General features: G+C 70.0%; 101 protein-coding genes, 2 tRNA genes and 5 pseudogenes (2 of these 108 running past the window's edge). 58 read left to right on the top strand and 50 right to left on the bottom strand.

Translation table 11 applies throughout. The features are described from left to right. The 3 genes in view from RFN52_RS16955 to RFN52_RS16945 are tightly spaced (at most 33 nt apart) and all read right to left on the bottom strand, a layout consistent with a single transcriptional unit that may run on beyond the window. Window positions 1-83, bottom strand: partial view of a response regulator gene (locus RFN52_RS16955; RefSeq protein WP_184847414.1) — the 5' portion only. It extends 559 nt beyond the left edge of the window; 83 of the gene's 642 nt are visible here — the first part of the coding sequence; the start codon lies at window positions 81-83; its stop codon lies beyond the left edge, outside the window. Then, on the bottom strand, window positions 80-1207 hold the full coding sequence (locus RFN52_RS16950) for a sensor histidine kinase (protein ID WP_229856743.1): 1128 nt from the start codon (window positions 1205-1207) through the stop codon (window positions 80-82). Before RFN52_RS16950 ends, RFN52_RS16955 begins: the two co-directional genes overlap by 4 nt. A 33-nt stretch (window positions 1208-1240) precedes the next feature. Beyond that, window positions 1241-1813: a hypothetical protein gene (locus tag RFN52_RS16945; RefSeq protein ID WP_311240977.1), complete on the bottom strand. Its 573-nt coding sequence runs from the start codon at window positions 1811-1813 to the stop codon at window positions 1241-1243. 261 nt (window positions 1814-2074) lie between these two features. On the opposite strand from RFN52_RS16945, the gene RFN52_RS16940 reads away from it, so the two are divergent. From RFN52_RS16940 to RFN52_RS16930, 3 genes are all read left to right on the top strand, one after another. Further along, complete coding sequence (locus RFN52_RS16940; RefSeq protein WP_311240976.1) at window positions 2075-2686, top strand: LysE family translocator; 612 nt, start codon at window positions 2075-2077, stop codon at window positions 2684-2686. 331 nt (window positions 2687-3017) lie between these two features. Then, window positions 3018-4646 (top strand): PucR family transcriptional regulator, encoded by a 1629-nt coding sequence (locus tag RFN52_RS16935; protein ID WP_311240975.1) that lies wholly within the window; start codon window positions 3018-3020, stop codon window positions 4644-4646. Between the two features lie 357 nt (window positions 4647-5003). Next, window positions 5004-6461, top strand: coding sequence for an amino acid permease (locus RFN52_RS16930; protein WP_184847408.1), 1458 nt, complete (start codon window positions 5004-5006; stop codon window positions 6459-6461). A gap of 110 nt (window positions 6462-6571) precedes the next feature. On the opposite strand, the gene RFN52_RS16925 is transcribed toward RFN52_RS16930, so the two are convergent. After that, on the bottom strand, window positions 6572-7522 hold the full coding sequence (locus tag RFN52_RS16925; protein ID WP_184847406.1) for a helix-turn-helix domain-containing protein: 951 nt from the start codon (window positions 7520-7522) through the stop codon (window positions 6572-6574). A 76-nt stretch (window positions 7523-7598) separates the two neighbouring features. On the opposite strand from RFN52_RS16925, the gene RFN52_RS16920 reads away from it, so the two are divergent. Then, window positions 7599-9440: an ABC transporter ATP-binding protein gene (locus RFN52_RS16920; RefSeq protein WP_184847404.1), complete on the top strand. Its 1842-nt coding sequence runs from the start codon at window positions 7599-7601 to the stop codon at window positions 9438-9440. After that, window positions 9437-11152, top strand: a complete 1716-nt coding sequence (locus RFN52_RS16915) for an ABC transporter ATP-binding protein (RefSeq protein WP_184847402.1) — start codon at window positions 9437-9439, stop codon at window positions 11150-11152. Before RFN52_RS16920 ends, RFN52_RS16915 begins: the two co-directional genes overlap by 4 nt. 185 nt (window positions 11153-11337) lie before the next feature. Here the strand turns inward: RFN52_RS16915 and RFN52_RS16910 are convergent, their stop codons facing one another. Next, the gene (locus tag RFN52_RS16910; protein ID WP_184847400.1) at window positions 11338-11664 is read right to left on the bottom strand and encodes a GYD domain-containing protein; all 327 of its coding nucleotides are present in this window, start codon (window positions 11662-11664) and stop codon (window positions 11338-11340) included. Between the two features lie 432 nt (window positions 11665-12096). Beyond that, window positions 12097-12501 carry a type II toxin-antitoxin system PemK/MazF family toxin gene (locus RFN52_RS16905; protein WP_184847398.1) on the bottom strand — a complete coding sequence of 135 codons (405 nt, stop codon included), beginning with the start codon at window positions 12499-12501 and terminating at the stop codon, window positions 12097-12099. Between the two features lie 165 nt (window positions 12502-12666). Between RFN52_RS16905 and RFN52_RS16900 the strand changes: the two are divergent. After that, window positions 12667-13461 (top strand): annotated as a pseudogene (locus RFN52_RS16900) (IS701 family transposase); the annotation flags it as partial. Between the two features lie 341 nt (window positions 13462-13802). On the opposite strand, the gene RFN52_RS16895 reads toward RFN52_RS16900, so the two are convergent. The 7 genes from RFN52_RS16895 to RFN52_RS16865 form a co-directional block, all read right to left on the bottom strand. Next, window positions 13803-14279, bottom strand: coding sequence for an SRPBCC family protein (locus tag RFN52_RS16895; RefSeq protein WP_184847396.1), 477 nt, complete (start codon window positions 14277-14279; stop codon window positions 13803-13805). A gap of 584 nt (window positions 14280-14863) precedes the next feature. After that, on the bottom strand, window positions 14864-15553 hold the full coding sequence (locus RFN52_RS16890) for a hypothetical protein (RefSeq protein WP_184847394.1): 690 nt from the start codon (window positions 15551-15553) through the stop codon (window positions 14864-14866). A 546-nt stretch (window positions 15554-16099) separates the two neighbouring features. Further along, on the bottom strand, window positions 16100-16537 hold the full coding sequence (locus RFN52_RS16885; protein ID WP_184847392.1) for a hypothetical protein: 438 nt from the start codon (window positions 16535-16537) through the stop codon (window positions 16100-16102). Between the two features lie 152 nt (window positions 16538-16689). Next, complete coding sequence (locus RFN52_RS16880; protein ID WP_311240974.1) at window positions 16690-18204, bottom strand: restriction endonuclease; 1515 nt, start codon at window positions 18202-18204, stop codon at window positions 16690-16692. A 646-nt stretch (window positions 18205-18850) separates the two neighbouring features. Beyond that, on the bottom strand, window positions 18851-19801 hold the full coding sequence (locus tag RFN52_RS16875) for an NUDIX hydrolase (protein WP_184847390.1): 951 nt from the start codon (window positions 19799-19801) through the stop codon (window positions 18851-18853). Window positions 19802-19895: 94 nt separating this feature from the next. After that, the gene (locus RFN52_RS16870) at window positions 19896-20825 is read right to left on the bottom strand and encodes a hypothetical protein (RefSeq protein WP_184847388.1); all 930 of its coding nucleotides are present in this window, start codon (window positions 20823-20825) and stop codon (window positions 19896-19898) included. 395 nt (window positions 20826-21220) lie between these two features. Then, complete coding sequence (locus RFN52_RS16865) at window positions 21221-21622, bottom strand: P-loop NTPase family protein (RefSeq protein WP_311240973.1); 402 nt, start codon at window positions 21620-21622, stop codon at window positions 21221-21223. Between the two features lie 79 nt (window positions 21623-21701). Here RFN52_RS16865 and RFN52_RS16860 point away from each other — a divergent pair, with 79 nt between their 5' ends. The 4 genes and pseudogenes from RFN52_RS16860 to tgmC all read left to right on the top strand — a co-directional run bounded on the left by RFN52_RS16860 (window position 21702) and on the right by tgmC (window position 24602). Next, window positions 21702-21935 (top strand): hypothetical protein, encoded by a 234-nt coding sequence (locus RFN52_RS16860; protein WP_184847384.1) that lies wholly within the window; start codon window positions 21702-21704, stop codon window positions 21933-21935. 286 nt (window positions 21936-22221) lie between these two features. After that, entirely contained in the window at window positions 22222-22533 is a 312-nt protein-coding gene (gene tgmA / locus RFN52_RS16855; RefSeq protein WP_184847382.1) for a putative ATP-grasp-modified RiPP, read from the top strand. Then, window positions 22530-23478 (top strand): annotated as a pseudogene (gene tgmB / locus RFN52_RS16850) (ATP-grasp ribosomal peptide maturase). The gene tgmA and the pseudogene tgmB overlap by 4 nt, the downstream one beginning before the upstream one ends. Continuing rightward, window positions 23478-24602 (top strand): ATP-grasp peptide maturase system methyltransferase, encoded by a 1125-nt coding sequence (gene tgmC / locus RFN52_RS16845; protein ID WP_184853918.1) that lies wholly within the window; start codon window positions 23478-23480, stop codon window positions 24600-24602. Before tgmB ends, tgmC begins: the two are co-directional and overlap by 1 nt. Before the next feature lie 326 nt (window positions 24603-24928). On the opposite strand, the gene RFN52_RS16840 is transcribed toward tgmC, so the two are convergent. Together RFN52_RS16840 and RFN52_RS16835 are read right to left on the bottom strand one after the other, a co-directional pair. Then, window positions 24929-25978: a fatty acid desaturase family protein gene (locus RFN52_RS16840; RefSeq protein ID WP_184847379.1), complete on the bottom strand. Its 1050-nt coding sequence runs from the start codon at window positions 25976-25978 to the stop codon at window positions 24929-24931. A gap of 318 nt (window positions 25979-26296) precedes the next feature. Next, window positions 26297-27082, bottom strand: coding sequence for a hypothetical protein (locus RFN52_RS16835; RefSeq protein WP_184847377.1), 786 nt, complete (start codon window positions 27080-27082; stop codon window positions 26297-26299). A gap of 133 nt (window positions 27083-27215) precedes the next feature. On the opposite strand from RFN52_RS16835, the gene RFN52_RS16830 reads away from it, so the two are divergent. The 6 genes from RFN52_RS16830 (at window position 27216) to RFN52_RS16805 (ending at window position 29927) form a co-directional block, all read left to right on the top strand. Then, window positions 27216-27647 (top strand): Asp23/Gls24 family envelope stress response protein, encoded by a 432-nt coding sequence (locus tag RFN52_RS16830; RefSeq protein ID WP_184847375.1) that lies wholly within the window; start codon window positions 27216-27218, stop codon window positions 27645-27647. Between the two features lie 38 nt (window positions 27648-27685). Continuing rightward, window positions 27686-27910 carry a hypothetical protein gene (locus RFN52_RS16825; RefSeq protein ID WP_184847373.1) on the top strand — a complete coding sequence of 75 codons (225 nt, stop codon included), beginning with the start codon at window positions 27686-27688 and terminating at the stop codon, window positions 27908-27910. After that, window positions 27910-28356 carry an Asp23/Gls24 family envelope stress response protein gene (locus RFN52_RS16820; RefSeq protein ID WP_184847371.1) on the top strand — a complete coding sequence of 149 codons (447 nt, stop codon included), beginning with the start codon at window positions 27910-27912 and terminating at the stop codon, window positions 28354-28356. Before RFN52_RS16825 ends, RFN52_RS16820 begins: the two co-directional genes overlap by 1 nt. Next, window positions 28353-29039 (top strand): DUF6286 domain-containing protein, encoded by a 687-nt coding sequence (locus RFN52_RS16815; RefSeq protein WP_184847369.1) that lies wholly within the window; start codon window positions 28353-28355, stop codon window positions 29037-29039. The genes RFN52_RS16820 and RFN52_RS16815 overlap by 4 nt, the downstream gene beginning before the upstream one ends. Before the next feature lie 10 nt (window positions 29040-29049). After that, window positions 29050-29643 carry an alkaline shock response membrane anchor protein AmaP gene (gene amaP, locus RFN52_RS16810; protein ID WP_184847367.1) on the top strand — a complete coding sequence of 198 codons (594 nt, stop codon included), beginning with the start codon at window positions 29050-29052 and terminating at the stop codon, window positions 29641-29643. A gap of 113 nt (window positions 29644-29756) precedes the next feature. Further along, complete coding sequence (locus RFN52_RS16805) at window positions 29757-29927, top strand: hypothetical protein (RefSeq protein WP_167404007.1); 171 nt, start codon at window positions 29757-29759, stop codon at window positions 29925-29927. Here the strand turns inward: RFN52_RS16805 and RFN52_RS16800 are convergent. The 5 genes and pseudogenes from RFN52_RS16800 to RFN52_RS16780 form a co-directional block, all read right to left on the bottom strand. Continuing rightward, entirely contained in the window at window positions 29876-30262 is a 387-nt protein-coding gene (locus RFN52_RS16800; RefSeq protein WP_184847365.1) for an STAS domain-containing protein, read from the bottom strand. The genes RFN52_RS16805 and RFN52_RS16800 overlap by 52 nt on opposite strands. A gap of 22 nt (window positions 30263-30284) precedes the next feature. Continuing rightward, the gene (locus RFN52_RS16795; RefSeq protein ID WP_184847364.1) at window positions 30285-30596 is read right to left on the bottom strand and encodes a hypothetical protein; all 312 of its coding nucleotides are present in this window, start codon (window positions 30594-30596) and stop codon (window positions 30285-30287) included. Window positions 30597-30606: 10 nt separating this feature from the next. Beyond that, window positions 30607-31310: pseudogene (locus RFN52_RS16790) on the bottom strand (DUF5994 family protein). 173 nt (window positions 31311-31483) lie between these two features. Next, window positions 31484-32425 (bottom strand): annotated as a pseudogene (locus RFN52_RS16785) (PP2C family protein-serine/threonine phosphatase); the annotation flags it as partial. A gap of 358 nt (window positions 32426-32783) precedes the next feature. Further along, the gene (locus tag RFN52_RS16780; protein ID WP_184847360.1) at window positions 32784-35357 is read right to left on the bottom strand and encodes a GH32 C-terminal domain-containing protein; all 2574 of its coding nucleotides are present in this window, start codon (window positions 35355-35357) and stop codon (window positions 32784-32786) included. A 522-nt stretch (window positions 35358-35879) separates the two neighbouring features. On the opposite strand from RFN52_RS16780, the gene RFN52_RS16775 reads away from it, so the two are divergent. The 7 genes from RFN52_RS16775 to RFN52_RS16745 all read left to right on the top strand — a co-directional run bounded on the left by RFN52_RS16775 (window position 35880) and on the right by RFN52_RS16745 (window position 47558). Continuing rightward, complete coding sequence (locus RFN52_RS16775) at window positions 35880-36887, top strand: LacI family DNA-binding transcriptional regulator (RefSeq protein ID WP_184847358.1); 1008 nt, start codon at window positions 35880-35882, stop codon at window positions 36885-36887. A gap of 398 nt (window positions 36888-37285) precedes the next feature. Next, window positions 37286-38584, top strand: coding sequence for an extracellular solute-binding protein (locus RFN52_RS16770; RefSeq protein ID WP_184847356.1), 1299 nt, complete (start codon window positions 37286-37288; stop codon window positions 38582-38584). 34 nt (window positions 38585-38618) lie between these two features. Beyond that, window positions 38619-39605, top strand: coding sequence for a carbohydrate ABC transporter permease (locus RFN52_RS16765; protein WP_184847354.1), 987 nt, complete (start codon window positions 38619-38621; stop codon window positions 39603-39605). A 6-nt stretch (window positions 39606-39611) separates the two neighbouring features. Beyond that, entirely contained in the window at window positions 39612-40499 is an 888-nt protein-coding gene (locus RFN52_RS16760) for a carbohydrate ABC transporter permease (protein ID WP_184847353.1), read from the top strand. Between the two features lie 63 nt (window positions 40500-40562). Next, window positions 40563-42860 (top strand): glycoside hydrolase family 3 N-terminal domain-containing protein, encoded by a 2298-nt coding sequence (locus tag RFN52_RS16755; RefSeq protein WP_184847351.1) that lies wholly within the window; start codon window positions 40563-40565, stop codon window positions 42858-42860. Between the two features lie 197 nt (window positions 42861-43057). Beyond that, a complete protein-coding gene (locus RFN52_RS16750) occupies window positions 43058-44530 on the top strand; it encodes a glycoside hydrolase family 32 protein (RefSeq protein ID WP_184847349.1) in 1473 nt (490 codons plus the stop codon). 91 nt (window positions 44531-44621) lie between these two features. Beyond that, window positions 44622-47558 (top strand): discoidin domain-containing protein, encoded by a 2937-nt coding sequence (locus RFN52_RS16745; RefSeq protein WP_184847347.1) that lies wholly within the window; start codon window positions 44622-44624, stop codon window positions 47556-47558. 151 nt (window positions 47559-47709) lie between these two features. On the opposite strand, the gene RFN52_RS16740 is transcribed toward RFN52_RS16745, so the two are convergent. Next, window positions 47710-48027 carry a hypothetical protein gene (locus RFN52_RS16740; protein ID WP_184847345.1) on the bottom strand — a complete coding sequence of 106 codons (318 nt, stop codon included), beginning with the start codon at window positions 48025-48027 and terminating at the stop codon, window positions 47710-47712. A gap of 480 nt (window positions 48028-48507) precedes the next feature. Between RFN52_RS16740 and RFN52_RS16735 the strand changes: the two are divergent. After that, a pseudogene (locus RFN52_RS16735) lies at window positions 48508-48993 on the top strand (tyrosine-type recombinase/integrase); the annotation flags it as partial. A 437-nt stretch (window positions 48994-49430) separates the two neighbouring features. On the opposite strand, the gene RFN52_RS16730 reads toward RFN52_RS16735, so the two are convergent. Then, the gene (locus RFN52_RS16730) at window positions 49431-50498 is read right to left on the bottom strand and encodes a beta-propeller fold lactonase family protein (RefSeq protein WP_184847343.1); all 1068 of its coding nucleotides are present in this window, start codon (window positions 50496-50498) and stop codon (window positions 49431-49433) included. 758 nt (window positions 50499-51256) lie between these two features. On the opposite strand from RFN52_RS16730, the gene RFN52_RS16725 reads away from it, so the two are divergent. The 3 genes from RFN52_RS16725 (at window position 51257) to RFN52_RS16715 (ending at window position 54295) form a co-directional block, all read left to right on the top strand. Then, window positions 51257-52495 carry an AICE element replication initiation protein gene (locus tag RFN52_RS16725; protein WP_311240971.1) on the top strand — a complete coding sequence of 413 codons (1239 nt, stop codon included), beginning with the start codon at window positions 51257-51259 and terminating at the stop codon, window positions 52493-52495. A gap of 457 nt (window positions 52496-52952) precedes the next feature. Then, on the top strand, window positions 52953-53150 hold the full coding sequence (locus tag RFN52_RS16720; protein ID WP_184847341.1) for a helix-turn-helix domain-containing protein: 198 nt from the start codon (window positions 52953-52955) through the stop codon (window positions 53148-53150). Then, window positions 53150-54295 carry a tyrosine-type recombinase/integrase gene (locus RFN52_RS16715; protein WP_184847339.1) on the top strand — a complete coding sequence of 382 codons (1146 nt, stop codon included), beginning with the start codon at window positions 53150-53152 and terminating at the stop codon, window positions 54293-54295. Before RFN52_RS16720 ends, RFN52_RS16715 begins: the two co-directional genes overlap by 1 nt. Before the next feature lie 66 nt (window positions 54296-54361). On the opposite strand, the gene RFN52_RS16710 is transcribed toward RFN52_RS16715, so the two are convergent. From RFN52_RS16710 to RFN52_RS16700, 3 genes are all read right to left on the bottom strand, one after another. Beyond that, window positions 54362-54437 (bottom strand) — tRNA-Arg (locus RFN52_RS16710). A gap of 124 nt (window positions 54438-54561) precedes the next feature. Then, window positions 54562-56262 (bottom strand): IclR family transcriptional regulator domain-containing protein, encoded by a 1701-nt coding sequence (locus RFN52_RS16705; RefSeq protein ID WP_311240970.1) that lies wholly within the window; start codon window positions 56260-56262, stop codon window positions 54562-54564. A 240-nt stretch (window positions 56263-56502) separates the two neighbouring features. Next, window positions 56503-57849: a M6 family metalloprotease domain-containing protein gene (locus tag RFN52_RS16700; protein WP_184853916.1), complete on the bottom strand. Its 1347-nt coding sequence runs from the start codon at window positions 57847-57849 to the stop codon at window positions 56503-56505. 273 nt (window positions 57850-58122) lie between these two features. Here RFN52_RS16700 and RFN52_RS16695 point away from each other — a divergent pair, with 273 nt between their 5' ends. After that, a complete protein-coding gene (locus tag RFN52_RS16695; protein ID WP_184847337.1) occupies window positions 58123-58767 on the top strand; it encodes a TetR/AcrR family transcriptional regulator in 645 nt (214 codons plus the stop codon). A gap of 300 nt (window positions 58768-59067) precedes the next feature. Then, entirely contained in the window at window positions 59068-60609 is a 1542-nt protein-coding gene (locus tag RFN52_RS16690) for an MFS transporter (RefSeq protein WP_184847335.1), read from the top strand. A 114-nt stretch (window positions 60610-60723) separates the two neighbouring features. Here the strand turns inward: RFN52_RS16690 and RFN52_RS16685 are convergent, their stop codons facing one another. Then, on the bottom strand, window positions 60724-61257 hold the full coding sequence (locus tag RFN52_RS16685; RefSeq protein WP_184847333.1) for a MarR family winged helix-turn-helix transcriptional regulator: 534 nt from the start codon (window positions 61255-61257) through the stop codon (window positions 60724-60726). 89 nt (window positions 61258-61346) lie between these two features. On the opposite strand from RFN52_RS16685, the gene RFN52_RS16680 reads away from it, so the two are divergent. Continuing rightward, the gene (locus RFN52_RS16680) at window positions 61347-62132 is read left to right on the top strand and encodes a dioxygenase family protein (RefSeq protein ID WP_184847331.1); all 786 of its coding nucleotides are present in this window, start codon (window positions 61347-61349) and stop codon (window positions 62130-62132) included. Window positions 62133-62165: 33 nt separating this feature from the next. Here RFN52_RS16680 and RFN52_RS16675 read toward each other — a convergent pair whose 3' ends face one another. Further along, on the bottom strand, window positions 62166-62684 hold the full coding sequence (locus RFN52_RS16675) for a GNAT family N-acetyltransferase (protein ID WP_184847329.1): 519 nt from the start codon (window positions 62682-62684) through the stop codon (window positions 62166-62168). Between the two features lie 194 nt (window positions 62685-62878). On the opposite strand from RFN52_RS16675, the gene RFN52_RS16670 reads away from it, so the two are divergent. Further along, on the top strand, window positions 62879-63877 hold the full coding sequence (locus RFN52_RS16670; RefSeq protein ID WP_033314571.1) for a sigma-70 family RNA polymerase sigma factor: 999 nt from the start codon (window positions 62879-62881) through the stop codon (window positions 63875-63877). A gap of 555 nt (window positions 63878-64432) precedes the next feature. Beyond that, window positions 64433-65146: a TetR/AcrR family transcriptional regulator gene (locus RFN52_RS16665; protein ID WP_311240968.1), complete on the top strand. Its 714-nt coding sequence runs from the start codon at window positions 64433-64435 to the stop codon at window positions 65144-65146. A gap of 9 nt (window positions 65147-65155) precedes the next feature. Here the strand turns inward: RFN52_RS16665 and RFN52_RS16660 are convergent, their stop codons facing one another. Continuing rightward, window positions 65156-66139, bottom strand: coding sequence for a helix-turn-helix transcriptional regulator (locus RFN52_RS16660; RefSeq protein WP_184847327.1), 984 nt, complete (start codon window positions 66137-66139; stop codon window positions 65156-65158). A gap of 63 nt (window positions 66140-66202) precedes the next feature. On the opposite strand from RFN52_RS16660, the gene RFN52_RS16655 reads away from it, so the two are divergent. The 5 genes from RFN52_RS16655 (at window position 66203) to RFN52_RS16635 (ending at window position 72077) form a co-directional block, all read left to right on the top strand. After that, window positions 66203-67708 carry an MFS transporter gene (locus RFN52_RS16655; RefSeq protein ID WP_184847325.1) on the top strand — a complete coding sequence of 502 codons (1506 nt, stop codon included), beginning with the start codon at window positions 66203-66205 and terminating at the stop codon, window positions 67706-67708. Between the two features lie 175 nt (window positions 67709-67883). Further along, window positions 67884-68645, top strand: coding sequence for a DeoR/GlpR family DNA-binding transcription regulator (locus tag RFN52_RS16650; RefSeq protein ID WP_184847323.1), 762 nt, complete (start codon window positions 67884-67886; stop codon window positions 68643-68645). Next, window positions 68642-69589, top strand: a complete 948-nt coding sequence (pfkB, locus tag RFN52_RS16645; protein ID WP_184847321.1) for a 1-phosphofructokinase — start codon at window positions 68642-68644, stop codon at window positions 69587-69589. The genes RFN52_RS16650 and pfkB overlap by 4 nt, the downstream gene beginning before the upstream one ends. A gap of 154 nt (window positions 69590-69743) precedes the next feature. Beyond that, entirely contained in the window at window positions 69744-71801 is a 2058-nt protein-coding gene (locus tag RFN52_RS16640; RefSeq protein WP_184847319.1) for a PTS fructose transporter subunit IIABC, read from the top strand. 117 nt (window positions 71802-71918) lie between these two features. Next, window positions 71919-72077, top strand: coding sequence for a hypothetical protein (locus RFN52_RS16635; RefSeq protein WP_184847317.1), 159 nt, complete (start codon window positions 71919-71921; stop codon window positions 72075-72077). A 50-nt stretch (window positions 72078-72127) separates the two neighbouring features. Here RFN52_RS16635 and RFN52_RS16630 read toward each other — a convergent pair whose 3' ends face one another. The 4 genes from RFN52_RS16630 to RFN52_RS16615 form a co-directional block, all read right to left on the bottom strand. Further along, window positions 72128-72874 carry a DUF6227 family protein gene (locus tag RFN52_RS16630; RefSeq protein WP_184847315.1) on the bottom strand — a complete coding sequence of 249 codons (747 nt, stop codon included), beginning with the start codon at window positions 72872-72874 and terminating at the stop codon, window positions 72128-72130. Window positions 72875-73052: 178 nt separating this feature from the next. Next, window positions 73053-74270 (bottom strand): L,D-transpeptidase, encoded by a 1218-nt coding sequence (locus tag RFN52_RS16625; RefSeq protein WP_184847313.1) that lies wholly within the window; start codon window positions 74268-74270, stop codon window positions 73053-73055. A 165-nt stretch (window positions 74271-74435) separates the two neighbouring features. After that, window positions 74436-75464, bottom strand: a complete 1029-nt coding sequence (locus RFN52_RS16620) for a P1 family peptidase (protein ID WP_184847311.1) — start codon at window positions 75462-75464, stop codon at window positions 74436-74438. Between the two features lie 147 nt (window positions 75465-75611). Next, a complete protein-coding gene (locus RFN52_RS16615) occupies window positions 75612-76844 on the bottom strand; it encodes a low temperature requirement protein A (RefSeq protein ID WP_184847309.1) in 1233 nt (410 codons plus the stop codon). A 56-nt stretch (window positions 76845-76900) separates the two neighbouring features. Between RFN52_RS16615 and RFN52_RS16610 the strand changes: the two genes are divergently transcribed. Continuing rightward, window positions 76901-77080 (top strand): hypothetical protein, encoded by a 180-nt coding sequence (locus RFN52_RS16610; RefSeq protein ID WP_030845027.1) that lies wholly within the window; start codon window positions 76901-76903, stop codon window positions 77078-77080. Between the two features lie 10 nt (window positions 77081-77090). Here the strand turns inward: RFN52_RS16610 and mscL are convergent, their stop codons facing one another. From mscL to RFN52_RS16580, 6 genes are all read right to left on the bottom strand, one after another. Beyond that, window positions 77091-77549 (bottom strand): large conductance mechanosensitive channel protein MscL, encoded by a 459-nt coding sequence (gene mscL, locus RFN52_RS16605; protein WP_184847307.1) that lies wholly within the window; start codon window positions 77547-77549, stop codon window positions 77091-77093. Between the two features lie 135 nt (window positions 77550-77684). Beyond that, window positions 77685-78275, bottom strand: coding sequence for a hypothetical protein (locus tag RFN52_RS16600; RefSeq protein WP_373308551.1), 591 nt, complete (start codon window positions 78273-78275; stop codon window positions 77685-77687). Between the two features lie 254 nt (window positions 78276-78529). Beyond that, window positions 78530-79390, bottom strand: coding sequence for an S-methyl-5'-thioadenosine phosphorylase (locus RFN52_RS16595; protein WP_184847305.1), 861 nt, complete (start codon window positions 79388-79390; stop codon window positions 78530-78532). Window positions 79391-79469: 79 nt separating this feature from the next. Further along, window positions 79470-79790: an FmdB family zinc ribbon protein gene (locus RFN52_RS16590; RefSeq protein WP_184847303.1), complete on the bottom strand. Its 321-nt coding sequence runs from the start codon at window positions 79788-79790 to the stop codon at window positions 79470-79472. A gap of 67 nt (window positions 79791-79857) precedes the next feature. Then, the gene (locus RFN52_RS16585) at window positions 79858-81150 is read right to left on the bottom strand and encodes an MFS transporter (protein ID WP_184847301.1); all 1293 of its coding nucleotides are present in this window, start codon (window positions 81148-81150) and stop codon (window positions 79858-79860) included. A gap of 265 nt (window positions 81151-81415) precedes the next feature. Then, window positions 81416-82945, bottom strand: coding sequence for a potassium/proton antiporter (locus RFN52_RS16580; protein ID WP_184847299.1), 1530 nt, complete (start codon window positions 82943-82945; stop codon window positions 81416-81418). Between the two features lie 238 nt (window positions 82946-83183). Between RFN52_RS16580 and RFN52_RS16575 the strand changes: the two genes are divergently transcribed. After that, window positions 83184-86018 carry a penicillin acylase family protein gene (locus RFN52_RS16575; protein ID WP_184847297.1) on the top strand — a complete coding sequence of 945 codons (2835 nt, stop codon included), beginning with the start codon at window positions 83184-83186 and terminating at the stop codon, window positions 86016-86018. 50 nt (window positions 86019-86068) lie between these two features. Here RFN52_RS16575 and RFN52_RS16570 read toward each other — a convergent pair whose 3' ends face one another. Then, window positions 86069-86617, bottom strand: coding sequence for a 5-formyltetrahydrofolate cyclo-ligase (locus RFN52_RS16570; protein ID WP_374050160.1), 549 nt, complete (start codon window positions 86615-86617; stop codon window positions 86069-86071). Window positions 86618-86785: 168 nt separating this feature from the next. Between RFN52_RS16570 and galU the strand changes: the two genes are divergently transcribed. The 7 genes from galU to RFN52_RS16535 all read left to right on the top strand — a co-directional run bounded on the left by galU (window position 86786) and on the right by RFN52_RS16535 (window position 92335). Continuing rightward, window positions 86786-87712, top strand: a complete 927-nt coding sequence (gene galU, locus RFN52_RS16565; protein ID WP_184847293.1) for a UTP--glucose-1-phosphate uridylyltransferase GalU — start codon at window positions 86786-86788, stop codon at window positions 87710-87712. A gap of 4 nt (window positions 87713-87716) precedes the next feature. Next, complete coding sequence (glp, locus tag RFN52_RS16560) at window positions 87717-89057, top strand: molybdotransferase-like divisome protein Glp (RefSeq protein WP_184847291.1); 1341 nt, start codon at window positions 87717-87719, stop codon at window positions 89055-89057. Window positions 89058-89138: 81 nt separating this feature from the next. Then, a complete protein-coding gene (moaC, locus tag RFN52_RS16555) occupies window positions 89139-89648 on the top strand; it encodes a cyclic pyranopterin monophosphate synthase MoaC (RefSeq protein ID WP_051814844.1) in 510 nt (169 codons plus the stop codon). Continuing rightward, window positions 89645-90145 carry a MogA/MoaB family molybdenum cofactor biosynthesis protein gene (locus RFN52_RS16550; protein WP_184847290.1) on the top strand — a complete coding sequence of 167 codons (501 nt, stop codon included), beginning with the start codon at window positions 89645-89647 and terminating at the stop codon, window positions 90143-90145. Before moaC ends, RFN52_RS16550 begins: the two co-directional genes overlap by 4 nt. A 17-nt stretch (window positions 90146-90162) precedes the next feature. Next, complete coding sequence (locus RFN52_RS16545) at window positions 90163-90789, top strand: GNAT family N-acetyltransferase (RefSeq protein ID WP_033312126.1); 627 nt, start codon at window positions 90163-90165, stop codon at window positions 90787-90789. Between the two features lie 172 nt (window positions 90790-90961). Then, window positions 90962-92179: a divisome protein SepX/GlpR gene (gene sepX / locus RFN52_RS16540; RefSeq protein WP_184847288.1), complete on the top strand. Its 1218-nt coding sequence runs from the start codon at window positions 90962-90964 to the stop codon at window positions 92177-92179. Between the two features lie 82 nt (window positions 92180-92261). Next, window positions 92262-92335, top strand: a tRNA-Ala gene (locus tag RFN52_RS16535). Between the two features lie 255 nt (window positions 92336-92590). Here the strand turns inward: RFN52_RS16535 and RFN52_RS16530 are convergent. Continuing rightward, window positions 92591-93067 (bottom strand): GNAT family N-acetyltransferase, encoded by a 477-nt coding sequence (locus RFN52_RS16530; protein ID WP_184847286.1) that lies wholly within the window; start codon window positions 93065-93067, stop codon window positions 92591-92593. A gap of 60 nt (window positions 93068-93127) precedes the next feature. Here RFN52_RS16530 and RFN52_RS16525 point away from each other — a divergent pair, with 60 nt between their 5' ends. Continuing rightward, window positions 93128-93931, top strand: a complete 804-nt coding sequence (locus RFN52_RS16525; protein ID WP_184847284.1) for an exodeoxyribonuclease III — start codon at window positions 93128-93130, stop codon at window positions 93929-93931. Here RFN52_RS16525 and RFN52_RS16520 read toward each other — a convergent pair. Then, window positions 93928-94545: a MerR family transcriptional regulator gene (locus RFN52_RS16520; RefSeq protein ID WP_184853913.1), complete on the bottom strand. Its 618-nt coding sequence runs from the start codon at window positions 94543-94545 to the stop codon at window positions 93928-93930. The genes RFN52_RS16525 and RFN52_RS16520 overlap by 4 nt on opposite strands. 155 nt (window positions 94546-94700) lie before the next feature. Between RFN52_RS16520 and RFN52_RS16515 the strand changes: the two genes are divergently transcribed. The 4 genes from RFN52_RS16515 to RFN52_RS16500 all read left to right on the top strand — a co-directional run bounded on the left by RFN52_RS16515 (window position 94701) and on the right by RFN52_RS16500 (window position 98320). Further along, window positions 94701-96224: a flavin-containing monooxygenase gene (locus RFN52_RS16515; RefSeq protein WP_184847282.1), complete on the top strand. Its 1524-nt coding sequence runs from the start codon at window positions 94701-94703 to the stop codon at window positions 96222-96224. After that, window positions 96221-97144 carry an alpha/beta fold hydrolase gene (locus RFN52_RS16510; protein ID WP_184847280.1) on the top strand — a complete coding sequence of 308 codons (924 nt, stop codon included), beginning with the start codon at window positions 96221-96223 and terminating at the stop codon, window positions 97142-97144. The genes RFN52_RS16515 and RFN52_RS16510 overlap by 4 nt, the downstream gene beginning before the upstream one ends. Then, a complete protein-coding gene (locus RFN52_RS16505) occupies window positions 97141-98025 on the top strand; it encodes an SDR family oxidoreductase (RefSeq protein WP_184847277.1) in 885 nt (294 codons plus the stop codon). The genes RFN52_RS16510 and RFN52_RS16505 overlap by 4 nt, the downstream gene beginning before the upstream one ends. Before the next feature lie 76 nt (window positions 98026-98101). Beyond that, window positions 98102-98320, top strand: a complete 219-nt coding sequence (locus RFN52_RS16500; protein ID WP_184847275.1) for a hypothetical protein — start codon at window positions 98102-98104, stop codon at window positions 98318-98320. Between the two features lie 66 nt (window positions 98321-98386). On the opposite strand, the gene RFN52_RS16495 is transcribed toward RFN52_RS16500, so the two are convergent. Beyond that, on the bottom strand, window positions 98387-101623 hold the full coding sequence (locus tag RFN52_RS16495; RefSeq protein ID WP_184847273.1) for a S41 family peptidase: 3237 nt from the start codon (window positions 101621-101623) through the stop codon (window positions 98387-98389). Window positions 101624-101778: 155 nt separating this feature from the next. Here RFN52_RS16495 and RFN52_RS16490 point away from each other — a divergent pair, with 155 nt between their 5' ends. Further along, window positions 101779-102378 carry a TetR/AcrR family transcriptional regulator gene (locus RFN52_RS16490; RefSeq protein ID WP_184847271.1) on the top strand — a complete coding sequence of 200 codons (600 nt, stop codon included), beginning with the start codon at window positions 101779-101781 and terminating at the stop codon, window positions 102376-102378. 97 nt (window positions 102379-102475) lie between these two features. After that, window positions 102476-104683, top strand: a complete 2208-nt coding sequence (locus tag RFN52_RS16485; RefSeq protein WP_184847269.1) for an MMPL family transporter — start codon at window positions 102476-102478, stop codon at window positions 104681-104683. 121 nt (window positions 104684-104804) lie between these two features. On the opposite strand, the gene RFN52_RS16480 is transcribed toward RFN52_RS16485, so the two are convergent. Continuing rightward, on the bottom strand, window positions 104805-105947 hold the full coding sequence (locus RFN52_RS16480; RefSeq protein WP_184847267.1) for a glutathione-independent formaldehyde dehydrogenase: 1143 nt from the start codon (window positions 105945-105947) through the stop codon (window positions 104805-104807). Between the two features lie 90 nt (window positions 105948-106037). On the opposite strand from RFN52_RS16480, the gene RFN52_RS16475 reads away from it, so the two are divergent. The 4 genes from RFN52_RS16475 to RFN52_RS16460 all read left to right on the top strand — a co-directional run bounded on the left by RFN52_RS16475 (window position 106038) and on the right by RFN52_RS16460 (window position 107973). Next, window positions 106038-106223 carry a hypothetical protein gene (locus RFN52_RS16475; RefSeq protein WP_102910814.1) on the top strand — a complete coding sequence of 62 codons (186 nt, stop codon included), beginning with the start codon at window positions 106038-106040 and terminating at the stop codon, window positions 106221-106223. A 44-nt stretch (window positions 106224-106267) separates the two neighbouring features. Next, window positions 106268-106783 (top strand): YbaK/EbsC family protein, encoded by a 516-nt coding sequence (locus tag RFN52_RS16470; RefSeq protein WP_184847265.1) that lies wholly within the window; start codon window positions 106268-106270, stop codon window positions 106781-106783. Continuing rightward, window positions 106780-107625: an EamA family transporter gene (locus RFN52_RS16465; protein WP_184847263.1), complete on the top strand. Its 846-nt coding sequence runs from the start codon at window positions 106780-106782 to the stop codon at window positions 107623-107625. The genes RFN52_RS16470 and RFN52_RS16465 overlap by 4 nt, the downstream gene beginning before the upstream one ends. A 72-nt stretch (window positions 107626-107697) precedes the next feature. Then, a complete protein-coding gene (locus RFN52_RS16460) occupies window positions 107698-107973 on the top strand; it encodes a DUF1876 domain-containing protein (RefSeq protein WP_184847261.1) in 276 nt (91 codons plus the stop codon). Here the strand turns inward: RFN52_RS16460 and RFN52_RS16455 are convergent. The 6 genes from RFN52_RS16455 to RFN52_RS16430 all read right to left on the bottom strand — a co-directional run bounded on the left by RFN52_RS16455 (window position 107970) and on the right by RFN52_RS16430 (window position 112795). Continuing rightward, on the bottom strand, window positions 107970-109133 hold the full coding sequence (locus RFN52_RS16455; protein WP_184847259.1) for a serine hydrolase domain-containing protein: 1164 nt from the start codon (window positions 109131-109133) through the stop codon (window positions 107970-107972). The genes RFN52_RS16460 and RFN52_RS16455 overlap by 4 nt on opposite strands. 43 nt (window positions 109134-109176) lie before the next feature. After that, entirely contained in the window at window positions 109177-109623 is a 447-nt protein-coding gene (locus tag RFN52_RS16450) for an organic hydroperoxide resistance protein (protein WP_184847257.1), read from the bottom strand. 102 nt (window positions 109624-109725) lie between these two features. Beyond that, window positions 109726-110187 carry a MarR family winged helix-turn-helix transcriptional regulator gene (locus RFN52_RS16445; protein WP_184847255.1) on the bottom strand — a complete coding sequence of 154 codons (462 nt, stop codon included), beginning with the start codon at window positions 110185-110187 and terminating at the stop codon, window positions 109726-109728. Between the two features lie 10 nt (window positions 110188-110197). Beyond that, entirely contained in the window at window positions 110198-110965 is a 768-nt protein-coding gene (locus RFN52_RS16440; protein ID WP_184847253.1) for an energy-coupling factor ABC transporter ATP-binding protein, read from the bottom strand. Further along, window positions 110953-111714, bottom strand: coding sequence for a cobalt ECF transporter T component CbiQ (gene cbiQ, locus RFN52_RS16435; protein ID WP_184847251.1), 762 nt, complete (start codon window positions 111712-111714; stop codon window positions 110953-110955). The genes RFN52_RS16440 and cbiQ overlap by 13 nt, the downstream gene beginning before the upstream one ends. A gap of 1 nt (window position 111715) precedes the next feature. After that, window positions 111716-112795 carry an energy-coupling factor ABC transporter permease gene (locus tag RFN52_RS16430; protein ID WP_184847249.1) on the bottom strand — a complete coding sequence of 360 codons (1080 nt, stop codon included), beginning with the start codon at window positions 112793-112795 and terminating at the stop codon, window positions 111716-111718. A 168-nt stretch (window positions 112796-112963) separates the two neighbouring features. Here RFN52_RS16430 and RFN52_RS16425 point away from each other — a divergent pair, with 168 nt between their 5' ends. Then, complete coding sequence (locus RFN52_RS16425; RefSeq protein WP_184847247.1) at window positions 112964-113329, top strand: SsgA family sporulation/cell division regulator; 366 nt, start codon at window positions 112964-112966, stop codon at window positions 113327-113329. Between the two features lie 9 nt (window positions 113330-113338). Here the strand turns inward: RFN52_RS16425 and RFN52_RS16420 are convergent, their stop codons facing one another. Beyond that, window positions 113339-114768, bottom strand: partial view of a penicillin-binding transpeptidase domain-containing protein gene (locus tag RFN52_RS16420; protein WP_184847245.1) — the 3' portion only. 238 nt of this gene lie beyond the right edge of the window; 1430 of the gene's 1668 nt are visible here — the last part of the coding sequence; the start codon falls outside the window, past its right edge; it ends in the stop codon at window positions 113339-113341.

The following is a 114768-nucleotide window of genomic DNA, read 5'->3' as shown; positions in this document are numbered from 1 at the left end:
TCAATGTCGTCAGGGACCTCCAGGATCATGCGCAGCCCAGCCCGTACCAACGCCTCGTCGTCGACAATGAGTACCCGGATCATGCCGGAAGCCTCGCAGACACGGTGAATCCGCCGTCTTCCTTCGGCCTGGCGGTGAACTCGCCGCCCAGCAACTCGACACGTTCGCGCAGAGAGATCAGCCCGAGGCCGCTACCGGACATCCCCGACGTGCGGTCGTGTGGTGCGACGTTGTCGACCGTTACCTCCAGCGCAGAGGGGAGGCGTCGTAACACCACCTGCGTGGGGACCATGCCCGCGTGCTTGTGGATATTGGTGAGGGCCTCCTGGACGACCCGGTAGGCGGTGTGCTCCACCACGGCATGCAGCTCGCCCGCAGTTCCCTCGTCACGCCTTTCTATGGGAACGCCGATTGATCTCGACTGATCGAGCAGTGCGTCGATATCGGCCAGGGTCGGCTGCGGCAGGAACGACTCCGGCTCTCCGCCTCCGTGACGAAGGATCCCGAGAACGGCTCTGAGCTGGATAAGCGCCTCCTTGCCCGTAGTACGGATGAGCTCCGCCTCCGCTGCGGTCTTCTCGTCCGGCGCATTGATCTCCAGGGCCCCTGCGCGCAGGACCATGAGCGACACCTGGTGTGCCACCACATCGTGCATGTCCCTCGCGATGCGGGCGCGCTCCTCAACGCGCGCCCGCATCGCGAGCACGGCCTGCTCCCGCTCCAGCCGATCGGCACGTTCGCGCAGCCCGGCCACCACCTTCCCGCGCGCGCTGATCCACATCCCTGTCACCAGCGGAAGCCAGACGAACAGGGGCGCTCCGCCGAGCGAGGAGACGATGTCGACGCCGGATCGGGGCATCGCCGCCAGTAGGCTCGCGACCGTCGAGAAGATCGTCAGGTGGAGGGGGCGCCTCAAGGTGGTCGCCGCTACGTAGGTCGCCACCGAAAGCACGAGACCAGGTGACCGCACCACCGAGTCCACGGCTGCGAGCGCGAACAGCGGCCAACATCGTTTCGGAGCCATCCACACGCCCACGGCCGCCAGCAATCCGACCACCGCGGCCTGGAAGGATGCGGGCACCGGGGTCAGCCCGAGCGAGGAGTACGGCGTCGCACCGGGCAGGGCCGCCGGTACGAAGGCGCCGCAGAAGGCTGTGGCGGGAAGCGCGAACGAGACCAGTCGGTCACGCAGTGGCTGTGCACTCACCCGGTCACCGTAGACAGCCGCATCCGGGGCACGTCACCAACTCAGCCACCGTATAGGCCTGCAGGACTGGACGGAGCCGCTCCCGGCACGCAGCTCGGGGACTGCATCCCGTAGCACTTGGATGCCGAGCGGCACGAACACCAGGCACAGGACTCCGTTCGAGACGACGCCGTCGAAGAGCTGGCTCGCTTTGAGTACGCCTCCCCAGAGCGTCCCCGACCAGAGGAACAACAGGCAGCGCCCCGAACCGAACGTCCCGGACCGGAATGCTCCGATAGCCAGCAGCACCATCCCCACGTACTGGCAGGCGGACGCGCTCACGGGGATCCTCCCTGGCCCGTAAGAGATGTCCGTGTACGTGGTTGCCACGATCTCGACCGCCTCGTCGAGGCCGCGGGTCTCGGCCAGCTGGAAAGCTGCCTGGTCTACGCCGGCGAAGTACAGGCGCGCGAACAGCCCGAGGATGACGAGAGTGCCGCCCCACACGGCGAGACCCGGGCACCGCGCCGCGACGATCCTTGCGAGTGTGGCGAAGGCGGGCCATAACAGCAGGGCACCTGCGGCGAAGCACGCGTAGCCGGCCGTGACCAGCCCGGGGCTGTGCACATAGGCAGCCAACTGTGACGAAGCGGCGAAATCCTCGCCGAACTCCCCGAATCGGCCAGGCGTGAGGGTCCCCGAGTCGCGGGTCAGGTACCGGAGAAACAACCCGGCCGACCACACCACGGGGCCGAGGACGAGAGCCGCTCCCCCGATGATGCGGCCGGGGAACCATGCTTGTGGACGTATCGGAGGAGGCGTCTTCCAACTACCGCCCGCTTGGGCGGCCGTGTCTGTTTGCATCATGGCCAGCACACTGGATCACGGGTGGCGCGACGGCATCCTCCCATCGATCCGATCGGTGTCTCTTTAGTAGTGCTCATCATCGGGCGCTGCTGGACGCGGCCGGGTATCGGGGTTGCCGCACTTCGCTGCTGTATCGGTTTCGTGTGCTACCTGCTGGCCGCGGCTGCGGGCCTGTCCGCGTTGTTCGCCGCCGTGCCGGTGGCGTTCATCGTGGTCAAGCTTGCCGGGGCCGCCTACCTGGCCTACCTCGCCTGGAGCATGGTCAAGCCCGGCGGCAGCTCGCCGTTCGCCCCGGCCCAGGATCTGCCTCCGGTCTCCGACGCCCGCCTGTTCTCGATGGGGTTGCTGACCAACCTGCTCAACCCCAAGATCGCCCTTATGCACGCCGCCCTACTGCCTCAGTTCATGGACCCGCAGGCAGGCCCGGCCTGGGGGCAACTGCTCCAGCTCGGTGGTGTGCAGATCATCGTGGGACTCTCCGTGAACGCTCTGATCATGCTGGGCGCAGCGCGGGTCTCGGGGTTTCTGGCCGCCCGGCCCCGCGCCATGACCGCCCAGCGATTCACGGCAGGTGGCCTGCTCGGCGCCTTCGCGCTACGCACCGCCCTGTCCCGCACTCCTGTCAGCACCTGAGCCAGGCGTTCAGTGGCACCTGCGGGTGCCAGAGCACTCACCCCTGCCCAGCCCACCACTCACCCCGGCTGCCCCGCGCGGATGTGGTGCGGCCGAGCGAGGACGACCTTCCTCAGTCCGTGTACTCGACTCCGCGTATGACGCCCCGTGCCGGGCAGTCCGCTCACGCATGGCTCACACACGAAGCCCGCATCCTGCGGCAATACCGCCTCCAGCTCGAACGGCATCGTGCCGTCATGCACGCTGCGGTCCACACATGCTCCAGGACGGTGCTCGTCGCCGGACCGATAGCATCAGGGCTCCGGCGTGGCTCCCAGCAAAGGCGACGATCATGGATCCGGCCGAGGTAACTCCGCTTCCCGCGAGCATCAGCCTGCGCGAGTTGCTGATGGCTCTGGGCGATTCGCTGGTGGAGGTGCAGGCCGCTCCCGCCGGACTGGACGTCGAGATCCGCGGCGTGGCCCTGCTCGATCCCGAGGAGCCGCCGACCACTCAGCCGGGCGAACTGGCTCTCGTCATCGGTGCCCGTGGCCGAGCGGCTTATCCCGCGCTGCGGGCCGCCGGGCGCGACGGAGCCGCCGGCGTCGTGGTCAAACTCGATGGTCCCGGCCAGACCGCGGCTCTCAGCGAGACCGCCACCGAGGCCGGGGTCGCCCTGCTCTCGTTGCGCAGCGAAGCACGCTGGGAACAGGTGCACGCGTTGGCCCGCGCCGCCCTCGACGACGCGCAGCCGGGCCACCGCGGCGAAGCCGAGGAGAGCGACCTGTTCTCGCTCGCCCAGACCACCGCCATCCTCACCAGCGGCATCGTCAGCATCGAGGACGCCGCCAACCGGGTCCTGGCGTACTCCCGCTCCACCGACTCCGACGAGATCGACGACCTGCGACGGCGGTCCATCCTCGGCTGGCAGGGACCGGAGGCGTATCTGGCGAAGCTGCGCGCGTGGGGTGTGTTCCAGCACCTGCACTCCAGCGACGAGGTGATCAGCATCGACAGTCACCCCGAGCTGGGGATCCGCCGTCGGCTCGCGGTGGCCATCCGGTCCGGGGACCGGCAGCTGGGGACCATCTGGGTGCAGGAGGGCTCGACCGCGCTGTCCGAACGATCGGGCCAGGCACTGCTGGGTGCCGCCCGGGTCGCCGCGCTCCATCTGGTGCGCCGCCGCCGGGAGCTCTCGGAGGACCTGACGTTCACCCGGACCCTGCTGGCCGGACTTCTGGAGGGGAACACCGGGCCACAGCCGCTGGCCACCCACCTGGGGTTCGACGCGACCCGCCCGGCCGCCGTTCTGGGCTTCTCGTACGGAACCGCGGAGGTCGTCGCCGCGGCGGAGCTGACCCATGCCGAGGTCACCAACCTGGTCTCCGTGCACATAGCCGCCCGGCATCGCAGCGCGCTGGTCACGCAGGTCGATCCCCGCATCTACGTGCTCCTGCCCCAGTTGCCGCGCAGCATCGACATAGACACGCTGCGCGGCTGGGGTCAGGAGATCACCGACGCCGTACGCCGGCACCTGGGCCTGCCGCTGCGCGGCTCGGTCGGTTGCGTGGTGTCCACGCTCGGCGACGTCACGGAGTCGCGCCGGGAGGCCGACCGCATCCTCGACGCCATGCTGGGAGCCGACGTACCCACCGCGGTCGCCGCGCTGCCGGACATCCAGTCGGAAGTACTGGTCAGTGAGGTGCTGACGCTGCTGTCCGGCCATCCCGAGATACGGGATCCACGGCTGACCGCCCTCGTCGACCACGACAGCCGGCACCAGGGCAGCCTGGCGGAGACCCTTCTGACCTACCTGAATTCCTTCGGTGACGTACGGGCGGCCGCCGCCCAGCTGCATGTTCACCCCAACACGCTGCGCTACCGCCTTCGCCGGGCCGAGGAGCTGACCGGTCTCGACCTGAGCCGTCCTGACCAGCGTCTGCTTGCCATGCTCCAGTTGCGGCTGCCGCCCGGCACCTGATCCCGCTTCCCCTCCGCATTGGCGGGGCGTACAGCCATCGGCGACGAATTCGTCGTACTGGACAAGCCCGCCGTCCCATGACTCCTCATACGCTGGCGCAAATCTCCTCCCGTAAGTGAAACGGACCGCCTCTCATGAGGAGGCGGAGCGCAGCGCGGACGTGCGGTGACGACCCCATCACCTGCACGGCATCCGGATACCGCGCCCCGCACCCTGAACGCTTGCGGAACCTTCAAGGCCATGGCCCTCCCCCTGCCATACCGGCCTGCTCGTCCCCGCCGCTGAGGCGAGTGCCCCAGCAACCACGGCAGCCCCTCCCCACACGGCTTCCCCACCACTCAACGGATGGATGTCGACATGACCACACGTCCCCCAGATGCTCCGGCCCCTGACATCGCCCCACGTGCCGACGGTCAGTCCCCGGAGCAGGCAGGTCTGAAGGCCGGCCTCAAGAACCGCCATCTGTCCATGATCGCCATCGGTGGTGTGATCGGAGCCGGCCTCTTCGTGGGCTCCGCCTCCGGTATCGCCGCCGCAGGGCCCGGCATCCTGCTGTCGTACGCCCTGGTCGCGGCCCTGGTCGTGTTCGTGATGCGGATGCTCGGCGAGATGGCCGCGGCCTACCCGACCTCCGGCTCCTTCTCCGCTTACGCGGACCGGGCGCTGGGCCGCTGGGCCGGGTTCTCGATCGGCTGGCTGTACTGGTTCTTCTGGGTCGTCGTGCTCGCCGTGGAGGCGACGGCGGGTGCCGTGATCCTGGAAGGATGGGTGCCGGCCGTACCGCAGTGGGCCTGGGCGCTGATCGTGATGGTGGTCCTCACCGCCACCAACCTGATCTCGGTCGGTTCCTTCGGCGAGTTCGAGTTCTGGTTCGCCGGGATCAAGGTCGTCGCCATCGCGGGCTTCATCCTCCTGGGCGTCCTGGCGATCTTCGGTGTGCTGCCCGGCACCGACCATGCCGCCACGGGCTTCGGCAACCTCACCGAACACGGCGGCTTCCTGCCGAACGGCTCCGGAGCGATCCTCACCGGCATCCTGCTGGTCGTCTTCTCCTTCATGGGCAGCGAGATCGTCACCCTCGCCGCCGCCGAGTCCCCGGACGCGCGGCGGGCGGTCGCGAAGGCCACCCGGAGCGTGATCTGGCGGGTCGGCGTCTTCTACATCGGCTCGATCCTCGTCGTGGTCGCCCTGCTGCCGTGGAACGACCCCGCGATCGAGAAGAAGGGGTCGTACGTCGCGGCCCTGGACTCGATCGGCATCCCGCACGCCGGCGAGATCATGAACTTCATCGTGCTGACCGCCGTGCTGTCCTGTCTCAACTCCGGCCTCTACACCGCCTCCCGTATGGCCTTCTCCCTCGGGCAGCGTGGCGATGCCCCGCGGTCCTTCGTACGGACGAACGCGCGAGGTGTCCCGCAGCCCGCGATCCTGGCCTCCGTGGCCTTCGGCTTCGTGGCGGTCGCCTTCAACTACCTGTGGCCGGACACGGTGTTCCAGTTCCTGCTGAACTCCTCGGGCGCGGTCGCGCTCTTCGTGTGGCTGGTCATCTGCTTCTCGCAGCTGCGGATGCGGGGGATCATCCTGCGCGAGAACCCGGAGAAGCTCGTCGTCCGGATGTGGCTGTTCCCGTATCTGACGTGGGTGACGATCGCGATGATCTCGTTCGTCCTCGTCTACATGCTCACCGACGACAAGGAGGGGGGCGGACGAAGCCAGGTCCTGCTCTCCTTGCTCGTGGCCGCGCTGGTGATCGCGATCGCGCTGGTCCGGGAGCGCAGGCGCCCGGAAAGCACCAAGGACGCGGTCGCGCCTTAGCAGCAACGGCGTACGCCGCGCGCGGCTTTGGCCGAGATGACGTGGGGTGCCTGCTGTCTCGGAGCCGCGTACAGGTGCAGCCCCGCGCGCCTTGCCGGGCTTGCCCCTCCTCAGTCGGGCTTCCGGTCGACCGGAAGCCCGACTGAGGAGGGACGGTCGTGCCCGTCGAAACGGGAGGCCGCGGCATTGCCCCAGGGCGCCGAGAGGCGCGGCACGTGGTCCACCCACGCCAGGTCGGCCGTCGATATGAGCGACTGGCCGGCCACGGTCGCGGGGGTCACACCGGTGAACGCCACGACGTCCCGGTGCAGATGCGACTGGTCGGCGTAGCCGCAGTCGGCCGCGACCCTGGCCGCCTCCTGGCCCCCGGCCAGGCGAGTGGCCGCCCAGTCGAAGCGGACGAGCTTCACGGCGCGCTTGGGCGGCAGGCCGAGCTGCGCGTGGAAGCGGGACCACAGGCGCTTGCGGCTCCAGCCCAGCTCGTCGGCCAGCCCTTCGACCCGCACCTGGCCGTGCCCGGCGACGATACGGTCCCAGGCCCAGGCCAGCTCCGGCTCGATGGCGGGCCCCGCGGCGGACAGCCGGGCGAGGAACGCTTCGACGAGCGCGAAGCGTTCCTCCCACGAGGCGGCCTGGGCCAGCCGCTCGCACAGCCGGGATGCCCGCCGCTCTCCCCACAGGTCGCCCAGGGCCACCACTGAGCTCTCCAGCTCAGCAGGGTCCACGCCCAGCACGGCGCGCGCGATGGCGGGGGACAGGCGCACCTGCATCCACTCGACGTTCGCGGCCCGCACCCGCGCCGCGCCGCCGACGCCGAACCCGAGCCCGGTGACGAGGCTGCCGCGGTGCTGCCGCCCCGTCGACTCGTCGATGCCGAGCGCCGCTTCGCCGCAGGCCAGCGCCAGCGTCAGCACGGGGTGCGGGTCGAGCCGGTGGTCGACCGGAGCAGGGCCGCGGTCGCGCAGCCCCGCCAGGACGACGCCGGGTACGCGGCCCGGCCGGGCCGGGCGCGTGACCTCCCACACGGGGACAGCGACGCGCCGGCGCACGGCAGTTGACATGCGTCCATGCTACGGGCCCGCCCGGACGGAACATTTCTTCAAGCCACCGGGCCGCAGCCGCGGCGAAGGTGAGCGCATGACTTCCACCGGAACCACGGCGCCGCCACCACCGGGCGTGGCCCGGCTGTTGCGCCCGTACGCGGGCGGCTTCGCCGTCGTCATCGTCCTCCAGGTCATCGGCGCCGTCGCCGGCCTGGCGCCGCTGCTCGCGGTCGTCGAGCTCGGCCGTACGCTGCTGGCGCCGGCACCGGCCGACGACGGGCACGTGCGCGACGTCGTGATCGCGGGCGCGGCAGGGCTCCTCGTACGGCTGCTGTTCACGGCCGCCTCGTCCGGCGTCGGACACCTCCTCGACACCCGGGTGCAGCTGTCGCTGCGCCGGCAACTCGCCGCGCGGCTCGGGCGGGTGCCGATCGGCCGGCTCGCGCGGCGGCGCAGCGGGGAGCTGGCGAAGCTGGTGGGCGAGGACGTCAGCGCCGTGCACCCGCTCATCGCCCACACGCCGGGCCAGCTGGTCTCCGCCTTCGTGGTGCCGCTGGTCTCGCTCGGCTACCTCCTCACCGTGGACTGGCGGCTGACGCTGATCACGCTGATCCCCGTGCTGCTGGCGGTCGCGCTCGTGCCGCTGATGATGACCCCCGCGCGGCTGCGCGAGCAGAACGAATTCGACGCCGCGCTGGGGCGGATCTCGGCGTCGGTGGTCGAGTTCGTGCAGGGCATCGCGGTGGTGAAGGCGTTCGGCGGGTCGGAGCGGGCGCACGGCGCGTTCCGTACCGCGGTGGGCGACTTCACCCGCAGCTTCTACCGGATGGTGCGCGGTCTCTCCGGGGTCGCCGCCGGGATGCAGGTGGCGCTGTCGCCGCCGTTCGTGCTGCTGGCGGTGCTGGTCGGCGGGGCGTACCGGATCACCGGGGGCGGGCTCGCCCCGGCGGACCTGCTGCCGTTCCTGCTCCTCGGCCTCGGTCTGACCGCGCCCGTGGCCGCGCTCGGGCACGGCTTCGACGACCTGCAGACCGCGCGGCGCGCCGTCGGCCGCATCCGGGACGTACTCGCCGAGCCGTCGCTGCCCGAGCCCGTACGGCCGGTGGCGCCCGAGGGACACCGGGTGGAGCTGCGGGACGTCCGCTTCGGGTACTTCGGGTACTTCGGGTCCTTCGGGTCCTTCGGGTACGAGGACGGAGCGGCCGGGCGCGAGGTGCTGCGCGGGATCGACCTGGTGCTGGAGCCAGGGACGATCACCGCCGTGGTCGGGCCGTCCGGCAGCGGCAAGTCCACGCTGGTGCAGCTGCTGCCACGGTTCTACGACCCGACGCACGGCTCCGTGCTCCTCGGCGGCGTCGACCTGCGTGACGTGGGCAGCCAGGAGCTCTACCGGCGGGTGTCCTTCGTCTTCCAGGACGTCCGGCTGCTGCGCGCCTCGGTCGCGGACAACATCGCCCTCGCCGTCCCGCACGCCCATCGCGACGCCGTGGTCCGCGCCGCCCGCCGGGCGAGCATCCACGACCGCATCCTCGAACTGCCCCGCGGCTACGACTCGGTGATCGGCGAGGACGCCCGTCTCTCCGGCGGCGAGGCGCAGCGCGTCTCGATCGCCCGCGCCCTGCTCGCGGACACCCCCGTCCTGGTCCTCGACGAGGCAACCGCCTTCGCCGACCCGCAGACCGAGCAGGCGGTGCGCGAGGCGCTGGCGCAGACCCGGGAGAAGCGGACGACGCTGGTCATCGCCCACCGTCTGGAGACGATCGCCGACGCCGACACCGTCGTGATGCTGCGCGACGGCGAGATCGTGGAGCGGGGCACGACCACGGAACTCCTCGCGCGGAACGGCGCGTTCGCCGAATTCTGGAAGATCCACGCCGGTGCCGGTGCCGGTGCCGGTGCCGGTGCCAGTGCCGTGGAAGGGGAAGAGGCCCGATGATCAGCACACTGCTGCGTGTGCTCGGCCACGAGTACGCCGGGCCGGTGCGCCGCACCATCGCCCTGATGACGGCGACCGCCTTCGCCGAGGGACTGTCGTACGCCCTGCTGGTGCCCGTGCTGCGGGCGCTCTTCGGCAGCACACCTGAGGACGCCTGGCCCTGGCTGGCCGCCTTCGGCGCGGCGGTCGCGGTGTACGCGGTGCTGCGGTACGTCAGCGACCGCTCCGGTTTCCGCGTGGGCACGACGCTGCTGCACGGCATGTACGAGCGCCTCGGCGAACACCTCGCCCGGTTGCCCATCGGCTGGTACCAACCCGGCCGCACCGGCGAGCTGTCCGTCCTCGCGAGCCAGGGCGTGTTGCAGGCGATGAGCGTGATCGCGCACCTGCTGGCGCCGTTCATCTCCGCCTGTGTGACGCCGCTGACGATCGTCGCCGTGATGCTCGCCGTCAACTGGCAGCTGGGGCTTGCCGGCCTGGCGGCCGTGCCGTTGGTGGCCGCGGTCCAGCAGCGTACGGCTCGCGCGACGACGGCGACCGACGCGGAGCGCGTGGAACGCGAGCACGCGGCCACCGGCCGCGTCATCGAGTACCTCCAGGCCCAGCCGGTGCTGCGCGCCGGCGGTCGCACCGGTGAGCGATTCGGTCTGCTGGACGGCTCCCTGAAGGAACTGCGCCGCGCAGCCCGCCGCTCCACCCTTTCGGCGCTGCCGGGTGTGCTGGGTCTGGCGGTCACCGTGCAGGCGGTGTTCACGGCGCTGCTCGCACTCGGTGCGTACCTCGCCCTCGGCGGGGACATCAGCACGGCCGATGTACTTGCAATCCTGGTGCTCGCCGCCCGCTGCGCCGACCCGTTGCTGTCCCTCGCCGAGATGAGCGGTGGCATCCGCGCCGCCCGCGCCGAACTGACCCGCCTCGACGACGTCCTGAACACCAAGCCGCTGCCGGAGCCTCGCGCGCCGCGCGAACCAGCCCGTCACGACGTCGAGTTCGACGCGGTCACCTTTCGGCACGGCGACCGCGCGGTCGCCGACGGGGTGACGCTGTCCGTACCCGAGGGCCGGCGGCTCGCCGTCGTCGGGCCGTCGGGCGCGGGCAAGACGACCCTGCTTCAGCTGCTCGCCCGCTTCCACGACGTCGACGCGGGCGCGGTGCGGATCGGCGGCGTGGACGTACGGGAGATGGACTCTGCGGCGCTGATGGCGCGGATCGCCATCGTCTTCCAGGACGTCTACCTCTTCGACGGCACGATCGAGGAGAACGTGCGCCTCGGCCGCCCGGACGCCACCGACGCCGAGGTGCGGGCCGCGGCCGCCGCGGCCCGTCTCGACGAGGTGATCGAGCGGACGCCCGGCGGCTGGTCGGCGCACGTGGGCGAGGGCGGGGCGCTGCTGTCGGGCGGCGAGCGACAGCGCGTCTCCATCGCCCGCGCGCTGCTGAAGGACGCCCCGATCGTGCTGCTCGACGAGATCACTTCGGCCCTGGACCCGGTGAACGAGGCGGCCGTGCACGCCGGCATCGAGGAGCTGACGGCGGGCCGGACCGTACTGCAGGTGGCACACCGCATGGGGACCGTGCGCCGAGCCGACCGCGTCGCCTTCCTGGACGCCGGAAGGGTGGTCGAACAGGGCAGCCACGAGGAGCTGCTGCGACGCGCCGGCCGATACGCCGCGTACTGGGAACTGTCCCTGGCCGGAGCGGCGCGGGGCTGAGACCGGTGTCCTCGACGACACGCCCAGTCGGGGTCGGCGACTGATGAGACGGCCGGACAGGGTTGCTGGTGTGCGTCCCCGTCCGGTGCCGTCGATGTCAGCTGTAGATGTCAGAGCGCGGACGGACGCTGTACCTCGCTGTCGTCTCGATGCCTGAACCCAGCAGCCGCCAGCCGTCTGGATCGCTAGGCGCCGGGAGCCCGGTACTGGACTTGCCCGGCTTTGCGCAGGGCATCCATGGTCTCGTCGACGGTCAGGAGAACGGTCGTCTCGAACGAGCTGAGTGCGCCGCCTCCGCTGATCGCCAGGGCGACCGCAGCCATGGAGACGTTGTCAGGGGCCTCCCACAGGTTGTAACCGTCGCGGGTGCCGAACGCGTACCAAAAGCCGTGGAGCTTGCCGCCGACGGACTCGATGTACGACTGAGCGGCCTTTGCACGGTCCTCGGGGTTGCCGATGAGTCTCGCCCAGGTCTCCGGCGTGTAGCTGAACCTCGATAGATAGAGCGGCATCATGTCTCCCTTTCGTCCCAGCAAGGGATGCCCCCGCAGGGTGGGATACGTCTCTGACGCCGCCCTTGTATCCCCCGAACGGCCGGGATGATGACCGGCATGGCCACTGCCGGTGAGCGACCCAGCCCCCTCAGGGCTACAGCATCGAAGCCCTCGTGGCCCGGGCAACCTCCGGGCCGTCGGTTGGCTCACCGGTGCTTGTGCTTCCCTTGATTCCCCTCACGGTCTGGCACGGGCCGATCGGCTCTGGTGGTTCACGAGGTCGTACCCCCACCAGTGCGGCTGAGCACCCTTGCGTGCGGTGATGGACGATCAGTACTCCAGCCGTAGATCATGATCTCGATGGTGAGGGGCGCCGAGGAGACAGGTGGCCGGCGTCGATCGTCTGGACGAGATCGGCCACGCCATCGGGGGCGTCCGTTCCTTCTCGGCCTACGCGAGTCCGCCGAGACGGAGGGCGTCCCTCATCTCGCTGAGCTTCGCGGTCGTCGCCGGGGTCCGCTCCTTCTCCTGTTCACCGAGTCGGAGGGCATCCTCGATCTCGCTGAGCTTCGCTGAGGACAGGGCGCCCGCCCGCTCGATCAGGTCGTCTCGGGACACGGTGGTCAGCCACGTGCAAGGGGTAAAGCCTGGACGCGGCAACGCGAACCGCAGCACGCCTTCAAAGGGCAGTCCTTCCATGGCGCCTACTACCACTTCGACGCCCAGACCGCTGATGTCGACGCCCGCCGGAGCGACGACCTGCATCACCCGGATCCCGGACGCCTCGTCTCCCGACAGCAGTACGACCAGCCGCCGCTCGTCGAACTCGACCCACCAGACTTCGCCACGTTGCACATGTCCTCCTGACACGGGACGGCAGGCGGGTGCTGCGCGACCCTGACGCGCTGTGGAGACGGTGCGGCCACCGTTGATCATCGGTGTGTGAAGACTGAAGATCATGCGGTGGCCGCCGGTCACAGCGTAGACCCTGCCCGCTGGCAGGAGGCGTTCGAGCGCCTGATGAGCCGGATAGCGGGGCGGACTGCGCGGGTCGAACCCCGGCGTCGAGCGCAGCTGTTGGTGCTCGGCCTGCTGTCGGACCTGCCGCGCAAGAACTGCTGGACCATCGCCGAGTGGGCCGGGGAGGCCACCCCGGACGGCATGCAGCACCTGCTCGGCCGGGCCAAGTGGGAAGCCGACCAGGTACGCGACGACCTGCGCGAGTACGTGGTGGAGCACCTGCACGACGACCAGGCGGTGCTGGTGATCGACGAGACCGGGGACGTGATTGAAGGGCGCCGGCACGGTCGGCGTCCAGCGCCAGTACACCGGCACCGCGGGCAGGATCGAGAACGCTCAGGTCACCGTCTACCTGGTCTACGCCGGCCGGCGCGGGCACGCGGCAGTGGACCGGGAACTGTACGTCCCGCGCTCCTGCATCTCCGACCCCGACCGCTGCCGCGCCGCTGGGCTTGGCGGGGAGACCCCCTTCGCCACCAAACCGGAGCTGGCCGCCCGCATGGTCGCCCGGTTTCTGGACGCCGACCATCAGGCCGCATGGGGCGCGGGCGACGAGGTCTACAGCGGCAACCCCAAGCTGCGAGACGCGCTGGAGAAGCGCGGCACCGGCTACATCCTCGCGGTGGCCTGCTCGCACGAAGTCACTACCGGCGCGGGGAAGTTCCGTGCGGACACGCTGTCCAAGAAGGTGCCCAAACGGGCCTGGCAGAAGCTCTCCACCGGGGCCGGTGCAAGGGCCATCCCTTCTAGGACTGGGCCGTCATCGACGCGGTCACGCACCACCTGAAGCACTTCGCCGCTCCTGGCCGTGAGGGTCACGTCTTCGTCGGGCCGCATGGTGGGCAGTTGCGTCGCAGCAACTTTCGAGATCCCCGGCTAGGGGATGTGGACTCCCTGTGGACTTAGTGGCACGCGTGTGGCACGGAGCCGAACAAAGCGAAGGGCCAGCCTAGGAGGAAACCCTTCCTGATCTGGCCCTTCTTCTGGCTGTGCCCCCGGCCGGATTCGAACCTGCGACACCCGCTTTAGGAGTTCGATCAGCATCCGCTTCGCTGGCTGCTGTCCTCTGACGCGACGGTCGGGCAGAGATGCTGATGTACGCCGCCGTCCGGCCTCGTTGATGTCAGCCGTGGATGTCAGAAGTCGCCCGTTGAGCGTCGGCCGGCGTCGGTGGCGTCGCCGCTTTCCAGCAGCGCTTTCAATGCTGCCAGGTCCTTGACGTTCGCTCGCCGCACAGCAGCGGCCATCATCGGAGCGCTCACTCTGGCGAAGCCCGATGGCTCGCCGCGGTTGCGCAGCGTCATCCGGGTATGGTCGGCGTCCACTGGCTGCCAGGTGTACGTCGTCTCCATGGGAAACGGCCCCTGCTCGGTGCGCATCACGAGTCGTTCGGGGGAGTACTCGACGATTTCGTACGTGTAGGTCAGGGTGCGCCCCAGGAACCGGGCGACGAAGTCGAGCTTCGAGCCCACGGTGAGCGGCGGCGAGGTCCGCCAGCGAACCGAGACGATGTTGGCGTACCAGTGCGGCGCATTGGTCGGATCCCCGGCATAGGCGGCGACCTCCGCACAGGGGCGGGTGATCACGGTCTCGGTGAGGACGTCGACAGCCATAACCTCAACGCTAGTCCGGCCACTCATGCTCGGGAGCTCGACACACGTGCGGCCCGCTCAGCCGGCACGCCGCGACGGTCGACCCGTGACGACGGTGCCGCGGCCCTCAGCTTGGGAAGCTGCGAGCATTTGAGGCCGATCTGGTCGCTGACCTGGGCAAATGGCCGGGCTGGTGGCTCGTTCGGCTCAGATGGTTTCACCGTGATTCCCCGCTGTTCCCCGCTCGATCTGGTGCGCTTGTGGTGCGGCCATCGAGCGCCGGCTCCGCGCGGCTTCCCGCCAGGGTGGGCAAGCGGTCGCGAGGCGGTTGCCGACTCGCTTTAGGAACCTACACAAGGGCGCAGGTGGGACCTGCTCCGTGCGTGGGTGCCACAGGTGGCTGTTGTATTGCCGCCCGTCCGGGGTCGTTGATGTCAGTGTGGCCGCGGTTCCAGGTCTTGTCTGAACGGCCGTGAACGAGAAGGAGACGGCCAGCCTGGCCGGGCTCGTTAGCGTCGGGGTGGTTTCGGCCCGGGTCCCAAAGGGGCAGTGATGGAGGCCCCATCGCTCCCTTGCCGTGAGCACAAGATGCTCAACTTGTTCAGTCATGCTGAACCGGATCGACGTAAACTCTGAATCTGTTGTACGACACTCTGGGCGACTTCCACAAACGCTCTCGCTGTTTCGGCAGTAGGGGCCATTGCTGGCTTGTTGTAGGTTTCACCAAGGCCCCGTTCATGCTCGGCATAGATGGCGGCAGCTTTGGAGTACAGGTTTTCGACATTCCTTCCAACTGTTACCCATCGATCATCGCCTGTGGCCTCAAATAGACTCTGCGCAGCCTTGTCGTGAAACCAATTGCTCTGCCCTGGGTTTACGCCATGCTGCTCGCAAGCAGACCTGAACTCCTCAAGTGCTTTATTCATCGCTGCATCCACCGCCCGGTATTCAGGCGTGTTCTCCGCGATCCATGGAGCGAGAAGGAAGTTGAATACCCCTGGCTGTCTCTTTAGCTTCACGGCCAATACCTCGCGCACGCGAACTCGTTCTTCGCGTTCTCGCTGTTCTCGTTCCTCTCGCTCTCGTTCCTGCCGGTCGCGTTCTTCGCGTTCTCGCTCTTCCTTCCTTTTTACGTGGAGGTGCATCCCTCCAGCGATAAGTAGAACAGCGCAAGCAATAAGCACCACCTGCCATCCCTGAGGGATGATCTCACTTAAGGCGTTGACTGACACGCCTACGCCGATTACGCCGAGCGTGAATACCGCGAACTCTTTCCACCATCGAAAATTGCTCATTGACCCCCCTGGGTTTAAATGGACCCCTATTGCATACCGAGAGTAATTCCTAGACCTGAAGAACTCGCACCACCAGCCTACCCATGGTCAAAATTCCGAATGCAACAGCCGCGCACCGAGCCAAGTCGGAGTCGAGATCATATCTCCGTCGCCCTAGCATCATGAGACCATGTCAGTGCGGATCACCCCAGGACGTTTTCGAACAGGCCTCACCTTTTGGGGTATGCGTGCTAACTTCCCTCTGATCATCGGCAGCCGTGACCTGCGGCTGCCTAAACGATCACCGCTCTAACCTGCTTTTGAGCTGTCGGTAGTTGTCGACGTTGGTCATCGTTGAGCGCCCTTCCACGGCCCGAGGACGGCCCGGGAGGGCGCTCGTACGTGAGCACCGCATTAGGGGAGAGGCTGGGGCAATGGGTCGGTGACCTGCTGCTTCGTGGACCGATGTGGCGGGCACGGACGCACCCGACAGTCCCCCTTGTTGACCGCTGCTGACCCCTGCATCTGGCACGGCTGTGGCACGGCGGCTGTTCGGTTCGAAGTAGCTCAGGTGAGGCTTTCGGGCGATGACATCCAAGCGATAGCGTCGGCTGTTCGGGTAGCCAGCGATCCGCGCCGCCAAGTATCGGTTATGTCGGTCCAGCGGTCGAGGCGGGCGCTGCGCGCGCCATTCTCTGCTGCTTGGTCATAGTAGAGAGTGAACCTGTAGACCCTGCCTTCCTCGGAAATCACCTGGCCGTCCTCGTGATCGGGGCCCTCCTGCAAGAGGTCGACGACGATCGTTCGGTCCGGATCAAGTCCCTGGACCCTTAGAAGCTCCCGCAACCGGATCCACAGGTCGTAGTCGCTGGTCCGCAGGAGATCGGTGTACTGAACGACGATGCTTGACACCATGACCCCATGATCGGTCCGGGATGCGGCGAAGGGAAGCCGGCCGCTGAGAAGCTGGCGGTAGGCCATCAGCTTGGGAAGCTGCGATCCCATGGAGCCGGTCTGGGCGCTGACCTAGGCGAACGGTTGCATCGTGGCTCGATCGAGCTGTCCGCTTTCACCGTGATTCCCCGCTGTTCCCCGCTCGATCTGGTGCGGTTGTGGTGAAGTGCTGCGGCTGGCCTCCGCTGTTCCCGATCGGTGGCTCATTGGATGTCAGAGGGCAGCCAACCCGGAGGTGTCTTGGGAAGGCCGATCAAGACGTCCATATTCAGGTGTTCCTTTAGCAGCGCCTTGAGATTGCGCCCGTTGATGAGCTGCATCCTGCCGTTTCGGTGAGCGAAATCAGCGCTTGCCTTGCCAAACCAAGAGGTCGTGACCAGGACTCCGCGACTAGCGGCCTTGTCGTGCATCACCCCCGCCAATGCCCGCACTGTCTCAACGGGCACTGCGTTTTTCGACCTCTTCGCCTGGATGGCGAAGACAGTGGTCCCGACCGGGTCCCGTTGGATCGCGACGGCGTCCACACCGTCATCTCGCGAGCCCTGAGTACGCCACGTCTCGAAGCCCATTGCTTCGAACAGTTCGCGTACAAGCCGCTCAAACGCATAGGGGTCCATCTGCAGGAGGTCGGGTCGGCTGTCGAGTCCTGCCACGGCGCCGACATCCGCCGTAATGCGGTATCGCGACAGATCGATCTCAACGACTGGGGGCACCGCTTCCAGATCGTGCGGATGGCGGGAGATGACAGCGCCGAGGTACTTCAAGCTCTCCTGCGCATCGAGCTCGGGCTCGTCCAATACGAGTTCGTCGAACTGCTCGCGCTGGGCGACCACGCTCACCAGGCAAGGTCGCACCGGCCGCCCGGTTGCGCGATCCTTCGCACTCACATGCCCGTTGAACACCACCGTTGTGACGAGATCAGGCGGGGTAGTGGAGAAGGCCTCGTCCAATGTCCGCAGGGCAAGGCGGGCAACCAGAGTGCGATAGACCATCTTCGTCTCGGCCTCCTTCCGCGGCTGAGTGACGATCTCAGTCCGCTGGGTCACAACCCGGTACGCCACCACGGCCGGCACTACCTCAAGCTGAGGTAGCTCCACCTCAATAAGGAGTTGCTGAGCCTCAGGTATGTACGCCGCTCCCGCATCGACACGGCACCCTTTGGGCACGCAAGAGCCACGCAGCACTTCTTCCACAGCGTCTGCGACGCCCTGCGGGCCCTGCTTGGCAAGTGCCTGCTCGACATAAGGGTGCCAGCTCTTCAGCTTCCTGGGCCGGTCCGTCAGCACCGCCTGTAGCTCCGCCATGCGTTCTTGGGCCTGGCGGGTGCCCTTCTCGGCATCAGCCTTCAGCTCCAGCAAGCGCGTTTCTCGCGCCTGCTTCTGGCGCTCCTTCTCCACACGAGCCTGCTCCCGCTCCCGCTGCTCCGCAGCGCGCTGCCGTTCGGCCTGGCGCTTGGCCAACTCACGCTCGATACGGGCGACCTCACGCGCCTGTGCAGCCTGCTCCCGCTCCAGATGCATCTGTCCTGCGGCCACCAGGCGGGCGCGCTCGGCTTCGGCTTTGGCGGCTTCCCGTTTCTGACGGCGCCGACGCTCCTCAGCGGCCTTCGCGGCCGCCTGCTCCTTCTGCTGAGCGCGCTTCACCTCAGCAGCCTTGGCCTGCTGCTTCGCCTTGTATGCCTCAGCGAGCACCTGCATCACTGACTTACGGCGCGCCACGAGTCCCCCACCTGTCTCCCGCCACCCTCGAAAGCCGAGCTGTGCCTCGCCAGGGCACCCTTCAGCGATACCCAGGTCTGCAGAGCGAGAATCGTGGCGCTGCCAAGCGCGGCCTGACCAGTGCAAGGTCATGAGCTTGGGAAGCTGAGGTGATCTACGGGCGGTTGCTCAGCTGACCTGCACGGGAGCGCTGCTGGCGTCTGACCATTCGCCGAGCCTTTACCCCGTGTTCCCCGTGGTTCCCCACACGATCTGGCACGCGTCTGGCACTGGCGTGGCTGTTTGGTCTGCGCCTGCCGCGCGCCGCCGACTAGTCGTAGGTGCTTTCAGCTCGCAGAGCTCGTGTGAAGAAGCTCCAGCCACCGCGGGAGGCAGACCAGATCACCGCATCCGCGTACGGGCTCAGCCCCGCAACCGCAACCAACTCGACTCCTGACCAGGAGCTTGGACCGTCGGCCCCACGGCATCCCGCGGTCCCGGAGCCGTCAGACGCCCTGAGTCTCCGCACCGAGGGCTCTGTCATCCTCACCCCAGGTGCGAGGGGATCGGCAGGAACACCCCGGATCGCTGACGGTGCGGCAGTGGTGGCTGTCGCCGGGTCCGTGGGGCGTTCAGGTGGGGGCGACGCCCGTTTTCGGGGCCGGGGTCAGGTCTCCAGGCCGAACTCGCGCCGCCGGTCCGAGATGGTGGTGAGGAAGCCGTGCGACGCGGCCAGGGAGTCCGCGCGAAGGGCTTCCTCCAGCGTCGTCCACCGGACCTCGTGGATCTCCTCCTCCTGGACTTCGGGACGCGCGGGAAAGGCTCCGACGCAGACCCATGCGTGGATCTTCCCGGGCCCTTCGTCCCTGGGGAGGCACCCGATCGAGATCATCTCCCCCGCGTCCAAGTCAATGCCCAGCTCTTCACGCACCTCGCGGCGAGCGGTGTCCAAGGGCGTGTCGTCCCAGGACTCCATCTGGCCCCCGACGGGATGCCAGTACCTGGGATAGCGGCGAGTCCGCGCGAGCAGGATCCTTCCCGAGTCGATCAGGAAGACAAAAGACGTCCACTGGTTGGATCCATTGACCCGTTGCTCGTACGCGTGGTCGACCACAGAGAGCGGAACACCGGGATCCGTGATCGCGGCTCGTTCGTTGACCACGGCATTGCCTTTGGAGGGGCCGAGCACTCTTGAGTCGTTGCTGGCCACGTGCTCGGTGGCGACCAGGGTCACGGACCAGGAATCCCATACGGCTTCATGCGGGCCTGTCGTGGTGTGGAACCTCCCGGCAGGAATGTGGAGCGGGCTCTCCTGCGGTGTGGCGTCCCATTCCGACACCATGCGGACACTCGTGGACCTTCCTTCCGGCGAGAGAACGCTGACTCCGGTTCCGGGCGAGCTTTCGACGGTGAACGAGTCGTACCAGACAGCCGTCGCGCCGTCATCCACGTCGTACATCGCGTGCCGGACACAGCCCACGACGGAACGTGTCAGCAGATCCCAGCCGTGGCTGTGCACGATGAAGGGGTCGGAGTCCGTTCTCCGTTTTCCGGCGGGCGGCCACAGATGCACGCGGATGCCCCACTCCGGGAACGTGTCCAAAGGCAGGCGGAACACGAGGAATCCGTACGGGTGCAGGTAGGAGGGTGCGTCGTCTAGGAACGTCCGTAGGTCCGGCCACCCTTGATGGGTCATCCACGAGCTGATCGCCTCACGCGCTGGCATAGGGGTTCACCGGCCTTCGGTACGCGTCCAGCGTCAGGTTCAAGAGTTCGTCGTCCGCCCCTTGGAGTATGTCTAGCAGGGAGAGGACTTCTCTAACGTCCGCGACGGAACCAGGATCCAGCTCGGTGGCGGACCGGGGGAGAGGCAGCTCCGTGCTCTGGCGGTTGCTCAGCCGCATGTCCTCTTTGGTCGAGTCGTAGAAGGATGAGCCGACCGGATACTTCAACGCGGCAGTGCCGGCCTTCTCGCGGGTCACGATCACGCAGGTATCGGACAGGTCGATCGTGAACGGTGAAACGGTGGACGCCAGGTAGACCCGGCAGTTGAGCCGGGAGAACTGGTAACTCAGGAGCTGGAGCCTGATGATGGTTGCGGCGATCTCCGCCTGCGCGCGCCGCCGGGTCCAGTAGTCCCGGCGGTCAGGGTTCGCGTTCCTCCGGTACTCGGTGAAGAAGTCCATGAGTTCGACGTTGTCCGGATCGAGCACCTGCACGTTCACCGAGAGATAGTGCCCCTGTCTCTCTGCGCGCTGGAGAAGGGTCGGTAGGACCGTCGATCTGAAATACCGAGCCGTATGACCTCGGTAGTCCCAGGAGTTGGTGGCGTCTGCTGCCTTGGCCAGCTCCGCGGCGATTGATCCGGGGGCGGTGACCTGAACCTCCATCGGTTCCTGCCGCTTCAGGCCGTAGAAGAACACCACGAGCAGGGAGACGCACAAGGCGGCCACCGCGGCTCCGGTGAGCGAGTCGACGATCGAGATGATCGTGTCGCTGAGACTCACCTTGGTCGCCCCGCCGAGGTGCGGCAACGCGAACAGCCTGATGACGATCAGCAGGGCAGCGGCCAGACCGAGCGAGGAGAGGTACAGCTTCGTGTTCACGCCCGCCGGGCTGTCACTTCTCCCGGTGTCATCCATGGGCCATCCCCCGATCGTTCGACCGCCAAGCCGACCCTCGCACCTCGTGGATCCAGCGAATTCAACAGTAGCCGCGGGTGGTCCATCAAGAGGCCGTGAACGCCGCTGACACCGCCGAGATGCTGATGGCTTGGGCTGATGTGCCGCTCACCTGTGCTGATAATCCGTAGGCGTCCGTGCTCGTCTGCCGGTGCACCTTGGCGTCGTCGAGCCTCGGAAGGGAGCCACCAGGGATGAGTAGTCCGCTGGGGGTGATCGGGAGGTGGTCCAAGTCGAGATCGCTGGAGAGGGGTCGCGTGGAGGCTCGCTATCACTGCTGCTCGACGACCAGGATGGCAGCCAACTCGGGCGCAGGGCCCCTGAGTGGTGCGCGCCGGCGTCCCACTTCGTGACGGCTACACGTCTAGTGGCGTTCCGTCTGGCGAGAATTGGATGCCCACTACGTTTGATTCTCCCGCCCATTCTCCTAGTGTTTCTAGCGCACTGCGAGAAAGCTCGGTTGTGAATAGGGTGGTCAGATCACTCTTCGCGCGAGAACACGCAACATAGAAAAGGTTGCGCGACTTCTCAAATCGTTTCCGATCCCGCTCGTTCAGATCGCCCCTCGAAGGATATTTCGCGAGCATGTCAGCGAAGTTGTACTGAGTCCAGCCGCCACCGAAGACTGCAAGCACGTTAGGGTATTCAGTCCCCTTCACGCCATGCTGCGTCGAAAATGGGGTATTTTCCTCAACGTAATCGCGCAGCGCCATAACTTCGAGATAAATGACGCTTCGAAAGTTGCCATACTCCACCAAACGGCGAGGTTCATTGAGTGTCTGGCCGTCACCCAACTCTCTGAGAGCCGACCTCCACTTTCGATCTCGACTCACGCGCATGCCCAGAACCTGGCACCAGGCCCTCGACAACTGGCGGGCCATGGACGTGGACTGCCTGGGCCGCGGCAGCTACCTCGGTGTGCCGAGAGTGGACGCCGTGCAATGGACTCGTCCCCGCGCCACCTACTGGTCGGCCCCGTTGGACTCGCCTTCGATGCTGTGCTCGCCCGTCGAGGTCGCCCGCCTGATCGCTGCCGGACGGCACTGCATCCCCGCGGAGCCGGAGGCATGAGCGGCCGCGAGTATCCGTCATCCGTCGACGCCTCCTGGGCAGCCGCGTTCGAGCGCATGGCAGGCCACTGCATGACCTGCCCGACGTGCACGGCCACTGACGACCGGGCCGCGAACCTTCGGCTGACATGCCCGGAAGCCGTACGGCTGAGCAGGGAATGCCGGGACGCGCGCCGCGGCGCCTGACCCGAGGAGACTCCCGCCCCGGCCCTCAACCCTGCACAGGCCGAGCGCCGGGGCGGGCTCGTCAAGCAACCGAAGAAGACCGAAGCAGAGAGGAAGAACTCTTGTTCGCTCACTCCGATCGGCTCCCCACCGGGACGCCTCTGTCGTCCGGAGCGGCCACGCCGTCCCCTTGGGGCGTGCGGCGCATGGCTCCGTATCCGGCGATGGCGTCGGACTGCGCCCGCGTCGAGCTCGACCGAACCACCCAGACAGCTCGCTACTTCGACGCCGACGGCCATGTGCTGGAGATGGGGAAGCACGGCACCAGCAGTGGCACGAACCCGGCGACCAACACCGGTAACCCGTCGGACGGCTCCGGCGGCGGTGGCAGCGGCGGCGGTGACCAGGACACCGGGAACGACACCGACCAGTGAGCGATCTCGGTCCGGTGCTGGTCGTCACCAATCTGGACGACCCCACGGCCGACGTGGTGATCAGTGAGCTGCACGACCGGGGTGTCCCGGTCGTGCGGTTCGACTCGGGGGACTTCCCTCACGCCCTGTCGGTCACGGCCACGATCACGTCGAGCGGCGTGGAAGGCACGCTGTCCACGCCGTCGCGGACCGCCGACCTGACGCAGGTCCGGTCCCTGTACTACCGCCGGCCTTCCGGCTTCACCTTCCCGCACCTGGACGAGCAGGACGCCCGGTTCGCGGTCGCTCAGGCCCGCTACGGTCTGGGGGGAGTCCTCGCGTCGCTTCCTGGCTGTCTGTACGTCAACCACCCGCACCGCATCGGGGACGCCGAGTTCAAACCGTCCGGCCTGGCCGCCGCCGCGGCTGCGGGGTTCCGTCTCCCGCCGACGGTCATCACTTCGGACCCGTATGCCGCGCGGTCGTTCATCAAGCAGCACGCACCCGCGATCTACAAGCCGCTGTCGGCGCCGCTGTACCGCATCGACGGGGTTTCCTGCACCGTGGAGGTCGCCGAGGTGGGGGCCGTTGACATCGATGAGGCCGTCTCCGGCACCGCGCATGTTCCAGCAGCGGATCGAGAAGACCGCGGACGTACGCGTGACCGTCATCCGTGACCGGGTGTTCCCTGTCCGCATCGACTCGGACCTGTTGGACTGGCGCACCGACTACAGCCGTCTGCGCTACTCCGTCGTCAGCCCGCCGCCCGGCATCGTCGACGCCCTGCACGCATACCTGGCCCGCTTCGGCCTCGTTTTCGGCGCTTTCGACTTCGCCATCGACCGCGAGGGGCAATGGTGGTTCCTGGAGTGCAACCCGTCTGGGCAGTGGTACTGGCTGGAACCGGAGACCGGCTTGCCGATGCTCCAGGCCATGGCCGACCTGCTGGAAAGGAAGATGCGCTGATGACCGTCATGGATTCCGCAGCCCATCGCCGTACGCTGGCCGGTCGACTCTCCGGTGGTGGCTTCCTGCGTACCCCGCCGTGGCGCGCGGCTGTCGAAAGCGTGCCCCGCCATGAGTTTCTGCGCGGCGGTTTCTTCGATCAGGTCGAAGGCTCCGCACCGACCGCCTGGCGGCCTGTCTTGCCCGACACGGCCGGCTGGCTGGAGCGCTGCTATGCGGATGAGTCTCTGGTCACCCAGATCGCCGGGACTATCGTGCCAGGCGACATCCGCGGTGAGATCCTGCGCACCCCCACGTCGTCCAGCACCATGCCGAGCCTGGTCGTGCGGATGCTGGAGGAGCTCCAGGTCGACGCCGGCAACCGGGTGCTTGAGATCGGCACCGGCACCGGCTACTCGACCGGGCTGCTGTGTCACCGACTTGGTGAAGACTTGGTGACGTCGGTGGAGGTGGACGCGGAGGTGTCCAGCAGGGCGAGTGCTGCCCTGGGTTCCTGCAACTACTTCCCCGAGTTGGTCGTCGGTGACGGCCTCGCCGGGCACAAGGACGGGGCCCCGTACGACCGGCTGGTCGCCACCTGCGGGGTGCTGGAGGTGCCTCACGCCTGGATCGAGCAGACCGCACCGGGCGGAGTCATCCTGGCCACCCTGTGCGGGTGGCTGTATGCCTCGGAGTTGGCCCGGCTCACTGTCGGCGAAGACGGAGTGGCCCGGGGCAGACTGCTCGGAGGGCAGATCTCCTTCATGCTCGCCCGGCCGCAGCTGCCGCCCCTGCTCGGCATGCTCCCCGACCTCGACGACGGCGAGGAACGCGAGACCGCCACCGGTGCAGACGTGCTGAACAACTGGACCGCACGCTTCGTCACGCAGCTCGCCGTGCCGGGTGCCCAACGGCTGACGATGGAACGGAACGGACGCACCGAGGACGTCCTGGTCGACGTCGGCTCCGGTTCGTGGGCCGCGGTGCACGAGGACGGCGGTCGATGGCTGGTCCGACAGGGCGGGCCGGAGCGGCTGTGGGACCGCGTGGAAGAACAGCTCGGCCGCTGGTACGCCGCCGGTGCACCGGAGCTGGAAGAGTTCACCGTCACCGTTACCCCGGAGGGCCAGACCGTCCGCTGGTAACCGAAGCGAGGGGAGTCTTCGACGGCCCGCGTTGATGTCAGCAGCGCATGTCAAAGGCCCCGGACCATGATCGGTCCGGGGCCTTTTGCCTGGTGCCCCCGGCAGGATTCGAACCTGCGACACCCGCTTTAGGAGAGAGGCGGGGGCGTACGGCAGGTGACCTGCGGCTTCATTGTCCCGGGGTAGCGGGCATGGGGGTGTCCGCTCCTCCCCGTAGCTGCCCGTGGCTGACCCTCGCAGCCGTCGTGCTCTTCGCAGTGCTCCGCGCGGACCGGGGCGTGTAATCGGTGACCACATCACGGCCCCGACGGCTCCGGCAGGGTCTCTCAGACGGGGACACGTGCGTGCCGGAGCGGTGCTCCGGCCCGGTGGAGACTGGCGAGGGCCAACCGGTAGGAGGCGACCAACCCGGTCTCCACGTAGTCCACACCCAGTTCCTGGCAGTGGCGCCGCACGATGGTCCGGGCCCTGCGCAGGTTGGGGCTGGGCATGCTGGGGAACAGGTGGTGCTCGATCTGGTGGTTCAGCCCGCCCAGTGCGATGTCGGTGAGCCTGCCGCCGCGCACGTTGCGTGAGGTGAGCACCTGGCGACGTAGGAAGTCCGGGCGGTCCTCGCCTGTCAGGATCGGCATGCCCTTGTGGTTGGGCGCGAAGAGGGCGCCCAGGTATACGCCGAACAGGCACTGGTGGACGGCGAGGAAGGCGATCGCCATGCCGGGCGGCAGCAGCCACAGCAGCACGGTCAGGTAGAGCACGAAGTGCGCGAACAGCAGGACGCCGTCCAGCGTGCGGTGCTTGAGCGAACGATTGGCCAGTGCCTTCACGCTCGACACGTGCAGGTTGAAGCCCTCCAGGGTGAGGAGCGGGAAGAACAGGAACGCCTGCCAGCGGCCGATCAGGCGGGGGAGCCCCTTGGCGGCCCGCGCCTGGTCCTGGGACCAGACCAGCAGGTCGGGGTCGAGGTCGGGGTCGAGTTCCTGGTGGTTGGGGTTGGCGTGGTGGCGGGTGTGCTTGTCCTGCCACCAGCCGTAGCCCATCCCGATACCGGCACCGGCGATCCGTCCGGACACCTCGCTGGCCCGGCGTCGGCGGAACACCTGGCGGTGCGCCGCGTCATGGGCGAGCAGGGCGACTTGGCCGAAGACGACGGCAAGGAAGGCGGCGACCGCCAGAGTCCACCAACTGTCGCCGATGAGCGCGACGGTGGCCCACCCACTGACGTAGAGCCCGGCCACCACCGTGGTCCGCAGCGCGTAGTAGCCGGGACGGCGCTCCAGCAGCCCGGCGGCGGCGATCTTTCTCGACAGGCGGGCGAAGTCACTGCCGGACGCCTCCGAGGGCGGGGGCGGGGGCCGAACTGTGGTGTTACTGCTCATGATGGTGAAACTCTCTCCGAAGAAGGCCGGTTGGCTCGGCGCCGCCCCGGGAGCCGCTGGGACCGGGCCGCACGCAGAGCCTTTCGTCCTCCGTGGTTGCGGACACATCACACGACCACGGAGCTGGGAGGCATCTGCTTCGTCCGTCAGCGGCTGCTGCGCAGGCCCTCTGTTTCTGGCGGGTACCCCGCCGCGGGCGTCTCACACCGTGCCAGACGGGGCCTCCGGAGCGGTCCGCGTGCATGTCGGCAGACAGAACCGACTCCGGCCGGTGAAGCGGATCTGCTGATCGCTGATGAGTGCTCGACGCCTGGCCGGTCAAGCCGCGGTCTCGGTGATGAGGACGGCAACGGTGACCGGGCCCGGGGCGTCGGTGGTCGCCGCGTCGGCCACGGCGGCCCGGACGGCGCGCGTGACGTCCAGAGGATGGTGGCCAGGGGCGACCGCGAGGTGGACCTCGACACGCCGGCCGGGTGGGTCGGCATGGTCCTCCATCTTGACCGGGCGGCTCCCCAGCACGGTGGTAAGGGCGGCGACGCCCGGAACACCCGTTGCGACGTCCGCCAGATCCCCGACGGGCCCTCGCGGGGAGCCCGCTCCGGTCACGGGGAGCGAGCTCCGTGCGGCTGCGGTCCTTGCTGCGGCTGTGCTTTGCGGCGTGAGCGTCATGGATCTCGCAACGGTCCGCGTCTCCGTAGCTGTCTGCGGGACCTCATGGAGATCCGTGACGCGCAGGTCGGCTGCCACGGTGGCCAGGCCGAGCCGTCGAGCGGCCGCGTCCAGCAGTCTGCTCCTCAACTGGTCGGCGGTTTCGGGCAGTGGCTCCCCGAGTGATGCCGAAAAGGCGGCTTCGATCCTGAGCGGGCCCGGCGGCATCGCGCTGGCCGGCGGACGGACGGCCGGCTCGGACACGGATTCGAGCGGCGCCGGCCCGATGCGCAGAGACTCCAGCCGCACCCCGGGAATCTCGTTCGCGGCCCGCCTGAGGGCCTGGACGGCCGCTTGCTCGGTGATCCATGCCCCGTCGGCGGGCCCGCCCAGCGGGAGCAGCCGGCCCAGGCCGAACTGGTGCCGTACCGCCTGCGTCCCTGCTTCGGTCTTCACCGGCCTCGCACCCTCTTTCAGGCGACTTGTCCGACCCTCGCGCCTCGCAGTGTTCAATTCCGGCAATGCGCCCTAACAGGAATATAATCGTAGAAAAGAGATCCGGGTGGGCCTCTGAGGGAGGAATATCCCGATGACCGAGATCACCGGCGCAGGGCGCAGTGGCGCTCCCGCTTCTCGTGGCCGGACGACGGTCGCCGATGTGGTGGTGGAGAAGATCGCCGGAATGGCAGCACGGGACGTGCGCGGCGTCTATGCCCTGGGCAGCGGATTCGCGCGCTCAATGGGATCCATGCGGGAGCGGATGCCCGGTGCCGGCAGTGGCAGGTCCGCCACGCGTGGGGTCAGTGTCGAGGTCGGCGAGAAGCAGGCGGCCATCGATCTGGAGATCGTCGTCGACTACGGCGTCTCCATCACGGACGTGGCCGGTGAGGTGCGCGAGAACGTGATTTCCGCAGTGGAGCGGATGGCGGGCCGGGAAGTCGTGGAAGTCAACATCATGGTCAGCGATGTGAAGCTCCCCGACGAGGAGGACGAAGGGGAAGAGCGGCAGCGGATCCAGTAGCCGAGGCGGAGCAGCCCGCGTGAGTGAAGGAGCGCGTGATGAGTAGAGCCGTGGTGGGCCTGATGGCCGGAATGGCGCTGGGTTTCGCCGCGTACTTCGGTGACTTCTGGGCCTTCCTGCTGGTTCTTGGGCTGGGCGTCGTCGGACTCGTGGTCGGGCGGTTCGTGGAAGGCGATCTCGAACCGGGCGACTTCGTTCGCCGCCGGGACAGGCAGGAGCGGATCCGCGATGACCGGCGACGGGCACGGGGAGACTGGCGGTAGTGACCGGTGAAGCCAATCTGCGTCCGGGCATTCCCCGTGGGGAGCGCGGTGCGATCACCATCGCCGACCGGGTCGTTGCGAAGATCGCTTCCCACGTGGCGCGCGTGGCGCTGAGCCGGTTCACCGACTCGGTCGACCACGTACCCCCCGGCCGCCGGACGCCACGCGTGACCACTTCCGTGCGGCGGGCACCGGAGCGGGATACCGCAGGACGAGACGCCGAGTCCGCCGACGGACAGCAGGCGGCGCTCGGCGAGGCACGGATGCGCATCACCGTCGAGCTCGGCTATCCGTCCGACATCGGGGCGCAGTGCGCCGCCGTGCGCCGGGAGGTTACCGACCGGCTCAGGACATGGGCCGGCATGGAGGTGTCCGACCTTGCGGTGTCGGTCGAGAGGCTGCACTCGGCGCATACGCGCCACACGGACCAGGAGAGGGTGAGATGAGCGCGAACACTTGGCGGCAGCCCACCGGTGACAGCGACCTTCCCCCCGAACCCGGACAGGCAGCTCCGTCCGCCGACGGCACCGGGGCGGGCGGGGCCAAGACGGCGGCGACCGGTGAACCAGGCCGGTCGGCGCGCCGTTTCTGGTCAACGCGGCGGATTCCCGCGGCCTTGGTGGCCCTGCTGTCCGCCGCGGCCATCGGATTGCTCCTGTACGACGTGGTCTCGGTCCGGGCAGGTCGGTCTGCGATGCGCTGGCGGCGGCGGCTTGCTGAGGAACTGGCCACACGGCCACTGGATGACGTCTGGATGATCGTCGGGGCCGCAGTGGCGATGGCCCTCGGCCTGTGGCTTTTCCTGCTGGCGGTGACGCCGGGACTGCGCAGGCTGCTGCCCATGCGGCAGTCCACCGGTATCCCCGGGACAGGGGAGGTCCGCGCCGGGCTCGACCGCCGCGCGGCCGCCCTGGTTCTGCGCGACCGGGCCGTGCAGGTGCCCGGTGTCCAGTCGGCACGGGTCGCTGTCGGCCGCCGGAAGGTCAAAGCCCTGGCGCGCGCCCATTTCCGCGATCTCGCGGAGGTCCGCGCGGACCTGGACGCCACGCTGGGCGAAGCCGCGACGTCCTTGGGTCTCGCCTGGCAACCCGCGCTGACCGTGCGCGTCCGGCGTCCGAAGAAGGGCTGAGGTGATCCCGATGCTCAGGACAGTGAACCGGGTGCTGCTGGGGCTTCTCGGCCTTGGACTGTTCGCCCTGGGCGGCGCCGTGCTGCTGGGCGGGCTGGACCTGCCGCGCCGCTGGGACTTCGGCATGCCGGGCTGGTGGCCCTTCCGCGGGCCGGACGACGTGGTGCTGGGCACCGAGGGACGCACCCGGTGGCGGGAGGAAGGCTGGTGGTGGCCGACCGTCATCGCGGTGCTCGCGGTGCTGCTGGTCCTGCTGCTGTGGTGGCTCCTCGCACAGCGCAGGCGCCACCTGGGCGGCGTCCTCGTCGACAGCGGGGACGGGGCGGCGGCCCGGCTCGACGGCGGCACACTGGAGGACGTGATCGAGGAAGAGGCACAGGCCCTGGACGGGGTCTCGGGGGCGCATGTACGGCTGACGGGCCGAAGCTCCGCTCCGGCTGCGCGCGTGCGGCTGTTGCTGGAGCCTCATGCGAATCCAGCGCGGACTCTGGGACGACTAAGCCGGGAAACACTCGCGAACGCGCGGGACTCGGCCGGCCTGGACCGCCTCCCCTCGAAGGTCCGACTCAAGGAAGTCCGCCACCACGCACGACGCGTCGGCTGAGATCCACAGGGCCTGACTCCCAACGGGGGACCCGGTCTGTGGCTCGCAGGGCAGGTATTCACGACTGCCCCAAAGTCATCTACGCCGCGGTTCTCTCCAGGGAGGCATTCCGCATGGTCCTGTTCCTGACCCTGCTCGTCGCCGGAATCGCTCTGATCGCCATCGGGGCGGGCGTCGACGGCATGCTCTATCTGACCTCCGCCGGTGTACTGCTCCTCATCGCCGATCTGCTCTACCTGGCGGCCCGCTCCGTGTGGCGATCTCCTCGGCGCCCGGCCCGCTGAGGCCGCGCCCCTCCCGGTCTCGTCGCACGGAGCAGACGGTCGGAGCCCGTGTCCGTGAGCAGTCGCTCGGTCTGCGGGGAGGGGTGGTGCAGCCGCAAGGACGCGTGGGTCTCGGCGGCGTGCCGTGACACGTCGAGGAAGACGCGCAGGCCGCTGCTGTCACAGCGGTCGACGGTGGTCAGATCGACGTCGATGAGGGCGATGCCGTCCTGCAGGCACCGCTCCAGAGCGGCGTGCACCTGGGGCGCGGTGGCGGGGTCGATCACACCGGCCAGGGTGACCAGTGCCCGCCTGTCCCGGTCGTGCCGGTAGATGTTCAGCTGCGGAAGAGTCATGACGCCTCGGTTCAGATGTTGCTCAGATGCCTCCGTCCACGGGTCCCGGCCGCTCCTCGCGCTGCCCAGGGCCCGGGTGTACGCCCCGGGCACGCGTCGCCGCGGACTGAGCCGACGGTTCAGAGGCGCGGCCAAGCGGTCGGCGGGGAGCCCGGATGATCACCCGTGGTGCGTGGTGCGGCTGCGGCGTGCCGTGGCCGCGGCGGCCGGGCCGGGGGGTGCTGTACCGGTACGCGGCGATCCTGTCGGCGTGCTGGAGGTCGAGCCGGTGGATCACGTACGCCGCCGCTGCGATGAGGACCACGAAGGCGGCGGCTGTCAGAAAGGCGTTCATGGCGGCCACCTCACATACCGATGATCAGTCGGCTGGCCCGGCCGGGCGGGCCGGTCTGTTGGGGAACGGCTACGGACACCGTGGAGGCGCCGCCCTCGTACTCCCATGCCTCGTCCGGGTCCAGTGGCTGGTCGGCCGCCAGGACGCCGTGCCGGGCCTCGTCCGCGGCGATGAGCGCGCTCGCGGTCAGGGGCGGGCCGTCGTGGTCGGACGCGGCTTCCATCAGCCGGGCCGCCGACTCCGCCCCGGTCTCGGGCGGGATGACCAGGAGATCCCAGCGGCCGGTGCCGTAGGAGAGCAGCAGCAGCTTGTGGGGGTCGATCTCCGGGTGAACCAGCCGACCTTGACGATGTGGCCGTCCACGGGAACCGTGCGGGGGATGACCGGCCAGTGTTCCGGGTTTACGGCGATGCGGGTGATGCGGCCCCACAGGGGATCCAACACGTCGGTGAGTGCCGGCAGTTCGCTCAGCAGATCACGGGAACGGGGCCACCAGGCTCCGTCCAGGAGTCCGCTGGAGGGGCGGTCGGTCTTCAGTGCGAGACGCGCGGCCGGGGTTGCGACGGGCTCGGGGTGCGGCAGGGTTGGGTACAAGGTCGCCGACATGATGCGGACCCGTCTCCGGGCCGCCTCTGCGGCGGCCCGGGTTTCATCTTTCGCCGGGGACGACCCGGCGTGGAAGCCGGTGTGCGAGATGCCCTCGGTACTGTCCACACTACTCCGCGTTTCGTTGCGGCGCGGAGCAGCGGCCACGTGGAGTGGAGTACCGGCCGGGTGATCTCCCGGCAATGCCTCAGCGCGTGCCGGCAGTTCCCGTCCTTCGGGCTGAAGGGCCGTCGCCGCCGGGCGCGGCCGGCACAACGGTGTCGGACGGCGGGGGCGAGAGGTCAGCCGCGCCACTCCACCATGAGCAGGGTCGCGTCATCGCTGGTCCGCCCGCCCCTCGCCTGCTTGAGCCTGTGGGACAGGGATCGCGTCACCGCCCGGATGCCGCGCCCGGTCCTCTCCGATCGGTTCACGCAGTCGATCAGCTGGTCCTCCCCGAACGCCTCCCCACCGCTCTTGTGCTCCTCGACCACTCCGTCGGTGAAACAGAGGAGGCGGTCCCCGCGAACCAGCCCCAGCTCGCTGATTCGAGGCACCGAACCACAGGGGCCGACGGGAAGGGTCGTCGGGGTGACCAGACGCTGTGCGACGCGGTGGTCGCGGACGAGGATCGGCGGCGGGTGCCCGGCGTTGATCCACTGCGCCCGCCCCGTCGTCGTGTCCAGCTGCATCATCTGTGCGGTGACGAAGTGCTCGGGACCGAACTGCTCTGCCACGGCGCGGTCCATGAAGTCGTAGATCTCCGGCAGTGCGATGCCGGCGCGGCGGGCGTGGCGGTAGGCGCCGATGGCCACGGTGGCCATCGTGGCCGCGTCCAGTCCGTGGCCCATCGCGTCGATCATGGCCACGTGGAGGACGTCGTCGTTGAGCGCGTAGTCGAAGCTGTCGCCGCCCACGTCGTTGGCGGGTTCCAGGATCCCGGCCACGGCGACCCGGGGCATGATCATCGCTAGCGGTGGCAGCAGCGACCACTGGATCTCCGCGGCGACGCTCATCGCCTCGCCGCGTCGGACACCGAAGAACAGGTCGGAGTAGCCGTGCTTGGTCACCAGGAGGTCGGCCACCAGGCCGGAGATTCTGAGCAGCAGGCGGCGGTCGTGGTCGTCGACGCTGTCCAGCGTCACCGCCATGACCCCCACCTGGTCACCGCCGTCCAGCAGGGGCGGGTGGACCCGGACGCCGTCCTCCTGGGGCACCTCCACGGGGACCGCGTGCCCCCGGCAGGATTCGAACCTGCGACACCCGCTCTAGGAGTTTTTCCTGGGCAGGGCCCTGACCTGGGCGAATCTCAAGTGTGGCGCGCCTGAGCTGGGGAAACGCGCCTCAGTAGTTCTCGGATGTTCGCGGTGTTTCCCGTCGTCATGTGTGCTGAATCCGTGCCAAGGGGGACCTCGTGGTGGGCCAGCTGCCTACGGCTTGGGCGCGGGTTGCTCCCCTGAGCCTCGGACGATCAGCCGAGTGGGAACGGTGATGCTGATCGAGGAGGACGCTTCTGTGCTGACCTTCCTCGATCCGCTGGCCGCGCATCCGTGCCAAGCGTGGAGTACGCGGACCCTCGCGGGCGTACGGACCTCTGACCCGTTACCGCCAGATGGACCTCAGCTGCCACGCCTGCATGCGCTCGAGGGTGGCGGCGCCGCCATCGGCGAAGACCTCGACGCCGGTGCTGGAGGGGTCGGGGAAGATCTGGTCGGTGATCACTGCCTCGCCGTTGCCGCCGAAGACCTCGACGGATGACCAGTCGACGAGGATGCGAAGCTTGATCTTGCCGTTCTTGGGCCTCAGGGGCGCGGTCTGGACGCTGTTGGAGAAGGCGTCGGAGAAGGCGTTGTGGAAGTCAGCGGCGCCGGAGCGGGTGCGGTCGACGTACAGCGCCTGGGTCGTGGTGTCGTAGCCGATGACGGTCTCCTCGCCGCCTGTTCCGGTGCGCACCTTCAGGCCGAAGCGTTCGGCGTCCTTGAGGGAAAAGGTCGCCTCGATGTCGAGCGCCTTGCCCTTGGCCGCCGGGGCGATCAAGGGCTTGGAGGTGCTCTTGACCGTGACGCCGGTCGCGGTTGTCGGGCGCTTCTCCCTCAGGGAGTTCACGCTGTTCACCGGCTTGCTGGTCAGCCGGACGCGGCCGTCGACGGTGCGCAGGGCCATCTCGCGGGGGATGCTCTGGGCGCCGCGCCAGGGGGAGGTGGGGATGGAGCCGGCGTAGTCCCAGTTGTTCGTCCAGCCGATCATGTAGCGCTTGCCGCCCGGCGCGTTCTCCCAGGACACCGCGGCGTAGTAGTCCTTGCCGTAGTCGGTCCAGTCGGTGAGCTGGACGGCGGACTTGGCGGGCTTGTCAGCGGCGGTGAACTGGTCGGCCATGACGTGGCCCCAGCCGGCGGTGTTCATGTCGACGACCTGGATCTGCGCCTTCTTGCCGACGTACGGGCGCATGTCGAATGAGGCCCAGTCCAGGCTCTCGCTGTCGGTGCCGGTGGCGCTGCGGACGACCTGGCCGTCGACGAGCAGGTTGACGGACGTCTCCTGGGAGACAGGCGTGGCCAAGGCGTCGGACATCACGATGTGGTCGACGTTGAGGTGGCCCCAGCCGCCGCTGTTGTTGTCGACGATCTTGATCTGCGCCTTCTTGCCGGCGAGGTCGCTGACGTCCCAGGAGGCCCAGTTGAGCGCTTCCGCGTCCTTTCCGGTGGCGCTGCGGACGACCTGGCCGTCGACGAGGAGTTCGACGGCGGTGGGGTTGTCGGAGTCGGCCGGGTGGTTGCCGCCGCCGATGAGGAAGTTGATGTGCTTCTTGTCGATGGTGAATTCGGGTGAGGTGAGGGTGCCGGTGGTGGAGTCGCCGTTCAGGTAGGTGTTGGCCAGCCCGTCTCCCAGGAAGCCGGAGACCTGGCCCTGGTCGGGGAGGGTGCCGGTGGCTGGTGCGGTGCCGAAGGCGTTCCCGGTCGCTGTCCAGGCGCCGTAGGTGCCGCCTTCGAAGTCGGCGAGGACCTTCCCCTCGGGAGGAGTCCTGTCCAGGACGGTTCCGGCCTCGTGCGGATGCCGCCCGCCGCCGATCTTGAAGTTCAAGTAGGGGCTGCCAACAGTGAATTCGGGCGAGGTCAGGGTGCCGGTGGCGCCGTCACCGCCGTGGAAGCTGTTGGCGAGGCCCTTGCCGTCGAAGCCGGAGACCGCCCCCTGCCAGTCCACCGCCCCGGTTGCCGGTCCCTGGCCGAAGGCGGTGCCGGTGGTCGTCCACGAACCGAAGTCGGTTCCCTCGAAGTCCTGCAGCACTGTGCCGGTGGGCGGGGTGTAGGTGCCCTTGTCCTCGGCCGTGAACTTCTTGCCGTCGAAGTCGCCGATGAAGTACTGCGAGCCCGAACCGCCTGCGATGCCCCCGGGGTTGATGTTGACGACCAGCACCCACTTGATGTTGTCCGGGTCGCCGTCGACCGCGAGGGGGAACAGGTCGGGGCACTCCCACACGCCCGCCGTCGAACCAGCAGGCCCGAACTCGCTGAGCAGCTCCCAGTCCTTGAGGTTCTTGGACGAGTAGAACCGCACCTTGTGGTCTTTGGACAGCGAGACCGTCATGAGCCAGCTCTTGGTCGGCGCATACCACTGGACCTTGGGGTCGCGGAAGTCCTTGGAGCCGATGTCGATGACGGGATTGCCCCGGTACTTGGTCCAGGTGCGGCCGCGGTCGGTGCTGTAGGCGAGCGACTGGGCCTGCTTGCTGCCGTCCTTGTAGGCGCTGGTGTAGATCGCCACCATGGGTGGGTTCTTCCTCGTGCCGAAACCGGTGGTGTTGTTCCAGTCGACGACCGCGCTGCCGGAGAACACCAACTCCTCGTCGTCGTGCGACAGGGCGATCGGCAGCTCCTTCCAGTGCACGAGGTCCTTGCTCACCGCGTGCCCCCAGGAGATGTCGCCGAAGGAGTTGCCGTTCGGGTTGTGCTGGTAGAAGAGGTGGTATTCGCCCTTGTAGTAGACGAGGCCGTTGGGGTCGTTCATCCAGTTCTTCTCCGGAGTGAAGTGGAACTGGGGTCTGTAGGTCTCGGTGTACGGCGAGGTGTCGGCAGCGACGGCCTGGGGGGCGAGCGGCGCGGCGGACAGGGCGCAGACCGTTGCCACCGCCGCCATCAACCGCATGCGGGCATGCCGGGATACGCGTACAGAGCTCATGGTGTCTCCTTGTCCCGCGGCCGTCCGCGCAGCGGTGACTGCGGCCCTGGCGCGGACGGGCCGAAAAGTGAGGCCCCGGGCCGGCGCTGACAGCCATGCCGCCCAGGGGTGTCATCGTTGACTTGTGTCATCGATGACAGCGAGTGACCGATTATGAAGCGCAATCCGGCCAGTGCGTCAATGGTGCGGGCGCAATTGGTTCGGTACGGGCCGCCGCCCATCAGGGCGCCGCCGGGGGGCGTGACCTGCGTAGACGGGTTCGGTCACGGTGGGCTGGGGTCGGCGTTCGCGCAGGTCGGGCCGGGTGGCGCACCTTCGCGGGATTCCGTCGCTCGTCGAGATTCGTGAACGAGTTGTTTCCGGTGTGTTGACCGCTTGGCCCCCTCGGTGCTTGACTTCCGGAACCGGTACCGGAACCGGTTTCGGGATCGATTCCGGTACCGGTTCCACGAGTCTTTGTACGATCGGCCCTTCGGTGCGGGAGGACGTCTTCCGCGTCTGGATGAAGGGAGGGGAGGTGACATGGGAGTCACCATCGCTGACGTCGCCGCACATGCCGGGGTCAGCAAGACGACGGTCTCGCGGGTGCTGAACGCCAAGGGTGAGATCAACGAGAACACCGTCCTGAAGGTCCGCCAGGCGATCTCGGAGCTCGGCTATGTGCCGAGCGCCGGGGCAGTGGGGCTCGCACGCGGTACGACGCAGATGATCGGCATGCTGGTCCCTGACATGGCCTGGGCCTGGGCCGGCATCGTGCAGGCGGTCGTCGAGACGCTGGAGACCGAGGGCTTCGGACTGCGCATGCTGACCGTGAACCGCGGTGAGGAGTCGCTGCGCAGGCTGGGTCTGCAGGTTGCTGCCAAGTCGTTCGACGGTCTGCTGGTGATAGAGCCCGAGGGTGCTCTGGCGGCCATCACGGAACTGCATGAAGCCGGACTTCCGGTGGTGCTGATCGACGACCGTTTCCAGCGGCCGGGGTTCCCTTACGTGGCCACCACCAATCGGGAGGGCGGTGAGCAGGCGGCGCGCCACCTGCTGGACCTCGGCCGCCGTCGCCCGCTGGTGGTGACCGGTCCCGAGGAGTACGGCTGCACTCAGGAACGGCTGGGCGGCTTCGTCGACGTCTATGCGCAGGCCGGGATCGAGCTCGACCAACGCCGCATCATCCGCGGCGACTTCCTGTTCGAGAGCAGCCGGAGCGCAATCGCGCAGGCTCTCGCGGACGGGGCGGAGTTCGACGCGGTCTTCGGGCACAACGACCCCTCGGCGGCCGGCGTGCTCGCCGCCTTGCACGAGGCCGGCCTTCGGATTCCGCAGGATGTCGCCGTGGTGGGGTTCGATGACATCGAGCTGGCGTCGTACACCTATCCGGCATTGACCACCATCCGCCAGCCGATGCGGGAGATGGGCGAGGCAGCGGCCCGTCTGCTGCTCGACCACGTGCGCAGATCGCCGCAGGCCGCCTCCGCGCGCATCATTCCCACCAGCCTCGTGGTCCGTGGCTCGACGTTAGAGCCAAGCGCGAACTGACGCTAAGTCATCGCGATGCGCACGTGATGGCGCTTCGCAGCCGGGCGGTGCGTTGCCGGCGACGCACCGCCCCCGTCTCCCTGAAACCTCGGCGAACCACTCGGCCCTCGCTTCCCCACAACCCCTTGCGGCTGCGCCTGCGTTCACGCGGCACCGTCCAGCTGCACCTCTCCACCCGTGCGTGCCCGATCCGGACACCGAACGGTGCGCCTGGCACACCCGCCCGGGCCGCTACCACTCCGCGTCGATGCTCCAGCTGCCACCTGCGGTTGACCGCCGATGCCGCTGCCAACGCAGACGGTCTCCACTCATGTGGTGATCCATCCGGGCGTCCGCCCGCTCCCACCCTTCGCCGCCCCCCCCCGCCTCCGTATCGCTCAACGGCTAGGAGCCGCACCATGCGCATAACAACCCGGCACTCTGTCAGAACCGTCCAGACCCTGTGCGTCACCGTCACGGCGGCCCTGGTGGCCACCGGCTGTGGCCGGAGCGAGGATTCCGCCCCCGGCAAGGACGCGCCCGCCCAGATCGGCGCGGGCAAGGCCAAGGGGACGGTGGTCATGTGGAACCTGGGCGACATCGAACCCGCCCTGAAGGAACTGGCCAAGAAGTTCGAGCAAAAGAACCCGGACGCCGACGTCAAGATCACCGCGGTCCCGTGGGACGGCGCCCACGACAAGCTGACCACCGCGATAGCCGGCGGCAACACGCCGGACATGTCCATGATCGGGAGCACCTGGATGCCCGAGATGGCCGCCATGAACGGCTTCCAGGCCACCCCGGCGTCGATCAAGTCGTCGGACTTCTACCCCGGCCAGTGGGACACCACCAAGTACAAGAACACCTCCTACGGCGTCCCGTTCACCGCCGACACCACGGTGGTCTACTACCGGACCGACCTCACCGAGAAGGCCGGTATCAAGGGCGCCCTGGCCGGCGACCGGGAGGGGTACCTGAAGGACCTCAAGGCCATCCAGGCCACCGCCGGGAAGCAGAACCCCAAGCTGCGCCATGCCACCGGGCTGCTGATGGGCTTCAACTCCTGGATTTTCTGGGTGCCGATGGTCTGGCAGCAGGGCGGTGACATCTACGACGCCAAGACCAAGAAGTTCACCTTCGATACGCCCGAGGTCGCCAAGGCGCTGGAGTACTGGGCAAGCGTCCCGAAGGGGGGCCTGGCGCCGACCGACAGGTCTGACAACGTGCAGGGCTTCCGGGACGGGCTGATCGCCACCTATCAGGAGGCAGCGTGGGCCGGTGCCAGCTTCCACAAGGACGCCCCGGAACTGGACGGCAAGTGGAAGACCATGCCGGTGCCCTACTCCGAGCAGCCCGCCGGGTTCGCCGGCGGCACCGACCTGGCGGTGTTCAAGGAGGCCGAGAACCCCGACGCGGCATGGAAGTTCGCCCGGTTCCTGACCGAGCCCGCCAACCTCGCGACCTATGCCAAGGCCACCGGCGGCCTGCCTGCCTCGCCCCAGGCGTGGACGGACGGGAACCTGAGCGCGGACGAGAACATGAAGCCGTTCGACGAGCAGCTCAAGGTCAGCAAGGCGCCGCCCGCCATCACGACCTGGCAGCAGATCGCCGACGCCATCGACTCCGAACTGGAGAAGCTGGCCCTCGGCAAGGCCACCGTCGCCGAGGTGCAGAAGGCACTGCAGTCCAAGACCACCAGCATCGGCACCGGCCGCTGAGCACCACCGCCATGAGCAGCCCTCGTACGGACGGATGACATCCATGTCCACGAAAACGCTCCCCGGGCGGGGCGACACCGACCAGCAGAGCACCGCGGGGCCGGAGCGGCGTGCCGCACGCCGGGGATTCGCGCTTCGGGTCCTGGCACGCGGCAGGCAGGCCCGGGCCGCCTGGATCCTCGCCGCGCCCTTCCTCGCACTGTTCGCGACCTTCATGCTGCTGCCGTTGGTCTGGTCGCTGCTGATGAGTCTGACCGACACCAGCAGCGCCGACCTGCGCACACCCCTGAACGTGTCGTTCATCGGCCTCGACAACTACGTGCGGCTCTTCCAGGACGAGCAGTTCTTCACGGCCCTGCGCAACACGGCCGTGTTCGTCCTGGTGGCCCTGCCGCTGACGCTGGCCGCCGGGCTCGCCGCGGCGGTCGCCCTCGACCGCGGTATCCGGCGCTTCCGGGCCGTCTTCCGGGTCGGCTTCTACCTGCCGGTGATCACCAGCATCGTGGCCGTCGCCGTGGTGTGGAAGACGCTCCTCGAACCTCGCGCGGGCCTGGTGAACCTCGTCCTGGGCTGGTTCGGGATCGACGGACCGGCCTGGCTGGCGGACACCCGCTTCGCTCTTCCCGTCATGATCGTGATGGCGGTGTGGCGCAACCTCGGCACCGTCATGATCATCATGCTGGCAGGTCTGCAGTCCGTTCCCCAGTCCCTGATGGAGGCCGCCGAACTCGACGGCGCCGGGGCCTGGCAGCGGTTCTGGCGGGTCACCTTCCCGCTCCTGCGTCCGGCCCTGCTGCTGACCGCCGTGACCACGGGCATCGGCTATCTGCAGTTCTTCGACGAGCCGTTCGTGATGACCGACGGCGGACCGCTGGACTCCACCCTGTCGGCCACGTTGTACGCCTACAAGCAGTTCGGCAACGGCAATTACGAGATGGCGTCGGCCGCCAGCTACGTCATTTTCGTCCTCATCGTGGTGCTGACCGTGCTGCAGTTCCGCGTGCTGCGAGACAAGGACTGACGACCCATGAGCACCCTCTCCACTCTCCCCACGCCACACCCGGACACGGACCGCGTACTGAGGCGTCGCCGCATCCGCCGGACCTGGGGTCAGCCCTGGCTGTACCTGCCGCTCGGCGGCGCCCTGCTGCTCATGATCGCGCCGTTCCTGTGGATGTTCTCCGGCTCCTTCAAGCCCGAGGCGGACATCCGCAGAGTGCCACCGGTCCTGATACCCACGGCGCCCACGACGGCCAACTACGGTGAACTGTTCAACTCGCTCGACTTCACGAGCATGTTCGCCAACTCCGTGAGCGTGGCCCTGGCCGTCACCGCGGGCAACCTGATCTTCTGCTCGATGCTCGGATACGCCCTGGCCAAGCTGGAGTTCCGCGGGCAGCGCGCCGTCTTCCTGCTGGTCATGGGGACGCTCATGATCCCCGGCCTGGTCACCTTCGTACCGCTGTACGTGCTGGTGGCCAACATGCAGCTGACCGGCTCCCTGTTGGGGCTGATCCTGCCGTTCCTCGCCGGCCCCTTCGGGGTGTTCCTGATGCGGCAGTTCATCTCCACCCTGCCCGACGAGCTGATCGACGCCGCCCGCGTCGACGGCTGCCGCGAACTGGCCATCTTCTGGAAGATCATCCTGCCGCTGACCAAGCCGGCCCTGGCCACCCTCGGGATCATCACCTTCCTCGGCTCCTGGAACAACTTCCTGTGGCCCCTGGTCGTGGCCCAGAACGAGAGCCAGTACACCCTTCCCGTCGGCCTCGCCCTGGCCAGCAGCGGACAGTCCTTCACCCGCTTCGGCATCCTGCTCGCCGGCGCGGTGGTCGTCCTGCTGCCGGTGATGCTCGTCTTCCTCTTCTTCCAGCGCCAGTTCGTGGCCGGTATCGCCACCACCGGCCTGAAGTGAAGCCGGCGTACGCCGCCGGACATCGACTCTCCGCCCCTCACCACTCATCACTGGGAGTTAAACGTGGGACAGCCGGTCCGCACCACCGTGTACCTGGACCCGGAAGCGACCGTGGAAGCGAGAACCGAAGACCTGCTGTCACGGATGACTCTGCCGGAGAAGGTCGGGCAGTTGCTGATGCTCGACGCGCAACACGGGGACCTGGCGGACATCGTGTCGGCCAAGCTGGCCGGATCGGTCCTGCACGTGTCACCCGACCTGATGCCGCAGGCCATGGAACTGGCCCGGCGGACGCGGCTCGGCATTCCGCTGCTGACCGCCGACGACGGCATCCACGGTCACTCGTTTTGGCCCGGGGCGACGATCTTTCCGACCCAGCTGGCCATGGCCTGTGCCTGGGATCCGGCCCTGCTCCACCGGGTGGCCCGCGCGGCCGCGACCGAGATCGCGGCGACCGGAATCCACGGGACGTTCTCCCCGGTGCTGTGCATCACCCGGGACCTGCGCTGGGGCCGGATCAACGAGACGTTCGGCGAGGACCCGTTCCTGATCGGTGAACTCGGGGCGGCGATGGTGCGCGGCTATCAGGGCGAGGGCCTCGGCGACCCGACCGCCGTGCTGGCGTACGCCAAGCACTTCGCGGGCTACTCCGAGACCCTCGGCGGGCGTGACGCGAGCGAGGCCGATCTCAGCCCGCGCAAGCTGCGCTCGTGGTTCCTGCCGCCGTTCGAGCAGGCGGTCCGGGCCGGCTGCCGCGCGTTCATGCTCGGGTACCAGTCGATCGACGGGGTGCCCATCACCGCGAACGAGTGGCTGATCAACGGTGTGCTCAAGGGCGAGTGGGGATTCACCGGCACGCTGGTGACCGACTGGGACAACGTCGGCCGGATGGTCTACGACCAGCGGACCTGCGCCGACTACGCCGAGGCGGCGGCGGTCGCCGTCAACTCCGGGAACGACCTCGTCATGGCCACCCCCGCCTTCTTCGAGGGCGCGCAGGAGGCGGTCGCCCGCGGCCTGGTCGAGGAGAAGCAGATCGATGACGCGGTACGGCGGGTGCTGCGGCTGAAGTTCGAACTCGGGCTCTTCGAGGACCCGCGCACCCCCGATCCCGAGCGGCAGGCCCAGGTGATCGGCTGCCGTGCCCACGCCGACCTCAACCTGGAGACCGCCCGCCGCTCCCTGGTGCTGCTGCGTAACGAAGGAATCCTGCCCCTGGAAGGCGGGCTGACCTCGGACGGAACCGGCCGCGCAGTGAGCGGGGGTACTCCGCGGACGATCGCGGTGATCGGCCCCAACGCCGACAGCACGGAAGCCATGCTCGGCGACTGGGCGGGCGCCACCGGCCAGGTCCCGTGGATGCCCGAAGGCCATCCACGGGAGTCGGTGGAGACGGTGCTCGACGGCCTTCGCGCCGTCGCGCCCGCCGAGTGGACCATCGCGTACGCACGCGGAGCCGACATCGCAAGCCCCGTCCGGGACGCCGGGTGGTCCCTCGGCCCGGACGGCCAACCGCAGCCGGACGTCTTCACCCCCGCCCCCGTCGACCAGGCGCAACTTGCGGAGGCCGTCGCCGCCGCCGAGGCCGCCGACTACGCCGTCGTGGTCGTGGGGGACACCATCGCCCTCACCGGAGAGGTGCGCTCCACGGCCACGCTCGACCTCCAGGGAGGCCAGATCGCACTGCTGGACGCGGTCGCCGCCACCGGCACACCCATGATCGTCGTACTCGCCCAGTCCAAGCCGAGCACCCTCCCGGACTCGGCACTGAACGCGGCCGCGCTCATCGAGGCGTTCAACCCGGGCATGCGCGGTGGCCGCGCCGTCGCCGAACTGCTCCTCGGACTCATCGAACCCAGCGGCCGGCTGCCCGTCTCCTTCGCACGGCACGTCGGGCAGCAGCCGGTCTTCTACAACCAGGTGCGGGGCCAGCACGGGAACCGCTACGCCGACCTCACCCAGGACCCCCTGTTCGCGTTCGGCGAGGGCCTCACCTACACCACCGTCACCTACTCCGACCTCGTCGTGCACGACCCGGACGTCCCCGCCGACGGCACAGTCCACGCGACGGTACGACTCACCAACAGCGGCAGCCGTCCCGCCCTGGAGACGGTCCAGGCGTACATCAGCGACCTGACCACCAGCGTCACCTGGGCCGAGCAGGAGCTGAAGGCGTTCACCCAGGTCGAAATCGCTCCCGGAGAAAGCCTGGACGCCGACGTCAGCATCCCTGCCGCGCAGTGCTCACTCGTCACGGCCGACAACCGCCGCGTGGTCGAACCGGGCGAGTTCGCACTCCGGGTCGGGCCCAGCTCCCGACGGGAGCAGCAGCTGAGCGCTGGATTCCGCATCCGAGGCTGACCGCAACCGGCCCCGACCCCATCCGGACCTGACCGCATCCGGACCTGACCGCATCCGGACCTGACCGCATCCGGACCTGACCGCATCCGGACCACAAGGCCGTACGCGGGCTCGAAGACCCCCGCCCCGCCGGCCCAGCCGCCCCGCCGAATCGAGGGCCGGCGGGGCGGGACCAAGACATACCGAAAGGCACGCGTGTGTCCACCACACCCCGCGATCCGCACCGCCCCGTGGCGCACCTGCGCCCGCCCCACAACTGGATCAACGACCCCAACGGACTGGTCTTCCACGACGGCCACTACCACGTCTGCTACCAGTACAACCCGTACGGAGCGACCCACGCGAACCTGCACTGGGGCCACTTCCGCAGCCCCGACCTGCTGACCTGGGAGCCACTGCCGGTCGCCCTCTCCCCGACCCCAGGTGGCCCGGACGCCGACGGATGTTTCTCGGGCAACGCCGTCTCCGACGGCGAACGGCTGGTCGCTTTCTACTCCGCGCACCGCGAGGACCGCTCCTTCCAGCACCAGCCGGTCACCACCGCCGTCTCACACGACGGCGGCCGCACCTTCACCCCGCGGGGCGAACTGCTCATCCCCGAGCTGCCCGAGGGCTGCGCCATGTACCGCGACCCGTATGTCTGGCAGGACGGCGACCTCTGGCGGATGCTGGTCGGCGCCGCCCTCGCGGACGGCCGCGCCGCCGCCCTCCTGTACGACTCGCCGGATCTGGAGACGTGGACGTGCCGGGGGCCCTTCGCGGCCCGTCACCCGGAGCCCGTAGGCGGCACCGCACTGCATTCCGGCGAGGGCTGGGAGTGCCCCCAGTACCTTCCGGCGGCCGACGGGCACGGCGCCCTCATCTTCGGTACATGGACCGAACCCACCGGCCCGCTGAGCGTCGCGGCCCTGATCGGCGAGGAGCACGAGGGCCACTTCGCAGCCGGCCCGGCGGTCCCCGCCGACCACGGCCCAGACTGCTACGCACCGGCCCTGCTGCACGCACCGGGCGACCGGTGGCTGCTGTGGAACTGGGCGTGGGAAGCGCGCGACGAGACCTGGGCCGTCGCGGACGGATGGGCCGGCGTCCTCACGCTGCCCCGCGAGGTCCATGTCCACGACGACGGCACACTGCGCCAGCGGCCCGCCGCCGAACTGCTCGGCCTGCGCGGTCGGCACACCCTCCACTCCGCAGGCGCGACGGACGGCCCACAGCCGGTGGACCTGGGCACGGTGGGCCGCGCCTTCGACCTGACGGTCTGCCTGGAGCCGACCGGGAACGCCGCTCTGCGGCTGGTCACCACCCCGGACGGCGCCGAGTACCTCGACATCCGTCTCGACGTCGATGCGGGCGACCTGGTCGTCGACCGTGACCACGCGTCACTGGACAGCCGGGCCCGCGGCGGCTCCCACCGGATGCCCTGCCCGGCAGACCGACCCGTCGATCTGCGCGTGGTCGTCGACCACTCCATCGTCGAGATTTTTCTGACCACCACCGGTCAGGTCCTCACCCTGCGCTTCTACCCCACAGGGCAGAGCCCATGGCGACTACAGGCCCGCACCGCGCCGGGGACTCGCCTCGGCTTCGCGGTCGACGCCTGGGAACTGCACCCGCTCATGATCAAGGAACCGAGCACCAGCGCCGCGGAATCGGCGCCGACGTCGCCGTAGCGCCGACTCCAATCGGTCGATCCCCCACCTCGGCACCGTGTCCCACCCCTCCCCCAAGTACTGAACAAGCTGGTCCGAAGGAGGATCTTCCATGAAATCGTATGGTCTCGGACGTCGCCGGTTCCTGGCCACCGCGGTCGGTGTCGCCGCCGCGTGGAGCCAGGTTTCCCGGAATGCCGTCGCCGCCCCGCCGCTGAAGCAGGCCACACGTGACAACTCCGTGCGTGTGTGGCTGACGGACGTATCGGCCGACAAGTGGGTCGCCGACCAGGACGATGTGCTGTTCAAGGCGAGGAGGACGACCAATCCGCTGACGATCAGGATCGACGACAGCGTCGAATACCAGAAGGTCCACGGCTTCGGCGCGGCCATGACCGACTCCTCCGCCTGGCTCATCGACAAGCTGTCCTCTGCCGAGCGGACCAAGCTCATGAGGAAGCTTTTCGATCCCTCGAAGGGAATCGGCCTCAGCCTGCTCCGCTCTCCGATGGGCGCTACGGACTTCAACGCGTCCGGAAGCTACTCCTACGACGACATGCCCGCCGGCCAGACAGACCCGACGCTGTCCAACTTCTCCGTCAAGCATGACGTTCCGTACATCATTCCGGCCCTGCGGCAGGCCCTGTCACTCAACCCGTCCCTCAAGGTCATGGCCAACCCGTGGAGCCCACCAGGCTGGATGAAGACCTCCGACTCCATGATCGGAGGCACCCTCAAGAGCGAGTACGTCTCCGCGCTCGCCGACTACTTCGTCAAGTTCGTGCGGGCCTATGGCGAAGCCGGCGTGCCCATCTCCTACATCTCCCCGCAGAACGAACCCATGGGTACTCCGACCTGGCCCGGAATGTTCCTGTCCGCGTACCAGGAAGCCGAGCTGATCAATAAGATCGGCAAGGCGTTCGAAGCCAACGGAATCTCCACGAAGATCCTGGCTTGGGACCACAACTGGGACGTGCCCTCGTACCCGGAGACGATCTTCAGCGACCCCGCAGCCTCCAAGTACACCGCGGGAACCGGATGGCACATCTACAGCGGCAACCCGACCTACCAGACGGTGGTCCACAACGACTACCCGAGCAAGGAAACCTTCATCACGGAAGCCACCGGAGGCGTGTGGCAGGACAGCAACCAGACGGCGTTCAGCGAAGCACTGGGTACGTGGATCATCAACGGGACGCGCAACTGGGCGAACGGGGTGATGCTGTGGAACATTGCACTCGACCCCGACCGGGGCCCACTCAACAGCGACACGGCCGGCATACCCATGCTTCGGGGCCTGCTCACCATCGATCCGGACGGCGGGCGGGTGTCCTACAACGTGGACTACCACGCCCTCGCCCACGCCAGCAGGTTCGTCAAGCCCGGAGCGCGCCGGATCTACTCGAACACCTTCGGGGAAGGCAGCATAGAAAACGTCGCGTTCCGGAACCCGGACGGATCGAAGGTCCTGATCGCACACAACTCGGGAAAGACGGCGAGGACCTTCAGTGTCGCGGACGGGACGCACTCGTTCGACTACATCCTGAACGCCGGCGACGCCGTCACCTTCACGTACTCCGGACCCTCGCGGAGCGGCCACACCCCCGCGGCAGCCAAGGTCTCGGACCCGACACACGACTTCACGTTCACGTCGGCGTCCGGTCCGGTCACCGTCACGTACGACCCGGCACTGCTGCCCCACCAGAACACCGTTCGCACCGGAGACAAGCTGGTCACCTACTCCCTGCCGATCGGAGCTTCCGTCCGGACGACAGGAAGGGCACTGAGCCGCGGCAAGTGGACCGCCACGGCTTCCGCACAGCCGGACTGGGGTGTGGCGGCCAACGCGATCGACGGCGACATCGACACCAGGTGGAGCCTCGGGCACGGGACGACGAGCGGCGACTGGTTCCAAATCAACCTGGGGAGCCCCACGAGCTTCAACAAGATCGTCTTCGACACCGGCGTGAACAACTCGTTCGACTACGTCACGAAGTACCAGATCTACGTTTCCGACGACGGTGTCGACTGGGGCAGCGCGATCGCGAGCGGCAGCGGGGCCATCGGGAAGATAGCCGTCGCACTGCCGACCCGAACGGCGCAGTACATTCGCATCGTCAGTACTGCGGCATCCGGATTCTGGTGGGCCATCGGCGACATCGAGGTGTACGGGTCCGCACGCGGAACCGGCTCGATCACGGCTCCGACAGCGGTATCGAACGGCCTCCGACTGAAGACCTGGACCAGCAAGAAGGGGGAGCAGGTCACCGCGGTCTTCAACGGGACCACCGACAGCAAGAGCTTCAAGACGTCCGACGACGGTTCGTACACCTATACGCTGCCGGCCGGCACCTCGGCGATGTTCACCACCAGGAAGCTGTCGAGCCTCCCCTCGCCGGCCTTCGGCGATCTGAAGCCGGAACGAGGCACGCCGCGCTCCAAGTTCACGATCCGCGGTTCTGGTTTCGGTGACTCACAGGGGCTGGGTACGGTCTACTTCGGATCGAGCTATGCCGAAATAGACACCTGGTCGGACACGAGCATCACCGCCTACGTTCCCAAGGGGATGCCGGCGGGGAAGGTCAAGGTCTCCGTGAAGGGAGCCGGCGGAGCGGACGCAGGCGGAGCATCGTTCGACGTCATCGACCTGGGCCCCGCGCTGCCACGCACAGGCTGGACCGCAACGGCCTCGGATGCAAGCCAGTGGGATGCACCCGGAAACATGCTCGACGGTAATTCCGACACTCGATACAGCTCCGGGACAGGGCAGTACGACGGTCTCTGGATCCAAGTGGACATGGCGCAGACGCAGACCTTCGACAAGATCGTGCTGGATGTCGGCGCCAGCGTAAGCGACTACGCGCGGAGCGCAGACGTACACGTGTCCACGGATGGAACCGACTGGACCAAGGTCTCTTCCGTAGCGGACGGCCAGCGAGTCCACCTGATCTCCTTCCCGACGCAAACAGCTCGCTACATCAAGGTCGTCAATACCGGCAATGTTGCGCGTAGTTGGTGGTCAGTCGCCGAATTCAACGTCTACAACTGACCTCAGGTCCTCATGAGGGGGGTCGTCGACCTTGCCCCGGCCGCAGGGAAAGTTCCTTTGGCCTGCGAGAACAGGCCGTGAGTGCCCGACGCTCCCCGGTGTTCCCCGCTCGATCGGGCACGGCTGGGGCACGGGATCTGGGCCGTACGCGTCACTTCCTGCGGACGGACGCGAGCGCCAGCACCATGCTCGCGAGCAGCACGAACACCACGAGCGAGGCGAAGAACAGGGCCTCGACCCAGCCAGCGTTCGCACCCGTGAGCGTGCCGTCCGCTGACGCGCATGCCACCTCCGGCGGAAAGCTCTGCCGACGCAAGTCGCCGCAGGTGTTCGGCAGGTCGTCATTAACGACGTACGCGTTCACCCAGCAGAGCGCCCAGGTAAGGAGGAAGACACCCAGCGAGGCCAAGGAGACGCCACCCAGTGCAGTCGGGCGGACTGCCTCGGAGCCCGTCGGAGATGCCGTCATGACCGGGAGCGTATCGGCTGATCTTCGTGGCGCTGTGACCAGGCCGGTTACCTGGCCACCCCCTCCTTGCCCACCGCTCACCCCAGCTCCCATCCCGTCTGCCGTCGACCCACACACCGTGGAGCGGGCGTGGTTCCTGGCGTCCAGGCGGAGCGCGCCACTGTACGAACGACCTGGACGACAGGGGCCGCGTCTGCTCGGCTCTGCCTGGGTCGATGGCAGACGGGATGGGAGCTCCCCGCGCACGCCACTACTCCGGCGGGGGCACTCGCAAGCGGCGCCCCCGCCATCTCGGAGCCTGAGCGCCCCCGCCGGAGGCATGCCTTGAGTGTTGCCGCGCTCTGCGGTCTCGACTCATGACCCGGCCTGTTTCACATGTGGGCGCACGTCGGCGCAGCCCGGGCGGAGCGGGCCGAAGGCAGGAGCGGCGCCCGGAGCGGAGCCGGGAAGCGCGCCCGGCGGAGCGGAGCGCAGCCGGGGCTTGACAACCGTGTCCTGTACGTCCGCCACCAGGTCCAGCGCCGCCGTGGCGTCCTGTACGACGACGACCCCAAGAGCCGCCGTCGTCGCGCAGTCCCTCTGCCCGCCCTCTGCATCGCGCCCCTGCGCTGGCACTGCCTACGGCAGACGAACGCTCGCGCCAAAGCGGGGGAGAGGTGGCAGGAGTCGGACAACGTGTTCGCCACCCGAACCGGCCGCCCCGTCGAGCCGCGCAACCTGTACCGCTCCTTCACCCGCGTCGCCGAGTCCGCCGGCCTCCGCGTGATCCGGCTGCACGACGCTCGCCACGGGACGGCCACCCTCCTCACGGCGGCCGGAGTCGCGCCCCGCGTGGAGATGGAGATCCTCGGGCACAGCCAGATCAGCATCACGATGGACGCCTACACCCACGTCGTCCAGGACACGCAGCGCGAAGCCATGAGCCACATGGACCGCCTGCTCAGGAGACGCCGCATCCGCGAGTGACCGCCCGCGTTGATGTCAGAAGTAGATGTCAAAGGCCCCGGACCATGATCGGTCCGGGGCCTTTTGGCTGGTGCCCCCGGCAGGATTCGAACCTGCGACACCCGCTTTAGGAGATCATCCGGGCGTTCCGCTGGGCAGTGGTAAGGCTTGCCCGTCCCCTGCGAATGGTGTGCGGATGGTCCTCCCAGTACGGCAACGTGCGCTGGTGTTGCCGTCAAAGGCTGCCGTCACTTTCCCTTAGCCCGCTTCAATGGCGACCTTTTTGTCCCGAAGCAAGATGGGTGGACGCTCTGTCTAGGGCTGCCGTGGCGCTTACCTGCGCTGACGGTCCACGCGCGCCCGTCGGCGTACGTCGGTGTTGTCACGCAGCCATTGGAGTGAACACAACGGGCACGGGAAGGGCAGGGCTACCCTCTGATCCGTAGCTCTAGCGGCTGTTAGAAGGCAGCGACGCCGAACGGGTTGTTGCCGACGGTGGTGGTGGCGATCACCTGGTTGGTACTGGTGTCGATCACCGAAACGGTGTTCGGGCTGAGGAAGTTGGTCACGTAGGCGCGGTCACGGGGCGGATCCACCGCCACCCCGCGCGGGCCGTCGCCGACGGTGACGCGGGGCAGGATCTCCGTGTTGTTGGTGGTGTCGATCACCGACACGGTGCCGTCGGTGAAGTTCGTGACGTAGGCGCGGTCAATGGACGGGTCCACCGCCACCCCGAGCGGGCCGCCGCCGACGGGGATACGGGGCAGGATCTCCGTGTTGTTGGTGGTGTCGATCACCGACACGGTGCCGTCGGTGAAGTTCGTGACGTAGGCGCGGTCAATGGACGGGTCCACCGCCACCCCGGCCGGGTCGGTGCCGACGGGGATGGTAGCGATCACCGTGTTGGTGCTGGTGTCGATCACCGACACGGTGTTGTCCGGCTCGTTGGTGACGTAGGCGCGGGCACTGGACGGGTCCACCGCCACCGCCCCGGGGTTGGTGCCGACGGGGATGGTAGCGATCACCCGGTTGGTTCTGGTGTTGATCACCGACACGGTGCCGTCGTTGCCGTTGACCACGTAGGCGCGGGCACGGGATGAGTCCACCGCCGCCGCCGACGGGCCACCGCCGACGGTGATGGGCGGTCCGACCACTCGGTTGGTTCTGGTGTTGATCACCGACACGGTGCCGTCGACGGCGTTGGTCACGTAGGCGCGGGCCCGGGGCGGGTCTACCGCCACCCCGAACGGGCTGTCGCCAACGCCGACGGTGGCGATCACCTGATTGGTAGTGGAACTGATCACCGACACGGTGTCGTCACCGGCGTTGGCCACGTAGGCGGTGTCGCGCTGCCGGCCTGAATGCCCGTCTGCCGATGCATGCGGGGCAACGCTGGGCATCAGTGCGGTGCACAGTGCCGCCAGGGCCCCCACCACCCATGTGCGCCGCAAGGGACGTCCCCGCTTCGACTTCTGATTCCTACGTCGCTCGCGAATTTGGGTGCACTCGTCTCGGGTGGTGTGCATGCGCATCTCCTGACTGGGCTGCAGCGTCTGATAGTCAAAGCTGGCCGGGTACGGCTGCCGGGCTATGCGCGGCTGTAGGTGATCGGCCACTAGCATCCTCAAGTCGGCTTTGGCGCCCTGCCAGGCAGGCACGGCCGAACGGATCGCCGAGATCACCGTTTCGGTTGATGAGAGATCAGGTCGGCGTAACGGCTTTGGCCGGTGTCCTGCCCGGGTTTGGGGTCGTGCATGATCAGGGGGCCGTACGCTCACTGGCTACTCGGGCAGGCTTGTCCGCTGCCCGCAATGTGTCCGAGTGGCCCCCTGGTCTTGCTCGACGCGGGTCCCGGATCGGGGAGTGTGGGTAAAGCCGTGGAGCCGTCCGTCCCCACCCCCGGCGGGTCTTTCGCCCCCTCGTGGGCGCGGGCGGGCGACGACGTGCGGCCCCGGTGGCGTAGACATTGAGGGGCAAGCGCGGCGGCGTCCGGCCGGCGCCGCCGCGCTGTGCGCGGCACCTCTGATCTCGGCATCAGACTGCTACCGCAGTTCAGGAGGCCGGGAATGCAGACGTTCGATGCGTCAAATGTGGTGTTCTCCCGAGCTTCCGCCTCTCCCCCGGGCATGGGAGTGCTGGTGTCTTTGAAGTCTTCTGGGGCCACTCGGGCGCATGGCGGGCATGGGGCAGGGCCGGTCCCGTGTGGCCGGGCTGCGATGCGGCGGCTGGGATGGCAATGATCCTCGCTGACGGAAAGCCGGTCGGACAGCGAGCGCAGCGAGCCTTGATCGAGGCACTCGCCCTCACCGAGCAGGTACCGCCCACCCACATCCGCGTGGCCCCCGGATTCGACGGAGCTACCTGGCTCGACCTCGGCCGCGACGACGGCCAATCCGTCCGTATCCACCCCACCGGCTGGGACATCCGCGTCCCCGACCCCGAGGAGGTGTGCTGGCGGCGCACCCAGCTCACCGGGGAACTCCCCCTGCCCGCCAAGGACACCAACGGCAAGGGCATCGACCTGCTGATGCGGCTGTGCAACTTCGCCGACGCCAAGACCGAAGCCCTCGCCATCGCGTGGCTCATCGGCTGCCTGGAGCCGTCCGCACCCGTACCGGCCCCGTTCCTCACCGGTCCTCAGGGCGCCGGCAAGTCGCCCGCCGGGCGGATGCTCGTGCGGATCATCGAGGGCATGACCGGCGACCTGCGCAGGGCGCCCAAGGACGAAGAGAACATGATCACGGCGGTCGCGGCCGGATGGATCACCGCCCTGGACAACCTCTCTCACCTGCCTCCGGACCTGTCCGACCTCATGTGCTGCATCATCACCGGGGCTGAGAGCATCAAGCGCGCGCTGTTCACCGACGGCGACGTCGTCCGCTCCCGCTACCGCCGCCCGATGCTGCTGACCGGCATCGACGTCGGTGTCATCCGCCCTGACCTCGCCGAACGGCTCCTCACCCTGCGCCTGGAACGCCCCCGGGTGCGGCGCACCGAAGCGGAGCTGTGGGCGGAGTACGCCGAGATCCTGCCCGTCGTCCTCGGCTCCCTGCTCGACCTGACCGTCAAGGTCCGTGCGGTACAGGCCGAGACCCCGACCGATCTGCGCATGGCCGACTTCGCCCATCTGTGCGCGCAGCTCGACACCGCCACCGGCTTCGGGACGCTGGAGGCATACCGGGCCAGCCTGGACGATCTCAACGACGACGTGATCGAGGGTGATCTCCTGGCGCAGACGGTCCTCAAGCACGCCGCCGAACTCACCCCGGGCGCGGAAGAGCGGATGACGTCGGCGGAGTGGCTGCACGCTCTGACCGCCCTCTACAGCGGCGAGGAATGCCGCCCCTTGCCCAAGGGCTGGCCCACCACCGGCAAGGTCCTCTCCGGCCGGCTGAGGCGCATCCAGCCCACCCTGGCCGCCCGTGGCGTCCTGGTCGACTGGGGGCGCACCAGCGCCGCCCGCTACATCGAACTCAGCCGCCAGGCCCCGCCCCCGCCGCCCTGGCAGCAGACCGCATTCTGACCGTACGCCCGGACAGGCAAGAGGAGCATGCCTCGCCCGGGGTGCTCCTCTTGTCGTTTCGGCGGCGACAGCCGCCCTGCCAAGTCGTGCCGCGAAGCGGCCCGTTCTTCAAAGCCCTGAGCGATGACGTAAGACCACAGACACCACCCCTTTCTCTTTCCTAAGCAGGGAAGATCTGCGTCACTGCGTCACCACGGGCCCGTCAGATGGCCACTGACCTGCGGCGAAAGCGGTGACGCAGACGGTGAATCCTGCGTCATCAGCGTCACCCGGTGACGAGCGCCCATGTCATCGGTGACGCAGGGCTCACCCCGCTGCGTCACCGGAAACCGCAGGTCAGAAGCCTGATTGACGCACGTGACGCTGTGACGCAGAAATCCACACCTCGGACAGGCGCGGGCTCCTGAGAAGTCCCGGAAGCAACTCCGTTCGCAGGCCACCTCAGAGGAGTCACCACATGAACTCCCCCCTGCCCACAAGCCACCAGGCCCTGACCGTGCCCGAAGTCATGACCGCGCTGCGGATGAGCCGTTTCAAGGTCTACGACCTGATCCGGTCCAAGCGGCTCCCGAGCTTCACCGAAGGGCGTTTGCGCCGCGTCCCGGCGGACGCGGTGGCCACGTACATGAAGAACCGTCTTGAGGAGGCCGCCTGATGGCGCGCAAGCGAAACCCGAACGGTGCTGGGAGCATCAGGCAGCGAAAGGACGGCCGTTACGAGGGCCGTGTGTACGTTCCACAGCCGGACGGCACCCGCGCTCGCAAGACGGTGTACGGCAACACCTGGGATGAGTGCGACGAGAAGCATCAGGAACTGGTGCGCCGCGCCCGTCAGGGCATCCCGACGCCTACCCGCTCCGCGAAGCTCTCCGAGTGGCTGCCGTACTGGCTGGCGCAGTACGTCGAACCGCGCCGCAAGCTGAGCACGTACGACAAGTACGAGATGCATGTGCGCCGCTACCTAGTTCCTCTGCTGGGCACCAAGCGGCTGGAGTCGCTCAGCGTCGCCGACGTGCGCCGCTTCACCACCCGCGTGCAGAGCACGACTACGGCCGCGACCGCCAAGGAAGCGCACCGCATGCTCCGTACCGCGCTCACGGCGGCCCTGCGCGAGAAACTCATCACACGGAACGTCGCATCGCTCGTCGAACCGCCCCGCGTGAAGCAGCGTGACATCAGTCCATGGACCCTGGAAGAGACGCTGACGTTCCTGGAGGCCGCACGGCGAGACCCGCTGTACGCCGCATTCGTTCTGGCTATCGCCATGGGCCTACGGCGCGGTGAACTGGTGGGCCTGCGCTGGTCGGGTGGGGACCTGGACAACCGGGTGCTGCACGTACGCCAGCAGACGCAGCGCCGACGCGGCACGCTGTACGACGACGACCCCAAGAGCCGCCGTCGGCGAGTGATTCCGATGCCCGCGCTGTGCATCGCGCCGCTTCGCTGGCACCGACTGCGGCAACGGGCAGCGTTCGCGCGCACCGGAATCGCGTGGGACGAGAAGGGCTACGTCTTCGCCACACGGAACGGCCGGCCGGTGGAGCCGCGGAACGTCTACCGGTCGTTCACGCGGGTGGCCGCTGACGCAGAGCTGCGGGTGGTCCGATTGCACGATGCCCGGCACGGCTGCGCCACGCTGCTGACGGCGGCCGGCGTCGCGCCCCGAGTCATCATGGAGATCCTCGGACACAGTCAGATCAGCATCACGATGGACGTGTACACGCACGTCGTGCACGACACGCAACGGGAGGCGATCAGCCACATGGACCGCCTGCTCAGGCGCCGCCGACCGGCCGCCTAGAGGCGACTGCCGTCAAATGATGCCGTCAAAAGGCCCCGGACCATGATCGGTCCGGGGCCTTTTGGCTGGTGCCCCCGGCAGGATTCGAACCTGCGACACCCGCTTTAGGAGAGCGGTGCTCTATCCCCTGAGCTACGAAGGCAGTGGCATCGGACGCAAGCAGCGTCATGCCTGTGGTCTGGGAGGACCACAGGCGTCAGCGTACCGGATGCGGGTCGGGCGGGTGTGGGGGTCGCGTCAGAGGTGTGGGCCGGGGCGGTGGGGAGTCAGGACGCCGGGACGTGGGTGAAGCGCGCTGCCGCGTGGAAGTCCGTCTGGATGCGTGTCGCCGTCGCCGTCAGTTCCGGGAGGAGGTCCGTCACGCACTCCCTCGGGGTGCGGCGGCTGGCGTGCAGTGCCGTGTTCAGGGCCGCCACGACCCGGCCCGACCGGTCGCGGATCGGGACCGCGACCGAGCGGAGGCCCTCTTCCAGCTCCTCGTCCACCAGGGCGTACCCCTGGGAGCGGACCGAGGCCAGGGCCCCTTCGTCACGGGTGTCCGCCAGCAGGACCCTGCCCGGTGCCGTCGCGTACGCCGGCAAGCGTGTGCCCACCGTGATGGTCACGCTCATCACCCGGGCCGTGGTCACCCGGGCCGTGTACTGGATCTCCTCGCCGGAGTCCGACAGCACCGCCAGTGACGTCGACTCGTGGATGCGGGACGTCAGGTCGGCCAGGTGGGGCTGGGCGATCTCGGACAGGGTGGTGCGGGACAGGGGCGGGAAGCCGAGGGAGAGGACCCGGGGGGTCGGTGTGAAGGTGCGGCCGGACGGGGCCACCAGGCCCAGGTGTTCGTAGGTGATCAGGGCCCGGCGGGCCGTCGCACGGGCCAGGCCCGTCGCCCGGGCCACCTCCGTGAGGGTCAGCTCCTCCCTGCCCTCGCCGAAGGCCGTGAGGACGGTCAGTCCCCGGGCCAGGGATTCGATGAACTCACGGCCCAGTTGCTGTTTGGACGCGCCCGTCCAGAGCGCCAGGTCCGCGGGGGGCGGGCCGGGCTCGGGGGGCGGGGTGTCGCGCAGTTCGCGTTCCATCGCCTCGACCGTGGACCGCAGCCTTGGGAGGAGGGTGGTGCGCAGGTTGCGTGCGGTGTGGCGGCTCGTGTGGCTGACCACGCTTGCCACGCTGGCGATCCGGCGGTCCGCTCCCGGGGCGCGGACCGGTACCGAGATCGCCACCAGCCCCGGCTCGATCAACTGGTCGTCCAGGGACCAGCCGTGGGCGGACGCCTCTTCCGTGCGGCGGACGAAGGTGTCGTCGTCGCGCGTGTCCGGTCGGTGGGTCCGTGGCGGTACGGCCGTGAAGGACAGGTCCCTCGGGTCCGCGGCCCTGCGATCCCGCCAGCGCTGCCAGTCCGCGGCCGTCCACTCCGTCGCGAACAGCGGTCCGGGGGCGGTGCGTTCGGCCGGGAGCAGGTCGCCGATGCGGAAGCTGAGGGACATCGCGCGGCGGCGGGTCGCCTGGTGGATGAAGCGGATGCCGTCCTGGTCGGCGACCGCGAGGGAGACCGACTCGTCCAGTTCGTCTGCCAGGGCGTCCGCGTACGGGGAGAGCAGAGCGGGGAGGCGCAGGGCCGACAGGTAGGCGTTGCCCAGTTCCATCAGGCGGGGGGACAGGTGGACGTCCCGGCCGTCGAAGCGGACGTAACCCATGCGGGCGAGGGTGGCCGTGATGCGGTCGACCGTGGAGCGGGCGAGACCGGTGGCCCGTTCCAGGCCGCTCAGGCTCAGCGTGCCGTTCGCCTCCGTCAGTTCCCGCAGTACCGCGATGCCGCGGATGAGGGGAGCGACCGCCTCCGCGGGGACGTCCCCACCCGTACCGGTACCGATGAGGGCAGCAGTCCCCTCGGCCGGCGGCCCCTTCTCGTCGGCCTCCTCGGCCGTGGGGGCGGACTCCTCCGGAGTCGTCTCGGGCATGGGCTTCGCTGGCATCGGTTCTCCGGTACGGCGGCCGCTACGACCATGACAGCCGGTACGCCGCTGCGGCCGCGACGACCGCGACGGTCGCGGTCACGCCCACCGTAATCCGGAAAGGGCGGCCGGGTGGTCGGGTGGTCGGGTGGTCGGGCGGTCGGATGGCCGGTTGGCCGTGCCGGGCGGGGCTGGGTGCCGGGCGATGACCGTCCCCCCCCCAACCTCCCGCGTGCCGCGCCCACCCCCACCGCCCACCCCCTACCCCCTCGTCACCCGCACCCGGTACCCCTCCTCCACACCGCCCCCCGCCGCCCCCACCGCTCCCGCCCCCACCCCCGTCACCTCGATCGTGATCCCTCTCCTCGCGTCACGGAACGTCTCCCCGGGCGTGAACGGCGCGTCCGACAGTTCCGCGTGGACGTTCGCCGCGCGCGTGCAGCCGCCGCTGTCGCGGTGGGAGTCGATGATGGCGACCGGGCCCATGCCCGTGTCCACCTCCGCGTCGACCCGGTAGACCAGGACGCCCGGGCGGCACACCGCCTCGTCGTTGCCGGCGCGGGTGCGCAGTTCGACGGCGTAGCCGGTTCTGTCGTCCAGGGGGACGAAGACCAGCTTGGAGCCGCCGGAGAGGGCCAGGGGCGTCAGGGTGTATTCGGTGGTGCCGGGGGAGGCCGCGCAGTGGACCTGGGCGGCGTCGAGCCAGCCGAGCTTCCATTTGTGCCAGCCGAGGAAGTCGTTGTTGGCCCCCCAGTCCTCGCTCATGATGTCCCAGTGGCCGACCGCGCCCCCGCCCTCCGCGGTGTACAGGTCGGGCAGGCCGAAGACGTGGCCGTTCTCGTGGGGGAGGACGCGGTAGCCGGTGCGGTCGTAGGAGCCGGAGCCGTCGTCCTGGCGGGAGTAGACGAAGGAGGCGTTGGCCAGGGGTATGCCGTCGGCCCTGGGTGCCTCCGGGTTGCCGGCGAAGGTGACGGACAGGACCGTGTCCAGGGCGGAGGGGCCGGCGTTCGGGGTGACCAGGACGTTCAGCAGGTCGTAGGCGCGGAAGTCCACCTTCGGGTCGGCCGCGGCCACCAGGTCCTCGACCAGGGTGCGGTAACCGGGCTCGAACGGAGAGCCCCTCTCTATGCCGTACTCGCGGAAGGACTTCGGCATCCGCAGCCACCCCGGGACGGGGGTCTCGGGACGGTAGTCGAGGCGGCCGTAGGAGCTGGTGCGGAACCAGTCGCGGGTCTGCGGGAAGAACTCGTGGAAGCGGTCCAGGGCGGCACCCTCGCCGGGGGCGTCGGAGAAGTCGATCATGAGGGTGAGGGCGCGGACGGTGCCGGTGGAGCGGGTGTAGCCGGCGGAGGTGGGGATGCCCTCGGACATCTGGATCTCGCGGGTGCTGCGGATCATGCAGGGACCGTGTGCGGAGGTGTGGGACAGGGTGACGGGGCCCGCTCCCGCCGTACTGGCGCCCGGGGCGAGTCGGCCGGTGCCCGCCGAGGTGCTGACCGTGAAGGTCAGGGCGGTCACGCAGGCCAGGGCGGCCAGCCGGCGCCCGGGTATCCGGTGGCCGGGCGGCCCCGTGCCGTCCCGGCGGGGGCGCCGTGGCCGCGGCTGTATGCAAGGGACCTGCAAGGGACCTCCCGCGCCACGGCAGCCACCGGTCTCCGGCTGCACCCTTTCGATCACCCTGCGTCGCGGGGTGAGGGGGTGCGCGCTGGGAGAGACCGATCGTGGGTTTCCCGTCGGTAGGGCCCGGAGCGGCTTGTGAGTCAGGTCACAAACATTTTCTGCGGGAGCGGGAAATACCGGGGACCTACTCCCCGTTTAGCCATGTGTCCGACTGAAACGGGGATGCAGTCCCCGGATCGCCTCACTCGTCAGGAGTACACCGTGCAGACCGCCACCCCCGAAGCGCGCAAGGTGCCCCGGCCTCGCGCCGACGCCCTGCGCAACCGGGAGCGGATCGTCACCGCCGCCCGGGAGATGTTCGTCGAACACGGCCCCGAGGTGCCGCTCGACGAGATCGCCCGCCGGGCCGGCGTCGGAAACGCCACGGTGTACCGCAACTTCCCGGACCGCGACGCGCTCGTCCGCGAGGTCGTCTGCTCCGTCATGGACCGTACGACCGCGGCCGCCGAGGCCGCGCTCGCCGAGACCGGCGACGCGTTCGAGGCGCTGGAGCGCTTCGTGCACGCCGCCGCCGACGAGCGGATCAGCGCGCTGTGCCCGATGATCTCCAGCACGTTCGACCAGCACCACCCGGATCTGGAGGCCGCGCGCGAACGGGTCGAGCGGCAGGTCGCGGAGGTCATGGACCGCGCCAGGTCGGCCGGGCAGCTCCGGTCCGACGTGGACGTGGGGGACGTCATGATCGCCGTGGCCCAGCTCAGCCGGCCCCCGGCCGGTACGGACTGCTTCCGGGCCGACCGCTTCGTCCACCGCCATCTTCAGCTGTTCCTGGACGGGCTGCGGGCCCCCGCCCGCTCCGCCCTCCCGGGCACGGCCGTGACTCTGGAGGACCTGCGCCGGCCCTGACCGATCCGTCCGACCCGAACCGTCCAGCCCGACGACCCGATCCGTCCGACCCGATCCGTCCAGCCCGACCCGTTCCGACCTATCGATTCCGTCCGGCCAGTCCCGGCCGACCGGTTCCGCCCTTCGTTCGATCGCTGCCGCCCGATGAGTTTCAGACCGCCCCACCGGTCTGAACCCCGCCGGTGCGAACCCCACCGATCCGAACCCTGAACGACAGTCCCAGGACCCAGCGGCCGTCCCCGCACGAGCCGTCCCTTTCGTCACCCTTTTCCGTCACGAAGTCCCGAAGTGGGTATCCCCATGTCTGAAACAGCCTCGAAGACGCTCGGCACACCGGCCAGAGAACCGGACGCCGGCCGCTGGAAAGCGCTGGTCTTCATCGCGCTCGCCCAGCTGATGGTCGTCCTGGACGCCACCATCGTGAACATCGCCCTGCCCTCCGCCCAGCAGGACCTGGGCATCTCCGACGGCAACCGGCAGTGGGTCGTCACGGCCTACGCGCTCGCCTTCGGCGGTCTGCTCCTGTTCGGTGGCCGGATAGCCGACCTGTGGGGCCGCAAGAAGGCCTTCGTCGTCGGTCTGGGCGGTTTCGCCGCGGCCTCCGCGCTCGGCGGCGCGGCCACCAACGAGGCGATGATGTTCGGCGCCCGTGCCCTCCAGGGCGTCTTCGGTGCCCTGCTCGCGCCCGCCGCGCTCTCCCTGCTCGCGGTGATGTTCACCGACGCCAAGGAGCGCGCCAAGGCGTTCGGCATCTACGGCGCGATCGCCGGTGGTGGCGGTGCCGTCGGTCTGATCCTCGGCGGCTTCCTCACCGAGTACCTGGACTGGCGCTGGACGTTCTTCGTGAACATCCCGTTCGCCATCGTCGCCGCTGCCGGTGCGTACTTCGTCATCCGTGAGCCGGAAGGCGGCCGCAACCGCTCCCCGCTCGACATCCCCGGCGTGATCCTGTCCACCCTCGGCCTGGTCGCCCTGGTCTACGGCTTCACCCGCGCCGAGTCCGAGGGCTGGAGCGACTCCGTGACCGTCGGCATGTTCGTCGCGTCGGCCGTGCTGCTGGCGTCCTTCGTGCTCGTCGAGTCCAAGGTCAAGGCTCCGCTGCTGCCGCTGCGCGTGATCACCGAGCGCAACCGCGGCGGGATCTACCTCTCCCTCGGTCTCGCGATCATCGCGATGTTCGGCCTGTTCCTCTTCCTGACCTACTACCTGCAGATCGTGAAGGGCTACTCGCCGGTCAAGACCGGATTCGCATTCCTGCCGATGATCGCGGGCATGATCACGGGCTCCACGCAGATCGGCACCCGCCTGATGACCCGGGTCGCGCCGCGCCTGCTGATGGGCCCCGGCTTCCTGGTCGCCGCGCTCGGCATGCTGCTGCTGACCCAGCTGGAGATCGGCTCCTCGTACGCCGCTCTGCTGCTGCCGGCGATGCTGCTGCTCGGTCTCGGCATGGGTACGGCGTTCATGCCGGCCATGTCGCTGGCCACCCAGGGCGTCGAGCCGCGGGACTCCGGTGTCGCCTCCGCGATGGTCAACACCTCGCAGCAGGTGGGCGGCGCGATCGGCACGGCCCTGCTGAACACCATCGCCGCCTCGGCGACGACGGCGTACGTCGCCGACCATATCGCCGGGGCGACCAGCCGGTCCCAGCAGCAGCTGGTCCAGCTGGAGGCCATGGTGCAGGGCTACACCAGCGCCATCTGGTTCGCCGTCGGCATCCTCGTGGTGGCCGCCGCGATCGCCCTGACCTTCGTCAACGCCGGCCGCCCGGGCGGTACGACGGTGGCGCCCTCAGGCGAGGACGCGGCGGACGAGGTGCAGATCCCGGTCGTCGCCCACTGACGCCCGCGCACCGCACCCCTGCGGGCCATCCGTAGGTACCCCTTCGGGCAACCGTAGGTGCGAGGAAGGGGACGCCTCGCACCTGCGGATTCCAGGACCTGCCCGGCGACCGCGTCAGCGGAGCCAGGGCAGGTCCGCACCCGCTTCGGCCGGCTGAAGTCCCTCGGCGACGATCCGCATGATCTCGCCGAGGGACTTCTGCTGTTGCGGGGTGAGCCGGTCGAAGACCGCCTGGCGCACTGCCTCCACATGGCCGGGCGCGGTCTGCCGCAGCACGTCGTAGCCCTCGTCCGTGAGGACGGCGAACTGGCCCCGCTTGTCGTCGGGGCAGTCCTCCCGGCGCACCCAGCCGTTCTTCTCCAGGCGCGCGACGGCGTGCGAGAGCCGGGACCGGGTGATCTTCGCCAGCATCGCGAGCTCGGTCATCCGCAGCCGTCGCTGCGGCGCCTCGGCCAGCTTGACCAGAAGGCCGTAGTAGACGTGCGGCATGCCCGCGTCGCGCTGCAGCTGACGGTCGAGATGGTCGTCGAGGAGGGTGACGCCCTCCATGAACGAACGCCAGACGTGCTGTTCCTCGTCGGTGAGCCAGCGCGGTTCCTGGGGCTCCTGGGCGGAGCCCGGTGTCGGTGCGGATGCGGGTGCCTTCATGCGTTCCACTTTACGTGGCTCCTCCTTGAACTTTAAACAAATGGTCCGTACAGTTTTGTAGGGAACCACGTTTTGGAAGGAGCCGCAGCATGTCCGCCGCCACCCAGGAGCGCATGCCCGCTCTGTACCTCAGCCACGGCGCCCCGCCCCTGGCCGACGACCCGGTCTGGCCCGGTGAGCTGGCCGCCTGGTCCGCCGGACTGCTGCGCCCCAAGGCCGTCCTGATCGTCTCCGCCCACTGGGAGGAGGCCCCGCTCGCCCTCGGCGCCACCGAGACCGTCCCGCTCGTCTACGACTTCTGGGGCTTCCCGGAGCACTACTACCGGGTGAAGTACGACGCCCCCGGCGCACCGGAGCTCGCGGAGTCCGTACGCAAGCTGCTGCGCGCCCCCGGCATGTCCGTCCAGGACGTCCCCGACCGCGGCCTCGACCACGGCGCGTACGTCCCGCTGGTCGAGATGTACCCGGAGGCCGACCTCCCGGTCCTCCAGGTGTCCATGCCGACGCTCGACCCGGTTCGGCTCATGGAGATCGGCCGCAGGCTCGCCCCCCTGCGGGACGAGGGCGTGCTCATCGTCGGCTCGGGCTTCTTCACCCACAACCTGGCCGCGCTGCGGCAGGGCGGCATCCCCGCCTGGTCGGCGGAGTTCGACGACTGGGGCCGGCGGGCGCTGGAGGCGCGTGACGTCGACGCCCTGCTCGACTTCACCCGCAAGTCCCCCGCGGGGCAGCTGGCCCACCCGCGCACCGAGCACTTCGCCCCGCTCTTCGTGACGATGGGCGCGGCCGACGCGGCCGGCGAGCTGGACACGCAGAAGTCCGTGATCGACGGGTTCTGGATGGGGCTGGCGAAGCGGTCGGTGCAGTTCGGCTGAGAGGAACCTCTTGCGGGTGTGCCCGCCAAGGGGCTACAGCGGCTTCTCGTACCAGGCCACGTCCCAGTACCGGCCGAACTTGCGGCCCACCTCCCGGTACGTGCCCACGTGCCGGAAGCCGAGGCGCTCGTGCAGCCGGGCCGACGCCTCGTTCGGCAGCGCGATGCCCGCGTAGGCGCGGTGCAGGTCCTCGCCGGACAGAGCCTCGAAGAGGGCGGTGTAGAGGAGTGTGCCGATGCCGCGCCGGCCGGCGTCCGGGGCGACGTACACGGTCGTCTCCACGGAGGTGGCATAGGCGGGCTTCGTTCGGAAAGGGCTTGATGTGGAGTAGCCCAGAATCTCCTGTGGGTCCGCCGTCGTGGCAACCATCAGGCGGTGCGGCCCGTCTTCAGGGTGGGAGAGCAGCCAAGGGCGGCGCTCCTCCGGAGTGAAAATCGCGGTATCGAATGTGATCGCCGTCTCACGTACATAGTGGTTGTAGAGGGCCGTGAGGGCGTCGAGGTCCCCCTCGACTCCCGGCCTGACCTGCACCTCTGTACGTTCCGACAGCATCGAGCCTCCCTGAGTGGCCGGACAGGGTACTGCATGATCAGAAAAATCGGGGGCCGGGTTGGGAATTCTGTCCTGATTCCAGTCGTTGTTTCCATCGGATGCAGGGCACCCGAGGAGAGTCCGGAGAGTCCCGGAAGACGGAGTCCAGCGTCCGAAGGACCACCCGCTGACCTCACCATCGCAAGGGAGCTCGCATGGCAACCCGTGCCGTCGCCCGTCGTCAGTCCGCCACCGGCGAGACGGCCGACGCGGCAAGCAGTGTTCGCGCCCATGGCGGCGAGATCGCCGACCGCGACCTGGTCGGCATGTACCTCGACGAGATAGCGCGCACACCGCTGCTCGACGCCGCCAAGGAGGTCGAGCTGTCGCAGATCATCGAAGCGGGTGTGTTCGCACAGCAGATCCTCGACGGCCTGGAGGAGAACAAGGCCGGCGCCTCGCCCGAGGAACTGCGGGCCCTGGTCGACGCGAGCGAGCGCGCCAAGGACGTCTTCATCCGCTCCAACCTGCGTCTGGTCGTCGCCGTCGCCCGCCGCTACCCCCGCAGCGGGCTGCCGCTGCTGGACCTGATCCAGGAGGGCAACGCCGGCCTGGTGCGCGCGGTCGAGAAGTTCGACTACCGCAAGGGCTTCAAGTTCTCCACGTACGCCACGTGGTGGATCCGCCAGGCCATCACCCGGTCGATAGCCGACCAGTCCCGTACGATCCGCCTGCCCGTCCACCTCGTGGAGGAGCTCGGCCGGATCCGCCGTGTGCAGCGCGAGTTCAACCGCGAGCACGGCCGGGACCCGGAGCCCGCGGAGATCGCCGCCGAGCTCGGCTCCAACCCGGAGCGTGTCACCGACGTCCTGGACTGGGCCCGCGACCCGGTCTCGCTGAACATGTCGGTGGACGACGAGGGCGAGACCCAGTTCGGCGACCTCCTGGAGGACACCTCGGCGGTGTCGCCCGAGCAGTCGGTCCTCACCCTGCTGCGCAGCGAGGAGCTCGACGACCTGATCGGCCGCCTCGACCAGCGCACGGCCTCCATCATCAAGATGCGCTACGGCATCGAGGACGGCCGGGAGCGCACGCTGACCGAGGTCGGCAAGGAGCACGGCCTGACCCGCGAGCGCATCCGCCAGATCGAGAAGCACGCGCTGCTGGAGCTGAAGAAGCTGGCTCGCAGCACCGGGTTCGACGCGGCGGCGTGACGCCCGGCCCGCGCGGCCGAGCAACGGCCCTGCGCCGGGGCGGCGCGAAACCGGTGGAGCAACGCCCCTTCGCCAGGGGGCGCGAGACCGGTCGGGCAACGCCCCTTCGCGCGGGCGGCGCGAGACCGGGCGGGCAACACCGCTTCGCCGGGCGGCGCGAGACCGGTGAGCGCGGTGCGCGATGAGCATCCGGGCGTACGACTCGTTCCCACCGCCAGTGGGTGACGGACCGTGTGCGCCCGGCGGGCACCGCGTACGCCGGGTGGCGAAAGACCGCGCAAACATGGCGTTGTAACGCCGCTTCAATCCGCGGACTCAGGGAACAAGACTTCTGGGTCCACCAGTTCGGACCCGGGTCACACCCCCTGACCCCGACAGCCACGTCCCGTCGCACTCCCCCCGGCGCCGGGACTTTCCCCGAAGCCGGGCTTCGGCGTCCTTCCCCCCGGACGTCGGGGCCCGGCTCTCTTTCTGGAGGGCGGGGCACCCCGTACCTGAACCACGGGGTGGCCCGCCAGATGGCAGATTGTGTCACATGGGCATAGCCTGCCGGGCGTGAGCAGCACCACCCCGACCCCGCCTTCGCCCACGCTGACCGAGCGGCGGAAGGCCGAGACACGTATGGAGATCGCCCGGGCGGCGGCCGGCCTCTTCGTACGGCACGGCCTGCGCGCCACCCGCGCGGAGGACATCGCCCAGGCCGCGGGGATCGCCCCGCGCACCTTCTACCGGTACTTCGCCACCAAGGAGGAGGCCGTCGCCCCGCTCTACGCGGCGGGCGCCCAGCGCTGGGTGGAGGCAGTGCGTGCCGCTCCCGCCGAGGCCGGGGTCCTGCGGGCCCTGGAGCAGGGGGTGCGCCACACCCTCACCCCGGGCGTCGGCGTCTCGGCGTCGTCCTGGGAGTGGATCCGCGCGCTGCTGCGCCTGGCCGAGACGACCCCGTCCCTGCGCAGGGTGTGGGCGGAGGTGTGCCAGGCGTCCGAGCGGCTGCTGGGGGAGGTGCTGGCGGAACGGGTGACACGTGCAGGCACACCCGGGACGTCCGGCGTGACCGCGGTGCCCGGGGGCGGCGACAACGTTGCCGCCGCGGGTGAGCCACCCGCGGCCACCCCAGAGCTGCGCTTCGCCGCCGCCGTGGCGAGCGCCGCCGTCCGTGCCGCGCTGGAGGCCTGGGCCGCGGGGGACGGGCCCGTAGAGGGCGCGGACGGTCCGGCGGAACTCGCCCTGCGCAATCTCGCGGCCCTGCGGGACTTCCCCTGGGGGCCGTGACGCGACGGCTCACGCCCCGCCCGCGACCCGTCCGCCGGCCGCCCTGCTCAGCCGTGCCCCCAACTCCCTGACTGCTGTGACGAGTTCCGCAGGTTCGTGCACCACGAAGTCGCACTCCAGCATCGCCAGCCGGAGCGCCACCCACTGCACTACGTCCCCGGCGGACCCCCGCAGCCGGCAGCTGCCGTCGTCCAACGGCTCGGGCGTGCCCAGCCAGTGGGGCACCCGGGCGGCGACGAAGTGGGCCGGTGCGGCGAACGTGACGTCGAAGTCGTAGGACGGCTGCTGCCGTTGCATCGAGCGCCGCAGGTACTCGGCCGCGCTCCCCGTCGGCAGTTCGCGCGGTGCGAACCGGGCGCCCGTGGCGAACGGCTCGTCGACCCGGTCGACGCGGAACGTGCGCCAGTCGTCGCGGTCGATGTCGTACGCCACGAGATACCAGCGGCGGCCCGTCGACACCAGCCGGTACGGCTCCGTCAGGCGCCGCGACTCGGTGCCGTCGGCGGCCCGATAGGCGAACCGGAGCCGTTCGTGCCCGGCCACCGTCGAGGCCATGACGGTCAGCGTCTCGGGCGCGATGCTCGGCCCGTCCCCGCTGGTCAACGGGGTGGTCGCGGCCTGGAGGGTGGTCACGCGGTGGCGCAGCCGGCCCGGCAGGACCTGCTCCAGCTTGGCCAGCGCCCGTACCGAGGCCTCGTCGAGGCCCTCCACCGCGTGCCCGGCCCCGGCGCGCAGCCCGACCGCGATGGCCACGGCCTCCTCGTCGTCGAGCACGAGCGGCGGCATGGCCTTGCCGGCGACCAGCCGGTAGCCGCCGTCGGCGCCCTTGGTCGCCTGCACGGGGTAGCCCAGCTCACGCAGCCGGTCGATGTCCCGCCGGACCGTGCGGCGGGAGACCCCGAGCCGCTCGGAGAGCTCGCCGCCGGGCCATTCACGGGGCGTCTGGAGGAGGGAGAGGAGGGTCAGAAGCCGAGCCGGAGTGTCCGTCGTCATACCGAAGAGCATGCCGCACCATTAGGACATGACCTGACCTATTGGGGGTCTAACGTCGAACCCATGAACTCCACCGACACCACCCTCGGCACGGCGGGCGGCGGGACCGACCGCCGGCGCTGGTTCGCCCTCGCGATCGTGATGACCGCGGCCTTCATGGATCTCGTCGACGTGACGATCGTCAACATCGCCATCCCCTCGATCCAGCGGGAGGCGGGCGCGTCCTTCAGCCAGATCCAGTGGATCACCGCCGGTTACGCCCTCGCCTTCGCTGCCGGGCTGATCACCGGCGGACGGCTCGGTGACATCCACGGGCGCAAGCGGATCTTCCTCGTCGGGATCGGCGGGTTCACGGTCGCCTCCGCGCTCTGCGGTCTCGCGGTGAACCCGGAGATGCTGGTCGCCTCGCGGTTCCTGCAGGGCGGCATGGCGGCGCTGATGGTGCCGCAGGTGCTGTCGATCGTGCACGCCACCTTCCCCGCGCACGAACGGGGCAAGGTGTTCGGGCTGTTCGGCGCGGTCGTCGGCCTCGGGGCCGTGTCCGGTCCGCTGCTGGGCGCACTGCTGACCGAGTGGAATCTGTTCGGCTGGGAGTGGCGGTCGATCTTCCTGATCAACCTGCCGGTGGGTGTCGCCGGCCTGATCCTCGGCAGCCGTTTCATCAGCGAGTCGAAGGCGCCGCGCGCCCTGAAGCTGGACCTGGTGGGCGTCGCGCTGGTGACGCTGGGCCTGCTGATGTTGCTCTACCCTCTCATCCGCGGCCGCGAGCTGGACTGGCCGGTGTGGGGGTACGTCTCGATGGCCGGCTCGCTCGTCGTCCTCGCGGCGCTGGTGGCGTACGAGAAGCGCAAGGCCGCGCGGGACGGCTCCCCGCTGGTCGAGCTGTCGCTGTTCAAGGTCAAGAGCTTCGCGGCCGGGATCGCCGTGCAGACCGTCTTCGGGGTCGCGCTCGGCGTGTTCTTCCTGGTGTGGACGCTGTACATGCAGTTCGGGCTGGGCTGGAGCCCGCTGAAGGCCGGGCTGACCGGGGTGCCGTTCTCGATCGCCGTGTCGGTGGCGGCCGGGATGTCGGTGCAGAAGCTGGTGCCGCGCTTCGGCCGCAAGGTGCTCCAGGCGGGCGCGCTGGTGATGGGCGCCGGAGTGCTCCTCTACATCTGGGAGTCCGGGCACTACGGCCTGGACATAGCGCCCTGGCAGATGGCGCTCCCGCTCGTCGTCATGGGCGTGGGCATGGGCCTGATCGTCGCGCCGCTGACCGACGCGATCCTCTCGGAGGTGCCGCGCGAGCACGCCGGTTCGGCGTCCGGCCTGATCAACACCGTGCAGCAGATGGGCAACGCGCTGGGGCTCGGCCTGGTGTCGGTGGTGTTCTTCGGCACGATCTCCGACCATCTGCGGCCGGAGCAGGTCGGTCCGGCCTTCGCGGACGCCTTCCAGAACGCGCTCGGCTGGGTCGCCGGGGTGATGGGCGCCATCTTCCTGCTGATGTTCGCGCTGCCGAAGCGGCCCGCGCAGCATGTGGAGGGCGAGCAGGCACCGGTCGCGGAGAAGGAACCGGCGCTGGCCTGACCGCGGGAAACGGGCCCGGCACCTCGGTGCCGGGCCCGTTCGCGTGTCCGCTCCCGTTGCCGCTGGACCTTTCCGGTCATGCCCGATTGGGTCCGAACCTGTTTACTTTGCGGAAATCTCGGCGTAGCCTCCCGCTGAAACCACACGTTCGGGCATGAGGCGGAGGCGAACGGACATGTACGCACCGGAGCGGCAGCAGGAGATCCTCCGGCTCGCCCGTGACGGCGGCCGAGTGGATGTCGTGTCGCTGGCCGAGGAGTTCCAGGTGACGGCGGAGACGATCCGCCGGGATCTGAAGGCCCTCGACCGCGCCGGACTGGTCCGCCGGGTGCACGGCGGGGCCATCCCGGCCGGGCGCCTCGACTTCGAGCCGGACCTCGCCGAACGCGAGACGACCGCCGCCGACGAGAAGGACGGCATCGCCAAGGCCGCTCTCGCGGAACTGCCCGGTGAGGGCACGGTCATCCTCGACGCCGGGACGACGGTGGCCAAGGTGGCCGCCGCCCTCCCGCTGGAGGCCTCCCTCACCGTCGTCACGCACAGCCTCCCCATCGCGGCCCGCCTCGCCGACCACCCCGGCATCCAGCTCCACCTCGTCGGAGGGCGCGTACGGCACCGCACCCGCGCCGCCGTGGACGCCTGGGCGCTCAGGGCATACGGCGAGATCCGCGCCGACGTGCTGTTCGTGGCCGCCAACGGCTTCTCCGCCGAGCACGGTCTGACCACGCCCGACCTCGCCGAAGCCGCCGTGAAGCGCGCGGCCGTGGCCGCCGCCCGCCGGGTGGTGCTGCTCGCCGACTCCACCAAGCACGGCCAGGAGCACTTCGCCCGCTTCGGCGACCTGAGCGATGTGGACCTGCTGATCACCGACAGCGGGCTGAGCCCCGAAGACGCCGTCGCGATCGAGCGCGGCGGTACGGAAGTAGTGCGCGCATGATCCTCACCGTCACCCCCAACCCGTCCCTGGACCGCACCTACGAGGTGCCGTCCCTCGACCGCGGCGAGGTCATCCGCGCCACCGGCGAGCGGATGGACCCGGGCGGCAAGGGCGTGAACGTCTCGCGCGCCGTCGCCGCGGCGGGGCAGCGCACGGTGGCGGTCCTGCCCCTGGGCGGCGCCCCGGGCGCCCTCGTCGCCGACCTGCTCGACCAGCAGGGCATCGAGGTCGCGCCCGTTCCCGTCGCCGGGGCCACCCGCTCCAACATCGCCCTCGCCGAGTCCGACGGCGTCCTGACGAAGATCAACGCCCCCGGGCCCGAACTCTCCGGCGCCGAACGGGAACTGCTCCTGGAGACCGTGCGCCGGCAGTCCCGCGACGCCTCCTGGATCGCCTGCTGCGGCAGCCTCCCCCGCGGTCTCGCCCCCTCCTGGTACGCCGAGCTGGTCGCCCGCGCGCACGCCGCCGGGGTCCGGATCGCCCTGGACACCTCCGGGCCCGCGCTCCTCGCCGCCCTGCGCGAGCGGCCGGACGTGGTCAAGCCGAACGCCGAGGAACTCGCCGGAGCCGTCGGCCGTCCCCTCGCCACCGTCGGCGACGCGATCAAGGCCGCCGAGGAACTGCGCGAGATGGGCGCCCGGGCCGTTCTCGCGAGCCTCGGCGCCGACGGGCAGCTGCTCGTCTCCGACGAGGGCGCCTGGTTCGGCAGCGCCCGGGTGGCCGCGGTCCGCAGCAACGTGGGCGCCGGCGACTCCTCCCTCGCCGGCTTTCTGATCGCCGGAGGCAACGGCCCCGAGGCCCTCGCCTCCGCGGTCGCCCACGGCGCGGCGGCCGTCCAGCTCCCCGGCAGCGTCATGCCGACACCGAGCGACCTGGACCCGGCGGCGGTGACGGTCACCGCCGAGGTCCCGGCCGACCGTGTGCTGAAGGAGCCGGTGTCATGACGTACGACGAGCAGCGCGGACCGACGCGCGAGCGGCGGGCCCCCTCCCCGTTACCCACCGGCCCCGCCCCCCTCCCCGTCACCCCCCACCGCACCCCCGTCCCCCTCCCCGCCCACCCCTCCCACCGGGCGATACGCGTGCTAAGGAGCCCGCGATGAGCGACATGATCACGGCGGACCTGGTCGACCTCGACCTGTCCGCCGACACCAAGGAAGCGGCGGCGCGAGCCCTCGCCGAGCGCATGGTGGCCCTGGGCCGGGTGACCGACCTGGACGGCTTCCTCGCCGACGTGGCAGCCCGCGAGGCCCAGATGCCGACCGGCCTCGACGGCGGCATCGGCATCCCGCACTGCCGCAGCGCGCACGTCACCGAGCCGACGCTCGCCTTCGGACGCAGCGCCTCCGGCATCGACTTCGGCGCTGCGGACGGCCCCGCCGACCTGATCTTCCTGATCGCCGCGCCGGCCGGTGCGGACGACGCCCATCTGACGATCCTGTCCTCGCTGGCCCGGCAGCTGATGAACAGCGAGTTCACCGACGCCCTGCGCGCGGTGGGCGACGCGCCGGCCGCGGCGGCCCTGATCCGCGGCGACGAGCCGGACGCACCCGCCCCGGCGGGTTCCGAAGACACCGTGGCGTCGGCGGGAGCGGCCTCTCCCGCCGCCGCCACGGTCACCGACGACGACACCGCCGCCGAAGAGCCCTCCCCGGAGCGGCCGTTCCGCATCGTCGCCGTCACCTCCTGCCCCACCGGCATCGCCCACACCTACATGGCGGCCGAGTCCCTGGAGAACGCCGGCCGCGAGGCGGGCGTGGAACTCACCGTCGAGCCCCAGGGCTCGGCCGGTTTCACCCGGCTCGACCCGCAGGTCATCGCGGCGGCCGACGCCGTGATCTTCGCCCACGACGTGCCCGTACGGGAGAAGGAGCGGTTCGCCGGCAAGGCCACCGTCGACGTCGGTGTGAAGGCGGGCATCAACCGCCCCGCCGAACTCATCGCCGAGGTCCGTGAGAAGGCCGCGCGCGGCGAGGTCACCTCCGGTTCCGCGCCGTCCTCCCCGGTGGACCGCGCGGGCGACTCCGGCGAGGGCTACGGCACCAAGCTGCGCAAGTGGCTGATGTCCGGCGTCAGTTACATGGTGCCGTTCGTCGCCGCGGGCGGTCTGCTGATCGCCCTCGGGTTCGCGATCGGCGGCTACGAGGTCGACAAGGCCCCGTCGGTGATGGACCACTTCCTGTGGACCCAGGCCGACAGCTGGGCCGCCCTGCTCTTCCAGATCGGCGGCGTCGCCTTCGGCTTCCTCGTCCCGGTCCTGGCCGGCTACATCGCCTACGGCATGGCCGACCGGCCCGGCATCGTCCCCGGGTTCGTCGGCGGCATGATCGCGTCCAACATCAACGCCGGCTTCCTCGGCGGCCTGGCGGCCGGTCTGATCGCCGGTGGCGTGGTGATGGCGATCCAGAAGGTGAACGTCCCGGCGGCGCTGCGCGGCATCATGCCGGTGGTGGTGATCCCGCTGATCTCCTCGGCGATCGTCGGGTTCCTGATGTTCGTCGTCATCGGCAAGCCCATCGCCGAGGCCCAGAAGGGCATGACCGACTGGCTGAACGGCCTGTCCGGCAGCAACGCGATCCTGCTCGGCACCCTCCTCGGCCTGATGATGTGCTTCGACCTCGGCGGCCCCGTCAACAAGGTCGCCTACACCTTCGCCACGGCCGGCATCGCGGTGGCCAGCCCCAGCGACTCGGCGATGAAGATCATGGCCGCGGTGATGGCGGCCGGCATGGTCCCGCCGCTGGCCATGGCCCTGGCGACGACCGTGCGCGGCAAGCTCTTCACCCAGACCGAGCGCGAGAACGGCAAGGCCGCCTGGGTGCTCGGCGCCTCCTTCATCTCCGAGGGCGCGATCCCGTTCGCCGCGGCCGACCCGCTGCGCGTCATCCCGGCCTCCATGGCCGGCGGCGCGGTCACCGGTGCCCTGTCGATGGCCTTCGGCGCCACCCTGCGCGCCCCGCACGGCGGCATCTTCGTGGTCCCGCTGATCGGCAACGCGTTCCTCTACCTGATCGCCATCGCCGCGGGCGTCTGCGTCACGACGGCCCTGGTGATCGTCCTCAAGGGCCTGCGCAAGCCGGTCGAGGGTGCCGCGCCGGCCTCCGGCGAGGGCGGCGCGGCCCGGGCAGCGGAGACGAAGCAGCCCGTCGCGGCGTGAAACGGCTGGAGGTTCGCCCCTTTCGAGGCGTGTGAACCGTTCATGCCACCTGCGAGATAGATCACGAAAGTCACGGCCCGGGACCGAAGTCCCGGGCCGTGGTGTCTACTGGGGCGCATGCCTGAGCACGTCTCCCGATGGCCCGAAGGCCACCCGCTCCCCGCCCTCCCGCAACAGCGGCAGACGGGCCCCCGGTCGGAGTCCGTGGAGCTGACCACCGAGGAGAGAGCCGCCTTCGCCGAGCTGGTGCGCCACCTCGGCGACAGAGACGTCTAGGGCGACAGAGACGTCTGGCAAGAGGCGGTCTGCCTCAAGACGGTTCTGCTTCAGGAGAGTTGCGAAGCCCGCCGCTCCATCGCCTCGCGCGCCGCGTCCTCGCTGGCGTACACCTCGCACATGTGCCGCCCGTCCGGCGTCGCCGTGTGCTCGACCTCCCAGAGGGAGACCTCCTCGCCGTCGCGCAGCAGGAACGCGTGCTCGTAGAGCGAGAAGCCAAGGCCCGCCCGGCCCGCCCGGCACGGGCGGCCGAAGGCCTGGGTGATCTGGTGCCCCGACGCCGTGGCCAGCAGGGCCGCCGTGTCCGCGCCCGGCCGGTCCGTGTTCTCCGCCCGGCGCAGTAAACGGCGCGCGTGGTCCGCGGAGTTCTCCGCGGCGTACGCGTGCCGGGGAGCGGGGACCGGTGACAGCTGTACCGTCACCGGCAGTTCGAAGTCCGGGGTGTCCGGCGGCAGCGGCAGCCGCAGGGTGGCGGCGCGCAGCTCCTCCTCGTCGACGTACACCTCGTGATGCGGGTCGCTGCCCGGCGCGGTGTTGTGGACGAGCTCCCAGAGCGTGAGCGCGGAACCGTCGGCGAGCAGCCACGTGTGCCGGTACGTCTCCCGGTGCAGGCCCGCGCTGTGGTGCGCGGAGTGCAGCGAACCGTCGTGCGCCAGCGCGCAGTCCAGGCGCCTTATCGTCTCGTCCGGTAGCTCGAAGGAGTTCAGGGCGCGGCCGAGGAGTCGCGCGAGGTGCTCCTCCGGAGTCTCGGGCGAGTCGTGGGGTTCGTACGCTGCCGTCTCGTACGGAACGCTCAAGGTTTCTCCCGGCGTTGCTGCATGTCACCTTGTGGGTGCATACGGTAGCCCCTCGGTCGGACATCATGTCCGGGAACCGAGAAAACGTACGTCCTGGAAAACGCGCGGGCCGCGCGAAAAGTTCCCGCGCGGCCCGGTCGGTCCGTCAAAAACCCCAGCTGAGTGGTCTTTCAGGTGGTCAGGAGGCGCTGCCCGCGACCCACTGGCTCCACGCCATGTTCCAGCCGTTGAGCCCGTTGTCCGGCGCCACCGTCTTGTCGGGGGAGTTCTTCACGATCACCACGTCCCCGACGAGGGAGTTGTCGTAGAACCACTTGGCCGGAGTGCTGCCGCCCGCGCCCTGGACGTCGGCGAGACCCACGCAGCCGTGGCTGGTGCCCTGACGGCCGAAGGGCGGGTTGCCCTTGTTGTACCAGTAGTTGCCGTGGATGAACGTGCCCGACGTCGTCAGACGCATCGCGTGCGGCACGTCCGGGATGTCGTACTCCCCGCCCAGCCCGACCGTCCGGCTGTTCATCCGGGTCTGCACGAACTTCTCGGAGATCACCATCTGCCCGTTGTACGTGGTGTGCTCCGGGCTGCCCGCCGAGATCGGGATCGACTTGACGGTCTTGCCGTCCCGCACGACCGTCATGGTCTGGGTGTTGACGTCGACCGTGGAGACCTGTGAACGGCCCACCGTGAAGGTGACCGTCTTCTTCTGCACGCCGTAGACGCCGTTCGCCCCCTCGACCCCGTCCAGGTCGATCTTCATCGTGACCTTGGAGCCGGCCTTCCAGTAGTCCTCGGGACGGAAGTCGAGCCGCTGCCCGTTGAACCAGTGCCCGACGACCTTCTGCCCGCTGCTGGAGGAGACCGTGATGTGCGACTGCACGGCCTTCCGGTCGGTGATGGCCTTGTCGAAGGTGAACGACACCGGCATGCCCACGCCGACCGTCGTGCCGTTGTCCGGCGTGTACGTCCCGATGAAGCTGTTCGACGACGTCACCGTCGTGAAGATGGAGTTGGCCGCGGCCGTCCGGCCGTCCGCGTCCTTGGCGGTCGCCGATATCTGGTACTTCGTCCCGCGCTCCAGCTGTTCCTTCGGCTTCCACACCTTGCCGTCGCCGGAGACCGAACCCGCAACGGTCTGCCCGCTGCCCGCCACGGTCATCTTCACCTCGGTCAGCTTCCCGTCGCTGACCTTCACGCCGGTCGCGTTGATGGACGCGCCGGTCGAACCGTCCTTCGCCGAGATGGCGATCTTCGCGACCGACGTCTTCGGGTCGCCCTTGCCACCCTTCCCGTCGTCCTTGGCGTTGGCGCTGCCCCCGCAGGCGGTGAGCGTCAGGGCGCCGACCATCAGGGCGGCACAGGCCCCCAGAGTGCGCCGCGCTGAAATGTTCGGCGTTGTCACGGGCTGCTCCCAGTTCGTGTGATGTTGCGTGATCCGCTCCAGTACGTGAGGGAAGAGGGGCCGGGGAGCCGGTCGGGTTCCGTCCGTTCCCCATGAGGGCCGTCACGTGACAGAACCGCGACAAATTCCGGGTCGGCTGTGAATCCGCTGTGCCCGCAGGCCTGTTCAGCCCTCCGCGTACAGCTCCCCGTACGACGGCCACGCCCCGCCCGGACCGTCCACCGGGTGCGCCGCCCGCACGGCCCGGACGATCGCGCGCGTCACCATGTCCGCGCCCGCCGCGAGGATCTCGTTCAGGGCGAGCGGGTTCGCGGCGTCCAGGGCCCGGCCGCCCGTCGCCAGCGCGAACACCGTGTCCCCGTCGTTGAGGAGATGCACCGGACGCACCGCACGGGCGATGCCGTCGTGCGCCGTGCCGGCCAGCTTCTGCGCCTGCGCCTTGGACAGGTCCGCGTCCGTGGCGACCACCGCGAGCGTCGTGTTGAGCGGGGGCGACGTGTTCCTCGCGGCCGTCTCGGCGAGGCGCCGCCGCGCCCGCGCGTGCACCTCCTCCGCCGGGTACTCCACCCGCCCCTCGAACAACTCCCCGTACAGCACCCCCGTTTCCGGATCCACCGCCGATCCCGCCGCGTTGGCCACGACCAGCGAGGCCACCGTGATCCCCGAGCCGAGCACCGTGCTCGCGCTGCCGATACCGCCCTTCACCACCCCGGCCACCGCTCCCGTGCCCGCCCCGACGCACCCCTGGGGCACCGGCGCGCCGAGCTCGCTCGCCGCGGCGGCCTCGACCGCGGCCCGGCCGGTCGCCGCGTCCGGCCGGGCCCGGAAGTCACCGCCCCGCCCCAGATCGAAGACGCAGGCGGCGGGCACCACCGGCACGACCTGCCCTGCTTCCGGCCCGACACGGATCCCGCGCCCACGCTCCTCCAGCCAGGCCATCACCCCCGACGCGGCGTCGAGCCCGTAGGCGCTGCCGCCGGTCAGCACGACCGCCTCCACCTTCCGCACCACGTTGCGCGGATCCAGCGCGTCCGTCTCCTTGGTGCCGGGCCCGCCGCCCCGCACGTCCACGGCGGCCACGGCCCCGCCCTCCGGGGCGAGCACGACCGTGGTGCCGGTGAGCCAACCGTCGCCGGTGCGCGTCGCGTGTCCCACACGCAGGCCGGTGACATCCGTCAGTGCGTCAACTGTCATGGGGCCCAGTCTCGTCCGCCGCCCGGCCCGGCGGGCGTACCGGCCGGTGGCTGCCGCGTCAGCCGGTTGACCTACACCCGGATCGGATCGCGGACCCGCTCGTGGACCGGATCGCGGACCCGCTCGTGGACCGGATCGTGGAGGCCCTCACCCGGTCCGCGTCGCCGGCCCGCTCTCCCGCGCGGTCCGGCGCGTGGCCAGGGTCTCTCCGGCCGCCACCGACAGGGCGCAGACCACTCCCGCCGCGAACACCGCCCAGTGCCCCAGGAACGTGCAGCAGATCACCAGCAGGGCCGTCGTCGGCAGCACCAGCTGCTGGGTGATGCCCCGTTTGAAGTGGCGCGAGTGCAGGGCCCACACCGTGAGCAGGTACAGGGCCGTCGGCAGCGTCACCGCGGCCGACGCCGCCAGCGTGGAGACGTGCGCCTCCCCGACCGTCTGCTCCACCGCCACCTCCAGCCCGGCCCCGATCGCCGCCGCCGAGGCGAAGACCAGGTAGTGGCCGTAGCCCCACAGGAACGCCTGGCGGTTGGTCCGCAGATGGCCGTGGATGGGCACCACGAAGTAGATCCACCACGCGGCGAAGATGACCAGCAGCCCGCCCGCCGCGATGGGGAGGAGCTCGCCCAGCGCGTCGTTCTCGTCGATGCCGGACTTCACCGCGATCGTGGCCGCCGCGATCGTCTCGCCGAGCACGATGATGGTGAACAGCCCGTACCGCTCCGCGATGTGACGGGGATGCCAGGACGTGGAGTGGTCCCTCTCCGCGAAGAGTGGCACGCACATCTCCAGCAGCGCCATCACCAGGAACCACCAGGGCCGGGCCCCCTCGGGCAGGAACAGCAGCCCCAGCCAGCCGACCTGGCACGCCAGCACGCCGCCGGCGTAACGCAGGGCCGTCGTGCGCTCCGGGCCCTCGGCGGCGCGGGCCGCCCGCAGCCACTGCGCCGCCATGGCCACCCGCATGATCGCGTACCCGAGCCAGACCACGAGGTACTCGTGGTCCTCGAACGCCCGCGAGACTCCCGCCGCGAGGACCAGCACACCGGCGATCTGCACCAGCGTGACGACCCGGTAGAGGACGTCGTCGTTGTCGTACGCCGAGGCGAACCAGGTGAAGTTCATCCACGCCCACCACAGGGCGAAGAACACCATCGCGTAGTCGAGGATGCCTTGGCCCGCGTGCCCCTCGGCGACGGAGTGCACCAGCTCGATGCCCGCCTGGGCGACGGCCACGACGAAGCACAGGTCGAAGAAGAGCTCCAGCGGCGAGGCCGTCCGGTGCGCCTCGTCGCGGCCACGGGCCCGAAGCCTGCGCAGCGCTCCCCTGCTGCCGTGCGCGCGCGAGGGGACGGGCGGGGGAGTGGGGCTGGACGTCATGCGTCCCAGCAGAGCAGAAGGCACGGGGAATTTCTCCGCGACCGTACCCTGGTTGCATGAGTACCGTCCCCGGCCCCGAGCCGCGCGAGCCGAAGCCCGCGCTGGTCTTCGACGACCCGCTCGACCAGCAGTCCTCCGACGACACCGACCGCGGCTGGGGCGAGCGCACCGATTCCGGCGGCAGTGCGGCGGACCTCAAGCGCTTCCTTGACGAGAAGCCGCCCCACCACCTCTGAAGCCGTCGCGCTACTCCCGGTCCTGCCCCGAGCCGCGCTGGGCGACCAGGGCGTCCCGGATCTCCTTCAGGACCTCCAGCTCGGTGACCTCGAGGACCTCCTGCGTGTCCTCCTTCGCCTTCCGGCGGGCCTCCTGCCGGGCGAGGTACTTCGCCATGGGCAGGACCATCAGGAAGTAGACGACCGCCGCGGTGATCACGAAGCTCAGGGCGGCACCGAGGACGGAACCCCACAGGATCTGGATGCCCTGCTCGCCCTCGCAGGTCGAGCTCAGGCATGAGCTGTAGTGGTCGAGGTTCTTGGTACCGATGGCGCCGACGACCGGGTTGATGATCCCCTTCACCACGGCGTTGACGATGTTGGTGAAGGCGGCACCGATCACCACCGCCACCGCCAGATCGACGACGTTCCCGCGCATCAGGAAGGCCCGGAAGCCCTCCAAGACACTCGGCTCCTTCTTCTCGCTCACCTGGGGGCCTCTCATCGTACGAGCAGCTTGTAGAGCAGCTTGTGGAACAAAACGCTCCGCAACCTACGTCACCGTTGGGCCGAACCGGGCAACCAGGTCCCTTGAACGAGGGCCTTGACGAGATCATGCACGCAATCACCACAGGGTCACCGCCAGCCGTCCGGTGGCACTCGCGCCGGCCAGCCGGGCGGCGGTGGCCCGCGGCACCGACAGCACGACCAGCGCCCCGCTGTCCCCCGCGCCCTCCACCGGCTCCGGCACCTTCGTCACCCTGGCCCCGCGCGCGACCACCCGGGCGTCCCCGCCCGGCACCGCCCCCTCGGCGGCGATGACGTCGACCCGGTCGCCGGGCCGCAGCAGCCGTACCGTGGCCGCGTCGGCGATCCGGACCGGGGCCGTCACCGAGCCCGCGGTACGGCGCGTGTGCGCGGGATGCTCCCCGGACACCGGGGCCGTCTGCGCGGGAGGCCGCGCCCCGGGATGGCCACGGGCCCCGTCGGTCTCGCGCGGGCCCGCCGCCACGAGTGCCGTGGCGGTGACCGCGAGCCCCACGGCCACGGCCCGCCGCCGGTGCCGGACGAGCCGGCCGGACCGGTGCCCGCCGCGCACCCGTACCGGATCGAACCGCGGCACCTCACGGGTCGCGGGCACCTCCGCCCCGGGCGGGCAGGAGGCGAGCGACCAGGAGGGAGACGAGGGTACGGCCGAGGAACGAGCGAGGGACACGGAGACCACCACCTGCGACGAGGGACCGGCTTGCGCACCCCACGATGGGGCCTCGCGCCACCGCCCGCTCAGGCCTGTGGACCCACCGCCGACCTGTGGACAACTCCCTCACCCGAACGGCAACCTCCGGGTTCCCCCACGGCAAGTCGATCCCCCGGCCCCCTACGCAAGCCGCCCCCTACGCAAGCCGCCCCCTGCGCAAGCAAACCGCCCCCTGCGCCAGCAAACCGCCCCCTGCGCAAGCAAACCGCCCCCTACGGCAGCACAAACCCCGGATCCATACCACCCAGCGCACTCACACACAAACAGTCCCGCTCAGCCTCCGCGGGCAGCCCGGCCACCGCGTCGAACAGCACCCCCCGCAGCCGGTCCACATTCGCCGCGAACACCCGCAGCACCTCGTCGTGCGAGACGCCCTCGCCCGTCTCGGCGCCCGCGTCGAGGTCGGTGACCAGGGTCAGCGACGTGTAGCAGAGCTCCAGCTCCCGGGCGAGCGCCGCCTCGGGGTGGCCGGTCATGCCCACCACCGACCAGCCCTGCGCCTGGTGCCACAGCGACTCCGCACGGGTCGAGAAGCGCGGCCCCTCGACCACGACCAGCGTGCCGCCGTCCACCGGCTCCCAGTCCCGGCCGCGTGCCGCCTTCAGTGCGACGGCCCGCCCCGCGGGGCAGTAGGGGTCGGCCAGCGACACGTGCACCACGTTCGGCACGGAGCCGTCGGGCAGGGGCAGCCCGTCGAAGTAGGTGCCCGTGCGGGACTTGGTGCGGTCGACCAGCTGGTCCGGCACGAGCAGCGTGCCCGGCCCGTACTCGGGGCGCAGTCCGCCCACGGCGCACGGGGCCAGGACCTGGCGCACGCCGACCGAGCGCAGGGCCCACAGGTTGGCCCGGTAGTTGATCCGGTGCGGCGGCAGGTGGTGGCCCCGGCCGTGCCGCGGCAGGAAGGCGACCCGCCGGCCGGCGACGTCACCGAGGTAGAGGGAGTCGCTGGGCGGCCCGTACGGGGTGTCGACCTGGATCTCGGTCACGTCGTCGAGGAAGGAGTAGAACCCCGAGCCGCCGATGACGCCGATCCCGGCGCCTTCCTGGTCCGTCACGTTCGCCTTGTTCGCCATGCCCGCACCCTAACGGCATGCGGAAACGCCGAGGACCCCGTCGCCCGGGAGGGCGGCAGGGTCCCGTAGGAATCAGGCCTTACGCGGCGGTGGTGCTGCTGGAGGAGCTGCTGGTGCTCGATGTCGAGCTCGAGCCGGAGCTCGACGAGCCGGAGTCGGAGGACGACGAGCCCGAGGACGAGGTGCTCGACGACTTCGCGGCCGGGGAGCTGCTCGACGAGGAGCCGCGGCTGTCGTTCCGGTAGAAGCCGGAGCCCTTGAAGACGATGCCGACCGCCGAGAACACCTTCTTCAGGCGGCCCTTGCAGTCGGGGCACTCGGTGAGGGCGTCGTCGGTGAACTTCTGCACCGCCTCGAGGCCTTCGCCGCACTCGGTGCACTGGTACTGGTAGGTCGGCACTGTCTTCCTCCTGGCACTCTCACTCGATGAGTGCTAACGACGATCCATAGTGACGTATTCCGGCCGCTCAGTCCACTGCCACCGGCACGCGGTGACCCACGCCACGTGCGACGGTCCGGCCGCCCGCCCGCGCCGCCAGCCGGGAGCGCAGGGCCAGGAGGGTCGCCAGGGCCAGGACCGTGCCGCCCGTCGGCACCAGGAAACCGGCGCCCGACCAGAAGCGGTCCTCCAGCTGTCCGGCGACGGTGACGGCGGCGGCCTGGCCGAGCGCCACCGCTCCGGTCAGCCAGGTGAAGGCCTCGGTGCGGGCACCGGCCGGGACCAGGCTGTCGACCAAGGTGTAGCCGGTGATCAGGGCGGGCGCGATGCACATGCCGACCAGCAGACCCAGGCCGGCGAGGACCGGCACGGAGTGGGCGGCCCACAGGCCGGACGCGGCCAGGGCGAGCGCCGCGTAGCCGATGACCAGGCGCCGCTGCGGGGCCGCCTTCCAGGCGATCGCGCCGCAGACCACGCCGGAGAGCATGTTGCCCGCGGCGAAGACGCCGTAGAGGACGCCGTTCAGGCCCGGTTCGCCGATCGACTCGGTGAACGCGGCCAGGGAGACCTGCATGCCGCCGAAGACCGTGCCGATGCCCAGGAAGGTCACGATCAGTACCCGCACCCCGGGGACGCGCAGCGCCGAAGCGTGCTCCACGCGCGCGTGCCCGCCGGTGGCGACGGAGGGCTGCGTGCCCTTCTGCGCGGCGAACAGCAGGCCTCCGACCAGGGTCAGCGTGGCTTCCGTGACCAGTCCGGCGGCCGGGTCGACGGCCGTGCACAGGGCGGTGGCCAGCAGCGGTCCGACCACGAAGGTCAGTTCGTCCGTGACGGACTCGAAGGCCGCCGCGGTGGTCATCAGCGGCGAGTCCTTGAGCTTCACGCCCCAGCGGGCCCGCACCATCGGGCCGACCTGCGGCACCGAGGCGCCGGTCGGGACGGCCGCCGCGAACACCGCCCACAGGGGAGCGTCCAGCAGCGCGAGCGCGGTCAGCGTCAGACCGGACACCGCGTGCAGCAGCACTCCGGGGACCAGCACGGCGCGCTGTCCGTAGCGGTCGGCGAGACGGCCGCTGTAGGGCGCGAACAGGGCCATGGAGACACCGGTGACGGCCGCGGCGGCGCCCGCCGCTCCGTAGGAGCCGGTGGTGTGCTGTACCAGCAGCACGATGGAGATGGTCAGCATCGCGAACGGCTGGCGTGCCGCGAAGCCGGGGAGCAGGAACGTCCAGGCGCCGCGGGTGCGCAGCAGCCGGCCGTATCCCGGGCGGGCGGAAGCCGTCGGGTTCTCCGACGCCTTCGAGGTGACCGTGGACACCACGGCCCGTGCCTTTCTGCCGCCTGGTAGCGCGGCCCCGTAGCGGGCGGCGCCGAGAGCTGTCCTCTTGCGCGGAACTGCGGTAGATGCCGGGGCCCGGTGAGGAGGGGTGTCCCGACCGCCATACGGTCGCGCCAGCTCTGCGTCAGGCAGAGTTGGTTCGATCTGGGTAACGCCTTCATCGTACAGGGATCAAGGGCTGCGCTCCTGTGAAAGTGAGCACCATGACCCTGTACGCCCTACAAATCCAAAACCGCGCAAAACGCCCTCAACGGGTCGCCCCGTCCGTGCCCAGCCAGCCGGCGAGCTTGCCGCCGTGCCCCACGGCCCGCAGTCGGCTCTCGGTCGCGTCCCGGACGGGGTCCGTGGCGACCACGAGGAGCTCGTCTCCGCGCTGCAATATCGTCGTCGGCAGCGGGACGAACGATTCACCTCCGCGCACGATGAGCGTCACGGCCGCGCCGTGCGGCAGCCGCAGCTCGGCCACCTCCACCCCGTGCATCTTGGATTCGCCGGGGATCGCCACGGACAGCAGATGGCCGCGCAGCCGCTCCAGCGGGGCGGACTCGATGCCGAGGTCGGCGGCCTCCGAACCGTCCCCCAGGTGCAGCTTGCGGCCCAGCCAGGGCAGCGTCGGGCCCTGGACCAGGGTGTAGACGACGACCAGCACGAAGACGATGTTGAAGATCCGCCGGCTGGCGTCGACGCCCTGGACCATGGGGATGGTCGCCAGGATGATGGGCACGGCCCCGCGCAGCCCCGCCCAGGACATCAGGGCCTGCTCCTGCCACGGCACCCGGAACGGCGACAGGCAGAGCACCACGCTGAGCGGTCGCGCCACCATGGTCAGCACCAGCCCGATGACCAGCGCGGGCACGATGTCGTCGCCCAGCTCGTGCGGCGTGACCAGCAGGCCGAGCAGGACGAACATGCCGATCTGGGCCATCCAGCCGAGTCCGTCGGCGAACCCGCGGGTGGCCGGCCAGTGCGGCAGTCGCGCGTTGCCCATCACCATCGCGGCGAGGTACACCGCGAGGAAGCCGCTGCCGTGGGCCAGCGCGCCCGCCGCGTACGCCACCACGGCGATCGCCATGACGGCGATCGGGTAGAGGCCGGACGCGGGCAGCGCCACGTGCCTGAGCCCCCAGGAGCCCAGCCAGCCCACCGCGAGACCGATGGCCGCGCCGATGGCCAGCTCCAGCAGGATCACGCCCAGCAGCGAGTACCAGTGCTCGACCGGCCCTGCCGTGGACAGGGACACCACGAGGATGACCACCGGGGCGTCGTTGAAGCCCGACTCCGCCTCCAGCGTGCCCGTCACGCGCGCGGGCAGGGGGATCTTGCGCAGCACGGAGAACACGGCCGCCGCGTCCGTCGAGGAGACGACCGCCCCGATGATGAGCGCCTGCCGCCACTCCAGCCCGATCAGATAGTGCGCGGCCGAAGCCGTCACCCCGACGCTCACCGCGACACCGGCCAGCGCCAGTGCCGTGGCGGCGGGCAGGGCCGGTTTGATCTCCTTCCACTTCGTGCCCAGACCACCCTCGGCCAGGATCACGACCAGGGCCGCGTATCCGATGACCTGGGTCAGTTCGGCGTTGTCGAAGTGGATGTCGCCCACGCCGTCCTGGCCCATGGCGACGCCGATCCCCAGGTACACGAGCAGGCTGGGGAGCCCGCTGCGCGAGGAGATCCGTACCGCTGCGACGGCAACGAGCAGGACGAGCGAGCAGACGAGCAGGAGCTGGTTGAGGTGGTGAACAGTCAGCGGCTGAATCCTTCCCTGGCCCGCACGCACGCGCGCGTGGGCTCACGTACATCGCACATGAAGCTGTGGCGCACCGCGCCAACTACTTCGTTACCTTACCTAACTCTTGACGATTTCTTGACACTTCTTGAGGCAAGATCGAACGTCCGTCCGTGCCGGTTCCCGACTCCGCGTCAAGGGGCGCAAGGCCCTGCGCCTATCGTTGCTCCAGCGCTCAGTTAAAAGCACAGCCGAACCTGCCGCTCGCGTTAGGACAGCAAGGACAGCGATGCCCCCCAACACCACCGCCTCCACGGGTCAGCAGCCCGGCAAGTCCGGCAGGAGAAAGGGGCGCAAAGCCCGACTTATCGTGCTCGTCCTGGTGCTGGCCCTCGTCGGGGGCGTGGCCTATGGGTCGTACTGGTCCATCAGTACCGTCCGGGCCTCCTTCCCGCAGACCAAGGGCACCCTCACACTGAAGGGCCTCTCGGGCCCCGTCGAGGTCAAGCGCGACCATTACGGCATCCCGCAGATCTACGCCTCCTCCGACGCGGACCTGTTCATGGCGCAGGGCTACGTCCAGGCGCAGGACCGGTTCTACGAGATGGACGTCCGTCGCCACATGGCCGCCGGACGGCTGTCGGAGATGTTCGGCAAGAGCCAGGTCGACAACGACGAGTTCCTGCGCACCCTCGGCTGGGACCGGGTCGCCAAGCAGGAGTACGACACCAAGCTGTCGGCCACCACGAAGAAGTACCTCCAGGCCTACGCCGAGGGAGTCAACTCCTACCTCCAGGGCAAGGACGGCGAGGACATCTCCCTGGAGTACGCGGCGCTGGGCTTCACCAACGACTACATGCCGCAGAAGTGGACCCCGGTCGACTCGATCTCCTGGCTGAAGGCGATGGCCTGGGACCTGCGCGGCAACATGCAGGACGAGATCGACCGCGCCCTGCTCACCAGCCGCCTCGGCCCGAAGCAGATCGCCGACCTGTACCCGCAGTACCCGTACGGCCGGAACAAGGCGATCGTCCAGGAGGGCCAGTACGACGAGCTGACGGGGGCGTTCGAGCAGGGCGGCACGTCCGGCACGAGCGGTACGTCCGGCGCGAACGGCACCGGCGGCACCGCGGGAGCCTCCGCCGGAACCGCGGGCACCCAGGGCACCGGCTCGGGCACGGCCTCCGGCGCGGGCGGCACCGCCTCCGGCGCCTCGGGCACCGCAGGCCTGGACAGCCAGCTCGGCGGCCTCACCAACGTCCTGGACGACCTCCCTCCGGCCGTCGGCGTGAACGGCGACGGCATCGGCTCCAACTCCTGGGTCGTCGGCGGGGAGCACACCATCACCGGCAAGCCGCTGCTGGCCAACGACCCGCACCTGTCGCCCTCCCTGCCGTCCGTCTGGTACCAGATGGGCCTGCACTGCCGCAGCGTCTCCGGCGCGTGCCAGTACGACGTCAGCGGCTACACCTTCGCCGGCATGCCGGGCGTGATAATCGGCCATAACCAGAACATCTCCTGGGGCATGACCAACTCCGGCGTGGACGTCACGGACCTCTACCTGGAGAAGATCACCGGCAACGGCTACCTCTACGACGGCAAGGTCAAGCCCTTCGAGACCCGCGAGGAGACCATCAAGGTCGCCGGCGGCTCGCCGAAGAAGATCGTCGTCCGCGAGACCAACAACGGGCCCCTGCTGTCCGACCGCGACGAGGAGCTCGTCAAGGTCGGCAGGAAGGCCACCGTCGACACCGCCGCACCCGACAGAGGCGACGGCTACGGCGTGGCGCTGCGCTGGACCGCCCTGCAGCCCGGCACCACCATGGACGCCGTCTTCGCCATGAACAAGGCGAAGAACTGGACCGACTTCCGCAAGGCCGCCGCGCAGTTCGAGGTGCCCTCGCAGAACCTGATCTACGCCGACACCGAGAACCACATCGGCTACACGCTGCCGGGGAAGATCCCGCTGCGCCAGAAGGGCGACGACGGCTCCATCCCGGCGCCGGGCTGGGACCCGAAGTACCGCTGGAGCGGCTACATCCCGCAGGACGCGCTGCCCTACGAGTACGACCCGGAGCGCGGCTACATCGTCACCGCCAACCAGGCCGTGATCGACCCGGGCAAGTACCCTTACACGCTCACCGCGGACTGGGGCTACGGCGCGCGCAGCCAGCGGATCACCGACCTGATCCAGTCGAAGATCAAGGACGGCGGCAAGATCTCCACGGACGACATGCGCCAGATGCAGCTGGACAACAGCAGCGAGATCGCCCGGCTGCTGGTGCCCACGCTGCTGAAGATCGACCCCGGGAACAAGGACGTCCGCGAGGCGCAGAAGCTCCTGGAGGGCTGGGACTACACCCAGGACGCCGACTCCGCGGCGGCGGCCTACTTCAACGCGGTGTGGCGCAACGTCCTCAAGCTCGCCTTCGGCAACAAGCTGCCCAAGGAGCTGCGGCCCAAGGGCCAGTGCCTGTGGGTCGATCCGGTCAACACCACCGGCCCGGCCGACGAGGCCCGGAAGGTCCGCGAGTGCGGCCAGCGCGACCCCGACCAGGCGCAGCCGGACGGCGGCGACCGCTGGTTCGAGGTGGTGCGCAAGCTCATGAACCAGCCGGACAGCGACTGGTGGACGACCCCCGAGGTGCGCACCCGTCCCGCCGCCCACAACCGCGACCAGCTGTTCAAGCGGGCCATGATCGACGCCCGCTGGGAGCTGACCGCCAAGCTCGGCAAGGACATCGACTCCTGGAGCTGGGGCCGGCTGCACCGCCTGTTCCTGAAGAACCAGACCCTCGGCACCGCGGGCCCCGGTTTCCTCCAGTACGCCCTCAACCGCGGCCCATGGGAGCTCGGCGGCGGCGAGGCCACGGTCAACGCGACCGGCTGGAACGCGGCCGGCGGCTACGGGGTGGTGTGGGTGCCGTCCATGCGGATGGTGGTGAACCTCGGCGACCTCGACAAGTCGAAGTGGATCAACCTCACCGGCGCCTCCGGGCACGCCTACAACGCGCACTACGTCGACCAGACCGACAAGTGGGCCGCCGGCGAACTGCTGGACTGGTCCTTCTCGGACCAGGCGGTCGAGAAGAGCACGGCCGACAAGCTGGTGCTGAGACCGTGAACCGGTGAACGAAGGGCCCTCCACGCGTACGGGTGGAGGGCCCTTCGGCGTCAGGACCCCGGCCGGAAGCGTCGCACCCCCGCCGGTGTCACCACCGCGTCCACCGGCCGGTCGTGCGGCTCGGCGGGGACGCGCCCGACGACCTCGGAGTCGTACAGCAGCACCACCAGGGCGGGATACGCCCCCGCCCGCTCCAGCCGTGCCAGGACCCGGTCGTAGGAGCCGCCGCCCCGGCCGAGCCGCATCCCGCGCGCGTCCACCGCGAGGCCGGGCAGCAGCACGGCGTCGGCGGTGGTCACGCCGTCGGGTCCGAGGCGCTCGCCGGCGGGTTCGAAGAGGGCCATCCTGCTGCCGTGTTGCACCCGCGCCAGGGAGCCCTCGCCCTCGTACGGGCCCCAGTCCAGGTCGTTGTCGGGCAGCAGGGCCGGCAGCAGCACGCGCACGCCCCGGGCGCGCAGCGCGTCCAGGAGCGCGAGCGTCCCGGGTTCGCTCCCCACCGAGACGTACGCGGCCACCGTCCCGGCCCGCGCCAACTCGGGCAGCTCCAGCGCCCGCCCGGCCAGCGCTGCCGACGTTTCCCGCAGGTCATCCGCCGTCAACCTGTTCCTCACCGCGAGGATCTCGCGCCGCAAACTCCGCTTGTCAGGCTCGCCCGGACGTGCGATAGGCCTCAATGGTTGCTCCCGAACTATGGCAATACGCTCATATGAGCGCCTATGAACCGGAGCCGCAGATTCCATCCAAAGGCACCGGATAGGGTGGCCGACATGACTCAGTTGCACCCTCGGATCAGCAAGGCTGTCATTCCCGCAGCAGGCCTCGGCACCCGGTTCCTGCCGGCCACCAAAGCCACTCCCAAGGAGATGCTGCCGGTCGTGGACAAGCCCGCGATCCAGTACGTGGTCGAGGAGGCCGTCGCCGCGGGTCTCGACGACGTCCTCATGGTGACGGGCCGCAACAAGCGCCCCCTGGAGGACCACTTCGACCGCAACTACGAGCTGGAGTCGGCCCTCCAGAAGAAGGGCGACGCCAGCCGTCTCGCCAAGGTGCAGGAGTCCAGTGACCTCGCGACCATGCACTACGTCCGCCAGGGCGACCCCAAGGGCCTCGGCCACGCCGTCCTGTGCGCCGCCCCGCACGTGGGTGACGAGCCCTTCGCCGTCCTCCTCGGCGACGACCTGATCGACCCCCGCGACCCCCTGCTGCAGCGCATGGTCGAGGTCCAGGAGCAGCGCGGCGGCAGCGTCATCGCGCTCATGGAGGTCGCCCCGGAGCAGATCCACCTCTACGGCTGCGCGGCCGTGGAGACCACCGAGGACAGCGACGTCGTCCAGATCAGCGGCCTGGTCGAGAAGCCCGACCCGGCCGACGCCCCGTCCAACTACGCCATCATCGGCCGCTACGTCCTCGACCCGCACATCTTCGAGATACTGCGCCGGACCGAGCCCGGCCGCGGCGGCGAGATCCAGCTCACCGACGCCCTCCAGCAGCTCGCCGAGACGTATACATCAGCGGCTACCGCCGAGGAGAAGACCGGCGGCCCCGTGCACGGCGTCGTCTTCAAGGGCCGCCGCTATGACACCGGCGACCGCGGCGACTACCTGCGTGCCATTGTCCGACTCGCATGCGAACGTGAAGACCTGGGCCCGGACTTCCGGACCTGGCTTCGCAGTTACGTAGCCGAGGAGATGTAGTCCGTTGAGCAGCGCCGCGCCCCACGTCACCGGCCAGGACCACTTCGGCCCCGACCACCTGTGGTCGGTGGACGAACACCTGGAGGACATCCTCGCCACCGTCCGGCCCCTGGAGCCGATCGAGCTGCACCTGCTCGACGCCCAGGGCTGTGTCCTCGTCGAGGACATCACGGTGCCGGTGTCCCTGCCGCCCTTCGACAACAGCTCGATGGACGGCTACGCGGTACGGGTCGCGGACATCGCGGGCGCGAGCGAGGAGTTCCCGGCGGCCCTGGAGGTCGTCGGGGACGTCGCCGCGGGCCAGGCCGAACTGCTGCACGTGGGCCCCGGCCAGGCCGCCCGCATCATGACCGGCGCCCCACTGCCGCCGGGCGCCGAGACGGTCGTGCCCGTCGAGTGGACCGACGGCGGGCTCGGCGAGGGCCCGGTGCGCGGCATGCGCGCCCGCAGCCTCGGCCCCGAGGGCGCCACCGGGCACGTGCACGTGTACCGCCCGGCCGAGGCCCGCGCGCACGTGCGTGCCAAGGGCAGCGACGTGAAAGCCGGCGACCGCGCCCTGGAGGCCGGCACCGTCCTCGGGCCGCCCCAGATCGCCCTGCTCGCCGCGATCGGCCGCGGCACCGTCCGGGTCCGCCCGCGCCCGCGCGTGGTGGTGCTCTCCACCGGCAGCGAACTCGTCCAGCCCGACACGGAACTGGGCACCGGTCAGATCTACGACTCCAACAGCTTCGCCCTCACCGCCGCCGCCCGCGACGCCGGCGCCATCGCCTACCGCGTGGGCGCCGTCGCCGACGACGCCGAGACCCTGCGCTCCACCATCGAGGACCAGCTGGTCCGCGCCGATCTGATGGTCACCACGGGCGGCGTGAGCGTCGGCGCGTACGACGTGGTCAAGGAGGCGCTGTCGCACGTCGGCGACGAGGACGAGCCCGGCAGCGGCATCGACTTCCGCAAGCTCGCCATGCAGCCCGGCAAGCCCCAGGGCTTCGGCTCCATCGGCCCCGACCACACCCCGCTGCTGGCCCTGCCCGGCAACCCGGTGTCGTCGTACGTCTCCTTCGAACTCTTCGTCCGCCCCGCGATCCGCACCCTCATGGGCCTGGAGGACGTCCACCGCCCCACGACCCGGGCGACCCTGGCCGCGGAGAAGGCGCTGACCTCACCGAAGGGCCGCCGCCAGTTCCTGCGCGCCACCTACGCCGACGGCGAGGTCACCCCGGTCGGCGGCGCCGGATCCCACCTGGTCGCCGCCCTCGCCCACGCGGACGCCCTGATCGCCGTCCCCGAGGACACCGAGTCCGTCGAGCCGGGCACCGAGGTCGAGGTGGTCCTGCTCGGCGGATAGCCGCTGGTTGGGGGTACCGTGTCGCGCACAACAGGCCCTGCGCCGCACCGCGACGGGCCCGGACCGGGAGCGCCACACAGCATGAGCACGCAGGACCCACCCCCGCAGGACGGCCCCACCCAGGACCGGCTGACGCACATCGACGCGGCGGGCGCCGCCCGCATGGTCGACGTGTCGGAGAAGGACGTGACCGCGCGCACCGCCCGCGCCAGCGGACGTGTCCTCGTCTCGCCCCGCGTGATCGAGCTGCTGCGCGGCGAGGGCGTCCCCAAGGGCGACGCCCTCGCGACCGCGCGGATCGCCGGGATCATGGGCGCCAAACGCACCCCCGATCTGATCCCGCTCTGTCACCCGTTGTCGGTGTCCGGTGTGAAACTGGACCTGTCGGTCGCGGACGACGCCGTGGAGATCCTCGCCACCGTGAAGACGACGGACCGCACGGGTGTCGAGATGGAGGCCCTCACCGCGGTCTCCGTCGCCGCGCTCACCGTGATCGACATGGTCAAGGCGGTCGACAAGGGAGCGGTCATCACGGACGTACGGGTGGAGGAGAAGACGGGCGGCAAGTCGGGCGACTGGAGCCGGGCATGACGTATCGCGCTCTGGTGATCACGGCTTCCAACCGGGCCGCCGCCGGGATCTACGAGGACAAGGGCGGCCCGATGGTCTCCGACGGCCTGAAACGCTTCGGCTTCCAGGTCGACGGCCCCCAGGTCGTCCCCGACGGCGACCCGGTCGAGGCGGCCCTGCGCGCCGGTGTCGACGCCGGCTACGACGTCATCGTCACCACCGGCGGCACCGGCATCTCGCCCACCGACCGCACCCCCGAGGCGACCCGCCGCGTCATCGACCACGAGGTGCCGGGCATCGCCGAGGCCATCCGGGCGTTCGGCCGGGAGAAGGTGCCGACCGCGGCCCTCTCGCGGGGCCTGGCCGGAGTGGCGGGCGGCACGCTGATCGTCAACCTGCCCGGCTCCAGCGGCGGTGTGAAGGACGGCCTCGCCGTCCTGGAGCCGTTGCTCGTCCACGCCGTCGATCAGCTCCGGGGCGGCGACCACCCCAGACCCGGTAGCGGGGGTGCGAGCTGAACAGCCCCTCCTGGCCCGTGGAGCTGGTGGACGGCGACATCGTCCTTCGGCCGATAAAGCTGCGCGACCAGCGGGCATGGCGCGAGGTCAACCGGCGCAACCGCGACTGGCTGCGCCCCTGGGAGGCGACGATCCCGCCCCCCACGCCCGGCGGACCGATGACGCACCGCCCGACCTTTCGCCAGATGGTCCGCCATCTGCGGTCGGAGGCGAACGCGGGCCGGATGCTGCCCTTCGTCATCGAGTACCAGGGGCGGCTGGTCGGGCAGTTGACGGTCGCCGGGATCACCTGGGGCTCGATGTGCTCGGGCCACGTCGGCTACTGGGTGGACGAGGCGGTGGCCGGCCGCGGCGTGATGCCGACGGCGGTGGCGCTCGTCACCGACCACTGTTTCCGCACCGTCGGACTGCACCGCATCGAGGTCTGCATTCGCCCCGAGAACGGGCCCAGCCGCCGGGTCGTGGAGAAACTCGGATTCCGCGAGGAGGGGCTGCGGCCGCGTTATCTCCACATCGACGGGGCCTGGCGCGACCATCTCGTCTTCGCCCTCACCGCGGAAGAGGTGCCGGACGGGCTGCTGAGGCGCTGGCAGCGGGCACGATCGCAGAGTAATCCGGGAATGCGGCACCACCCCGGAAATTGAATAAGTGTTCGAAAATGATCGGCCGGTGACCATCTCGGGGCAATGAATTCCCGGCCTGGGCGGTCTGCTGATCGCATCGATCACAAGAAAAGTTCGAAATATCAGCCAGATCGTGCGACACACCGGCTCAATTGGCAGATGGCCTCACGCAAACCCCTCTACGGTGTGAGGCGTGAGCAGCAGCGGCCTCATCTACGCAGTCATTGTCGGGGCCTGGGCCGCCTACTTGGTGCCGATGTGGCTCCGTAGGCAGGACGAGCTGAACGAGGCCCGTCCGACGGAACGCTTCAGCACCGCCATCCGGCTGCTGTCCGGACGGGCGGGGATGGAGCGCCGGTACGCCAAGGACCTGCGGGCGCGCTCCACCGACGAGGGGGAGCAGGACGCCGACGACCCGGACGCCGTCACCGACTCGGTGGACGTCCGGGCCTTCGCCGTGTCCAAGACCCGTCCCCAGACCCAGGCACCCGTACCCTCGCCCGGCCCGGAACAGCCGGCCCGCCCGTCGGCCCCCGAACCCCCGGCCCGCCAGTCGCCCGCACCGCACGCGGCGACGCCCGGGCGCCCACGGGAACGGGTCCCCGCCGCCCGGCGCAACGCCTCGGCAGCGGCGAACCAGGCGGCCGCGGCACGAGCCCGGCGCTCAAAGGTGCTCGCGCGCCGCCGGCGCACCACCACCATGTTGTTCCTCGCCTTCACCCTCGGCGCGATCGTCGCCGCGGTCGGAGGGCTCGCCTTCCTGTGGGCGCCCGGCGTGCCCGCGGTCATGCTCAGCGTCTACATCGCGTACCTGCGCTCCCAGGAGCGCCGCCGCTTCGCCTACCAGATGGACCGCCGCATGGCCGAGGCCGCGGCCCAGCGCCTGCGGGAGCGGCAGCGCCAGCCCCGCCGGCGCACCCTCGCCGACGAGGAGAGCGACGAACCGGAGGAGGGACCCGAGCCGGTGACCGACCCCGGCCTGTCGGCCCTCGCGGCGGACCGCCGCGCCCTCGTCGAGCAGACCGACCACGCGGAGTGGGTCGACCAGCAGCGCGAGCGGCAGCGGCGGCCCGGGCAGGGCGGCGACAGCTGGGAGCCGGTGCCGGTGCCCCTGCCGACGTACGTGACCGCCCCGGTCGCCCCGCGGGCCACCAGTGACGTGGATCTCGGCGCCCCCGACACCTGGAGCTCGGCCCGGTCGAGCGCGGTCACCCCGAACGCGGAGAGCGAGTCCGCCGCCGACCACCCGGGCGAGCCACAGGCCCCCGCCCAGGACGCGGGCGACGACGACGGCGACGGACGCACCGACGCCCGCCGCGCGGCCTCCGCCCGACGAGCCCGCGAGCGCGGCCGCACCCCGCTCTTCGACCAGTACGAGGACGGGGAGCGCCCCCGGGCCGCCAACGAGTAGGCCGCGAAGCCGCAGGTGACCGCCCCTGGGGAACGGATTTCCAAGCAGGCCGATCGGGGTGCTAAAGTTTCACTCGTTGCAAGGGCCTGTGGCGCAGTCCGGTAGCGCACCTCGTTCGCATCGAGGGGGCCAGGGGTTCAAATCCCCTCAGGTCCACGCAGCTCAGAGCCCCGGTCGGGAAACCGACCGGGGCTCTGACGTGTGTTCAGCGCCACACCGTTGCCCAAGCTCGGCCAGGGCATCGTTGCCGACGCCGTAGCCGCCGTCCTGCCCGGGATGGAACCCCTCGGGCGCCGGCGCCGCCGCACCGGCGGGGCGAGAGCGGCTCGGTGACCGAGTGGTGGCGGCAGCGCGCGGAGCCGGACAAGGGCCGCGGCCGGGACGGCCGCTGAGCCCTCGTCAGCCGCCTGATCAGAGTCGCTTCGCGAAGCAGCGGCTCGCGTCGTGGAAGCGGTAGTAGCCGAACTTGGCGCACGGCTCGTAGCCGCTGGACGTGTACAGGGCTATGGCCTCCGGCTGCTCGGTGCCGGTCTCCAGGACCATGCGGACACGGCCGGCCGCGCGGGCGTCCTCCTCCAGGGCGGCCAGGATGCGCCGGGCCAGACCCCGGCCGCGCATGCCGTCGACCACGTACATGCGCTTCAGCTCGGCGTCGCCGTCGAGGTTGCCCTCGTCGTTGGTGTCCTGGGCACGCCAGCCGCCCGAGGCGACGGGGGTGCCGTGCTCGTCGTAGGCGATCAGGTAGGTGCCGTTGGGCGGGTCGAAGTCCGCGGCGGCCATGGGCGTGGCGTCGCCGTCGTCGCCGTAGCGGACGACGTACTCGGCCTGGACCTGGTCGTTCAGCTTCACGGCGTCGGGGTGGTCGAAGGAGACCCGGCGTATGTGCATGGCCGCTACCGTATTCGATCCGGAACTGGACCCCGTCCAGGGTGCCGGTATCGTGCCCGGGTGCTCACTGTTACCACTGTGAATGTGAACGGGCTGCGTGCCGCCGCGAAGAAGGGCTTCGTGGAGTGGCTGGCCGAGACCGAAGCCGATGTGCTGTGCCTGCAGGAGGTGCGTGCCGAGCCGGAGCAGCTGCCCGGGTCCGTCCGCGCGCCGGAGGGGTGGCATGTCGTGCACGCGCCGGCCGCCGCCAAGGGGCGGGCCGGGGTGTCCCTCTACAGCCGCCGCCGGCCCGACCGGGTTCAGACCGGGTTCGGCTCGGAAGAGTTCGACGGCAGCGGACGGTACGTGGAGATCGACCTGCCGGGCGTCACCGTCGCGTCCCTCTACCTGCCCTCCGGCGAGGTCGGCACCGAGCGGCAGGACGAGAAGGAACGCTTCATGGGCGAGTTCCTCGCCTACCTGGAGGGGCTGCGGGAGCGGTCCGCCGCCGAGGGGCGCGAGGTGCTCGTCTGCGGAGACTGGAACATCGCCCACCAGCAGGCCGACCTCAAGAACTGGCGCGGCAACCAGAAGAACTCCGGGTTCCTGCCGGAGGAGCGGGAGTGGCTGACCCGGGTCCTCACTCCCGAGGACGGCGGGTACGTCGACGTCGTCCGCGCGCTCCACCCGGACAGCGAGGGGCCGTACTCGTGGTGGTCGTACCGGGGGCGGGCTTTCGACAACGACAGTGGATGGAGGATCGACTACCACGTGGCCACCCCGGGGCTCGCCGAGCGGGCGGTCAAGGGGTTCGTGGAGCGGGCCGCCACGCACACGGAGCGGTGGTCGGACCACGCGCCGGTGACCGTCGTCTACGACCGTTAGGGCTTCCGCATCCTGCGGTCCAGCGCCAACGACAGTTCCGCCTCCACCACGCTGCGGGCCAGTGGGCGCAGGCGGGGCAGGTCCTCCGGGGAGGCGTGGCGGAGGACCAGGGTGGTGAAGAGTTCGGCGAGGGCGTCGGCGTGGGTGCGGACCTGTTGGGCCGCGGCGAGGACCTCCGCGAGGGGGATGCCCTCGTGGACCAGGGCGGACGAGACGTCCAGGAGGCGGCGGCTGACGTGGACGATCTCGCCGCCGTCGGTGCCGAGGTAGCCGAGTTCCATGGCGGCGGCGAGGTTCTCCGGGGTGGCCTCGCCGGCGAAGTGGTCGGCGAGTTCCTCGGGGGTGAGGTGGACCGGTTCCTCCTCGGTGGGGCCGCCGACGCCGAGCAGGTCGCCGACGTCGCGGCCGTGGTCGAAGGCCTCCGCCAGTTCCGCGATGCCGCTGAGGGTGTGGCCGCGCTCCAGCAGGGCCGAGATCGTGCGCAGCCGGGCCAGGTGCTGGTCGTCGTACCAGGCGATGCGGCCCTCGCGGCGGGGTGGCGGGATCAGTTTGCGTTCGCGGTAGAAGCGCAGGGTGCGCACCGTGATCCCGGCGAGGCGGGCCAGCTCTTCCATGCGGTATTCACGCTTCTCGGCCACCTGGGCACCTTAAGGCGTACCAGGGGTAACTTTCCTCGTCCCGCCCCCTACCCATCAGTACGCCGCTGCCCTACGCTCCCATTGCGCCAGTGTTCACTGGCATGGTTCTCGTGGTGTGTGGAGGTGTCGGCATGGGCGAGCGCGAACACGAGCATGTGCGGGTCGCGGTGGTCGGGTCCGGGTTCGGCGGGCTGGGGGCCGCCGTGCGGCTGCGCCGCGAGGGCGTCACCGACTTCGTCGTCCTGGAGCGGGCGAGCAGTGTCGGCGGGACCTGGCGGGACAACAGCTACCCGGGGTGCCGGTGTGACGTGCCGTCCCATCTGTACTCGTTCTCCTTCGCGCCCAACCCCGACTGGCCGCGCGCCTTCTCGGGGCAGGAGCACATCCGCGCCTATCTGGAGCACGTGACGGACGTGTTCCGGCTGCGTCCGCACATCCGCTTCGACTCGGAGGTGAAGCGGATGAGCTGGAACGCCGAACGGCTGTGCTGGGACATCGAGACGAGCAGCGGGAGCCTGTCGGCGGACCTGGTCGTATCGGCGACCGGGCCGCTGTCGGACCCCAAGATCCCGGACATCCCGGGGCTGGACTCCTTCCCGGGCGAGGCCTTCCACTCGGCCCGCTGGGACCACGACTGCGACCTGCGCGGCAAGCGTGTCGCCATGGTGGGGACCGGGGCCTCGGCCGCCCAGATCGTGCCCGCCATCCAGCCCGAGGTGTCGCACCTGACCCTGTTCCAGCGCACGCCGCCCTGGGTGATGCCCCGCGTCGACCGCAACATCAGCGATGCCGAGCGGTGGCTGCACCGGCAGCTGCCCTTCACCTCGCAGCTCAGGCGCGGGCTGCTGTGGGGCATCCGGGAGTTGCAGGTCCAGGCGTTCACCAAGCACCCCAAGCAGCTCGGTCTCGTCGAGGAGCTGGCGCGGCGCAACATGGCCCGTTCCGTCAAGGACCCGGCGCTGCGGGCGAAACTGACCCCGGACTACCGCATCGGCTGCAAGCGGATCCTGCTGTCCAGCGACTACTATCCCGCGCTCGCCCAGCCCAACGTGGACGTGGTCGCGAGCGGGCTCGCCGAGGTCCGCGGGTCGACCCTGGTCGCCGCCGACGGCAGCGAGGCCGAGGTGGACGCGATCGTCTTCGGCACCGGCTTCCACGTCACCGACATGCCCATCGCAGAGCGGGTCGTGGGCGCCGACGGGCGGACCCTCGCCGAGACCTGGAAGGGCGGTATGGAGGCCCTGCGCGGCGCTTCCGCGGCCGGCTTCCCGAACTGGATGACGATCATCGGGCCCAACACCGGCCTCGGGAACTCCTCGATGATCCTGATGATCGAGTCGCAGCTGAACTACCTGGCCGACTACGTCCGCCAACTCGACGTACTCGGCGGCCGGGTGGCCCTCGACGCCCGCCCCGACGCGGTGCGTTCCTGGAACCACCGGGTGCAGGAGCGCATGAAGCGCACCGTGTGGAACACCGGCGGCTGCACCAGCTGGTACCTCGACGCGAGCGGCCGCAACACCACCATCTGGCCCGGCACGACCGGCGAGTTCCGGCGGGCCACGCGGCGCATCGACCTCGCGGAGTACGACGTCCTGCGGGCTCCCGCGGCCGTGAAGGGCATCGCACAGGAGAAGGCCGGGGTGGAAGCGTGAGCCGCCTCCTGCACGTCGACTCCGGCCCCTACGCCCCGCCCGCCCCGGCGCGTGAACTGACCGCCGTCTCCGCCGACGGCGCCCGGCTGCACGTCGAGGTCCACGGGCCCGAGGGCGCCCCCGCTGTCGTCCTCGCCCATGGCTGGACCTGCTCCACCGCCTTCTGGGCCGCGCAGATCCGCGACCTGGCCGCGGACCACCGGGTCATCGCCTACGACCAGCGCGGCCACGGGCGCAGCCCGGCGAGCCCCGCGTGCAGCCCCGACGCGCTCGCCGACGATCTGGAAGCCGTACTGGAGGCCACCCTCGCGCCCGGCGAACAGGCCGTGGTCGCCGGGCACTCCATGGGCGGGATGACCGTCATGGCGGCGTCCGCCAGAGCCGCGTTCCGTGCGCATGCGGCGGCGGTCCTGCTGTGCAGCACGGGCAGTTCGCAGCTGGTCGCGGCGTCCACCGTCGTCCCCCTGCGGGCCGGGCCGGTGCGGACCTGGCTGACCCGGCGGATCCTGGGCTCCCGTGCCCCGCTCGGGCCGGTCACACCGCTGGCCCGCCGGATCCTGAAGTACGGGACGATGGGCCCCGGTTCGGCCCCGGACATGATCGAGGCGTGCGCCCGGATCGTGCACGCCTGCCCCCGCAAGGTCCGCCACGCATGGTCGCAGGTGCTGGATCTGCTCGACCTCGACCACGGCGTGCGGGCGCTGGACGTGCCCACGGCCGTGATCGTCGGGACGGCGGACCGGCTGACGCCGCCGGGGCAGAGCCGGGCCCTGGCCGCCGCGCTGCCGCGGTGTACCGGCATCGTCGAACTGCCGGGCATCGGCCACATGACGCCCGTCGAGGCGCCGGAACCGGTCACCGGCACCATCCGGGAACTGGTCCGCACACACATCCAGGTCGTATCCGAGGAGAGCGCATGAGCAGGGTGAGCCTCGAAGGCAAGGTCGCCGTGGTGACCGGGGCGGCGCGCGGCGTCGGGGAGTTGCTGGCCCGCAAGCTCTCCGCGCGCGGGGTGAAGGTGGCGCTGGTCGGCCTGGAGCCGGACGGGCTCAAGCAGGTCTCCGGGCGGCTGCACGGCGACAGCGACCACTGGCACGCCGACGTCACCGACCACGAGGCGATGACCCGGGTCGCGAGCGAGGTCAAGGAGCGCTTCGGGCGGGTCGACATCGTCGTCGCCAACGCCGGTGTCGCCACCGGCGGTCCCTTCGCCGACTCCGATCCGGAGTCCTGGAGGCGGGTGATCGAGGTCAACCTGATCGGCTCGGCGGTGACCGGCCGCGCCTTCCTGCCGTCGCTGCTGGAGAGCCGGGGGTATCTGCTGCAGATCGCGTCCCTCGCCGCGATCACCCCGGCGCCGATGATGACCGCGTACTGCGCGTCCAAGTCCGGTGTGGAGGCGTACGCGCACAGCCTGCGGGCCGAGGTCGGGCACCGGGGAGTGAAGGTGGGCGTCGGATATCTGTCGTGGACCGACACCGACATGGTGCGCGGGGCCGACCAGGACGACGTCATGCGGGAGTTGAGGCAGCGGCTGCCCTGGCCGTCCAACAAGACCTACCCGCTGGGGCCGGCCGTGGACCGGCTCGTGGAGGGGATCGAGCGCCGGTCGAGCCATGTGTACGGGCAGTGGTGGCTGCGCGGGATGCAGGGCGTGCGCGGCTATCTGCCCGGCGTCATCGGGACGGTGGGCCAGCGCGAGATGCGGCGGTTCGCGGACCGGCTGACGGGCATGCGCACAGGCCTGGTCGGGGCGGGTGGCGAGGCCGATGAACAGCAGCGAACTACGCTCCGTAAGTGATCGACATGCGCAGCGTCACGGCCCGTGTGAATCTGATCGAGCCAGATCCCCTCACCCCCAACGGGAGTGAACCCACATGGGTATGAAGGACCAGTTCCAGGAGAAGTCCGAGCAGTGGCAGAACCAGGCTCGCCAGAAGGCGGAGCAGGCTCGTGAGCAGGTGCCGGGCCGCGACCGCCGGCGCGACGAGGACATGGACCCCTCGCGGCCGCAGCGCGACCGTGAGCGCACGGAGCCGCACCGCGACCGTGAGCGCGAGCAGGAGGACCGCTTCGACCAGGACTTCGACGCCTGACGTTGCGTGCTGAGCGGACTGGGGCGTCCCCGTGCGGGACGCCCCTTTCCCGTACGAGCAGGGCGTTCAGCTCCTGGGCGGCAGCTTCGGGCGGGAGCGGTCCGGTACGTCGCTGTAGGTCGGCGGCGTCGCCGGCGGGTTGCTCTCCAGCAGTCCGAGCGCCAGCTCCACCGCGTCGGTCAGCTGGGCGTGCCGCCCCTCGGCCCAGTCCAGCGGGGTGCGCAGGACGTCGATGTCGGGGGAGACGCCCTTGTTCTCCACCGACCAGCCGTAGGCGTCGAACCAGGCCGCGTTCATCGGCACCGTGATCACCGTGCCGTCGCCCAGTTCGTGCCGGCCGGTCATACCGACCACCCCGCCCCAGGTGCGCTGCCCCACGACCGGGCCGAGCCTCAGCAGCTTGAACGCGGCGGTGATCATGTCGCCGTCGGAGGAGGTCGCCTCGTCGGCCAGGGCCACCACCGGGCCGCGTGGCGCGTTCGAGGTGTACGACACCGGCTGGGCGTCGCGGGTCAGGTCCCAGCCCAGGATGGTCCGGCTCAGCGTCTCGATGACCAGCTCGCTGATGTGACCGCCGGCGTTGCCGCGCACGTCCACGATCAGGGCAGGCCGGGACACCTCCATGCGCAGGTCGCGGTTGAACTGTGCCCAGCCCGAGCCGCCCATGTCGGGGATGTGCAGGTAGCCGCAGCGGCCGCCGCTCAACTCGCGTACCACGGCACGGCGTTTGGCCACCCAGTCCTGGTAGCGCAGCGGCCGTTCGTCGACGAGCGGGACGACGGCGACCCGCCGGGCGGGGCCCGCGCCCGTGCCCTCGGCCTGGTCGAAGGTCAGCTCCACCGTCGTACCGCCCGCGCCGGCCAGCAGCGGGTAGGGGCCCGCGTCCGGATCCACCGGGCGGCCGTCCACATGGGTGAGGACCGCGCCCTCCCGGATGCCCGAACCGGCCAGTGGGGAGCGGGCCTTGGAGTCGGAGGAGTCGCCGAGCAGGATCCGTTTGACCGCCCAGCCGCTGTCCCTGCGTACGAAGTTGGCGCCCAGCAGGCCCTGCCGGCGCTGGTAGTGCGGCGGGCCCTCGTTGCGCCGGGCGGCGGTGACGTAGGCGTGGGACGTGCCCAGTTCGCCGAGGACCTCGCGGAGCAGGTCGGCGAACTCGTCGGGGGAGGCGACCCGTTCGACCAGCGGGCGGTACTGGTCGAGCACCCCGTCCCAGTCGATGCCGCACATGCCCGGATCCCAGAAGTGGGCCCGGATCAGCCGCCCGGCCTCCTCGTACGACTGCCGCCACTCCGCCGCCGGGTCGACCGTGTGCAGGATGCGGCGGGCGTCGATCCACACGGTGGAGTCGCTGTCGCCCGGCTCGTTGGCCGGCACCGCGCGCAGTTCGCCCTCGTCGACGATCACCAGCCGGCTGCCGTCGCCGCTGACGGCGAACCAGTCCAGGTGCTGGGCGAGTTCGGTCTTCCTGGCCTTGGTGATGCCGAAGTGCTCCAGGGTCGGCCGGCCGGTGGTGTCGTCGGGGTTGGCGAACGTCTCGCCGAGGGCGCCCGAGATCGGCCAGCGCAGCCACACCAGCCCGCCGCCCGCCACCGGGTGCAGCGCGGAGTACTTGGAGGCGGCCACCGGGAACGGGGTGACGCGGCTCTCCAGCCCCTCGACCTCGACGGTCACGGCCCCGTTGTCGCCATCGTCGTCGTCCTCCACCGGGTCCAGGCCCCCGGCGGCCGGGCGGCCCTCGGGGTTCACCGCGAACGGGGAGGGCGTCGCGGAGGACAGCGGCACGAGGTACGGGCGGCAGCCCAGCGGGAAGGACAGGTCGCCGGTGTGCACGTCGTAGACGGGGTCGAAGCCGCGCCAGGACAGGAAGGCGAGGTAGCGGCCGTCGCGGGTGAAGACCGGGTTCTCGTCCTCGAAGCGGCCGTTGGTCACGTCGACGATCAGCCGGTCGGCGAGCCGGGCCATCTTGATCTGCCGCAGGGTCCGCCCGATGCCCGGGTGGGACCAGGTCAGCCACGCCCCGTCCGGGGAGAAGGCGAGGTCGTGCACGGGCCCGTTGACCGACCGGATCAGCTCGGTGACCTCCCCGTCGGAGTCCTCCGTGACGTCGACGAGGAGGAGCCGGCCGTCGTGCGAGGCGACCGCCAGCCGCTGGCCCTCCGGGTCCGAGACCAGTTCGCGCACCCGGCCCAGCGCGCCCGGAGCGTGACGCCGGGGTGCCCGTTCGCCGCTCGCCCGGGGCAGGGAGGCGATCTCGACGGCGTCCTCGCCCTCCGCGTCCGTCACGTACGCCACGCGCCCGCTCGCGCCGAGCATCTCGGGCAGCCGCACCCGGACGCCGGGGGTGTCGGTGAGGGTGCGGGCGGGGCCGTCCCGGTGGGTCAGCCAGTAGAGGCTGCCGCGCACCACGACGGCACTGGCCCGCCCGGTCTCGTCGACGGAGAGCCCGTCGAGGTGCCGGGAGGCCGCCACCTGGTAGGGGCGCCGCCCTGCCCGCGGCCCGCTGAGGCGTACGTCCAGCCGGCGCGGGCCGGAGCCGGGGGAGAGGTCGTCGACGATCCACAGGTCGCCCGCGCACTGGTACACCACCCGGGTGCCGTCGCTCGCGGCGTGCCGGGCGTAGAAGGCGTCGTGGTCGGTGTGCCGGCGCAGGTCCGAGCCGTCGTAGGCGCACGAGTAGAGGTTGGCGACGCCCTCGTGGTCGGAGAGGAACGCGATGCGGCCGCCGACGAACAGGGGGGAGTGCAGATGGCCGCCGATGCCTTCGAGTAGCCGTTCGCCGTGCAGCCAGAGCCGGCCCGTCGCCCCGCCGCGGTAGCGCTTCCAGGACGCCGGTTCGTGCGGCGGGGTGCCGGTCAGGAGCAGGGACTTGCGCTCCCCGTCCACGTCGGCGACCTGGATGTCGGAGACCGGCCCCCAGGGCAGCTTGCGGCCCGGGTCGCCGTCGGGGGAGATCTTGTAGGCCCAGGTGAAGTAGGAGAAGGGCTCGCCGTGCGAGGCCACGGCCAGGATCTCGCCCTCCGGGGTCCAGCCGCAGACCCGGGTGTCGGCGCTGCCCCAGTGGCTCACCTGGCGGCCCGGGCCCCCGTCCACCGGGACGACGTGGACCTCGGGCACCAGGCTGCGCCAGCTCGTGCAGGCGAGGTGGCGGCCGTCGGGCGAGAAGCGGGGGTGGCCCAGTTTGGTGCGGTCGACGGTGAGCCGCCAGGCCCGGCCGGGGGTGTCGAGCGGGGCGAGCCAGAGGTCGTCCTCGGCCACGAAGCACAGCAGGTCGTCATGGAGGTGCGGCAGACGCAGATAGGTCACGTCCTCATGCTTTGCCGGGGGACGGACCAGGGCAACTCAAGGCAAAAGCGCGCCCGTGACCCAGCACACGTACGAAACGGTTTCGTTTTCATGAGTGGTGCGCTACATTCGTGGCGTACGAAACCGTGTCGTTCGGAGTCAGGAAGGTGAGCGAGATGACTGAGGTCGCCGCCGCGCGTCGCAGTCGGATCACCCCCGAGCGTGAGGCCGAGCTCTACACGGCCGTGCTCGACCTGCTCCGCGAAGTCGGCTACGACGCCCTCACCATGGACGCCGTGGCCGCGCGCACCCGGTCCAGCAAGGCCACCCTCTACCGCCAGTGGGGCGGCAAGCCGGAGCTGGTGGCGAAGGCGATCCGGCACAACAAGCCGGGCAACATCGCCGACATCGACACCGGTTCCCTGCGGGGCGACCTGCACGCCCTCACCTCCCGTGAGGACGACTGCACCATGCAGCAGAACGCCGCGCTGATGCGGGGCCTGTTCATGGCGGTGCACGCCAACCCCGACCTCCTCCAGGCGTTCAAGGAACTCCTCGTGGAGCCGGAGATGGAGGAGTTCCACCGGGTGGTGCAGCGGGCCGTCGACAGAGGCGAGGTCCGCGCCGACTGCCCGGCCCTGGACTACGTCGTCCACATGCTCATCGGCGCGTTCGCGACGCGCACGCTGATCGACGACCAGCCTCCGACGCAGCGGTTCCTCCTCTCGTACATCGACGCCGTGGTCCTCCCCGCCCTCGGCGTGCCCACCGAGTAGTCCCCCTCAGCCAGCCCCTACCTGACGTATCCGCTCACGTCGTCGGGCCGATCACCCCTGCCCTGAACACCCCACGACTGACCGGGAGTACGCCCTCGTGGCCACTTTCCTCTACAAACTCGGCCGGCTCTCGTTCCGGCGGCGGCACTTCGTCGCCCTGATATGGGTGGCGCTGCTGACCCTCGCCGGTGTCGGCGCGGCCAGTGCCCCCGCCGCGGGCAACAGCTCGTTCTCCATCCCCGGCACCGAGGCCCAGAAGGCCTTCGACCTGCTGGAGCAGCGCTTCCCCGGCACCAGCGCCGACGGAGCCACCGCACGCGTCGTCTTCAAGGCGCCGAGCGGCGAGAAGATGACCGACCCCGGCAACAAGGCGACGGTCCAGGAGACGGTGAAGGAGCTGTCCGACGGCTCCGAGGTCGTCCGCGTCACCGACCCGTACCGGGCGAAGGCCGTCAGCAAGGACGGCACGATCGCGTACGCGCAGGTGTCGTACAAGGTCTCCGGCATGGAGCTGGACGACGCGGCGAAGGACGCCCTCAAGGACAGTGCGCAGGACGCGCGCGAGGCCGGGCTGACCGTCGAGATCGGCGGTGACGCGCTCCAGGCCGTTCCGCACACCGGCTCCAGCGAGATCATCGGCATCGCGGTCGCCGCGGTCGTCCTGGTCATCACCTTCGGCTCGCTGGTCGCGGCCGGGCTGCCGCTGCTGACGGCGCTCATCGGCGTGGGCATCGGCGTCTCCGCGATCACGGGCCTGGCCAGTGCGCTGGACCTCGGCTCGACCACCTCCACCCTCGCGATGATGATCGGCCTGGCCGTCGGCATCGACTACGCCCTGTTCATCGTCTCCCGCTACCGCGCCGAACTGGCCGAGGGCCGCGAGCGCGAGGAGGCGGCCGGCCGGGCCGCCGGCACGGCGGGGTCCGCGGTGGTCTTCGCGGGTCTGACCGTGGTCATCGCGCTGGTGGGCCTGTCCGTCGTCAACATCCCCATGCTGACGAAGATGGGCATCGCGGCGGCGGGCACGGTGGCCATCGCGGTGCTGATCGCCCTGACGATGGTCCCGGCCCTGCTCGGCTACGCGGGCCGCAAGGTGAAGCCGATGGGGGAGAAGGGCAAGCTCCTCGGCCGGGCGAAGAAGCAGGACAAGCCGGCCAAGCCGAACCTGGGCACGCGCTGGGCGAGCTTCGTCGTCCGCCGCCCGGTCGCGGTCCTGCTGCTCGGCGTCATCGGCCTCGGCGCGGCCGCCGTCCCGGCGACCTCCCTCGAACTGGGCCTGCCCGACGACGGCTCCCAGCCGGTCTCCACCACCCAGCGCCGCGCCTACGACCTGCTGTCCGAGGGCTTCGGTCCTGGCTTCAACGGCCCGCTGATGGTCGTCGTCGACGCGAAGGACAGCGACGACCCCAAGGCGGTCTTCACCGAGACCGGCGACGCGATCAAGGGCCTGAAGGACGTCGTCACGGTCACCCCGGCGCAGCCCAACAAGGCCGGTGACACCGCCACCATCACCGTGATCCCCGGCTCCAAGCCGTCCTCCGTCACGACGGAGAACCTGGTGCACGGCATCCGGGACGCGGGCGCGGGAATCAAGGCCGACACGGACGCGAACGTCCTGGTCACCGGCAGCACGGCGATGAACATCGACGTCAGCGAGAAGCTCAACGACGCGCTGGTGCCGTATCTCGTGCTGGTCGTCGGGCTGGCCTTCCTCCTGCTGATCGTGGTGTTCCGCTCGATCCTGGTCCCGCTGAAGGCGGCCCTCGGCTTCCTGCTGTCGGTGATGGCGGCCCTCGGCGCGGTCGTCGCGGTCTTCCAGTGGGGCTGGCTGTCCGGCCTGATGGGCGTGGAGCAGACCGGGCCGGTCATGTCGATGATGCCGATCTTCATGGTCGGCGTGGTCTTCGGCCTCGCGATGGACTACGAGGTGTTCCTCGTGACCCGGATGCGGGAGGCCTACGTCCACGGCGAGAAGCCCGCCCAGGCCGTGGTCACCGGGTTCCGGCACGGCGCCCGGGTCGTCACCGCCGCCGCGGTCATCATGATGGCCGTCTTCGCCGGCTTCATCGGCTCGTCCGAGTCCATGGTCAAGATGATCGGCTTCGGCCTCGCGATCGCGGTGTTCTTCGACGCGTTCGTCGTCCGCATGGCCATCGTCCCGGCCGTCCTGGCCCTCCTCGGCCGCAAGGCCTGGTGGCTGCCCAGGTGGCTCGACCGCGCGCTGCCCAACGTGGACGTGGAGGGCGAGGGCCTGCGCACCCGCACCGGCCGCGGCGACGAGGACAGGGAGCCGGCCCGCGTCTGACGGGCCCCCCCTGCACGAACCGGCCGGTGAGGGCCCCGTGGGGACGGGGACCCTCACCGGCCTCTTCCGGGCGGGTACGCCGAGGCGGCCCGGATGTTCCGACCGGCTCTGCCCGGGCTCCTTACGCCGCCTGTGGGTGGAGAACCACCTTCGTGTAGCCCTCGACGCGCTTGTCGAACTTCTCGTACGCCGACGAAGCCTGGTCGAGCGGCAGCTCGTGCGAGACGACGAAGCTGGGCTTCGCGCGATCCGCGATGATCATGTCCCGCAGGTGGCGGTTGTACCGCTTGACGTTGCACTGCCCGGTGCCCAGGCGGAGCCCCTTCTCGAAGAGGCGCCCGACGGACACCATCAGCATGCCCTTCTTGGCCTGCTCGTCCGGACCGCCCGGGTCGCTCGGGACGTACAGGCCGGGGATGCCGAGCGCGCCCGTCGGCCGGACCGTTTCGACCAGGGAGTTCAGAACGATCGCCGGTTCCTCGCGGTCCTCGCCCTGCGCCTGGGCCTGGTAGCCCACCGCGTCGATGCCCTTGTCGGTCCCCTCGCCGCCGGTCTGCTCCTTGATCTGCTCCGCCGGGTTGCCCTGGGAGAAGTCGATCGGGACCGCGCCGATCTCCTCGGCCTTCTGCAGACGTTCCGCCACCCGGTCGACCACGAACACCTTGCTCGCACCGCGCAGCATCGCGGAGTAGGCGGCCATCAGCCCGACCGGACCGGCGCCGTACACGGCGACCGAGTCACCGGGGCGCACGTCGGCCAGTTCGTTGCCGTGGTAGCCCGTCGGGAAGATGTCCGCGAGCAGCACGAAGTCGGTCTCCTTCTCGGTGCCCTCCGGGAGCTTCAGGCAGTTGAAATCGGCGTACGGGACCCGGACGTACTCCGCCTGGCCTCCGGTATAGGGCCCCATCGCGACGTAGCCGTAGGCGCCGCCCGCGAAACCCGGGTTCACCGTCAGGCAGAAGCCCGTGAAGCCCGCCGAACAGTTCTTGCAGAACCCGCAGGCCACATTGAACGGCATGACCACCCGGTCGCCCTTGCTGAGAGTGGTGACCCCCTCTCCTGTCTCCTCGACCACGCCGAGGTTCTCGTGGCCGAACACGATGCCCGGCTCCGCGGCCGTGCGGCCCTCGTACATGTGCAGGTCGGAGCCGCAGATGGCTGTTGACGTGACCCGGACGAGCACATCGTTCGGGTGCTGAATCCGTGGATCCTCCACTTGCTCTATCGCTACCTCGAAGGGCCCCTTGTATACGACAGCCCTCATCGTCAAGCACCTCCGTCTGTGCTGTGGCTCATATACCAGGCTGGTGCATGATGAGATGATTTGCACGCAGAGGAGAAAGGAAGTAGGGCTTTGTCTCGTCGTATCGGCACACTTCTCGTGGCGGTCTCCGGACTGTCCGGCACCACCTACCCGGTCGGGACCCGCGTGGCCATCCAGGGCACCGGCGGATCCGTCGACGGCTTCGTCGACGGCGACTGGCTGCCGCTCGCCTGGTGGGAGTTCGCGGACGTCCGGCCCGAGGACGCCACCGGCTGAAACGACCTCGCGTGTCCCGTACACGTACCACTAGCGTGCAGGGCATGACGACGACAGCCGCCCCTGACGCCGAGGGCTCCGGAGCCCACCCCCGATTCGCCGAGGCCCTGCGGGCGCTCGGGCTCGGGGATCTCGTGGGACAGGTCCGCCGGTTCCCGGATGCCACCCGTACCGCCGCCGAGGCCGCCGCCGCGATCGGGTGCGAGCTGAGCCAGATCTGCAAGTCGCTGATCTTCGCCGCGGACAGTGTCCCGGTGCTCGTGCTCATGGACGGGGCCTCCCTGGTCGACCTCGAACTGGTCCGCAAGGAACTCGGCGCCGACAAGGTCACCCGCGCCAAGGTGGACGTCGTGCGGGAGACCACCGGGTACGCCATCGGCGGGGTACCGCCCTTCGGGCACAAGACCAGGACCCGGGTGCTCGCCGACCGGTCCCTGCTGGAGCACGACGTCGTCTGGGCCGCGGCCGGGACGCCGTACGCCGTGTTCCCGATGGCCCCCGAGGACCTCGTGGCCCACGCCGACGGCACCCTGGTGGACGTGCGCGAGCGCACCGCGTGACCCCTCTGGTCACCGCCGCCGTCCTGCTCGCCGCCGTCACCCACGCCAGCTGGAACGCCATCGCCCACAAGATCACCGACAAGCTGGCCGGCTTCGCGCTGATCTCGGGCGGCGGGGTCCTCATCGGGCTGGCCCTGGCACCGTTCGTGGCGTTCCCGGCGGCCGGGGCGTGGCCGTATCTGCTCGCCTCCGCAGCCGTCCACATCGCGTACTACGCCCTGCTGATGAAGTCCTTCCGGCTGGGCGACTTCGGACAGGCCTACCCCATCGCCCGGGGCACCGCGCCGCTGGTCGTGACCCTGCTCGCCGCCCTCTTCGCACACGAGGTGCCCGACGGGTGGGCCGCCGCCGGGATCGCCCTGTCCTGCGCGGGCCTCACCGGCGTCGCCCTGTGGGGACTGCGCGGGCGGCGGCCCGACTGGGCGGCGATCGGAGCGGCCCTGGCGACCGGGCTGACCATAGCGGTGTACACCGTGGTCGACGGGCTGGGCGTGCGGGCCTCCGGGTCCTCCCTCGGGTACATCGCCTGGCTGATGGCGGTGCAGGGGGTCGTCATCCCGGCCTACGCGGCATGGCGCTGGCGCGGCGAAACGGTCGCCCTGCTCCGGCCCTTCGCCGCGGTCGGGCTGCTCGGCGCCGCGCTGTCCGTCGCCGCCTACGCCCTCGTCCTGTGGGCCCAGACCAGGGCGGAGCTCGCGCCCATCGCGGCGCTGCGCGAGTCGTCGATCATCGTGGGCGCGGCCATCGGGGCCGTCTTCTTCAAGGAGCGGTTCGGCGCGCCGAGGATCGCGGCGGCCGGGCTGCTGGTCGTCGGCATAGGGCTGATGCTGCACTCCGGATAGGGGCCCGTCAGGCGGGTGCGTCCGGCCCGCGTGAGGAGCACCCTGGAACTAAGCGTTCCGGAGGTGATCGTCATGATGCACACCACCGTGGGGTGGCACGTCGAGATGGAGTTCACGGAGGACGACCAGCACACGCGAGCGGCCGCGATGGTCCGTCTGCCCGACGGCAGTGAGGTACGGGCGCACGGCCACGCGAGCCGGCACCGGACCGACGCCAATCAGCCGAGGGTCGGGGAGGAGATCGCCGGGGCGAGGGCGCTCAACGAACTCGCCATGCAGTTGCTGACCAAAGCCCACGAGGAGATCGACCAGGCCTCCGGGCGGACCTCGCACCCCATCCACGTCTAGAGGTTCAGCACTCCCCGTACCGCCCGCACCAGCCCCTGCGCCCGCGGGTCCGCCGTCACGGTCTTGCGGAAGCCGTTGGTGACGTAGCCGAAGGCGATCCCCGTCTCCGGGTCGGCGAAGCCGAGGGCGCCGCCGCGCCCCGGGTGGCCGAAGGAGCCCGGAGTGAGGAGCGGTGACGCGCTGCCGTGCAGCATGTAGCCGAGGCCGAAGCGGGTGCCGACCACCAGGACCCGGTCGGGGCCCGCCGACTCCTCGGCCCGGGCCAGTTCCACCGTCTCCGGAGTGAACAGGCGCGGGGCGCCGGCCGTGTCGCCGATCAGGGTCGCGTAGAAGCGGGCCAGTCCGTCCGCCGTCGCCATGGCGTTCGTCGCCGGGAGGGCGCTCGCGCGGTAGGCGGGGTCGTTCTGGTCCGGGAACGGGGAGATCGCGGCGAACGCCCGGCGCGTGAGGGAGGCCGGGTCCTCGTAGGCCTCGGTGACCGAGCGCTTCGGGCGGGCCCGCAGACCCCCGGTCGGCTCGGCCCCCTCGACGCGGCCCACCCGGCCGACCCGGCCGGCCTCCGACTCCGGCAGGCCCAGCCAGAGGTCCAGCCCCAGCGGGCCGGTGACCTGCGAGGCGAGCCACTGTCCGGTGCCCTGCCCGGTCACGCGCCGCACCAGTTCGTCGAGCAGCCAGCCGTAGGTGAGCGCGTGGTAGCCGTGGTCGGTGCCGGGCTCCCAGACGGGGGCCTGCGCGGCGACGGCCTCCGGGCCCTTCAGCGGGTCGAGCGCCTCCTGCGGGGTGAGCGGCCGGTCGAGGACCGGCAGCCCGGCCCGGTGGTTCAGCACGTGCCGGACCAGCACCCGCTCCTTGCCCCGCGCCTTGAACTCCGGCCAGTAGTGCCCGACCGGCGCGTCCAGGTCCAGCTGTCCGCGCTGGTGCAGCAGCAGGAGTACGGCGGCGGCGACCCCCTTCGTCGCCGAGCGCACGACCTGGGCGGTGCCGCGCTCCCAGAGGGCCGTGCCGTCGACGTCCCTGGTGCCGCCCCACAGGTCGACGACCTTCTGCCCGTCCCGGTAGACGGCGACCGCCGCGCCCCGGTCCCCGAGCGTCGCGAAGTTCCGTACGAACGCGTCCCTCACCGGCTCGAAGCCCTCGGCCACTGTGCCGTGCACGTCCACGCCCGTACTCCTCGTCTCGCCGCTGTGCTCGTGGTGCTCCCCTCTAGCCAAGCAGGATGGTCACGTCGATGTTCCCCCGGGTCGCGTTCGAGTACGGGCAGACCTCGTGGGCCGCGTCCACCAGCCTGGTCGCGAGGTCGGCGTCGACGACCGGCAGGGAGACGCTGAGGGCGACCGCGAGGCCGTAGCCGCGCTGCTGGTTGGGGCCGATGCCGACCTTCGCGGCGACCGTGGAGCCGGTCAGGTCGTAGCCCTCGCGGTTGCCGACGAGGATCAGGGCGTTGTGGAAGCAGGCGCTGTAGCCGGCCGCGAAGAGCTGTTCCGGGTTGGTGCCGTTGCCGTCGCCGCCGAGCTGCGGGGGCATGGCGACCTTGAGGTCGATCTGACCGTCCTGGCTGGTGACATAGCCGTCGCGACCACCGTGGGCGGTGGCCTCCGCCACGAACATGATCTTCGTCGGGCGGGTGTCGACGGCGGGGCCGTCAGTCATGCTGTCCTCCCCCGGAACCAAGTGCGCACAAATGCATCGTGCACAAGGTACTGGCCGGTAATCGACCTGTCATACCAGGGGGTATGCAACCGGGGGTAACTCTCAGCGGGCCCGGGCCGCCGCCGACTCCGCCCGCTCGGCCAGCCGCCACAGCTCCGCACGCAGCCGCCCGGCCTCCGTCCCGTCGAGCCCCGTCGCCGCGACCAGCGCGCCGGGCACCCGCCCCGCCCGCTCCCGGAGTTCCTCCCCGCGTCCGGTCACGGCCACGAGCACCGACCGCTCGTCCCGGGCCGACCGCTCACGCCGGACCAGACCGGCCGCCTCCAGCCGCTTCAGCAGCGGCGAGACCGTGCCGTAGTCGAGGCGCAGGGCCGAGGCCAGCTCCTTCACCGTCGTCTCACCGCGCTCCCAGAGGACCAGCAGCACCAGGTACTGGGGGTAGGTGAGGCCCAGCTCGTCGAGGAGCGGACGGTACGCCGCCGTCACCGCGCGCTGGGCGGCGTACAGCGCGAAGCACAGCTGGTCGTCCAGCAGCGGTGGTCCGGTGCTCTCCTCGTTCGTCACGCGGCCATTGTCACGGACGGGCCGGAGCCGCCGGGACGGAACGCGGATCGAAGCCGAACGGCAGCTCCAGACGGTGGGCCCGCATCAGCTCCTCGTCGGAGAGCAGCTCGCCGGTCGGCCCGTCGGCCGCGATCACCCCGTCGCTGAGGATCAGGGAGCGCGGGCACAGCTCCAGGGCGTACGGCAGGTCGTGCGTGACCATCAGCACGGTCACGTCCAGGGAGCGCAGGATGTCCGCCAGTTCGCGGCGCGAGGCCGGGTCGAGGTTGGACGACGGCTCGTCCAGCACGAGGATCTCCGGCTCCATCGCCAGCACGGTCGCGACGGCCACCCGGCGGCGCTGCCCGAAGGAGAGGTGGTGCGGGGGCCGGTCCGTGAATTCCGCCATGCCGACCCGCTCCAGGGCCCGCTGCACGCGCTCCTCCAGCTCCGGGCCCTTCAGCCCGGCAGCCGCGGGCCCGAACGCCACGTCCTCCCGGACCGTCGGCATGAACAGCTGGTCGTCCGGGTCCTGGAAGACGATGCCGACCCGGCGCCGGACCTCGGCCATGTTGCGCCTGTCCACGGGCAGCCCGGCGACCTTCACCGTGCCGGCGCCGCCGGTCAGGATGCCGTTGAGGTGCAGTACGAGGGTCGTCTTGCCGGCGCCGTTCGGCCCCAGCAGCGCGACGCGCTCACCGCGCGCGACCGAGAAGTCGACGCCGAAGAGGGCCTGGTGCCCGTCGGGGTAGGCGAACGCGAGGCCCGAGACCTCAAGAGAAGCAGTCACAGGGTCCATCCCAGCAGACAGACGAGCAGCGCGGCGCAGGGGAGGGCGAGGGCGTACGACCACTGCGCCCGGGACGCGGTCACCTCGTCGATGACGGGCATGGAACCGGCGTATCCACGGCTGACCATGGCCAGGTGCACCCGCTCGCCGCGCTCGTAGGAGCGGATGAAGAGCGCGCCGGCCGACTTGGCGAGCACGCCCCAGTGCTTGACGCCGCTGGCTTCGAAGCCGCGGGACTCCCGGGCGATCCGCATGCGCCGCATCTCGTCGGTGATGACGTCGCCGTAGCGGATCATGAAGGACGCGATCTGCACGAGCAGCGGCGGGAGCTTGAGGCGCTGGAGGCCGAGCAGCAGTTCGCGCAGTTCGGTCGTGGCGGCCAACAGCACCGAGGCCGCCACCCCGAGCGTGCCCTTGGCGAGCACGTTCCAGGCGCCCCACAGGCCGTTGACGCTCAGGGACAGGCCGAGGACGTCGACCCGTTCGCCCTCCGCCACGAACGGCATGAGCACCGCGAACGCGACGAAGGGCACCTCGATCAGCAGCCGCCGGAGCAGGAAGCCGGCGGGCACGCGCGCGACGTACGCGACGGCCCCGAGCAGCACGGCGTACAGCCCGAACGCCCACATCGCCTCGCGCGGCGTCGACACGACGACGACCACGAAGGCGAAGACGGCGGCGAGCTTGGTGTGCGGCGGCAGCCCGTGCACGGGCGAGTGCCCGTGCCGGTACAGCTTGTGCGCGTGCCCTGCTCCCATGTCAGACGCTCGTGCTCGTCGTGCTCGTCGCGTTCGACGTCTCCGACGGGGAGGTGTCGTCCGTGCGGCGGCGGCGCACCGCCCAGAACACGCCGGTGCCCGCGACGACCGTGACGCCTACGCCGATGACACCAGCCAGCCCCCCGGACAGGCGGGCGTCGTCGACGTCCTTGACGCCGTAGTCGGCGAGCGGGGAGTCGGCCACCGCGTGCTCCTCGGCCTTCTTGTCGATGCCGTGGTCGGTGGCGACCTTCTCCAGGCCATCGGGGTTCGCCGAGGCGTAGAAGCTGACGAAACCGGCCAGGAGCAGGGAGGCGACCAGACCGGCGGCCCACACCTTGCGGTGCGAGGTCCGGGCGGCGGCGGGAACGGGCTCGGGCTCGGCGTCGGGGGCGTCGACCAGTTCGCCGTTCACCCGCAGCTTGAGCTTCTGCGTCAGGCCGCGCGCCCCGTACACCAGGTCCGGGCGGACGGCGATGACCGCGCCGACGGTCAGAGCGGTGATCACGGCCTCGCCGATGCCGATCAGGACATGCACGCCGATCATGGCGGTGGCGACCTTGCCGATCGAGACGTCGGTGGTGCCGCCGATCGCGTACATCAGCGTGAAGGCGAGCGCGGCGGCCGGGACGGAGACCAGGGCCGCGACGAAGGCGGCCGCGGTGACCGACCGGCGGGTGCGCGGCAGAACCTTCACCAGGCCGCGGAAGAGGGCGTAGGCCACGACCGTCGTGACGATCGCCATGTTGGTGATGTTCACGCCCAGCGCGGTCAGACCGCCGTCCGCGAACAGGATGCCCTGCATCAGCAGGACGACGGAGACGCACAGGACCCCGGTGTAGGGGCCGACGAGTATCGCCGCCAGCGCACCGCCGAGGAGATGGCCGCTGGTCCCCGCCGCGACGGGGAAGTTCAGCATCTGCACGGCGAAGATGAACGCCGCCACGAGCCCGGCCAGCGGCGCCGTGCGCTCGTCGAGTTCGCGGCGTGCGCCGCGCAGGCTCACGGCGATGGCGCCCGCGGCGATCACACCGGTGGCGGCGGAGGTGGGCGCGTTGATGAATCCGTCAGGTACATGCACCGTTCGATGATGTGGCTTGATGCGAATGGTTTGCAAGAGCGTGATGCTCGTTTTATCTCACCCGTGATATATCCGGCTCCAGAAGCGCAATCCGGAAAATATGCGACATTGGAGGGGGAGTGGACGCACAGTTTCCACTCGGATTGCGCACGGTGAAGGGGCCGTCCGATGTCCGTAGTCGAGCAGTACGCGCGAGCCCACATCGTCTCGGACGCGGCCGTGCCGCTCGTCGACGAGCTGGAGGCGGTTCCGGTCACCCTGCGGTACGACCCCGACCACGATCCCCGGAAGGTGCGCATGGTGCTGCCGGGAGCCGGGGGAGGCGAGTGGGTGTTCAGCCGCGAGCTGCTGGAGGAAGGGCTGCGGGCCCCCGTCGGGAGCGGCGAGGTGCGGGTGTGGCCGTGCGGCCGGGTGCAGGTCGTGGTGGAGTTCCACTCCGCGCATGGGGTGTCGGTGGTGCAGTTCGAGCAGCAGGCGCTGCTGCGGTTCCTGCGGCGGACGTATATGGCCGCCGCGGAACCCGTCACTCATTGAGCCCCGCGCTCAGCCGCCCGCCTTCAGCAGGGCCGCCACGATCGGACCGGCCGTCGAACCGCCGTGCCCGCCCTGCTGGACCACGCCCGCGGCGGCCAGGTCGCCCCGGTAGGCCGTGAACCAGCCGTTCGGCTTCTTCTGCCCGTCGACCTCGGCGGACCCGGTCTTCGCACCGACATCCCCGCCGACCCCGGACATCGCCTCCGCGGCCGTGCCGTACGCGGCGGTGTACGCCATCAGCTCACGCAGCTGGGACAGGGCGCTCGCCGGCATCGTGCGCGCGGCCTTCGCCAGCTTGCGCCCGTCCACGTCCGGGGAGACCAGGTACGGCTGGTGGAAGGTGCCGGCCTTGACCGTCGCCGACACCGACGCCATGTTCAGCGGGTTCATGCGAACGCCGCCCTGCCCGATCAGCGAGGCACCCATCTGGGCCGCCGACTGCACCGGCACCGCCCCGTCGAAGGACGGCACCCCGATCGCCCAGTTGTTCAGCCCCAGGCCGAAGACCTGCTGGGCCTCCTTGGTCAGGTCGTCGTTCTTCAGCTTCGGGGCCTGGCTGATGAAGGCCGTGTTGCAGGAGCGGGCGAAGCTCGCCTTGAACGTGCCGTTCTTGATCTGGAACTTGTCGTCGTTCTGGAACTTCCAGTGGCCGTACGTGAAGTACTTCGGGCACGGGTGCTTCTTGTCCGCCGAGGCCAGGCCCTTCTCGATCAGCAGCGACGAGGTGATGACCTTCATCGTGGAGCCGGGGGCCAGAGAGCCCTGGAAGGCGGTGTTGAAGCCGGGGGAGGCGTTGGCGGCGGCCAGGATCTCGCCGGTCGACACCCGCAGCAGGACCACGGACGACTTGGCCTTCTTGGCGACCTGCTTCTCGGCGGCCTCCTGGAGGGCCGGGTCCAGCGTGGTCTTCACCGTGCCGGGCGTGCCCTCGCTCAGCTCCAGCAGGGTCTTGTCGGAGAGGTCCTTCGCCTCGGCGGACTTCCCGCGCACCACCCGCAGTTCGATGCCGGCCTTGCCGCCGGCCTCCTTGCCGTACTTCTCGCGCAGGCCGTCCAGGATCGGGCCGATCGAGGCGTACTTCTTGGTGGTCAGTTCACCGCCGTCCCGGTCGAGCGCCTTGACCGGGGGCGTGCCCGCCGCGCCGGTGACCAGGGTGTCGCCGTCCCGCAGATCCGGGTGGACGACCGCCGCGTGCCAGTCGACCAGCGGCTTTCCGTCGGAGGTGCGGCGCACGACGGTCAGGGCGCTGTCGTACGCCAGAGGCTTGTCGGTGCCCTTGTAGGACACCGTGCCCTTGACGGAGAACGGCACCTTGTCGCCGGTGGGCTTGCCCGGGGTGAGGGTGACGTCCTTGATGTGGGCGTCCTTGGTGTAGCCGGTGAGCAGCGACCGGGCCGCGGAGGTGTCGTCGGTGGCCGCGGCGGCCCGGTCGGCCTTCT

Origin of the sequence: Streptomyces collinus, from assembly GCF_031348265.1 — a bacterium.
In the GTDB taxonomy this organism is placed as follows: domain Bacteria; phylum Actinomycetota; class Actinomycetes; order Streptomycetales; family Streptomycetaceae; genus Streptomyces; species Streptomyces collinus.
Note: the sequence above shows the minus strand (reverse complement) of the source record. Positions and strands in the feature narration are given on the sequence as shown.

What these genes read in the sequence shown, in the direction of transcription:
- RFN52_RS16450 (WP_184847257.1), bottom strand. Translation starts at nt 109,623, where the DNA reads ATGACTGACGGCCCCGCCGTCGACACCCGCCCGACGAAGATCATGTTC.
- RFN52_RS16615 (WP_184847309.1), bottom strand. Translation starts at nt 76,844, where the DNA reads ATGACGTCCAGCCCCACTCCCCCGCCCGTCCCCTCGCGCGCGCACGGC.
- RFN52_RS16770 (WP_184847356.1), top strand. Translation starts at nt 37,286, where the DNA reads ATGCGCATAACAACCCGGCACTCTGTCAGAACCGTCCAGACCCTGTGC.
- RFN52_RS16680 (WP_184847331.1), top strand. Translation starts at nt 61,347, where the DNA reads ATGTCCGCCGCCACCCAGGAGCGCATGCCCGCTCTGTACCTCAGCCAC.
- RFN52_RS16800 (WP_184847365.1), bottom strand. Translation starts at nt 30,262, where the DNA reads ATGACTCTTCCGCAGCTGAACATCTACCGGCACGACCGGGACAGGCGG.
- RFN52_RS16765 (WP_184847354.1), top strand. Translation starts at nt 38,619, where the DNA reads ATGACATCCATGTCCACGAAAACGCTCCCCGGGCGGGGCGACACCGAC.
- RFN52_RS16520 (WP_184853913.1), bottom strand. Translation starts at nt 94,545, where the DNA reads ATGGAAGAGCTGGCCCGCCTCGCCGGGATCACGGTGCGCACCCTGCGC.
- RFN52_RS16425 (WP_184847247.1), top strand. Translation starts at nt 112,964, where the DNA reads ATGTCCGTAGTCGAGCAGTACGCGCGAGCCCACATCGTCTCGGACGCG.
- moaC (WP_051814844.1), top strand. Translation starts at nt 89,139, where the DNA reads ATGAGCACGCAGGACCCACCCCCGCAGGACGGCCCCACCCAGGACCGG.
- RFN52_RS16830 (WP_184847375.1), top strand. Translation starts at nt 27,216, where the DNA reads ATGACCGAGATCACCGGCGCAGGGCGCAGTGGCGCTCCCGCTTCTCGT.
- RFN52_RS16840 (WP_184847379.1), bottom strand. Translation starts at nt 25,978, where the DNA reads ATGAGCAGTAACACCACAGTTCGGCCCCCGCCCCCGCCCTCGGAGGCG.
- RFN52_RS16655 (WP_184847325.1), top strand. Translation starts at nt 66,203, where the DNA reads ATGAACTCCACCGACACCACCCTCGGCACGGCGGGCGGCGGGACCGAC.
- RFN52_RS16640 (WP_184847319.1), top strand. Translation starts at nt 69,744, where the DNA reads ATGAGCGACATGATCACGGCGGACCTGGTCGACCTCGACCTGTCCGCC.
- RFN52_RS16920 (WP_184847404.1), top strand. Translation starts at nt 7,599, where the DNA reads ATGACTTCCACCGGAACCACGGCGCCGCCACCACCGGGCGTGGCCCGG.
- cbiQ (WP_184847251.1), bottom strand. Translation starts at nt 111,714, where the DNA reads ATGGGAGCAGGGCACGCGCACAAGCTGTACCGGCACGGGCACTCGCCC.
- RFN52_RS16910 (WP_184847400.1), bottom strand. Translation starts at nt 11,664, where the DNA reads ATGCCGCTCTATCTATCGAGGTTCAGCTACACGCCGGAGACCTGGGCG.
- RFN52_RS16780 (WP_184847360.1), bottom strand. Translation starts at nt 35,357, where the DNA reads ATGAGCTCTGTACGCGTATCCCGGCATGCCCGCATGCGGTTGATGGCG.
- RFN52_RS16505 (WP_184847277.1), top strand. Translation starts at nt 97,141, where the DNA reads ATGAGCAGGGTGAGCCTCGAAGGCAAGGTCGCCGTGGTGACCGGGGCG.
- RFN52_RS16515 (WP_184847282.1), top strand. Translation starts at nt 94,701, where the DNA reads ATGGGCGAGCGCGAACACGAGCATGTGCGGGTCGCGGTGGTCGGGTCC.
- RFN52_RS16470 (WP_184847265.1), top strand. Translation starts at nt 106,268, where the DNA reads ATGACGACGACAGCCGCCCCTGACGCCGAGGGCTCCGGAGCCCACCCC.
- RFN52_RS16670 (WP_033314571.1), top strand. Translation starts at nt 62,879, where the DNA reads ATGGCAACCCGTGCCGTCGCCCGTCGTCAGTCCGCCACCGGCGAGACG.
- RFN52_RS16635 (WP_184847317.1), top strand. Translation starts at nt 71,919, where the DNA reads ATGCCTGAGCACGTCTCCCGATGGCCCGAAGGCCACCCGCTCCCCGCC.
- RFN52_RS16925 (WP_184847406.1), bottom strand. Translation starts at nt 7,522, where the DNA reads ATGTCAACTGCCGTGCGCCGGCGCGTCGCTGTCCCCGTGTGGGAGGTC.
- tgmC (WP_184853918.1), top strand. Translation starts at nt 23,478, where the DNA reads ATGACCGTCATGGATTCCGCAGCCCATCGCCGTACGCTGGCCGGTCGA.
- RFN52_RS16490 (WP_184847271.1), top strand. Translation starts at nt 101,779, where the DNA reads ATGACTGAGGTCGCCGCCGCGCGTCGCAGTCGGATCACCCCCGAGCGT.
- amaP (WP_184847367.1), top strand. Translation starts at nt 29,050, where the DNA reads ATGCTCAGGACAGTGAACCGGGTGCTGCTGGGGCTTCTCGGCCTTGGA.
- RFN52_RS16705 (WP_311240970.1), bottom strand. Translation starts at nt 56,262, where the DNA reads ATGCCAGCGAAGCCCATGCCCGAGACGACTCCGGAGGAGTCCGCCCCC.
- RFN52_RS16575 (WP_184847297.1), top strand. Translation starts at nt 83,184, where the DNA reads ATGCCCCCCAACACCACCGCCTCCACGGGTCAGCAGCCCGGCAAGTCC.
- RFN52_RS16745 (WP_184847347.1), top strand. Translation starts at nt 44,622, where the DNA reads ATGAAATCGTATGGTCTCGGACGTCGCCGGTTCCTGGCCACCGCGGTC.
- RFN52_RS16815 (WP_184847369.1), top strand. Translation starts at nt 28,353, where the DNA reads ATGAGCGCGAACACTTGGCGGCAGCCCACCGGTGACAGCGACCTTCCC.
- RFN52_RS16915 (WP_184847402.1), top strand. Translation starts at nt 9,437, where the DNA reads ATGATCAGCACACTGCTGCGTGTGCTCGGCCACGAGTACGCCGGGCCG.
- RFN52_RS16650 (WP_184847323.1), top strand. Translation starts at nt 67,884, where the DNA reads ATGTACGCACCGGAGCGGCAGCAGGAGATCCTCCGGCTCGCCCGTGAC.
- RFN52_RS16675 (WP_184847329.1), bottom strand. Translation starts at nt 62,684, where the DNA reads ATGCTGTCGGAACGTACAGAGGTGCAGGTCAGGCCGGGAGTCGAGGGG.
- RFN52_RS16860 (WP_184847384.1), top strand. Translation starts at nt 21,702, where the DNA reads ATGCCCAGAACCTGGCACCAGGCCCTCGACAACTGGCGGGCCATGGAC.
- RFN52_RS16660 (WP_184847327.1), bottom strand. Translation starts at nt 66,139, where the DNA reads ATGACGACGGACACTCCGGCTCGGCTTCTGACCCTCCTCTCCCTCCTC.
- RFN52_RS16610 (WP_030845027.1), top strand. Translation starts at nt 76,901, where the DNA reads ATGAGTACCGTCCCCGGCCCCGAGCCGCGCGAGCCGAAGCCCGCGCTG.
- RFN52_RS16620 (WP_184847311.1), bottom strand. Translation starts at nt 75,464, where the DNA reads ATGACAGTTGACGCACTGACGGATGTCACCGGCCTGCGTGTGGGACAC.
- RFN52_RS16480 (WP_184847267.1), bottom strand. Translation starts at nt 105,947, where the DNA reads ATGAGGGCTGTCGTATACAAGGGGCCCTTCGAGGTAGCGATAGAGCAA.
- RFN52_RS16690 (WP_184847335.1), top strand. Translation starts at nt 59,068, where the DNA reads ATGTCTGAAACAGCCTCGAAGACGCTCGGCACACCGGCCAGAGAACCG.
- RFN52_RS16720 (WP_184847341.1), top strand. Translation starts at nt 52,953, where the DNA reads ATGAACTCCCCCCTGCCCACAAGCCACCAGGCCCTGACCGTGCCCGAA.
- RFN52_RS16825 (WP_184847373.1), top strand. Translation starts at nt 27,686, where the DNA reads ATGAGTAGAGCCGTGGTGGGCCTGATGGCCGGAATGGCGCTGGGTTTC.
- RFN52_RS16930 (WP_184847408.1), top strand. Translation starts at nt 5,004, where the DNA reads ATGACCACACGTCCCCCAGATGCTCCGGCCCCTGACATCGCCCCACGT.
- RFN52_RS16715 (WP_184847339.1), top strand. Translation starts at nt 53,150, where the DNA reads ATGGCGCGCAAGCGAAACCCGAACGGTGCTGGGAGCATCAGGCAGCGA.
- RFN52_RS16805 (WP_167404007.1), top strand. Translation starts at nt 29,757, where the DNA reads ATGGTCCTGTTCCTGACCCTGCTCGTCGCCGGAATCGCTCTGATCGCC.
- RFN52_RS16685 (WP_184847333.1), bottom strand. Translation starts at nt 61,257, where the DNA reads ATGAAGGCACCCGCATCCGCACCGACACCGGGCTCCGCCCAGGAGCCC.
- RFN52_RS16870 (WP_184847388.1), bottom strand. Translation starts at nt 20,825, where the DNA reads ATGGATGACACCGGGAGAAGTGACAGCCCGGCGGGCGTGAACACGAAG.
- RFN52_RS16795 (WP_184847364.1), bottom strand. Translation starts at nt 30,596, where the DNA reads ATGAACGCCTTTCTGACAGCCGCCGCCTTCGTGGTCCTCATCGCAGCG.
- RFN52_RS16460 (WP_184847261.1), top strand. Translation starts at nt 107,698, where the DNA reads ATGATGCACACCACCGTGGGGTGGCACGTCGAGATGGAGTTCACGGAG.
- RFN52_RS16895 (WP_184847396.1), bottom strand. Translation starts at nt 14,279, where the DNA reads ATGGCTGTCGACGTCCTCACCGAGACCGTGATCACCCGCCCCTGTGCG.
- RFN52_RS16935 (WP_311240975.1), top strand. Translation starts at nt 3,018, where the DNA reads ATGGATCCGGCCGAGGTAACTCCGCTTCCCGCGAGCATCAGCCTGCGC.
- RFN52_RS16740 (WP_184847345.1), bottom strand. Translation starts at nt 48,027, where the DNA reads ATGACGGCATCTCCGACGGGCTCCGAGGCAGTCCGCCCGACTGCACTG.
- RFN52_RS16550 (WP_184847290.1), top strand. Translation starts at nt 89,645, where the DNA reads ATGACGTATCGCGCTCTGGTGATCACGGCTTCCAACCGGGCCGCCGCC.
- galU (WP_184847293.1), top strand. Translation starts at nt 86,786, where the DNA reads ATGACTCAGTTGCACCCTCGGATCAGCAAGGCTGTCATTCCCGCAGCA.
- pfkB (WP_184847321.1), top strand. Translation starts at nt 68,642, where the DNA reads ATGATCCTCACCGTCACCCCCAACCCGTCCCTGGACCGCACCTACGAG.
- RFN52_RS16500 (WP_184847275.1), top strand. Translation starts at nt 98,102, where the DNA reads ATGGGTATGAAGGACCAGTTCCAGGAGAAGTCCGAGCAGTGGCAGAAC.
- RFN52_RS16760 (WP_184847353.1), top strand. Translation starts at nt 39,612, where the DNA reads ATGAGCACCCTCTCCACTCTCCCCACGCCACACCCGGACACGGACCGC.
- RFN52_RS16530 (WP_184847286.1), bottom strand. Translation starts at nt 93,067, where the DNA reads ATGCACATACGCCGGGTCTCCTTCGACCACCCCGACGCCGTGAAGCTG.
- RFN52_RS16885 (WP_184847392.1), bottom strand. Translation starts at nt 16,537, where the DNA reads ATGGGATCGCAGCTTCCCAAGCTGATGGCCTACCGCCAGCTTCTCAGC.
- RFN52_RS16730 (WP_184847343.1), bottom strand. Translation starts at nt 50,498, where the DNA reads ATGCACACCACCCGAGACGAGTGCACCCAAATTCGCGAGCGACGTAGG.
- RFN52_RS16890 (WP_184847394.1), bottom strand. Translation starts at nt 15,553, where the DNA reads ATGAGCAATTTTCGATGGTGGAAAGAGTTCGCGGTATTCACGCTCGGC.
- RFN52_RS16775 (WP_184847358.1), top strand. Translation starts at nt 35,880, where the DNA reads ATGGGAGTCACCATCGCTGACGTCGCCGCACATGCCGGGGTCAGCAAG.
- RFN52_RS16595 (WP_184847305.1), bottom strand. Translation starts at nt 79,390, where the DNA reads ATGGCGAACAAGGCGAACGTGACGGACCAGGAAGGCGCCGGGATCGGC.
- RFN52_RS16440 (WP_184847253.1), bottom strand. Translation starts at nt 110,965, where the DNA reads ATGGACCCTGTGACTGCTTCTCTTGAGGTCTCGGGCCTCGCGTTCGCC.